This window comes from Paraneptunicella aestuarii (genome assembly GCF_019900845.1).
GTDB lineage: Bacteria > Pseudomonadota > Gammaproteobacteria > Enterobacterales > Alteromonadaceae > Paraneptunicella > Paraneptunicella aestuarii.
The window spans coordinates 57,672-173,014 of sequence record NZ_CP074570.1; the positions used below are offsets into that span (position 1 = coordinate 57,672).

At 43.6% G+C, this 115,343-nt stretch carries 104 protein-coding genes (1 of these 104 only partly in view); 50 read left to right on the forward strand and 54 right to left on the reverse strand.

Annotation, left to right across the window (positions count from 1 at the left end; genetic code table 11):
- Positions 1-861: the 5' portion of a bifunctional phosphopantothenoylcysteine decarboxylase/phosphopantothenate--cysteine ligase CoaBC gene (gene coaBC, locus KIH87_RS00240; protein ID WP_232359540.1), read on the reverse strand. It extends 345 nt beyond the left edge of the window; the window shows 861 of its 1,206 coding nt (coding positions 1-861); its start codon is at positions 859-861; the stop codon falls past the left edge of the window.
- Positions 862-975: 114 nt separating this feature from the next.
- On the opposite strand from coaBC, the gene radC reads away from it, so the two are divergent.
- The 5 genes from radC to KIH87_RS00265 all read left to right on the forward strand — a co-directional run bounded on the left by radC (position 976) and on the right by KIH87_RS00265 (position 4,507).
- Entirely contained in the window at positions 976-1,650 is a 675-nt protein-coding gene (radC, locus tag KIH87_RS00245) for a RadC family protein (RefSeq protein ID WP_232359541.1), read from the forward strand.
- 235 nt (positions 1,651-1,885) lie between these two features.
- Positions 1,886-2,122 carry a 50S ribosomal protein L28 gene (gene rpmB, locus KIH87_RS00250; protein ID WP_232359542.1) on the forward strand — a complete coding sequence of 79 codons (237 nt, stop codon included), beginning with the start codon at positions 1,886-1,888 and terminating at the stop codon, positions 2,120-2,122.
- Positions 2,123-2,134: 12 nt separating this feature from the next.
- Complete coding sequence (gene rpmG, locus KIH87_RS00255; protein WP_232359543.1) at positions 2,135-2,290, forward strand: 50S ribosomal protein L33; 156 nt, start codon at positions 2,135-2,137, stop codon at positions 2,288-2,290.
- A gap of 152 nt (positions 2,291-2,442) precedes the next feature.
- Positions 2,443-2,895, forward strand: coding sequence for a hypothetical protein (locus KIH87_RS00260; protein ID WP_232359544.1), 453 nt, complete (start codon positions 2,443-2,445; stop codon positions 2,893-2,895).
- Positions 2,896-3,046: 151 nt separating this feature from the next.
- Complete coding sequence (locus KIH87_RS00265) at positions 3,047-4,507, forward strand: metallophosphoesterase family protein (protein ID WP_232359545.1); 1,461 nt, start codon at positions 3,047-3,049, stop codon at positions 4,505-4,507.
- A 227-nt stretch (positions 4,508-4,734) separates the two neighbouring features.
- Here KIH87_RS00265 and mutM read toward each other — a convergent pair whose 3' ends face one another.
- The 5 genes from mutM to KIH87_RS00290 form a co-directional block, all read right to left on the reverse strand.
- The gene (mutM, locus tag KIH87_RS00270) at positions 4,735-5,559 is read right to left on the reverse strand and encodes a bifunctional DNA-formamidopyrimidine glycosylase/DNA-(apurinic or apyrimidinic site) lyase (RefSeq protein WP_232359546.1); all 825 of its coding nucleotides are present in this window, start codon (positions 5,557-5,559) and stop codon (positions 4,735-4,737) included.
- 246 nt (positions 5,560-5,805) lie between these two features.
- Positions 5,806-6,312, reverse strand: a complete 507-nt coding sequence (coaD, locus tag KIH87_RS00275) for a pantetheine-phosphate adenylyltransferase (RefSeq protein ID WP_232359547.1) — start codon at positions 6,310-6,312, stop codon at positions 5,806-5,808.
- Positions 6,313-6,432: 120 nt separating this feature from the next.
- Positions 6,433-7,512, reverse strand: a complete 1,080-nt coding sequence (locus tag KIH87_RS00280; protein ID WP_232359548.1) for a glycosyltransferase family 9 protein — start codon at positions 7,510-7,512, stop codon at positions 6,433-6,435.
- A 70-nt stretch (positions 7,513-7,582) separates the two neighbouring features.
- Positions 7,583-9,010: a capsule assembly Wzi family protein gene (locus KIH87_RS00285; RefSeq protein WP_232359549.1), complete on the reverse strand. Its 1,428-nt coding sequence runs from the start codon at positions 9,008-9,010 to the stop codon at positions 7,583-7,585.
- 150 nt (positions 9,011-9,160) lie between these two features.
- Complete coding sequence (locus tag KIH87_RS00290) at positions 9,161-10,621, reverse strand: cryptochrome/photolyase family protein (RefSeq protein WP_232359550.1); 1,461 nt, start codon at positions 10,619-10,621, stop codon at positions 9,161-9,163.
- A 224-nt stretch (positions 10,622-10,845) separates the two neighbouring features.
- Here KIH87_RS00290 and KIH87_RS00295 point away from each other — a divergent pair, with 224 nt between their 5' ends.
- Positions 10,846-11,409, forward strand: coding sequence for a DUF2726 domain-containing protein (locus KIH87_RS00295; protein WP_232359551.1), 564 nt, complete (start codon positions 10,846-10,848; stop codon positions 11,407-11,409).
- Positions 11,410-11,469: 60 nt separating this feature from the next.
- Here KIH87_RS00295 and waaA read toward each other — a convergent pair whose 3' ends face one another.
- Positions 11,470-12,810 carry a lipid IV(A) 3-deoxy-D-manno-octulosonic acid transferase gene (waaA, locus tag KIH87_RS00300; protein WP_232359552.1) on the reverse strand — a complete coding sequence of 447 codons (1,341 nt, stop codon included), beginning with the start codon at positions 12,808-12,810 and terminating at the stop codon, positions 11,470-11,472.
- 207 nt (positions 12,811-13,017) lie between these two features.
- Between waaA and KIH87_RS00305 the strand changes: the two genes are divergently transcribed.
- From KIH87_RS00305 to glpG, 6 genes are all read left to right on the forward strand, one after another.
- Positions 13,018-14,112 carry a glycosyltransferase family 9 protein gene (locus tag KIH87_RS00305; protein WP_232359553.1) on the forward strand — a complete coding sequence of 365 codons (1,095 nt, stop codon included), beginning with the start codon at positions 13,018-13,020 and terminating at the stop codon, positions 14,110-14,112.
- 17 nt (positions 14,113-14,129) lie between these two features.
- On the forward strand, positions 14,130-15,233 hold the full coding sequence (locus tag KIH87_RS00310) for a glycosyltransferase (RefSeq protein ID WP_232359554.1): 1,104 nt from the start codon (positions 14,130-14,132) through the stop codon (positions 15,231-15,233).
- A 242-nt stretch (positions 15,234-15,475) separates the two neighbouring features.
- A complete protein-coding gene (locus KIH87_RS00315; protein ID WP_232359555.1) occupies positions 15,476-16,657 on the forward strand; it encodes a glycine C-acetyltransferase in 1,182 nt (393 codons plus the stop codon).
- A complete protein-coding gene (gene tdh / locus KIH87_RS00320; protein WP_232359556.1) occupies positions 16,657-17,679 on the forward strand; it encodes an L-threonine 3-dehydrogenase in 1,023 nt (340 codons plus the stop codon). The genes KIH87_RS00315 and tdh overlap by 1 nt, the downstream gene beginning before the upstream one ends.
- The gene (gene glpE / locus KIH87_RS00325) at positions 17,673-17,978 is read left to right on the forward strand and encodes a thiosulfate sulfurtransferase GlpE (RefSeq protein WP_232359557.1); all 306 of its coding nucleotides are present in this window, start codon (positions 17,673-17,675) and stop codon (positions 17,976-17,978) included. The genes tdh and glpE overlap by 7 nt, the downstream gene beginning before the upstream one ends.
- A 41-nt stretch (positions 17,979-18,019) precedes the next feature.
- Positions 18,020-18,907, forward strand: coding sequence for a rhomboid family intramembrane serine protease GlpG (glpG, locus tag KIH87_RS00330; RefSeq protein ID WP_232359558.1), 888 nt, complete (start codon positions 18,020-18,022; stop codon positions 18,905-18,907).
- Positions 18,908-18,922: 15 nt separating this feature from the next.
- On the opposite strand, the gene KIH87_RS00335 is transcribed toward glpG, so the two are convergent.
- Positions 18,923-19,315, reverse strand: a complete 393-nt coding sequence (locus KIH87_RS00335) for a flagellar basal body-associated protein FliL (protein ID WP_232359559.1) — start codon at positions 19,313-19,315, stop codon at positions 18,923-18,925.
- Positions 19,316-19,491: 176 nt separating this feature from the next.
- On the opposite strand from KIH87_RS00335, the gene KIH87_RS00340 reads away from it, so the two are divergent.
- Positions 19,492-20,130, forward strand: a complete 639-nt coding sequence (locus KIH87_RS00340) for a chorismate--pyruvate lyase family protein (protein WP_232359560.1) — start codon at positions 19,492-19,494, stop codon at positions 20,128-20,130.
- Positions 20,120-21,001: a 4-hydroxybenzoate octaprenyltransferase gene (gene ubiA, locus KIH87_RS00345; protein WP_232359561.1), complete on the forward strand. Its 882-nt coding sequence runs from the start codon at positions 20,120-20,122 to the stop codon at positions 20,999-21,001. The genes KIH87_RS00340 and ubiA overlap by 11 nt, the downstream gene beginning before the upstream one ends.
- A 33-nt stretch (positions 21,002-21,034) precedes the next feature.
- Here ubiA and plsB read toward each other — a convergent pair whose 3' ends face one another.
- Positions 21,035-23,515, reverse strand: coding sequence for a glycerol-3-phosphate 1-O-acyltransferase PlsB (gene plsB, locus KIH87_RS00350; protein WP_232359562.1), 2,481 nt, complete (start codon positions 23,513-23,515; stop codon positions 21,035-21,037).
- Between the two features lie 227 nt (positions 23,516-23,742).
- Between plsB and lexA the strand changes: the two genes are divergently transcribed.
- The 5 genes from lexA to KIH87_RS00375 all read left to right on the forward strand — a co-directional run bounded on the left by lexA (position 23,743) and on the right by KIH87_RS00375 (position 29,270).
- Positions 23,743-24,366, forward strand: a complete 624-nt coding sequence (lexA, locus tag KIH87_RS00355) for a transcriptional repressor LexA (RefSeq protein ID WP_232359563.1) — start codon at positions 23,743-23,745, stop codon at positions 24,364-24,366.
- 740 nt (positions 24,367-25,106) lie between these two features.
- The gene (coxB, locus tag KIH87_RS00360; protein ID WP_232361393.1) at positions 25,107-26,201 is read left to right on the forward strand and encodes a cytochrome c oxidase subunit II; all 1,095 of its coding nucleotides are present in this window, start codon (positions 25,107-25,109) and stop codon (positions 26,199-26,201) included.
- A gap of 12 nt (positions 26,202-26,213) precedes the next feature.
- Complete coding sequence (gene ctaD / locus KIH87_RS00365) at positions 26,214-27,803, forward strand: cytochrome c oxidase subunit I (RefSeq protein ID WP_232359564.1); 1,590 nt, start codon at positions 26,214-26,216, stop codon at positions 27,801-27,803.
- Between the two features lie 9 nt (positions 27,804-27,812).
- Positions 27,813-28,373 (forward strand): cytochrome c oxidase assembly protein, encoded by a 561-nt coding sequence (locus tag KIH87_RS00370; RefSeq protein ID WP_232361394.1) that lies wholly within the window; start codon positions 27,813-27,815, stop codon positions 28,371-28,373.
- A gap of 15 nt (positions 28,374-28,388) precedes the next feature.
- Complete coding sequence (locus KIH87_RS00375) at positions 28,389-29,270, forward strand: cytochrome c oxidase subunit 3 (RefSeq protein WP_232359565.1); 882 nt, start codon at positions 28,389-28,391, stop codon at positions 29,268-29,270.
- A gap of 75 nt (positions 29,271-29,345) precedes the next feature.
- Here KIH87_RS00375 and KIH87_RS00380 read toward each other — a convergent pair whose 3' ends face one another.
- Positions 29,346-29,555 carry a DUF2909 domain-containing protein gene (locus tag KIH87_RS00380; RefSeq protein ID WP_232359566.1) on the reverse strand — a complete coding sequence of 70 codons (210 nt, stop codon included), beginning with the start codon at positions 29,553-29,555 and terminating at the stop codon, positions 29,346-29,348.
- A gap of 96 nt (positions 29,556-29,651) precedes the next feature.
- On the opposite strand from KIH87_RS00380, the gene KIH87_RS00385 reads away from it, so the two are divergent.
- The 5 genes from KIH87_RS00385 to KIH87_RS00405 are packed head-to-tail and all read left to right on the forward strand — an operon-like array spanning position 29,652 to position 33,462.
- Positions 29,652-30,317, forward strand: a complete 666-nt coding sequence (locus KIH87_RS00385; protein WP_232359567.1) for an SURF1 family protein — start codon at positions 29,652-29,654, stop codon at positions 30,315-30,317.
- Complete coding sequence (locus KIH87_RS00390; protein WP_232359568.1) at positions 30,298-30,864, forward strand: hypothetical protein; 567 nt, start codon at positions 30,298-30,300, stop codon at positions 30,862-30,864. Before KIH87_RS00385 ends, KIH87_RS00390 begins: the two co-directional genes overlap by 20 nt.
- Positions 30,865-30,874: 10 nt before the next feature.
- Positions 30,875-31,849: a COX15/CtaA family protein gene (locus KIH87_RS00395; protein ID WP_232359569.1), complete on the forward strand. Its 975-nt coding sequence runs from the start codon at positions 30,875-30,877 to the stop codon at positions 31,847-31,849.
- A 12-nt stretch (positions 31,850-31,861) separates the two neighbouring features.
- A complete protein-coding gene (gene cyoE / locus KIH87_RS00400) occupies positions 31,862-32,779 on the forward strand; it encodes a heme o synthase (RefSeq protein WP_232359570.1) in 918 nt (305 codons plus the stop codon).
- A gap of 44 nt (positions 32,780-32,823) precedes the next feature.
- Positions 32,824-33,462 (forward strand): SCO family protein, encoded by a 639-nt coding sequence (locus KIH87_RS00405; RefSeq protein ID WP_232359571.1) that lies wholly within the window; start codon positions 32,824-32,826, stop codon positions 33,460-33,462.
- Between the two features lie 19 nt (positions 33,463-33,481).
- On the opposite strand, the gene KIH87_RS00410 is transcribed toward KIH87_RS00405, so the two are convergent.
- Positions 33,482-34,549 (reverse strand): polysaccharide deacetylase family protein, encoded by a 1,068-nt coding sequence (locus KIH87_RS00410; RefSeq protein ID WP_232359572.1) that lies wholly within the window; start codon positions 34,547-34,549, stop codon positions 33,482-33,484.
- A 116-nt stretch (positions 34,550-34,665) separates the two neighbouring features.
- Here KIH87_RS00410 and KIH87_RS00415 point away from each other — a divergent pair, with 116 nt between their 5' ends.
- Positions 34,666-35,967 (forward strand): MATE family efflux transporter, encoded by a 1,302-nt coding sequence (locus KIH87_RS00415; RefSeq protein WP_232359573.1) that lies wholly within the window; start codon positions 34,666-34,668, stop codon positions 35,965-35,967.
- Here KIH87_RS00415 and KIH87_RS00420 read toward each other — a convergent pair.
- The 3 genes from KIH87_RS00420 to KIH87_RS00430 all read right to left on the reverse strand — a co-directional run bounded on the left by KIH87_RS00420 (position 35,964) and on the right by KIH87_RS00430 (position 40,363).
- On the reverse strand, positions 35,964-36,866 hold the full coding sequence (locus KIH87_RS00420; RefSeq protein ID WP_232359574.1) for an HAD family hydrolase: 903 nt from the start codon (positions 36,864-36,866) through the stop codon (positions 35,964-35,966). The genes KIH87_RS00415 and KIH87_RS00420 overlap by 4 nt on opposite strands.
- Before the next feature lie 19 nt (positions 36,867-36,885).
- The gene (locus KIH87_RS00425; RefSeq protein ID WP_232359575.1) at positions 36,886-38,046 is read right to left on the reverse strand and encodes a hypothetical protein; all 1,161 of its coding nucleotides are present in this window, start codon (positions 38,044-38,046) and stop codon (positions 36,886-36,888) included.
- A gap of 94 nt (positions 38,047-38,140) precedes the next feature.
- The gene (locus tag KIH87_RS00430; RefSeq protein WP_232359576.1) at positions 38,141-40,363 is read right to left on the reverse strand and encodes a TonB-dependent receptor; all 2,223 of its coding nucleotides are present in this window, start codon (positions 40,361-40,363) and stop codon (positions 38,141-38,143) included.
- A 452-nt stretch (positions 40,364-40,815) separates the two neighbouring features.
- Between KIH87_RS00430 and KIH87_RS00435 the strand changes: the two genes are divergently transcribed.
- The 3 genes from KIH87_RS00435 to KIH87_RS00445 all read left to right on the forward strand — a co-directional run bounded on the left by KIH87_RS00435 (position 40,816) and on the right by KIH87_RS00445 (position 50,379).
- Positions 40,816-47,487, forward strand: a complete 6,672-nt coding sequence (locus KIH87_RS00435) for an ATP-binding hybrid sensor histidine kinase/response regulator (protein ID WP_232359577.1) — start codon at positions 40,816-40,818, stop codon at positions 47,485-47,487.
- Between the two features lie 70 nt (positions 47,488-47,557).
- The gene (locus KIH87_RS00440; RefSeq protein ID WP_232359578.1) at positions 47,558-48,478 is read left to right on the forward strand and encodes a diguanylate cyclase domain-containing protein; all 921 of its coding nucleotides are present in this window, start codon (positions 47,558-47,560) and stop codon (positions 48,476-48,478) included.
- A gap of 11 nt (positions 48,479-48,489) precedes the next feature.
- A complete protein-coding gene (locus KIH87_RS00445; RefSeq protein ID WP_232359579.1) occupies positions 48,490-50,379 on the forward strand; it encodes a response regulator in 1,890 nt (629 codons plus the stop codon).
- A gap of 20 nt (positions 50,380-50,399) precedes the next feature.
- Here KIH87_RS00445 and KIH87_RS00450 read toward each other — a convergent pair whose 3' ends face one another.
- Both KIH87_RS00450 and nfuA read right to left on the reverse strand, forming a co-directional pair.
- The gene (locus tag KIH87_RS00450; protein WP_232359580.1) at positions 50,400-50,651 is read right to left on the reverse strand and encodes a hypothetical protein; all 252 of its coding nucleotides are present in this window, start codon (positions 50,649-50,651) and stop codon (positions 50,400-50,402) included.
- A 79-nt stretch (positions 50,652-50,730) separates the two neighbouring features.
- Complete coding sequence (gene nfuA / locus KIH87_RS00455) at positions 50,731-51,309, reverse strand: Fe-S biogenesis protein NfuA (RefSeq protein WP_232359581.1); 579 nt, start codon at positions 51,307-51,309, stop codon at positions 50,731-50,733.
- 180 nt (positions 51,310-51,489) lie between these two features.
- On the opposite strand from nfuA, the gene KIH87_RS00460 reads away from it, so the two are divergent.
- On the forward strand, positions 51,490-54,084 hold the full coding sequence (locus KIH87_RS00460) for a M14 family zinc carboxypeptidase (protein WP_232359582.1): 2,595 nt from the start codon (positions 51,490-51,492) through the stop codon (positions 54,082-54,084).
- Between the two features lie 4 nt (positions 54,085-54,088).
- On the opposite strand, the gene KIH87_RS00465 is transcribed toward KIH87_RS00460, so the two are convergent.
- Complete coding sequence (locus KIH87_RS00465) at positions 54,089-54,694, reverse strand: ComF family protein (protein WP_232359583.1); 606 nt, start codon at positions 54,692-54,694, stop codon at positions 54,089-54,091.
- Between the two features lie 251 nt (positions 54,695-54,945).
- Here KIH87_RS00465 and bioH point away from each other — a divergent pair, with 251 nt between their 5' ends.
- From bioH to KIH87_RS00480, 3 genes are all read left to right on the forward strand, one after another.
- On the forward strand, positions 54,946-55,779 hold the full coding sequence (bioH, locus tag KIH87_RS00470) for a pimeloyl-ACP methyl ester esterase BioH (protein ID WP_232359584.1): 834 nt from the start codon (positions 54,946-54,948) through the stop codon (positions 55,777-55,779).
- A 157-nt stretch (positions 55,780-55,936) separates the two neighbouring features.
- Positions 55,937-56,257, forward strand: coding sequence for a hypothetical protein (locus KIH87_RS00475; protein ID WP_232359585.1), 321 nt, complete (start codon positions 55,937-55,939; stop codon positions 56,255-56,257).
- 49 nt (positions 56,258-56,306) lie between these two features.
- Positions 56,307-57,272 (forward strand): putative metalloprotease CJM1_0395 family protein, encoded by a 966-nt coding sequence (locus tag KIH87_RS00480; RefSeq protein ID WP_232359586.1) that lies wholly within the window; start codon positions 56,307-56,309, stop codon positions 57,270-57,272.
- 75 nt (positions 57,273-57,347) lie between these two features.
- On the opposite strand, the gene KIH87_RS00485 is transcribed toward KIH87_RS00480, so the two are convergent.
- From KIH87_RS00485 to fkpA, 3 genes are all read right to left on the reverse strand, one after another.
- Positions 57,348-59,696, reverse strand: a complete 2,349-nt coding sequence (locus KIH87_RS00485; RefSeq protein ID WP_269751492.1) for a Tex family protein — start codon at positions 59,694-59,696, stop codon at positions 57,348-57,350.
- A 196-nt stretch (positions 59,697-59,892) separates the two neighbouring features.
- Positions 59,893-60,366, reverse strand: coding sequence for a transcription elongation factor GreB (greB, locus tag KIH87_RS00490; RefSeq protein ID WP_232359588.1), 474 nt, complete (start codon positions 60,364-60,366; stop codon positions 59,893-59,895).
- 97 nt (positions 60,367-60,463) lie between these two features.
- Positions 60,464-61,207, reverse strand: coding sequence for an FKBP-type peptidyl-prolyl cis-trans isomerase (fkpA, locus tag KIH87_RS00495; RefSeq protein WP_232359589.1), 744 nt, complete (start codon positions 61,205-61,207; stop codon positions 60,464-60,466).
- 193 nt (positions 61,208-61,400) lie between these two features.
- On the opposite strand from fkpA, the gene KIH87_RS00500 reads away from it, so the two are divergent.
- The 4 genes from KIH87_RS00500 to KIH87_RS00515 all read left to right on the forward strand — a co-directional run bounded on the left by KIH87_RS00500 (position 61,401) and on the right by KIH87_RS00515 (position 65,650).
- The gene (locus tag KIH87_RS00500) at positions 61,401-62,372 is read left to right on the forward strand and encodes a WD40 repeat domain-containing protein (protein WP_408635775.1); all 972 of its coding nucleotides are present in this window, start codon (positions 61,401-61,403) and stop codon (positions 62,370-62,372) included.
- Positions 62,373-62,406: 34 nt separating this feature from the next.
- Positions 62,407-62,619, forward strand: a complete 213-nt coding sequence (locus tag KIH87_RS00505) for a SlyX family protein (protein WP_232359590.1) — start codon at positions 62,407-62,409, stop codon at positions 62,617-62,619.
- 103 nt (positions 62,620-62,722) lie between these two features.
- Positions 62,723-63,649, forward strand: a complete 927-nt coding sequence (locus KIH87_RS00510; protein ID WP_232359591.1) for a hypothetical protein — start codon at positions 62,723-62,725, stop codon at positions 63,647-63,649.
- Positions 63,650-65,650 carry an alpha/beta hydrolase family protein gene (locus KIH87_RS00515; protein ID WP_232359592.1) on the forward strand — a complete coding sequence of 667 codons (2,001 nt, stop codon included), beginning with the start codon at positions 63,650-63,652 and terminating at the stop codon, positions 65,648-65,650.
- A gap of 86 nt (positions 65,651-65,736) precedes the next feature.
- Here KIH87_RS00515 and KIH87_RS00520 read toward each other — a convergent pair whose 3' ends face one another.
- Positions 65,737-65,946 (reverse strand): YheV family putative zinc ribbon protein, encoded by a 210-nt coding sequence (locus KIH87_RS00520; protein ID WP_232361396.1) that lies wholly within the window; start codon positions 65,944-65,946, stop codon positions 65,737-65,739.
- A 203-nt stretch (positions 65,947-66,149) separates the two neighbouring features.
- Between KIH87_RS00520 and KIH87_RS00525 the strand changes: the two genes are divergently transcribed.
- Genes KIH87_RS00525 through KIH87_RS00540 form a run of 4 tightly spaced genes read left to right on the forward strand, consistent with a single transcriptional unit; the run spans position 66,150 to position 69,867 of the window.
- Positions 66,150-68,072 carry an ATP-binding cassette domain-containing protein gene (locus KIH87_RS00525; protein ID WP_232359593.1) on the forward strand — a complete coding sequence of 641 codons (1,923 nt, stop codon included), beginning with the start codon at positions 66,150-66,152 and terminating at the stop codon, positions 68,070-68,072.
- Positions 68,065-68,610: a TIGR02444 family protein gene (locus KIH87_RS00530; RefSeq protein ID WP_232359594.1), complete on the forward strand. Its 546-nt coding sequence runs from the start codon at positions 68,065-68,067 to the stop codon at positions 68,608-68,610. The genes KIH87_RS00525 and KIH87_RS00530 overlap by 8 nt, the downstream gene beginning before the upstream one ends.
- Before the next feature lie 24 nt (positions 68,611-68,634).
- On the forward strand, positions 68,635-69,618 hold the full coding sequence (locus KIH87_RS00535; protein WP_232359595.1) for a hydrolase: 984 nt from the start codon (positions 68,635-68,637) through the stop codon (positions 69,616-69,618).
- Between the two features lie 15 nt (positions 69,619-69,633).
- Positions 69,634-69,867, forward strand: a complete 234-nt coding sequence (locus KIH87_RS00540; protein WP_232359596.1) for a YheU family protein — start codon at positions 69,634-69,636, stop codon at positions 69,865-69,867.
- A gap of 62 nt (positions 69,868-69,929) precedes the next feature.
- Here KIH87_RS00540 and KIH87_RS00545 read toward each other — a convergent pair whose 3' ends face one another.
- The 4 genes from KIH87_RS00545 to KIH87_RS00560 all read right to left on the reverse strand — a co-directional run bounded on the left by KIH87_RS00545 (position 69,930) and on the right by KIH87_RS00560 (position 72,621).
- Positions 69,930-70,514 (reverse strand): YceI family protein, encoded by a 585-nt coding sequence (locus tag KIH87_RS00545; protein WP_232359597.1) that lies wholly within the window; start codon positions 70,512-70,514, stop codon positions 69,930-69,932.
- 78 nt (positions 70,515-70,592) lie between these two features.
- Positions 70,593-71,402 (reverse strand): 3'(2'),5'-bisphosphate nucleotidase CysQ, encoded by an 810-nt coding sequence (gene cysQ / locus KIH87_RS00550; protein ID WP_232359598.1) that lies wholly within the window; start codon positions 71,400-71,402, stop codon positions 70,593-70,595.
- Entirely contained in the window at positions 71,402-72,007 is a 606-nt protein-coding gene (gene nudE / locus KIH87_RS00555) for an ADP compounds hydrolase NudE (protein ID WP_232359599.1), read from the reverse strand. Before nudE ends, cysQ begins: the two co-directional genes overlap by 1 nt.
- Before the next feature lie 155 nt (positions 72,008-72,162).
- The gene (locus tag KIH87_RS00560; protein WP_232359600.1) at positions 72,163-72,621 is read right to left on the reverse strand and encodes a globin family protein; all 459 of its coding nucleotides are present in this window, start codon (positions 72,619-72,621) and stop codon (positions 72,163-72,165) included.
- Positions 72,622-72,900: 279 nt separating this feature from the next.
- Between KIH87_RS00560 and yrfG the strand changes: the two genes are divergently transcribed.
- Positions 72,901-73,536 carry a GMP/IMP nucleotidase gene (yrfG, locus tag KIH87_RS00565; protein WP_232361397.1) on the forward strand — a complete coding sequence of 212 codons (636 nt, stop codon included), beginning with the start codon at positions 72,901-72,903 and terminating at the stop codon, positions 73,534-73,536.
- Between the two features lie 38 nt (positions 73,537-73,574).
- Here the strand turns inward: yrfG and KIH87_RS00570 are convergent, their stop codons facing one another.
- The 12 genes from KIH87_RS00570 to gspC form a co-directional block, all read right to left on the reverse strand.
- A complete protein-coding gene (locus tag KIH87_RS00570) occupies positions 73,575-74,339 on the reverse strand; it encodes a type II secretion system protein N (RefSeq protein ID WP_232359601.1) in 765 nt (254 codons plus the stop codon).
- 102 nt (positions 74,340-74,441) lie between these two features.
- Positions 74,442-74,918 carry a type II secretion system protein GspM gene (gspM, locus tag KIH87_RS00575; RefSeq protein ID WP_232359602.1) on the reverse strand — a complete coding sequence of 159 codons (477 nt, stop codon included), beginning with the start codon at positions 74,916-74,918 and terminating at the stop codon, positions 74,442-74,444.
- A gap of 1 nt (position 74,919) precedes the next feature.
- Positions 74,920-76,128 carry a type II secretion system protein GspL gene (gene gspL, locus KIH87_RS00580; protein WP_232359603.1) on the reverse strand — a complete coding sequence of 403 codons (1,209 nt, stop codon included), beginning with the start codon at positions 76,126-76,128 and terminating at the stop codon, positions 74,920-74,922.
- Positions 76,128-77,099: a type II secretion system minor pseudopilin GspK gene (gene gspK / locus KIH87_RS00585; protein WP_232359604.1), complete on the reverse strand. Its 972-nt coding sequence runs from the start codon at positions 77,097-77,099 to the stop codon at positions 76,128-76,130. The genes gspL and gspK overlap by 1 nt, the downstream gene beginning before the upstream one ends.
- Complete coding sequence (gene gspJ / locus KIH87_RS00590; RefSeq protein WP_232359605.1) at positions 77,096-77,764, reverse strand: type II secretion system minor pseudopilin GspJ; 669 nt, start codon at positions 77,762-77,764, stop codon at positions 77,096-77,098. Before gspJ ends, gspK begins: the two co-directional genes overlap by 4 nt.
- A gap of 1 nt (position 77,765) precedes the next feature.
- Positions 77,766-78,188, reverse strand: coding sequence for a type II secretion system minor pseudopilin GspI (gspI, locus tag KIH87_RS00595; RefSeq protein WP_269751479.1), 423 nt, complete (start codon positions 78,186-78,188; stop codon positions 77,766-77,768).
- Complete coding sequence (gene gspH, locus KIH87_RS00600) at positions 78,185-78,793, reverse strand: type II secretion system minor pseudopilin GspH (protein WP_232361399.1); 609 nt, start codon at positions 78,791-78,793, stop codon at positions 78,185-78,187. The genes gspI and gspH overlap by 4 nt, the downstream gene beginning before the upstream one ends.
- Before the next feature lie 60 nt (positions 78,794-78,853).
- Positions 78,854-79,279 (reverse strand): type II secretion system major pseudopilin GspG, encoded by a 426-nt coding sequence (gspG, locus tag KIH87_RS00605; RefSeq protein ID WP_232359606.1) that lies wholly within the window; start codon positions 79,277-79,279, stop codon positions 78,854-78,856.
- Positions 79,280-79,295: 16 nt separating this feature from the next.
- Complete coding sequence (gene gspF / locus KIH87_RS00610; protein WP_232359607.1) at positions 79,296-80,513, reverse strand: type II secretion system inner membrane protein GspF; 1,218 nt, start codon at positions 80,511-80,513, stop codon at positions 79,296-79,298.
- A 1-nt stretch (position 80,514) separates the two neighbouring features.
- Positions 80,515-82,056 carry a type II secretion system ATPase GspE gene (gene gspE / locus KIH87_RS00615; RefSeq protein ID WP_232361400.1) on the reverse strand — a complete coding sequence of 514 codons (1,542 nt, stop codon included), beginning with the start codon at positions 82,054-82,056 and terminating at the stop codon, positions 80,515-80,517.
- A gap of 37 nt (positions 82,057-82,093) precedes the next feature.
- Positions 82,094-84,139, reverse strand: coding sequence for a type II secretion system secretin GspD (gspD, locus tag KIH87_RS00620; RefSeq protein ID WP_232359608.1), 2,046 nt, complete (start codon positions 84,137-84,139; stop codon positions 82,094-82,096).
- Between the two features lie 10 nt (positions 84,140-84,149).
- Positions 84,150-85,070 carry a type II secretion system protein GspC gene (gene gspC, locus KIH87_RS00625; RefSeq protein WP_232359609.1) on the reverse strand — a complete coding sequence of 307 codons (921 nt, stop codon included), beginning with the start codon at positions 85,068-85,070 and terminating at the stop codon, positions 84,150-84,152.
- Between the two features lie 534 nt (positions 85,071-85,604).
- Here gspC and hslR point away from each other — a divergent pair.
- Together hslR and hslO are read left to right on the forward strand one after the other, a co-directional pair.
- Positions 85,605-86,009: a ribosome-associated heat shock protein Hsp15 gene (gene hslR, locus KIH87_RS00630; protein ID WP_232359610.1), complete on the forward strand. Its 405-nt coding sequence runs from the start codon at positions 85,605-85,607 to the stop codon at positions 86,007-86,009.
- A 218-nt stretch (positions 86,010-86,227) separates the two neighbouring features.
- Positions 86,228-87,124 carry an Hsp33 family molecular chaperone HslO gene (gene hslO, locus KIH87_RS00635; protein WP_232359611.1) on the forward strand — a complete coding sequence of 299 codons (897 nt, stop codon included), beginning with the start codon at positions 86,228-86,230 and terminating at the stop codon, positions 87,122-87,124.
- Between the two features lie 600 nt (positions 87,125-87,724).
- On the opposite strand, the gene envZ is transcribed toward hslO, so the two are convergent.
- From envZ to KIH87_RS00650, 3 genes are all read right to left on the reverse strand, one after another.
- Positions 87,725-89,041 carry a two-component system sensor histidine kinase EnvZ gene (gene envZ, locus KIH87_RS00640; protein ID WP_232359612.1) on the reverse strand — a complete coding sequence of 439 codons (1,317 nt, stop codon included), beginning with the start codon at positions 89,039-89,041 and terminating at the stop codon, positions 87,725-87,727.
- Between the two features lie 73 nt (positions 89,042-89,114).
- Entirely contained in the window at positions 89,115-89,849 is a 735-nt protein-coding gene (ompR, locus tag KIH87_RS00645; RefSeq protein WP_232359613.1) for an osmolarity response regulator transcription factor OmpR, read from the reverse strand.
- A 195-nt stretch (positions 89,850-90,044) separates the two neighbouring features.
- On the reverse strand, positions 90,045-90,953 hold the full coding sequence (locus KIH87_RS00650) for a phosphoribulokinase (RefSeq protein ID WP_232359614.1): 909 nt from the start codon (positions 90,951-90,953) through the stop codon (positions 90,045-90,047).
- A gap of 357 nt (positions 90,954-91,310) precedes the next feature.
- Here KIH87_RS00650 and KIH87_RS00655 point away from each other — a divergent pair, with 357 nt between their 5' ends.
- Both KIH87_RS00655 and KIH87_RS00660 read left to right on the forward strand, forming a co-directional pair.
- Positions 91,311-91,904, forward strand: a complete 594-nt coding sequence (locus KIH87_RS00655; protein WP_232359615.1) for a 3'-5' exonuclease — start codon at positions 91,311-91,313, stop codon at positions 91,902-91,904.
- 36 nt (positions 91,905-91,940) lie between these two features.
- Positions 91,941-92,402, forward strand: coding sequence for a nucleoside deaminase (locus KIH87_RS00660; protein ID WP_232359616.1), 462 nt, complete (start codon positions 91,941-91,943; stop codon positions 92,400-92,402).
- 89 nt (positions 92,403-92,491) lie between these two features.
- On the opposite strand, the gene purD is transcribed toward KIH87_RS00660, so the two are convergent.
- The 6 genes from purD to prmA form a co-directional block, all read right to left on the reverse strand.
- Positions 92,492-93,775, reverse strand: coding sequence for a phosphoribosylamine--glycine ligase (purD, locus tag KIH87_RS00665; protein ID WP_232359617.1), 1,284 nt, complete (start codon positions 93,773-93,775; stop codon positions 92,492-92,494).
- A gap of 13 nt (positions 93,776-93,788) precedes the next feature.
- Positions 93,789-94,592: a class I SAM-dependent methyltransferase gene (locus tag KIH87_RS00670; RefSeq protein ID WP_232359618.1), complete on the reverse strand. Its 804-nt coding sequence runs from the start codon at positions 94,590-94,592 to the stop codon at positions 93,789-93,791.
- Between the two features lie 157 nt (positions 94,593-94,749).
- The gene (gene purH / locus KIH87_RS00675) at positions 94,750-96,348 is read right to left on the reverse strand and encodes a bifunctional phosphoribosylaminoimidazolecarboxamide formyltransferase/IMP cyclohydrolase (RefSeq protein ID WP_232359619.1); all 1,599 of its coding nucleotides are present in this window, start codon (positions 96,346-96,348) and stop codon (positions 94,750-94,752) included.
- 116 nt (positions 96,349-96,464) lie between these two features.
- Positions 96,465-96,764 (reverse strand): DNA-binding transcriptional regulator Fis, encoded by a 300-nt coding sequence (fis, locus tag KIH87_RS00680; RefSeq protein WP_232359620.1) that lies wholly within the window; start codon positions 96,762-96,764, stop codon positions 96,465-96,467.
- A 34-nt stretch (positions 96,765-96,798) separates the two neighbouring features.
- Positions 96,799-97,800 (reverse strand): tRNA dihydrouridine synthase DusB, encoded by a 1,002-nt coding sequence (gene dusB, locus KIH87_RS00685; protein WP_232359621.1) that lies wholly within the window; start codon positions 97,798-97,800, stop codon positions 96,799-96,801.
- A 327-nt stretch (positions 97,801-98,127) separates the two neighbouring features.
- Complete coding sequence (gene prmA, locus KIH87_RS00690; RefSeq protein WP_232361401.1) at positions 98,128-99,009, reverse strand: 50S ribosomal protein L11 methyltransferase; 882 nt, start codon at positions 99,007-99,009, stop codon at positions 98,128-98,130.
- Between the two features lie 241 nt (positions 99,010-99,250).
- On the opposite strand from prmA, the gene KIH87_RS00695 reads away from it, so the two are divergent.
- From KIH87_RS00695 to KIH87_RS00715, 5 genes are all read left to right on the forward strand, one after another.
- Positions 99,251-100,120, forward strand: a complete 870-nt coding sequence (locus KIH87_RS00695; protein WP_232359622.1) for an MBL fold metallo-hydrolase — start codon at positions 99,251-99,253, stop codon at positions 100,118-100,120.
- A gap of 41 nt (positions 100,121-100,161) precedes the next feature.
- Positions 100,162-100,929 (forward strand): sulfite exporter TauE/SafE family protein, encoded by a 768-nt coding sequence (locus tag KIH87_RS00700; protein WP_232359623.1) that lies wholly within the window; start codon positions 100,162-100,164, stop codon positions 100,927-100,929.
- Between the two features lie 11 nt (positions 100,930-100,940).
- On the forward strand, positions 100,941-101,336 hold the full coding sequence (locus tag KIH87_RS00705) for a rhodanese-like domain-containing protein (RefSeq protein ID WP_232359624.1): 396 nt from the start codon (positions 100,941-100,943) through the stop codon (positions 101,334-101,336).
- Between the two features lie 142 nt (positions 101,337-101,478).
- Complete coding sequence (locus KIH87_RS00710; RefSeq protein WP_232359625.1) at positions 101,479-102,174, forward strand: gamma-glutamylcyclotransferase family protein; 696 nt, start codon at positions 101,479-101,481, stop codon at positions 102,172-102,174.
- A gap of 2 nt (positions 102,175-102,176) precedes the next feature.
- Positions 102,177-102,713: a GNAT family N-acetyltransferase gene (locus KIH87_RS00715; RefSeq protein WP_232359626.1), complete on the forward strand. Its 537-nt coding sequence runs from the start codon at positions 102,177-102,179 to the stop codon at positions 102,711-102,713.
- A 250-nt stretch (positions 102,714-102,963) separates the two neighbouring features.
- Here the strand turns inward: KIH87_RS00715 and KIH87_RS00720 are convergent, their stop codons facing one another.
- The 8 genes from KIH87_RS00720 to KIH87_RS00755 all read right to left on the reverse strand — a co-directional run bounded on the left by KIH87_RS00720 (position 102,964) and on the right by KIH87_RS00755 (position 115,261).
- Positions 102,964-103,656: a response regulator transcription factor gene (locus KIH87_RS00720; RefSeq protein WP_232359627.1), complete on the reverse strand. Its 693-nt coding sequence runs from the start codon at positions 103,654-103,656 to the stop codon at positions 102,964-102,966.
- A 236-nt stretch (positions 103,657-103,892) separates the two neighbouring features.
- Entirely contained in the window at positions 103,893-104,651 is a 759-nt protein-coding gene (locus tag KIH87_RS00725; protein WP_232359628.1) for a sensor histidine kinase, read from the reverse strand.
- The gene (locus KIH87_RS00730; protein WP_232359629.1) at positions 104,648-106,951 is read right to left on the reverse strand and encodes a PAS domain S-box protein; all 2,304 of its coding nucleotides are present in this window, start codon (positions 106,949-106,951) and stop codon (positions 104,648-104,650) included. Before KIH87_RS00730 ends, KIH87_RS00725 begins: the two co-directional genes overlap by 4 nt.
- 280 nt (positions 106,952-107,231) lie before the next feature.
- A complete protein-coding gene (locus KIH87_RS00735; RefSeq protein ID WP_232361402.1) occupies positions 107,232-109,136 on the reverse strand; it encodes an alkaline phosphatase D family protein in 1,905 nt (634 codons plus the stop codon).
- Positions 109,137-109,201: 65 nt separating this feature from the next.
- A complete protein-coding gene (locus KIH87_RS00740; RefSeq protein WP_232359630.1) occupies positions 109,202-110,545 on the reverse strand; it encodes a DUF2252 family protein in 1,344 nt (447 codons plus the stop codon).
- Positions 110,546-110,588: 43 nt separating this feature from the next.
- The gene (locus KIH87_RS00745; protein WP_232359631.1) at positions 110,589-113,249 is read right to left on the reverse strand and encodes a leucine-rich repeat domain-containing protein; all 2,661 of its coding nucleotides are present in this window, start codon (positions 113,247-113,249) and stop codon (positions 110,589-110,591) included.
- Positions 113,250-113,266: 17 nt separating this feature from the next.
- On the reverse strand, positions 113,267-114,622 hold the full coding sequence (locus KIH87_RS00750) for a KAP family P-loop NTPase fold protein (RefSeq protein ID WP_232359632.1): 1,356 nt from the start codon (positions 114,620-114,622) through the stop codon (positions 113,267-113,269).
- A 132-nt stretch (positions 114,623-114,754) separates the two neighbouring features.
- Positions 114,755-115,261: a hypothetical protein gene (locus KIH87_RS00755; protein WP_232359633.1), complete on the reverse strand. Its 507-nt coding sequence runs from the start codon at positions 115,259-115,261 to the stop codon at positions 114,755-114,757.
- Positions 115,262-115,343: the final 82 nt, after the last annotated feature.

Genomic DNA, 115,343 nt, shown 5'->3' on the forward strand with positions numbered 1-115,343 from the left:
GTCAACTGATTCTGTTGGCCTGTAGTCTGCCACGGCGGCGCAGCCAATGAAAATATCGCAATCTTTGATATCTTTCATGACGGTATTCAGCATATCTTCTGCAGTGACAACTTTATGTAGTTTATCTACATTCGGCGCAGTAATATTTACCGGGCCGGATACCAGCGTTACCTCTGCGCCCATGAGTTTTGCTGCCCTCGCTAGAGCATAGCCCATTTTTCCAGAACTGTGATTGGTGATATATCGAACGGGATCAATATGTTCTCTGGTTGGCCCTGCGGTGATGGTGATGCGCTTGCCTTTGAGAATGGGATGGGTGATGACCTTTCCCAGTTCACTGACCAACTGCTCGGGTTCCATCATCCTGCCGGGGCCGACTTCACCGCAAGCCTGTTCACCCTGATCCGGACCAAAAATGCCAATGCCTCGGGTTTCCAGTATCTGCATGTTTTCTACCGTGGCACTGGCAAACCACATCTGTTGATTCATTGCGGGAGCAATGTAAATCGGAGCGTTGGTTGCCAGGCATAAGGTGCTGAGTAGATCATCTGCCAAGCCGTTGGCCAGTTTGGCGATGAAATTGGCCGTGGCGGGAGCAACGAGCAGAATGTCTGCCCAGCGCGCTAATTCTATGTGCCCCATTGCGGCTTCGGCGGCGGGGTCGAGGATATTATCTGAGACTGTGTTACCCGACACGGCTTGTAGCGCTAACGGGCTTACAAAAGACTTTGCCGATTCGGTAACGACGACTCTGACGTTAGCTCCCTGAGCTTTTAATTTACGTACTAAATCAGGCGTTTTATAGGCTGCAATGCCGCCGGTAATGCCCAAAAGTACGTTGAAATTTTGCAATGATGTCATAACTGTCTTGCAAGTTGGTCTGCGTTAATGAGCCACAAGACTAACATTATTGACCATAGTCTGCTCTTTTTGCTAAGGTAATTTTTCACATTTTACTATCAGGGAAGGATAAGAATGAAGATCAGTGATTGGCCTGAGCATGAAAGGCCGCGTGAAAAGTTACTTATGCAAGGAGCTAGCACCCTCTCAAATGCAGAGCTTTTAGCGATATTTCTCCGTACCGGTATTCCCGGTTATTCAGCCGTTCAACTGGCAATGCACTTACTCAATCAATTCGGTTCGTTAAATGCGCTTATGTCCGCTGACGCCACTTCTTTTTGTTCAATCAAAGGGCTGGGGAAAGCCAAGTATGCGCAATTGCAGGCGGTAATGGAGTTGTCTCGACGTTATATGGAGGAGCAGCTACGTAGACCCACGCAGTTTAAAAGTGTTGCCGACACCAAACGTTATCTGAGTAGCCAGTTACGACATGAGAATCGGGAAATCTTCGCCGCATTACTGTTGGATTCTCAACATCAATTTATTCGCTATGAAGCCATTTTCAAAGGCACTATTAACAGCGCCGCAGTATATCCAAGAGAGTTGGTGAAACTGGTATTGGATAACCATGCTGCCGCGGTGATCCTTGCGCATAATCATCCCTCCGGGGTGGCAGAACCAAGCGCTGCCGACTTTGATATCACTGAAAGAATAAAAGATGCGCTGCAACTAATTGATGTTAAAGTGCTGGATCATATTGTAGTCGGTAAGAGTGAATGTACTTCCTTCGCCCAGAGAGGGCTCATTTGATGGCTGCAAGGAGCGGTTAAAAAGGACTTCAATACAAATTTTTCTTGTGTCTAGAGGTTTTTTACTGTATAAAATGCGCCCTCTTAACTTAGAGTCGGTTTAGGCGTGAGAGGGGCATTATCGTTACTTTGATAATGATTAATGCACAAGATAAAGCTAAGCAGCGTATACATTAGCTGAGCCATTAGTGATGCGTCTGAACCGCTAGAATACAGTCAAATTGGAGACAAATATAATGTCCAGAGTATGTCAAGTGACTGGCAAGCGTCCTGTAGTAGGCAACAATCGCTCTCACGCGAACAATGCTACTCGTCGTCGCTTCTTGCCAAACCTACAGTCTCACCGTTTTTGGGTTGAGAGTGAAAACCGTTTTGTAAAATTGCGCATTTCTACTAAAGGTATGCGTATTATCGACAAGAAAGGCATTGATTCAGTATTGTCTGATCTTCGTGCCCGTGGCGAAAAAGTGTAAAGGAAACGAGTTATGCGCGATAAAATTAAATTAGTGTCTACTGCTGGAACTGGTTTTTTCTACACCACAGATAAAAACAAACGTAACATGCCGGGCAAAATGGAAATCAAAAAGTTTGATCCTAAAGCTCGTAAGCACGTTATGTTCAAGGAAGCAAAAATCAAGTAATTTGCTGGTTTTGTCTCCAGAAGAACCCGGTTTTGGCCGGGTTTTTTGCGTTATCAATTTTCAATATTTTCATTTCATTTGCCTGCCCCATTGCACACCTCGGTTGCTGGCTTTATCATAATTTTTCTTTTAGCTATTGGTAATTATTCATCATGTTTAATTTATCTCAACGAGCATGGAATAATGTCATCATCTTTGCCATGTTATTGATGGTGTATCTTTTTTCCATAAGTAATAAGTTGCTCGTAGAAAATAGCGATAATACGGAAATACATTTCTTACTGCCTGAGCATAGTATTATTATGCGAATGGAGTTTGCTGAAGTAACGCTGGAGCGAATAGGGCGAAGCTGGCGTACAAAAGGCAGCGATAGCTGGTCAATGGATCGACTACAGTCTCTTGTATATCAATGGCAGCATCTGGTTGTGCATGAACAAGCTGGCATTGAAATGAAAGATCCTTATATCGTCACCATGCTTTTGGCTGGTGAAGATAAATCTCGTGTTTTTCAACTTTTCCCTCTTAATGGCGGAGTCTTGATCAACAGTTCCGGAAAAACGGTATTTGTTGCTGATACCTCTCTCGAAGATCTGGTTCCTCAATAACTGATATGTTTCGTGATCCCGATGCAGGATCAATCTATAGGCGCTGAATTTTCATAAGTGTCAGAAACAGTTAAATATTTTTCCTGTTCAGGGAGGAAACTTTCATACTTTATGCCATACTCTGTGCTGAACAAGGCATGGGAGAATGACTATGAGGAATTTATGGAGTGCAGTCGTGCACGATGTTGGGATCGATTATGCGAATGTATGGATTGGCACGCTATACCCAGATTTGCGCAAACCAGATAAAGTAGTGATTGAGTTACTGGATGAACGCGACAACGTATTGCAAATTAAAGAAATACTAAAAGAAGAATGGCTACGTCCATTTCGACATTTACCTCAACGTTTTTATCAAATTATTTCCTTCACTGAACTAAATGCCGTCACGCGATATCGAGCGCGAGTGATGGAATATTCCAATGTGGAAACATCGCGTCCTTATTTAATAGAAGCTCAATTTGACACACTTGGCCATTCACTTAACGATTATCCGGAAGGGTTAAATATCGCGATAGGTAGCTGTTTCTCAGAGCAATACGACGGAGGTTCAGTCTCGCGTTCTTATGAAGCGTTATACAATGCTGGAATTGCAGATAAAAGCCCCCACTTCACGATTTTAATGGGTGATCAGGTGTATCTGGATGTAGGATTGGATTCTCTTAGTATGGAAACACGGGAAATCAGAGAGCGTATCGCTCGCGATTATGCGCAGCATTGGAATGCCTTAAGTGGCGTGCTCCGCAACGGTGGCACCTGGTTTTTGTCAGATGACCATGAATTTTGGAATAACTACCCTTTTTATAAAAGCTTAAATCCCTTTACGCAGGCCTTAAGAATCGACAAGGTTCGTAATATCTGGACGCAAACGTCTCGCGATGGTGTGCATAATATTCAGAATTTAAAACCCGTTCGAACCATAAATCTTGGCGATGATTTGTCTGTATGTATGGCTGATTTTCGTAGCCTGCGCACAGAAAAAAAACTGCTACCTGGTCAGTATTTCAAATTGATCCTGGATTGGCTTGCTGAGTTAAAAAGTCCGGGTGTATTGGTTATTTCTCAGCCTTTGATCGACGCTGTTGGTGAGGGGGAAGAACGCAGAGTTACGAATTATGAACAATACGATCAACTGCTCAGAGCCATTGCCAGTGCGCCACACGATGTATTAATTTTGGCGGGCGATCTTCATTGTGGGCGTATCGCCTCATTCCAGTTTGAACCCAAACGTGAAGGCCAAACAGTAGGTCGAGTAATGCACGAAGTCGTAGCATCGCCTCTTTCTAACTTAAGCGGGCCTACCAGTGGCATAGCGTGTCGAACCATGTCGAAATCCAGTCGCCCGAGCACTTTTCCACCAAGGCCAATTTCAGGTATTAAAACGGATAAGGTGATTTATCCTAAAAACTGGATTGTTTCTACCGAGTTTAGCTTGCGTGATATTCGCTATTTGAAAACGCGCACCAAAGAGCACTTTACCACGCTGAATTTCCTTAAAACTGAGCAGGGTATTGAAGTTCGCGTTCGCCCCTGGCGAGTGAGGGAAACCGTGAAAAGCACAGGTTTACCAAAACAAGACTTTCCTGAACCGGTTGTTTTGCGGATGAGTTAGGGGAGTGGATAACTCTTGGGTTAGATCACTTTTCAATTGCCAATTCTTTAACGGTATCGACGTCGCCCTGAACTTGTTTCAGGGTCTCTGTAAACTATCCAGAGATGCTGATATTCATCAGCATGACGAGTTGTAGATAAATAAACACTTTCGTCATTACCGCGAAGGCGGTAATCCATAACCATTGAAGTGGGAACGGAGACCTTGTTGTTGGCTATCTACTCCAATCACCCCTGACACTTAGGGCAATAAACCGAGCTTCGGTTAGACAGCTTTATCTCTTTCAACACACTTGCACACTTGGGGCATTCTTCGCCTTTTTTGCCATACACCAATAGCTGTTGGGCAAAATAGCCGGGTTTGCCGTCACCGCCAACGAAGTCCTTCAATGTTGTGCCGCCTTGTGCGATGGCGCGTTCCAGTATGGTTTTGGAAGCTTGTACAAACTTGTCGTAGCTGGCTCTGCTTACTTTTCCTGCTTCTTTGTTAGGTCTGATGCCGGCTGTAAATAAGGCTTCGGTGGCGTAGATGTTGCCAATGCCAGTGACGACTTTCTGATCCATTACGAACTGCTTTACTGCCGTTTTCTTATTACGTGAAAGTTGCCACAGGTATTCAGCATTGAATTCGTCGGTGAGTGGTTCTGGGCCTAATCCGCTGAGCAGTGAATGTTCGTAGGGCTTTTCTCCAAGCCATAGCACACAGCCAAAACGTCGGGGGTCGCAGTAGCGCAATGTCGTCCCGTCTTGAAATACGATGTCTACGTGATCGTGTTTTTGCACTGGCGCCTCGGAGGCAACAATTCTCAGATTGCCCGACATGCCCAAGTGAATCATCACAGTGCCATTATGTTCACCTTCAAAGTGACAAAGCAGATATTTGGCTCTGCGCTCCACATTCTTTAGCGTGGCATTGTTGATTAACTGTGCCAGGTCAGAAGGAACAGGCCAGCGTAGCGATGGTTGGCGTACAACAACCTTGCTCACAACTTTATTTAACACATGAGGACGCACACCGTTTTTGGTGGTCTCGACTTCTGGAAGTTCAGGCATTAGTTAACCCCAACTTGGGATAAGGAAGTGTTTTGAGATGGCTATTTTTAGCGACTTCTTCGTTAAATTTACTTGCAATAGACTCGCTATTGACGCGTAAATTTGCCTCAAATTCACAATAAAATATCTCATCTCAAAGTATTCTAAATGGCCGGTTTTGAACATTTCTAAATAATTCTATCTATAACAACGGGTTAATTGTTTTAATCACCACGTCTTATCCCGAGTAGGGGTTAAATTACTTAATTACTTTTTCTGTTCTTTTGCTGCGCGTTCGGCGAACTTGTTGAGTAGCGCTTGCTCTACAATCGGGTGACAGAATTCATTCACTCGGCCTCGATGCATTGCCACTTCTTTAACCAGCGTTGAAGAAATAAAGGAATTCTCTTCGGCTGGTGTTAGAAAAACGCTTTCCAATGCTCTATTCAAACGGCGATTCATGTTGGCGAGCTGGAATTCATACTCGAAATCCGATACTGCGCGAAGGCCACGAATAAGAATGTTGGCATTTTGCTCTTTAGCGAAATCCGCAAGAAGACCTTTGAATCCGATAACTTCAACGTTATCCAGATGTCCGGTGATTTTTTTGATTAAATCGACTCGTTCTTCAAGAGTAAAAAGAGGTTGTTTGCTAGGGTTAGACGCAATGCCTACGGTAACGTGATCAAAGAGTTTTGCGGCACGTTCTATAAGGTCTGCATGACCGTTAGTAACGGGATCAAAAGTGCCGGGATATATCGCTTTATTGTTCATAATTGCTTGTTAATTGGCAGGGGACTAACTTAACGGGCTACTACTGTACAGTAACATGACGTCACATGCCACTGGTCGGAGTAATGAATTACCCATGAAATTATTCATTCGAGGACTAAATTATTCATCTAGTGAATGTAGCAGGCTTTCCATCGCCTGTGCTATTTCTTCTAATGGAATATCGCTAACTCGCGATGCACCGTAAATAACCTGACTTGCATGGGCTGGGCACCAGTGTGCGGCAGCTTTTCGCATTAGCACCACTTGCGGTACACCAAGCCCAGACGCCAAATGCATAATCGCGGTTTCTACCGTGAGCACCATATCACTGAGCTGAATAAGGGCTGGCAGTTGGAAAAAGTGATTCGTGGCGGTGAACACCTCGATATTGAGGTTGACGAGCTCGGGAGCGAGTTCTACCTGATCCTGAATGTTTTCCAGTTCTGCTGGTGGAACATTGAGTATGTACAGGCATTCAGGATGGCTTTTGTTTATCTTTGCTAGTAGCTCAGCCAGTGTGTCCCAGGGAAGGTCGCGGCGATGATTGGTGGATAAGTGGTTAATCAGTACAACGCGCGTTGGAACGGTGAGTTCTAATGCTTCCTGATGCCTGGATTTTAAGTTTGATAGCCAGCCATTCATTTGTTCCAGATGTTCTTGGGGAACAATCAGTTCCTTTACCTGAATATCTTCGGCGATTTGTAAGCCGAACAAGTTTTGAAAATTTTCTCGATAAACCTGATTTATATGGCCTCTGGATTCGCTAGAGCTGTCTTCATCATCAAGCCTGATATAAGCATCCAATTTTCGAAAGGCGAGGGCTTTTTTCAGCCATTTTTTCATGGGTTGAGTTTTGGTTCCCACGATAAACGCCTTTGCTGAAATTTTACGTGCAATTTGCGCGAAGTTCTCAGAACGCACTCGCGCCATAAATACGATGATGTCGTAATCTTGTTCCTGCGCTTTTTTAATCAGCTTATTGCGTTCTTCCTTACTGCCAGCAATGGGGTAAATATCGTGAATATGCTCTTCTGTTTCCAGCCATTGGCATAAGGTTTTATTGCGTCCGGCGTGCCAAGATTTAGGACGTGAACGACAATCATCGATCCAGATATCAATGTTTAAATGAGGATATTGGCGCTGCAACTCTGCTAAATAAGTACGTTGGTAGTAGTAATCACCAATGGCTAAGTGAGTCATGTAGAGGACTCTTTTAGCATTTTGCCATTGTGAAGTGCTGATTAGCGGTTGCAAGTGCGAGCTCCTGTTTTTACCAACGATAATAACCTGATAGTTTACTGAACGAGTCACCAAACACATCTTTGCCCGCATAAATACCTACGCCATAAAATCCATTGGATGTGGCATAACTATATTCCGCTTGTAGTTCATAGGCATTCTGGTAATTGAAACGGGTGTTATCTTTGTTATGAATCGCTCGCAAAGTCACATCCAATAGCTGATTGTCTGCGATATCCCAGTTTAGATTGATGCTGTGTGTGTTCGCTGGTGTATCGTCGCCGAATAGGCGGTTATCTCCACCCCAATGCCCAAGCACATTGCCGTTGTTGGTATAGCCTTGTTGATAAAGATGGTGCACATACCAACGGCTTGACCAATCAGAAAATTCATAACGCAATGACATATCTTTGGTTACGAATGGTGCATAAACTCCAAACGACATTGTGGCGTTACCCAAGCTGAAGTTACTGCGGTTTGTGGTGTCTTCTCCGCCATATTCGGCATAAAGCGATAGCGGCATTCCCCAATTTACATTGAGTTTTGAAGTGATGGATGCCTGCTGATTACCGAATTCGTAATTAGGATCTGTGCCATCAGAACCGTCTACGTTGTCTTTACCTGCCGGGTTGAAGATGGCTTCCAAAATATCACGGAAACCCACTTCGCGTTTGCCGCCACCAAACTGCATGGTACGGTTGAAGCCGATAGTCCAGTTATCCAATGGAGCAAAACTCAGGTGAATACCCGCGTGCCTTGGGGTGCCGGGAAAGACTTCATCGCCCAATCTAATGCCTTCTACTTTCGCTAACTTGCTGTAGAAAATTTCGTAGCGAAAATCCCAGTCAGTGATGGGGGTGGTATTGCTGATAGTAATGGATGTTTCGGGCTTGGCATTGGTACTGACCAACATGGCTCCATCCTGAAAGGGAGAAAACCAATGTTCACGATAGCCAATTTCTACTTGTGCATATTCAAAACCAAAACCGACATGAGTATTGGTGTGAGTAAAGCCTTCATCGTCAGAATATTGCGCACCAAGCGAGCCATATAAATAAGGGTTAACAAATGCGTATCCACTGCCACTGAGGGTGTAGCTGTTATCAACGCTCACGCCACGTTGGTTAGGCATGGATTTCTTGGTACTGTTGCTTAATGACAGATCTGCTGCCAAATGATTGACCACCACGGTCTTTTTATAGCGGGCTAGATAGCTGCTTAAGCGTCGATATAATTCTGGGTGTGATTCTTTAATTAACTGGATCCTGTCCAGCAGCTCTTTGGCTTTATAGGGTTTGGTCAAAGGGGCGCTTGGTGTGAGAGCCATTGCCCGTTCGATCTGCGCTTCTATTTCGGGCGCCATATTTAACGGTAAATAGGGAGAGATCCCTTGCGCCATTGTGTTGCTTGAAAGTAATGCCGAGGTTGCAATTAAAGAAGCCAGAATTGTTCTTTGCATGAAGGTAAACACGTCTATCTGGTAAAAAATCAGGCGCTATTCTAACAGTCTTTGTTAAAACATCCATGAACGGGCATTTTTATGTTGTATCTTTTTGTCAAAACGTGGCTGTTTTTTCTCTTCTCTTCACTATTCCTCTCTATTCGTCTTTCATTCTTCCTTTGTTGCAGCGAAGGCATCTAAAGCACGTTTTCTCGACGCAGATAAATCCACGATAGGTTTGGGATAGTCTTTTCCGAGAGCTAATCCGCTAGCGGTTAGCAATGATTCAGGTGCTTCCCAAGGTTTATGGATGTATTTTGTTGGCAATTTTGATAGCTCGGGACAATAGGTTTTAACGTATTCTCCGTCCTTATCGAATTTCTCACCTTGTGATACAGGATTAAATATTCTGAAATAGGGGGCGGCATCGGCTCCCGAGCCCGCAACCCACTGCCAACTGGCTGAATTACTTGCCAAATCAGCATCTAACAAGCAATCCCAAAACCATTTCTCGCCATCTCGCCAGTGAATAAGCAGATTCTTAACCAAAAACGAGGCGACAATCATGCGTACCCGGTTGTGCATGTATCCGGTTTGCCACAGCTCGCGCATTCCTGCATCGACAATGGGAATGCCGGTTTTACCCTGTTGCCAGGCTTTTAATGCCGAGCTATCGGAACGCCAGGGGAAGCGGTCGAATTTGGGCTGGAAGTTTTGTTCCGGCAAGTGGGGGAAGTGGTATAGCAAATAGTAGGAAAACTCACGCCATCCCAATTCTGAGAGGTAGCAATCCAACCCTTGGTTTTCAAAAGCGTGTCCCGGATGAATGCTGTGAATGGCGTACCAAACCTGATTGATGGAAATCTCACCGAAATGCAGGTAAGGCGACAAATTTGATGTACCTGATATCGCAGGAAAGTCCCGTTGTGCTTTGTATTCTGTTGCTGCGTCTTTGATAAAAACGCTGAGCTTATCTTTTGCGCCTTGTTCGCCCGGCGACCAGATCTTTGCAATAGTGGTGTCCCACGGAATTTGCGGTAACAGTTTTAACGCTTCAATGCCTTTGCTTCCGGCAAATTCCTGATGTGATTTTAGAGAATCCATGAAGTTGATTTGGTCCGGTGCTTCTACCGGCATGCGTGGCGGTGCAGCCATTAAGCAACCTTTACGATAATAAGGGGTAAAGACTCGGTAGGGGGTGCCGTCTTTTTTCAGGACATTCATGGGTTCCCAAAGCAGGGAAGCGTTAAAGCTTTTTGCTTCAATTTCTGACTGTTTGAGATGTTGCTTAATGAGCTGGTCTCGTTCTCGCTGCCAGGGCTCATAGCAGCGGTTCCAAACCACTTGATTCGCTTGATACTGCGTGACTAATTCGGGAATAAGCGTTTTCGGATCGCCTCGCAACACCAGTAATTGGTCATTTAAAGAGGTACTTAATGACATCAGCGAATGATGCAGCCACCAGTCGGAAGCGCTGCCGTTCTGCCACTCTCCGGCATTCACATCGTCGTAAATGTATATCGGAAGAATCTTGCCTGTTTGGCAGGCATGAAGTAACGCCGGGTTGTCGGAAATTCGTAAATCTTGTCTAAACCAAACCAGTGTTGTTGCTTGTTGTGAGTCAGTCATGGAATTACTAGCGCTTATAAAAACTGTCGATGAAATGAAAATGCAAGGCAGCTCAAACGTGAAAAGAACTGCCTTGCTAAAGTGCTAATACCCGGGTGGGTAAGTTAGAACATAGCAGCTAGACCGGAGTTTGCTAAAAAAAATTTGTAATTTCACTTAGTTAGGTCTAAAAGGTAAATTAAATTTTCATTTAATCCGTTTTTTGTGTGTTCAAGGAGCTTGATTTGGATTTGACAATTGTTCTGCTCGCCTTGGGATTTCTGGTTTTGCTTAAGTTAACGTCTGGAAAAAGTAGCTCTAAGAGAAATACTAATAATTTTGACGTAACTGGCATAAAACACAAAAAGCGTGAATTTTTATTGACGCAAAATGAGTCTAAGCTCTTGTTTGCTTTAAATAAAGTTCTCGATAACAAGTACATGATCCATTGCCAGACTTCGGTGATTGCGCTTGTTGACCCCGTGGAATTTGAACATAAGAAGAGAGCTTGGTCGAAACGTGTGGATTTTGTCATTACGGATAGTAGAACACGAATTCTTGCTGTTATTGAGTTGGATGATGCTTCTCATAATCAGCTCAAGCGTCAGGAACGTGATGCTTACCTCAATGCTGCGATGAAGCCGCATCATCCGCTTATTCGAATTCCATCCAGAAGATTTTATGATCCGAAAATGTTAGCGGAACTGCTGCAAACCAAAGCCGGAATTCAATGCCGTGATCAATCAGACAACCCATATCGTCCTAAGCAAAATGTGGCTAGTGAAAAAGAAACAGCCTCAATGAATTGATGAGAGATGCTGACCTTCGCCAGCATGACGAAACGGTTTAACCTGTCGGGCACACCGCCCTTATTGAATATTCAGCACCTGTAGCGTGCTGGCAATTGCGCCACTATTGTCAGCAACGACCTTTTTACCTGCCAAGCCATGCTTTTCACGAAGAATAGGGTCTTCCAACCAGGGAGTCAGCGCTGCAATCATTTGTTCTGACGTTTCAGCCGTGCGCAGCGCATCGGCTTCTGCCAGCGCATCACATATCACTGGGTTATTGTAGGTATAACTACCCATGATTACAGGCAGGCCGCATATCGCTGCTTCCAGTGCATTATGCCCGCCTTTATTGGCGATGCTGCCGCCCACAAAAGCGAGGTCGGCAATGCCATAAAGCGATTTCAGCACACCCATTTGATCAGCCAACAGAACATCTGTCTCGGGAGTAACGGCTTGTGCTTCACTGAGTTTAAGTAACTGTAAACCTTGTTTGTTCACCAGTTGCTCAACCTTACTGAACCGTTGTGGATGTCGCGGAACAATAAGCAATAGCAGGTCAGGAAATCGAGGTTTTAACTTAAGATAAGTCTCCAGCATTACCTGCTCTTCGGGTTCATGGGTACTGCCCGCAATAAGCACGGTACGTTCCTGCGTGTTGAGCATGGCTTTGAATGCTGCTGTTTTTTGTTTTTCATCTTCTGTCAGGGGCTGGTCGAACTTTATATTATTGGTTAAGACTAATTGTTCTTGCTTCGCTCCCAGCTTAAGGTAGTTGTCGAAATCTCGTTGTCCTTGAGCGCAAACAGCGGTCACTTTGTGCAACATAGGAGTGAATAAAGCGCCAAGTTTTGCGTAAGAGCGATAAGAACGATCAGTAAGTCGAGCATTCACGATATAAACCGGGATGGCTTGTTTCCACGCGCAATGGATCAGATTTGGCCATAGTTCCACTTCGGTAATCAGCAGCTTTTCGGGTTGTACTTGCTTTAGTAAATTACGCATCGCGATTGGGAAATCGTAGGGCAGGTAATAGTGGTTTACCTTATCACCAAAGGTTTCTCGCACACGTTGTGAGCCTGTTGGTGTTGTTGTGGTAATGGTAAATGGCATTTCGGGATGAATTGCCCAGATGCTTCTGACCAACGTCGTCGCAGCGACCACTTCACCCACAGATACACAGTGCAACAGAATGCCTCCGGGTTTCTTTGGTGCAGGCAGAAAACCGTATCTTTCACCCAGTCTTTGTCCGTAGTCTTTCGATCGCGTGACCATTTTGTATAACGACACCAGAAGCGTTAACGGTAGCAGGAGAATAAGCAGCAGGGAATACAGGTTTCTTATCACTTCATTAGCGACGCTGGGGCGAAAGGATTGCGCCTTATACTGAGAGAACTGATCAAATTTGGAGCTGCCGGACATGAATGGATTCTTGTTATTTTTCGACTGTTTTTGCAATGATGGCGTACTTTAACAGAAATTCACGTTTCTGTATTCGGGCGATGCTGTGGTACTGTGTGCGCTTTTTACAGTCATTGAGTTTTCAATTTAGCAAACATTTACCTGACAATAGTGAAATAGCGGCGAAATCATGCTCGTCAGTTACTATATAAAGGCCAACATATCCTTATGCAGACTGCACAACCAAAGAATATTTTGATCATCCGACTGAGTGCCATTGGCGATGTGGTGATGGCGTCAGGCTTATTGCCTTCGTTACATGCCTTATATCCCGAAGCTAAAATCAGTTGGTTGACTGAGCCTGCCACAGCCAGCTTACTGCGTGATCATTCTTTGTTGGAACAAGTCATTGTTTGGGATAAAGCGGCTTGGAAAAAGCGTTGGAAAAGTGGTGAAAAGCTCGGTGTTTTAAAAGATGTGTTAGCGTTTCGTCGTCAACTCAAACAAGCCAACTTTGATTTGGTGTTAGACACGCAAGGCTTATTGAAGAGTGGCATTTGGGCGTGGATGTCGGGCGCGAAAAGACGCGTTGGTTTGGGCAGCAAGGAAGGTAGTCAGCACTTGATGACAGAGGTCACACCAAGAGACGATGGTGCCATTATCAGTTCCGAGTATCGAGGTTTGGTGAAATACCTTGGCGCTGATGACGCCTTTGTTGAACAGCATTACAAGATGTCGTTGAATCAGTTCAGCGACAGCGACCCTCTTGCCGAATTTAAAGCTTCTAAATTAAGCGCTGAACAAGCTTCTCAGTTTTCCGATTATATAGTGTTGTGCCCTTACACCACTCGTCCGCAAAAGCATTGGTTTGATCATCATTGGATTGAGTTAGCAAAACAACTAGAAAGTAAGTACCAACTACCCTGTTTGGTGCTTGGCGGGCCTCCAGATAAACCGCTTGCTGAAAAGCTGGTGGCGCAGATGCCAAATGCCTTTAATCTGGCCGGGGAAACTTCCTTGATGGCGTCAAATCAGGTTATCAGTAACGCTCGTTTTGTGGTGGGTGTTGATACCGGTATTACTCACATGGGCATCATGCATAATGTACCAACCGTGACGATTTTCGGTTCCACTTGCCCTTATTCTCAAGCACCGAACACCAAAGTGTTGTACTTGAATAAGCCCTGCTCGCCTTGCCGCCGTCGCCCTACTTGTGGTGGCAGCTTTGACTGTTTGCTGGAGATTACGCCTGACATGGTTATCGAAGCATTAGCGCAGCTTGAGCTGACTATTTTTCAGCAATCACCTTGCAGCAACCACTGAATTAGAGAAACACATTAATGAAGATTTTGCATATTGAAGCAGGCAAAAATTTGTATGGTGGCGCGCTACAGGTGTTGTATTTGCTGGGCGGATTAAAGCGCTTGTTCGGTGATAAAGTTGAGAATGTCTTGATTTGTCCTACCGGGTGCGATTTGGCTTCGGCGGCACAAGAATTTGCCAGTGTTTATGCGATGGAAATGAAAGGTGATGTGGATTTCGGGCTTAAAGGCCGAATTCAGCAAGTGATCCGCAAGGAAAAGCCGGATTTGGTACATGTCCACAGTCGACGTGGCGCTGATATTTGGGGGCCTTGGGCGGCTCGTAGTGAAGGCGTTCCTGTGATCTGCTCGCGCAGAGTCGATAACCCTGAGCCTGATTGGTTAGCTAAATTCAAGTACGGCAAATTCAATAAAGTCATTACGATCTCCAAGGGTATCCGCGAAGTGCTGTTGTCAGAAGGCGTTCCGCCGGATCATGTGCTTTGTGTCCACAGCGCGGTTGATACCGAGCAATATAATCTTGAGAAGCCCGATGGCGACAGAGAGTGGTTTCAGAAGGAATTTGGTTTAGCAGAAGACACTATCACTATTGCTAACTTCGCCCAGATGATTGAACGCAAAGGGCAGGAAACTTTAATGGAAGCTTTTTCTACTTTGGTGGATGAGTTCCCAACAGCCAAGCTGATGTTATTCGGGAAAGGGCCAAAGCTGGAGCAATATAAAGCGTTTGCTGAGCAGAAAGGGCTTAAAGATAAAGTGATCTTTCCTGGGTTTCGCAATGATATTGCACGTATTTTGCCACATATCGATATCGTCGCTCACCCGGCTACGATGGAAGGCTTGGGCGTAGCGTTGTTGCAGTCTGCGGCTTGTGGGGTTCCTATTGTGGCTACCGCCGCTGGTGGTATTCCTGAGATTGTACAAGACGGCTATAACGGTTTTTTGGTCGATGTGGGTGATGTAACTGGTCTGACTAATCGGCTGAAGTTGTTATTGGGTGATGCGCCTCTGCGACATGCTCAAGGGCTGGCTGGAAGAAATAAAGTGCTGAATGAGTTTTCCATTGATGCCATGGCGAGCGGCAACTATCAGGTTTATTGTGATTTGTTAGATCATAAATAGGCTTCCGTATCCCTTTTTTTACATCCTGGAAGCAACTATCGGGGCAAGTTCGGGCGGCTCTTCTTGCTCAGTATCACTATCCAACTTTACTATTGTCACCTCATTGAATCGGCGCTCTAAATACTCGCCAAAATGAATAACCTGATCTCGGGTTAAATAATCCTAATCGTATTCTATTCTTATAATTTCTGAATACCGATTCACAGAACGAATTACAGATAACACAGATAAAAGGTAAGGTCATGATCGAGCATTTACGTAAGGAAATTGCTGCACTTAAAGAAGAAGGTTTGTACAAGAACGAGCGTATTATCACGTCGCAACAAGATGCCGATGTAGAAATTGCTGGTGGTCAGCATGTGCTTAACTTCTGTGCCAACAATTATCTTGGCTTGGCGAATCATCCTGACTTGATCGCTGCCGCTAAACAAGGTCTGGATGAACATGGCTTTGGTATGGCGTCGGTACGTTTTATCTGTGGTACACAAGACATTCATAAAACGCTGGAAAAGAAAATCAGTGATTTTCTGGGCATGGAAGACACCATTCTTTATTCATCCTGTTTTGATGCTAACGCGGGTTTGTTTGAAACCTTACTAGGCCCGGAAGATGCCATTATTTCTGATGTGTTAAACCATGCCAGTATTATTGATGGCGTGAGACTGTGTAAGGCTCAGCGTTACCGTTATGCCAACAACGACATGGCGGATCTGGAAGCGCAATTAATCGCTGCGACAGAAGCGGGTGCTCGATTCAAACTCATCGCCACCGATGGTGTGTTCTCTATGGACGGCATCATTGCTAACCTGAAGGGCGTGTGTGATTTGGCAGACAAGTACGGCGCTATGGTGATGGTGGATGATTCTCACGCTGTCGGTTTTGTCGGTGAGAATGGCCGTGGTAGCCACGAACATTGCGATGTGATGGGACGAGTCGATATTATCACTGGAACATTGGGTAAAGCCCTTGGTGGCGCTTCGGGCGGTTACACTTCTGCGAAGAAAGAAGTGATCGAGTGGTTACGCCAGCGTTCTCGTCCTTATTTATTTTCTAATTCACTCGCGCCAGCGATTGTTAATGCATCTATTAAAGTGATGGATATGCTGTCTAATGGCGCGGAACTGCGTGATAACTTGCGTCGTAACAGCGAACATTATCGTCGCAGAATGTCTGAAGCCGGTTTTACACTGGCTGGTGCTGATCATGCCATTATTCCTGTTATGTTAGGCGATGCGGTATTGGCGTCTAAAATGGCGGAAAAAATGCTGGAACGTGGCATTTATGTGGTTGGCTTTTCTTTCCCTGTTGTGCCGAAAGGTCAAGCTAGAATTCGTACCCAAATGTCGGCTGCTCACAGTATTGAGCAACTGGATCGAGCCATTGATGCCTTTATCGAAGTAGGTAAAGAGTTAGGTGTGATTTAATGAAAGCGTTATCTAAACTCCATCCCCAAAAGGGAATCTGGTTAACAGATGCTCAACGTCCTGAAGTTGGGCATAACGATCTTTGTATCAAGATCCGTAAAACCGCCATTTGCGGCACAGACATGCATATTTATAACTGGGACGATTGGGCGCAGAAAACCATTCCTGTGCCTATGGTTGTAGGGCATGAATATGTCGGTGAAGTGGTGTCTATGGGTCAGGAAGTGCGCGGCTTTGAAATAGGCGATCGCGTTTCTGGTGAAGGCCATATTACCTGCGGTCATTGCCGTAATTGCCGCGCGGGACGACGTCATTTATGTCGTAATACCGTGGGCGTGGGTGTTGATCGCCCTGGTGCTTTCGCGGAATATCTGGTTATTCCTGCTTTCAATGCGTTTAAAATTCCTGACAATATCAGTGATGAGCTGGCATCGATTTTCGACCCCTTCGGTAACGCAGTACACACGGCCTTGTCTTTTGATTTGGTTGGTGAAGATGTGCTGATTACTGGCGCTGGCCCTATTGGTATTATGGCAGCAGCGGTTGCTCGTCATGTGGGTGCTCGTCATGTTGTTATTACCGATGTGAATGAATATCGTTTGGATCTGGCAAAGAAAATGGGGGCAACTCGTGCGGTTAACGTTACCTCCCAGTCTTTAGGCGATGTGATGGCTGAGCTGGGAATGACCGAAGGGTTTGATGTTGGTTTGGAAATGTCTGGTGTTCCTTCTGCGTTCTCGGAAATGCTGGCTAAAATGAATCATGGCGGTAAAATCGCCATGCTCGGCATTCCTCCATCGGCAATGGCCATTGATTGGAATAAGGTGATTTTTAAAGGTTTGGTGATCAAAGGCGTTTACGGTCGGGAGATGTTTGAGACCTGGTATAAGATGGCAAGCTTGCTGCAAAGTGGCTTGGATCTTAGTCCAATTATTACACATGAATTTGATATTGAAGACTTCCAACAAGGCTTTGATGCCATGGGGTCTGGTAAATCTGGAAAGGTATTATTGAAATGGTAGCAAGCTTTAAGCATATCTCCGTTGAAGATACACGCAAGTGCATCGACGATGGTAAAACGGCGATTGTCGATATTCGTGATCCGGCTTCTTATACGCAGGGGAAAATCGGTAATGCCACTCGTCTGGACAATGCCTCAATTCCGGTTTTTCTTGCAAATACACCCAAAGATACACCTGTGATTGTGTATTGTTATCGTGGTGTTGGTAGTCAGCAAGTTGCACAGTTTTTGTGTGATCAAGGGTTCGAAGACGTGTCCAGCATGGATGGCGGTTACGAAGCCTGGAATCTGGCTTCTTAAGGATTTAGCGCAGGTTGGCATGAGTTAGCCTGCGTTTCCTGTTGCCTGCATTATCTGTGGAACCTGTCACTTATCCCCGATTTTTGATTTCTCTCGCCGAGGAAGCTCACGCACGTTTACTCGCTAACTATTTACAAAGTCAGCAAATACAGATCGAAATGCGTAGAGGCGAGGCTCCTTATCCTTATCATCTATTTATTGTTTACCCAGAACAGTGGCAACAAGCGAGCTCCATAACGGAAGCTTTTATAGCCAATCCAATGGACAAACGCTTTCAGGAAGCGTCGTGGTTAGCTGAGAAACCTTTGTCCAAGCCTATATCATGGCGTATTAATCCCAATAGCTGGATGCAAACTGTTAAAGCTTATCCTGTTGTGACAGGACTTCTGTTTTCCTGTGTACTGATTTTTTTGAGCTTATTCACGATAGGCGCTTCGGTGTACAACCTGTTTCAGTTTCAGCCTATTGAGCAAGTAACGATTTCCGGCGAATGGTGGCGGTTGTGGACGCCAGCCTTACTGCATTTTTCTGTACTACATATTGTGTTTAATTTGTTGTGGTGGTGGATTTTAGGAAAAGTGCTGGAACAAAGATTTGGGCACTTTTTCATTGTCATGTTTTTTCTGGTCACAGCGATCAGCTCTAATTATGCTCAGTTTCTGGATGGTGGGGCGAATTTTGGTGGGCTGTCTGGTGTGGTTTATGCTTTGTTTGGATTTGTCTGGTGGGTTGGCTGGTTAAAACCTGAGTGGGGAATGGGACTACCAAAGCCGCTAGTGGGCTTTATGCTGATTTGGTTAGTGCTGGGATATGCCGATGCCCTGTGGGTTAATATGGCTAATTCGGCACATTCTGTTGGATTGTTGTCGGGCTGTTTTATCGCATTGATATTGTGCAAATGGGATTGGGGCATCAGAGTTAGAGACTAACTCTGATGTAAGAAATTAGCCTTGATACAAGTATTTGGTGAAGATAACGTCTTTAATCATTTCGCTGCCGGTTTCACGCTTCATCAATTTGCGTAGTTCCTGCAAACAGGCTCGCCGTATTTCTTCCCGTCCAGTTAGTGATTTCACTTTATCTTCTGGCTGGCTTCCAAAAATTTCGATAGCAGTGGCACGTAATAATGGAGAATGATGTTCAGTCGCTTCGATAAACTTGCTATCCTCCAGCATCAATTCCACTGTAACACGTACATAACCCAATTTGGCGCTTGAAGGGCCAATGTAGTTTGTCACAATGTCGGGTTCCAGGCCAAAATAAGCGAAGTCCGCTTTTGCTGGCAGGGAAAGCAGGAAAGAGGCAGCACAGATCCATAAATATTTGCGTAAATTCATCAATGTTTTCCGGCAACTTTGAACATGTAACCAATGGTGAGTAAGGTTATTCCCAGTAATATGAATAATTCTAGAACAAAAAGAACTGCTACTTTAGTTCTAAATTTCATTTCGTTTATGATTATACATAACTTGCTCGGGTTTTCACTTGAACGATTAAAACAGATTAGAGATTAATGAAACAATTTCCTATTGGTGTCGACGGTGAATGGTTTCAACCCGGCGATTTTCCTATTCCTGATGCACATTTAAAAAATTGGTTAATGGATACAGGTTCTTTAACTGAACGCCTGCAATCTGCTTGTCGAGATTTTGAAGTTATGGTGCTAGGTCAGGCATTAGCGCCTATCTCCGAATTAGAAACCAGAAGTCTTTATCCTGCTTTGTATTCACTTGCAGAAAGTGAGGATGATAAGGGAACTGATATTCCTGAAACTCAGGTGCGCGAGGTTATACTGAAAGGTGATGGGCAGCCTTGGGTTTTTGCTCGCTCTTTATTACCACAAGCCTTCATTGATACCTGCATGTCGGAATTAGGGGAACTGGGCAATAAACCGTTAGGGAAAATTCTGTTTAATGACGAGCGATTCCAGCGTCAACCCTTTGAATTATTGCAGTGTGTGCCTGACAGTAAATTACTGAAGGATTTGGCCATGTCATCCAGCCATAATATTTGGGGACGGCGTTCGGTTTTTCAGTATCAGGCACATCGCATTATGGTGATTGAGATGTTTCTTCCTTTCTCTCCCGCTTATCGAGAAATGGGGGCTGAGGTTGAGTCTGATATAAACCGAGAGAGTAGTTATGTCGGATAATTCCATGCCTGTTTCAAGCTCTACCTGGCAAGGGTATTGGCAGCTTATGCGTGCTGACAAACCCATTGGCACTTACTTGCTTTTATGGCCGACGCTTTGGGGCTTATGGATTGCTTCTGAAGGTTTACCCAGCTGGCATCATTTGCTTGTGTTTATTGCCGGCGTTTATCTAATGCGAGCGGCGGGCTGTGTTATTAATGATTACGCAGATCGCGGTTTTGATGGCAAGGTAAAACGTACTTCAGCTCGTCCTTTAGTTACTGGGCAAGTAACCGAAAAAGGCGCTTTGACACTGTTTGCTGCTTTGGTTCTGGTGTCGTTTTTATTAGTTCTCTCCTTGAATATTGAAACTATTTTGATGTCGGTTGTGGCGCTGATTCTGGCTGCCAGTTACCCCTTTATGAAGCGCTACACATATATGCCACAGTTTGTGCTGGGAATGGCTTTTAGCTGGGGAATTCCTATGAGTTTCACGGCTGTTTCTGGTACGGTTCCCTGGTGGGGATGGGCGCTTTATGTTGCTAACCTGCTTTGGACGGTAGCTTACGATACCATGTACGCCATGGTGGATCGTGACGATGATTTGCAGATTGGGGTGAAGTCCACAGCTATTCTGTTTGGGCAAAATGATAAGTTAATTATTGGGCTATTGCAGCTTGCTACGTTAGGCATACTGGCTATTTTGATATGGTATTTTAGCTGGGGTTGGCCAGTGGTGCTTGCTTTGCTTGTTTCGGCAATGTTGTTTGCTTATGAGCAGTGGTTAATACGCAATAGAGAGCGTGACCCATGCTTCAAGGCGTTCTTGCATAACAACTATGTGGGCATGGTGATTTTTGCAGGGATTGCTGCCCAGTATTGGGCAGCTTAAAAGCGCTTTCGTTGTTTTGCTTGTGACAATCAATTAGTCAGCATGCAGATACCTCACCTGATTCACTCGCTGTGAGAATCCGGGTGATACCAGAGTCAGAATCTCTCTTTGCAGTTTTGCACTGACATCATTCGGTTTTAACCAACCGTCGTCATCTTCGGCAATAATGCCATTATCCCTTGAAGCTGCGATGAAAGTGTTTAGCACGTTTTTGTCGTAGAACTCTGGAGCGCTAATGCCATGTAGCATGGACATACGCTCAGCAACCATTTGGCTGTTCTTTTCCAAATCGGCGCGAGTAATGCGATCGACATTTTCAATTTGGCTAAGTACCAGTGCGTATCGTTGCAAGGTTTCCTGAATAACCCTGTTCAACAGCCACAGGGTATACTTGGCATCGCCTTTATCATCGTTGTTGTGCCTTGGTTCTGGTTCGACGAGCTTACCTTCTTGTTCCGCTAACAGGCCAATCTTAAGCATGCTGTTAATCAGGCTTTCAGTGTATTCGGCAGCTTCTTCGTCACTCTTGTACATGAACAATTCACGTTTCAGGAGTGGATAAAGTAGCTTAACCAGCGAAGTCAGTTCATCACGGTCACAGCCTCGCTTGCCTATTACGATAGCCGCAATCAAGCTTGGGATGGCAAACATATGCAAGATGTTATTACGATAGTAAGTCAGAGCAATGGCCACTCGGCGATCCAGCGAGAAGATAGAACCGAATTTGTCTTCAATTACCGTAAACTTGCCCAGTTTCATGGTGCTTTCTAAAAGAGCTGAGGCATCGGTATCTGGAACGGTAGCATCAATGCTGTACGGAGCCATATGTTGCAAATCCAGTAGTGTTTGCATGCTGAACAGCAACTCTTCTTTCGCTAGCGTGTGCTTCTTGGCGCATAACAAGCATAGTGAAGCCAAAGTCATTCCGTTGATCGCTGACGCACTATTGATACGTTCCAGTATGTCCACACCGAGTTGATTCACGGTTGGGGTTAACCAGCTTGGTTTCTTACCTTGCTCGGCTTTACTTCTGTCTTCGCGCCAACTTGGGGCATTTTCATCCAGATATTGAGACAAATGGATAGGTTGCCCAAAATTCAGGTAGCCATGACCATAATTCTTCAGGTTGCGAATAGCGGAAAAGATCTGGAAAAAGGATTCTTTCTGTTTGGTGCTGCCTTTCAGTTCTTTAAGGTAACTGCCGACTTCCATAACGTGCTCATAGCCAATATAAACAGGCACTATGCTGATGGGACGGTTAATGCCTTTTAATAGCGCTTGAACCGTCATGGCTAACATACCTGTTTTAGGTGGGAGCAGTCTGCCGGTGCGGCTTCTGCCGCCTTCAGCATAGTATTTCACTGCGTAACCACGAGCGAAAAGCTGCTCCAGATATTCTCTGAACACTGCTGTATACAGTTTGTTGCCTTTAAAAGAGCGGCGAATAAAAAAAGCGCCGCCTTTTCGGAATAATCCGCCAATAGGCCAGAAGTTAAGATTAATACCTGCGGCAATGTACGGCGTCATTAGTCCTTCATTGTAGATGACATAGGTTAGTAGCAGATAATCCATGTGGCTTCGATGGCAGGGAACATAAATGATTTCATGTCCATTTTGCGCAAGTTCGCGCACTTTCTCGGCATGTTCGACATTTATGCCGTTATAAATCTTGTTCCAGACTTTGGTGAGTAAGCGGTATGCCAAACGAATGGCCGTGGAATTACGGTCAGCGGCAATCTCTTCAATGTATTTTTGCGCTTGTTCCTTGGCTTTTTCCAAAGAGATATTTTTGCTTTTGGCTTCGTCGTTGATGGCATTTTTAACCGCATCTGCGCCCAATACACCGTTGAACAGCTGGGCTCTCTGCAACATGCTGGGGCCAGTGATAGACTGCTGACGACGGAAAAAGTGGGTGCGTGCCAAGCGGATAAGTTTGTGTGCCAGTTGTTCGTCGGTATCTGATTCTTTCAGATTGGTCATTTCACGAGAAGAAACTGCGCGGCTAAAGCCGACAATATTGTCACGTCCGAGGAACAGGATAATAAAGAATTTACGGAACCAGCCTGGGGAACTGCGATCGGTGAGAAGATCTGTCCAGCTTTTGCTGGCTTTGCCGGGTTCGCGACCCCAAAAAATGGAAACCGGGACAATTTGAATGTCTAAATCTTTGTCTTCACGGTGCAGTTTAAACATTTCTGTGCTGCTACGAGCAATGTCTGTCACTTTGCGTTTATTACTGAAGAGTGAACGAGGTCGCTCGACAAAAAGTGTTGCAGGGTGTTCTTGCCCGGCTATCTCGATTTTTTTGAAAGGATTGGGTAAGCCCAATCTTTCGGTCGTCATTTCCAGCGCTATCAGATCCGTCGCTGAGTGCGTTTTTAACAGGTAAATAATCGGCTTATCTTTAGATATCCCCAGCTCGCCTTCTATATCATTCGGCGTGTAGCTTGATGTGAGCAGCCAACGTGTCGGGTACTTGATTATTTTTAACAGTATGTTTCGGAAATCCAACATTCAAGAGAACCTGTGTTATGAAGTGGCGGGATAATAGCATGATGATTGCGTTTTTTCCCTAATTTGCCTCAATTTGGGGCATGCCTTGATTTGTAACAATGCTTAATCGCTTTAACAATAAAACGACTTCTTACGTTGCATATCTGAAGAAAGGGAAATTTTAGGTTTGTAATATTTTTTTTGCTGTATATACTACCAGTAAAACTGTATGGAATAACAGGCTGTTTATGCGTCCACTAACTCCACGTCAAGAGCAAGTATTAGAACTGATTAAGCACACCATTTCAGACACTGGAATGCCGCCCACTCGTGCCGAAATAGCACGACAGTTAGGCTTTCGTTCCGCCAATGCGGCAGAAGAGCATTTGAAAGCGTTGGCAAGAAAAGGGGTAATCGAAGTATTACCAGGTACGTCTCGAGGCATTAAATTAAATGTGCCATTGGACGAACCGGCTGAGGAGGAAGGCTTGCCATTGATTGGACGAGTTGCTGCTGGTGAACCCATTCTGGCGCAAGAGCATATTGAATCTCACTATCAGGTTGATCCTAATTTCTTCCATCCCCATGCCGATTATTTATTGCGCGTTTATGGCGAGAGTATGAAGGATATCGGCATTATGGATGGTGATTTGCTTGCGGTGCATCGAACCAAAGATGTGCGTAATGGTCAGGTTGTTGTGGCGAGAGTTGAAGATGATGTGACCGTTAAGCGTATTGAGCGTAACGGTAGTCAGGTTATCTTGCATGCCGAGAATGCGGATTTCAGCCCTATTAAGGTGGATTTAACTTCTCAACCTTTCGAAATTGAAGGCTTGGCTGTGGGTGTAGTTCGCAACAATTCTATGATGTAACGCTTTTTTTACATTTTTTGTTCTGGGCTTATTGTTATTTTTAGAGCGGTAAGCCCAGGTTGAAAAAACCACCATTATCCTTGCCATTTTCTTTTGCTTTTACGCCTATCGCACTCATCATTTTTTCATTGCTAATTAGCGTTGAATCTTTTTTGTTTTTTATATCCCTCTAAAATAAAGGGTTTTGAAGCCGTCGATTTTTAGCATAAGGCGATTTTCTTCTTTGCACCATTTATTGCCGCTCTCCTTCTTATTTGCCTAAAAGTTGCTCCAAATGGATCTTTTTTGTAATTTTAATCACTTTAAATGCGCAATATATTAACTTGAGACTTGATCTGAGCGCCAAAAATACTCACCATTGGCGTCCTTGCAGCTTTAGGCATCGTTTTGCATGCTTTTTAGTCACTTTTTGAGGTTCACCTCGCTGTTAAGAGTCACTAAATAAAAGCGCAGGAGACGTTTAGTAACCGTGGTGTTACTGCAAGTGTTGTAATAAAAAATTCATGTTGGGGAATTTTTGCATCGGAATTGTTTATTTCTTGCCATTTATTAACACCTTGATTACATTACGAAACAATTTGTTTAACAAATTAGAATAAATTTGACCTGAGAAGGCTTCGACGGTCAGCGCAACTGCTTTTTAATTAAGACTGCTTTTTAATAGATGGAGGAAAGCTCTGGTGCATAAAATAATAACCACCTTGCTAGCTGCAGTAACCAGCTTGCTTATCTTTCCGGTTATGGCTGCGGGTGATTCACACCCTGATGCTTACCAGTTAAACCTAAGAGAGGGTGTGACAGACATCAGTGCACAGGTCTATGACTTACATATGACCATTTTAATTATATGTGCGCTTATCGGTGTTGCCGTATTCGGCGTCATGCTTTATTCCACAATTTTTCATCGTAAGTCTCTAGGTGTAAAGCCTGCGACTTTTCATGAAAGTGTAAAAGTGGAAATTGCATGGACTGTGGCTCCTTTTGTGATTTTGATTTTCATGGCGATTCCCGCTGCGAAAACCCTAATCGCTATGGAAGACACTTCAGCTCCTGATGTGTCGATTCTGGTAACCGGTTCTCAGTGGAAGTGGCATTATAAATATATGGATAACGACGTAGAGTATTACTCTGTGTTGGCCACACAACGTGAACAAATTCATAATAAATTCGATAAAGGCGAGAACTACCTGTTAGAGGTTGATCGTCCTTTGGTTATTCCTACAGGTAAGAAAGTTCGTTTCTTGATGACCTCTGACGATGTTATCCATTCATGGTGGGTTCCTGACTTCGCGGTTAAGAAAGATGCTAACCCTGGCTTTATTAATGAAGCGTGGACCAAGGTAAACCAACCAGGTATTTATCGTGGTCAATGTGCTGAGTTGTGCGGTAAAGATCATGGTTTCATGCCTGTCGTTGTTGTTGCTAAAGAGCCTGCTGAATATGAAGCATGGATTTCTGAGCAAGAAGCAATTCAGAAGAAAGCTAAAGAAGAAGAACAAAAACTACTTGCCATGAATATGAGCATGGATGAGTTGATGTCGGTTGGTGAACGGGTTTATCAATCAGCATGCGCAGCTTGTCATATGCCTAATGGTGAAGGTTTGCCTGGGGTGTTCCCTGCTCTTAAAGGTAGCCAAATTGCATTGCATGATATGCCAAAACATATCGACGTTGTTGTAAACGGCGTTTCGGGTACTGCGATGCCTTCTTTTGCGAAACAATTGTCGTTGAAAGAATTGGCTGCAGTTATCACTTATGAACGTAATGCTTGGGGTAACAGCACTGGTGATACCGTTCAAGCGAAAGACGTTAACGCTGTCATTAATGGCAATTAAGAGAGGTTGGCAATGAGTACTGTAGTTGAAGATTTACATCACGATGATCACCATCATCATGCGCCAACGGGTATTAAGCGTTGGCTCTATACTACGAACCATAAAGACATCGGTACTATGTACCTATGGTTCGCATTCATCATGTTTTTGGTTGGCGGCGCAATGGCAATGGTTATTCGTGCCGAGCTATTCCAACCGGGTTTGCAAATTGTAGAACCAAACTTCTTTAACCAGATGACCACCGTTCATGGTCTGATCATGGTTTTTGGTGCGGTAATGCCGGCTTTCACCGGGCTTGCTAACTGGATGGTGCCACTAATGATTGGCGCGCCAGATATGGCTTTGCCTCGAATGAACAACTGGAGCTTCTGGATCTTGCCATTCGCATTTTCAGTTTTGATTGCTTCTTTGTTCCTTGAAGGTGGTGGTCCTAACTTCGGTTGGACTTTCTATGCACCTTTGTCCACAACGTATAGTAATGATTCAACAGCGCTGTTTGTGTTCTCGGTTCATATTATGGGTGCGAGTTCTATCATGGGTGCTATCAACGTTATCGTTACTATTTTCAACATGCGTGCCCCTGGCATGACATTGATGAAAATGCCACTGTTTGTCTGGACATGGTTGATCACTGCATTCTTGTTGATTGCGGTAATGCCAGTATTAGCCGGCGCAGTGACCATGGTATTGACTGATAAATACTTCGGAACCAGCTTCTTTGACGCTGCTGGTGGTGGTGACCCGGTTATGTTCCAGCATATTTTCTGGTTCTTCGGTCATCCAGAGGTGTACATCATGATCTTGCCAGCTTTTGGTGTTATTTCTCAAATCGTTCCTACGTTCTCTCGTAAGAAGCTGTTTGGTTATGCATCAATGGTTTACGCAACGGCCTCAATTGCATTGTTGTCATTCATCGTTTGGGCTCACCACATGTTTACCACTGGTATGCCATTGTTCGGTGAAATGTTCTTCATGATCGCAACCATGTTGATTTCTGTCCCAACGGGCGTAAAAGTATTCAACTGGGTTGCAACCATGTGGCGCGGCGCGATTTCATTTGAAATGCCAATGATGTTTGCCTTGGCCTTCATCGTATTGTTCACTATCGGTGGTTTCTCTGGTTTGATGCTGGCGATTACTCCGGTTGACTTCCAATACCATGATACTTACTTCGTAGTGGCTCACTTCCATTATGTATTGGTAACAGGCGCTATCTTCTCCATTATGGCGGCGACTTACTACTGGCTACCTAAGTGGACGGGTAAGATGTATGACGAAACTTTGGCTAAATGGCATTTCTGGTGCTCTTTGATCTCTGTAAACGTCCTGTTCTTCCCAATGCACTTCATCGGTTTAGCGGGTATGCCAAGACGTATTCCTGACTATGCATTGCAGTTTGCTGATTTCAATAAGTGGATCAGTATTGGTGGCTTTGCATTTGGTTTATCGCAGCTTATTTTCCTTGCTCTGTTGATTAAAGCTTGCCGTAAGAAAGGTGAGCCAGTGTCTGCACAGGTTTGGGATGGTGCGGAAGGCTTGGAATGGGAAATACCTTCTCCTGCTCCTTATCATACCTTCGATACACCGCCTGTTGTGAAGTAGGGGTAAATGATGAGTACCGAACATAACGTTAATAACAATAGCAAGCTGATCCTGAAATTAGTCGGTGTTGTAATCGGTATGTTCGGCTTTGGTTTTGCTTTGGTGCCCTTGTATGACGTGTTTTGCGATCTGACGGGGATCAACGGTAAAACCAAAGACACCGCTGCGGTTTATCAAGGTGTTGAAGTAGATAAAAGTCGGTTGGTGACGGTAGAGTTCATCACCCGTAATAATAAGGGTATGCCTTGGCAATTTGCTTCTGAAACGAAGCGTGTGCAGGTTCATCCAGGGGAAATGCATCAGGTTAATTTTACTGCGCATAACCCTGCTGGTAGACAGATTATTGGACAAGCGGTTCCTTCTGTATCTCCGGGTACAGCAGCGCTTTACCTGAATAAGACCGAGTGTTTCTGCTTTGAACAACAGCCTTTGGGGGCTGGTGAGCAAGTAGTGATGCCGATGAAGTTCTACGTGGATCCGCAGTTGCCTGAAGATATTGAGTTCTTCACTGTGCAATACACCTTGTATGACGTTACTGGTTCAGTCGAAACAGTCGCAATGAACCAATAGCAATTGGAGATAAGAATGTCAGAACAACAATATGAAAAATATTACGTGCCAGACCAAAGTCCCTGGCCGTTTGTTGGGGCGGTAGCTCTATTCCTTATCGTCGTTGGTGCAGGCAACTATGTTGTCGAGGTCTCCAAAGGTAAAGATGGCTACGGCGGAATCATCCTACTGACGGGTATAGCTGTGTTGCTATATATGTTGTGGAACTGGTTCAAAGACCAAATTAATGAATCTATGGCCGGCTTGTATAGCGCGCAATTAAGCCGCTCTTATCGTCAAGGTATGAGCTGGTTTATTTTCTCAGAAGTGATGTTCTTCTGTGCTTTCTTTGGTGCGTTGTTTTATGCCAGAGTGTTTTCTGTTCCATGGTTAGGCGGCGCATCGAACAATGTTTCTACCGCGGCGGTTTTATGGCCTACTTTTGAAGCTGTGTGGCCGTTAGTTACAACGCCAGGTGGTACACAAACTCAAGCAATGCCTCCAGGTGGTTTGCCACTGTACAACACTATTATTCTTTTAGTGTCATCAGTAACTTGCCATTATGCACATGTTGGATTGGAAAAGAATAATCGTAAGAACCTGACCATGTTCCTTGGTTTGACAGTCTTGCTTGGTTTGTTGTTCTTATTCTTCCAGGTTGAAGAATATATTCACGCATACACTGAAATGGGTCTGAAATTAGATTCAGGTATTTATGGCAACACTTTCTTCATGTTGACGGGCTTCCACGGAATGCATGTTACCTTGGGAACTATCTTGTTGATTGTGATGTTTTTCCGTGTATTGAAAGGACATTTTACGCCTGATAATCACTTCGCATTCCAGGCTGCTAGCTGGTACTGGCACTTTGTTGATGTGGTATGGGTGTGTTTGTTTATCTTTGTTTATTTGCTGTAGTCAGCATTTGATAAAGAATGAAGCAATGGCTGCACATGAGAGTGTGCAGCTTTTGTCTGTGTAAAAAGCAGGATTTTAATAAGGTCGAGGGTTAGGGGTAATAATACCTGTAGCGACAGCGACTATGACAATAAAGATAATGATGGCGGATATCAGTACTCTGCGCCCGATAAACTTGCTCATTTTTTGTTTGTCTGCATCCGGTTTAAGCATGATTGTCATGGCTTTAAACAGGTTGTAAATCATAAAGACAAGTAGCAGTGCTAGTACGATCTTAACTATCAAAATAAACCCCACCGAAAAGAAGTGAATATCAAAGTAACAAGGTCTCTGACTATAACGCTAACTTCTACCATAGTCACTTTGATTGCAGTATCAATTATGCTGCGTTTGGGGTTTTGGCAATTGCAGCGAGCGGAAGAAAAAGAACTGCGCTTGATTCAAATTGCCAAGAGAAACGAACAACACCCAATGGGTCTGCACGACATTGATTGGTTGGGTAAAGAGCAAGATGTAAAAGTCAACTTTACAGGAATCTTGCTTAACGATCGGGTTTTCCTTTGGGACAATCGCGTTGTGAAAGGGCAAGTTGGCTATGAAGTGTTGGTGCCCGTTAGCACAAGTGAGGGGATTGTGTTAACCAAGTGGGGCTGGATAGCTGGCACAGGCTATCGTGATAAGCTGCCAGGCATCACATTGCCAAGTAGTGGAGAAGAAATTCAAAGCTTTAGTGGGGTGACATGGTTGCCCGGCAATAATATTTTTGTGCATGAAACGGCCACGACTGAATCAAGTTGGCCGATGGTGATACAGGAAGTCAATATTACCCAGATTGAGCAGTTGTTAGGTAAGCCTTTGTTACCCTTCGTGGTATCACTGGATTTGCCTGATGACAGTGGTTTTATAAATAACCACCATCCTGTGGTGATGCCGCCAGAGAAACACATTGCTTATGCAATTCAGTGGTTTGGTTTGGCATTGGGATGTGTATTGGTATTTATCTTTGCAAGTATAAAAAAGAGTAAGAATGACAGATCAGAAGATTAAAGCTAATCGACGTATCATGCTGCTTTTGGCGGTGACTTTTATTGTGCCGGTCGTATTGGCGAAGTTTGCATTGGAAGGCGATTGGTTTAACCGAGCTGCAACGAATAAAGGCACATTGATGCAACCCGCACTGGATTTTTCATTGCTTTATCCCGAGCGTGATAAGAAATGGTACATCAGCTTTATCACTGATAAACCTTGTGACTCTCAGTGTGAATTGGCTCTGTATAGCTTGAACCAGGTTTGGGTTGCATTGGGCAAAGAGCAAGACCGCGTTAATACAGCTGTCATCGTATCTGATAATGAACAAGCAGAAGTGGTTAAGCAAAGTGAGTTCGCTCATCACTTAACAATTTCTCAGGTTGATAAGGCGACGATGGAACAAGTGTTCCAGAAAGAGCCTATTAATGGACTATTTATTGTCGACGCACTGGGCAACATCATTTTGCGTTACCCATTGAACGAAGAAAAACAACAAGCGGTTCTGAAAAGTCGCGATATTCTCGCTGATATGCGAAAGCTATTGAAATTGTCTCGTATAGGCTAGGGGTGAGCTAATGAAAAAATTGGTACTGGCAAGTATTATTCTTGCATTTGTTGTGGTCATCCTCGGGGCTTATACCCGCTTGTCGGATGCTGGATTAGGCTGTCCTGATTGGCCTGGTTGTTATGGCAAAATGTTAGTTCCATCTCACCCTGAGGCTGTGGATGCCGCAGAAATGGCTTATCCTGAGCGTCCTCTGGAAGCACACAAAGCCTGGAAGGAAATGGTACATCGCTATTTTGCCGGCGCTTTGGGGTTGTTTATTCTGGCAATTGCCTTAATGAGTATCAGAGTCGGGCATGGCAAACCTTTTAAGCTTCCTCTCGTATTGTTGGGGCTGGTTATTTTTCAGGCTGCATTGGGGATGTGGACAGTCACAATGAATTTAATGCCGGCAGTGGTGATGGGGCATTTGCTCGGCGGGTTTAGTGTTTTCTCACTGTTATTCCTTTTGTATTTAAGACTGAAAAATTTCCGTATTCCCGGTGGGGATTATCCCGCACGAAGATTAACCAAATATGCCACTATTGGCCTGTTTGTATTGGTAGGGCAAATTGCCCTTGGCGGATGGACATCGGCAAACTATGCGGCTTTAGCTTGCACTCAATTACCCATCTGTGAAGGCAATTGGGTGGAGCGTCTGGATTTTGCTGATGCATTGAGTATTCCTGTGGCTGATGATTACGAGTTTGGTAAGCATAGCTATGAAGGGCGTATGACGATGCACATTATGCATCGCTTCGGTGCCATTGTGACCTTTATCTATTTGTGCTGGTTGGGTCTGAAGTTATATACAAAGGCTGCATCTGATATGGTGAAAACTCAGGCTGCTGTGATGACCTTTATACTTGGAGTGCAAGTTTTATTAGGTATAAGCAATGTGGTATTTAAATTACCCATTTGGGTGGCGGTAATGCATAATGGCGTTGCTGCACTCCTGCTGCTTACGCTCGTATTAATTAACTATACCCTGTACCGTAAAACATAAGGATCTAATCTGATGCAAAAAGTCGTCGGCGCAGATCAAGCCGCAACCAAAGATTCACAATCGCCCTCGTGGCGCGATTATTACGAAATGACCAAGCCCAAAGTGGTGCTGATGTTATTGCTTACCGCATTGGTGGGCATGTGTCTGGCTGTGGAAGGTGCTCTGGATTTGCAGCTTTTGGTTGCAGGTCTTTTAGGTATTGGCATGCTGTCCTCTTCAGCGGCTGTGATTAACCATGTCGTTGACCATAAGATCGATGCTCAAATGGCGAGAACGAACAAGCGTCCTGTTCCAAATGGACGGGTAACACCTGTGCGAGCGCTACTTTTCGCATTTGGTTTATGCGTTGTTGGCTACGTTATTTTGGAAGTATTTGTTAACCGTCTTACCGCGTTACTTACCTTGGCTAGCCTGGTGGGCTATGCGGTTATTTATACCATGTACCTGAAACGTGCAACGCCACAGAATATAGTAATTGGTGGCTTGGCTGGTGCAGCACCTCCTTTACTCGGCTGGACTACCATGACTGGCGAAGTGCATTCACATGCATTGCTGCTGGTTTTGATTGTTTTCACCTGGACACCCCCTCACTTCTGGGCGCTGGCTGTTCATAGAGTGGAAGACTATTCAAAAGCTGATGTGCCAATGTTGCCAGTAACTCATGGTGTTGAGTTCACGAAAACCTCTATTTTGTTGTACACCATTCTTTTGTTTGTGATTTGCTTACTGCCTTATCTGGTTGGTATGTCTGGTGTCATCTATTTACTGGGCGTAACCGTGCTTAATGGCATGTTTTTGTATTATGCGTGGAAGATGAAGTTTGCATCGACAGAGAAAACAGCTATGTCTACGTTTAAGTTCTCTATCCTGCATTTGATGGTGTTGTATGTTATTTTGCTGGTGGATCATTACATTAAAATAACGCTTTAGGCTGAAGCCAAAAGTAAAAGATACAAAGTAAAAGACAATATATCGTGAAAAACATACTCTTAATTTTACTCGCTATTATTGGGTTAGCCGGAGGAGTCTATCTGGCTAACCATTTGAATCAACCTCAAGATCCTCAGTTTGCTCAGCTCTATCCTCAGGCCAGGGCGTTAAATGATGTGCATTTAACCAATCAACATGGTGAGTTGATCGATGCTAAGTGGTTTGAAGGAAAATGGACGTTAACGTTTGTTGGCTATACCTATTGCCCGGATATTTGCCCGACGACACTAGCTGAACTGAAATCTATTTATCCGCAATTGAAGCAGATTGAATCAGAGTTCCCAGTACAGATTTTGTTTTTATCGGTGGATCCAAAGCGCGATACCATTCCACGCTTGAAGGAATATGTGGATTTCTTTAATCCTGAATTTATTGCTGCGACTGCGGAGCACAAATTCCTGTTCCCCGTGGTGAGAGCGATGGGAATGATGTACTCCATGAGCGATAGCACTGAGAACAACGATTACCTTGTTGATCATAGTGCGTCTATCGTCATTATTAATCCTGATGCTCAAGTGGTTGGGCGCTTTGTTCCTGTGAATGAGCCCGGCAAAATAGCTATCAGTGATGGTGAGCAAATTCTAGCGGATATGCCTATCGTGATAGGCAATTATCACAAGTAGTAGCCAAGTGGCTGGATAACTAATCCAGCCAATCTCCTCGTTCAGTCGGTACGAAGAAAGGCTGCGAGTACCAATAGTAACGTTGTCTATTGGCTTTGCTCGGCGCAGTGCAATTCACTCTGGAACGTCCTGTTGGAAATTGTGCCGGCAATTCGATGTTCACAGTATTCTCATTCCAGGTTAGTTCCAGAGTTTGGTTTTGATAAAAACAGGCTACCTGGCTTGGATAAATGTCATCCAGTTCTATTTTCAGAGTCCAGTCGGGGGTTTTGCCTTGAGCTGATAGCTCGGGGGAGTCAACGGAATTTTTGATAATAGGAAGCGCCAGACTGTTTAGTTTTACTTTGAGTGTTTTTAAGTTTCCATATACCCCGGAAGCTGGGTAGCGAGGTAAAGCGGTAAAATCGCTTTGAGAAGAAACTGCACCAGAATGTTGCCCAAAGCCAACCAAATTTAGTTCTTTGACCAATTGTTGAATTTCCTGATTGTATTCTCCATAGGGATAGGCGATGTATCCTGGCGTCGAGCCTATGTAATCTTTGAGAATATCTTCTGCTAACAATATGTTGTTCTTATGGTTTTTCAGCCAGGTTTCACGGGAAACGTTTTCTGGCTGGTACAGCATGTGATCGTGACCAAGGTAGTGATTCGCAATCGATACACCTTCTTGTGACATTTGTTTTAGCTCTTCATGAGTCAGGAGATTTTTGCGTGTGCCAATAAGAATCGGGTTTACGAAGATGGTATAGGGAAAACCGTGGTATTTGAGTTGTGGATGAGCGTTTTCCAATATGTTTTTATAGCCATCATCAAAGGTTATGGCGACGGCATTGTCTGGTAGGGGAGAGTCTTTTTGTAATGCCTCAATGACTTTCTGCAATGGTAGAACCGTATAGTTTTCAGCAATGTACTGCAAATGTTCACTAAACACTTCTGGGGTAACAGACGTTGAAGGCGGCATATCATTGCTAACATGATGATATTGCAGGATCACAGCTTGAGATTTGGCATAGCTGGTAAATGCTACTGTTGTGAGTAAAATCGCACTACTTAAGTACTTGATGACTAAAGAAAGCTGTTTGCGCATTGAATGTCTCGTTACTTTTTATAGATGAAAGTTTATAAATGAAAGTGGTTGAGTATAGGGGGTATCGTAAATAACCCTCCTAACTTCGACGAATAATAATCCCAAGGTTAAATCAAATGATACTCTCGATGCAAAGTCGTCGTATTTTTTCTCTCGCCATCCCGATGATCATTAGCAATATTAGCACGCCTTTAATTGGAATGGTTGATACGGCTGTTGTTGGGCATATGGATAATGCGGGCTATCTTGCGGGAGTGGCTTTGGGGTCGCTGATTTTAACCCAAATATATTGGATTTGCGGTTTTTTGCGAATGTCTGCGACTGGGCTATCCGCGGAAGCGAAGGGAATGATGGATAATGGGCTGGCTGCGCAGGTTTGGATCCAAACAGTGGGCTTGGGTTTGATACTTGGGCTCATGATAGTGCTGTTGCAGTGGCCTTTGTTAAGTGCTGGTTTATGGCTTTCTGATGCTAATGAAGGCATTCAGAGTGCGGCCTCTGAATACTTTTATATTCGAGTGTGGAGCGCTCCCGTTGCGCTAATGAACATGGCGATGATTGGCTGGTTGGTTGGGCAGCAACAACACAAGTTCATCATGTGGATTCAAATTATCGCCAATATCCTCAATGCTGTTTTGGATCTTATCTTTGTTTATGGCTTGGATCTTGGTGTTTCTGGTGTGGCGTTAGCCAGCGTTTTTGCTGAACTAAGCATTTTCTGTTTATCAATTTTGTTTGTGTTTAGGAAGCAGCTATTAGAGCGAGCAGCAATAGTCTGGCGTTTAACGGCGATGAAACGCTTGTTATCTCTCAATGCTGATATGTTAGTGCGGAACCTGGCACTGCAATTATGTTTGGCCTTTATAACCTATAAAGGCATTGCTCTCGGAGATACTATTGCAGCAACCAATGCCATATTGATGCAGTTTTTTGTGTTGATTGCATTGGGGTTGGATGGCTTGGCTTATGCGACAGAAGCCTTAATTGGCGAAGCAAAAGGCCAAAAGAATCATTCTTCGATTAAAGCGACGGTGTTCTATGGGCTAGTCTGGTCTAGTGTTTTTGCGCTTATTTATACTCTTATCTTTGCATTGTTTGGTGAGGTAATCGTCGTTTTGTTAACGGATATTCCTTCTCTACAAGCTTCCGCCAATGAATACTTTATTCTGGTGCTACTGCTCCCCATTGTTGCTCATTGGTGTTTTCTATTGGATGGCGTTTACATTGGACTGACCAATGCCAGGGTCATGCGTAATAGCATGTTGGTCTGTATGCTGCTTTTCTTTTTCCCCACCTGGTTTTATCTGTCAGTGTATGAGAACTGGGGGTTATGGATTAGTTTTTTTGTTTTCCTTGGCCTGAGAGGAATAACGCTAGGGGGGCATCTGTATTGGAGTCTAGGCAAAGCAACAAGCTAGAATATTTTCAGCCAATCCTGCTTCATATCCATAACATGCCAGCCATGCTGCTTGGCCATTTCAAGCGTACTAGTGCCTAAGTCCCATAATGGATCAGGGCTGTAAGCATATTCGCGGACTTCATCGGTATGATGGATTAACATTGAGAGCGTATTTGGCACCTGACTTGTCCATTGCAGCATTTCTCTATCGCCGTGGCTATTGCCAAAAGCGGCAATTGGTTGTTTTCCTATCACGCGTTCAATCGCTCTTACTTTGGCTGGGCCATCGTCGAAATAAAAAGGAATGGGCTCTAGTGTTAGGCACAATTCGCTGCCTTGGTTGCCTAATGCTGTGCGTAAACTGCTGCCAATAATACATTGACTATCAATACCATAAATATCAGGACTCCAGGGACGCACGAAATCACTTGTCCCGCCTGTTACTATGAAGCATTTGAACTGATTTTTATGAAATAACTGCAATACTTCCAGCATGGGCTGGTAGGCCGTTTTTGTATAAAGGCAATGGAAGCGGGGGTGTTGAGCTGTGCTTATCCAGTCAATAACATGTTGGCGATACTGGCTAGTCGTTAAGCCTTCATGAGCATATCCAAATAATTTATGCATGTCGTCCATTACGTCATTAACGGTATGCTCAAAAGAGTCTTTTAACTTACCAAGGAAAGAGTGATGTTCAGTTGATGCTGCAGGATGTAGGTTGAAGCTATCCCAAATGAAAGTGACTTGCGTATTCATGGGTTTTTCAACCCATAATGTTCCATCATTATCAAATACGGCGATCCTGTTTTCCGGTTCCACATATTGAGTAGAACCGGGGCTGCAAGTAGCATCGACAAACTCCAAAATAGCTTGCTTACATTGGCCGTCAGCCCAGGATGCTAGTTCAGAGTGAGTCATAATCAATAAAGCGTTGCCGCTATTGTTGTTCCAAATTGGGTTTGAGCTCTATGTCGGTGTTAAATCCAAAGAGGACACCAGCCCAGATAAAGGTTTGGCAAACCAGAACACCAAAGGGGATGTAACCGAAATAGCCAAGTAGTGGCATATCACTGAATATAAAGATCACATCAACATAGGGAATGTTGTAGTCCCAGTAATTCGGATTTGTGGGCGTATGAATGCCTAACCCTACACTGCCATAATTCCAAAATTCCCAGACAAATCCATTGAATAAAGAAGCCAAGCCCATAAGAACACCGTCACTCCAGTCTCCTCGTTGAGCAATATTTAAAAAGGTATTTTGGATATTGCAGTTGATGAGTACGCCTGAAAGTACAGCGAATGGGCCAATCCATACAACCCAAAAGAATGGATAAGGCCAGATGACCATGGCGGCTATGAGAATAGAACCTAGAGATATCAACGCATTTCCGGACACTTTCATCTTTGGTCCATTTTGATAACGAGCCGGAAAGTTGGGGAAGGTTTTGAAAAGCGAATACCACTCGAAAAAAACCACAGTAATGGTGCCATAGGTGACAAGAAACTCTATGGTCAGAGTGAGGTGAGACCAAGGAGCGTCATTTGCCTGTGGATAATACCAATTACCCAAAACAAAATAATCGTAGAATTCAAAATATACCCAGCCGCCAATCGATACAATGTAAGCCATGAACATGGTGATAGGTTTACTATGAAGTAAGGACACGCCATTGTTTCGATGAAAAACAATACCATCCAAAAATAGAATGAATCCCCACCAAAGTGGTGTGAATGACCAATATACCAACTCACCAAAAGCCGTTGAGTGGCTCCACATCAATCCCCAAAAGAATATCATTATGATGGTTCCGAGCCAGAACCACCAAGGGAAAGGGGCTTTTTGATTCGGCATCTTTATTGGTACTCCGCCCTTGAAACCGAAGTGCTTTGGAAACAACAAAAACCAGGTAAAAGCAAAGCAAAATAAAAATAATGCGATGAAAATAGGTAGGTTGAACCCCGGTGTTTCCTTTGAAGAAAACGTGGGTGGAAAGAGACCAAATCCCGGAGGTAAATGATCAGGGTATACCACGTATGAGATCATTAAGGGCAGGGTAATTGTAAATATGACAGGCCAGAGCAGTTTTAACTTCATGTTTGTTCTTCTCCAATAAAGAGGCACCTGATTAGGTGCCTCATATCCTTTAGTCAACCTGATAACTACCTAGCCATTTAAAAGGCCAGGGCGACTAGAATGTGTAGGTTACATCGACTCCCAATTGTCTTCTTTCACCCTTCAATTCTGAGATGGCGGCAAGCGCATCTTTTGAGTCGAAGCGTAATTCAGAGTATTCCTGATCAAACAGGTTCTTACCCCATATGCCAAAGCTTAGACCAGAATCCAGATTGTAGCTAATGCGCCCATTCCATAGTGTGTAAGCCTCTTGTTCTGTATAGGGATCTTCATCTTGGTCGAAGAAAAATTCAGACTGATAGTTGAATCCAATGCGAGCATTCACAGTGCCCTGACCAAACGTTTGCTGCCAGTACAGATTACCGCTGATGTCCCAATCAGAAGCAAAAGGTAGTCTTGCTTTTTGAGTGCTAACATTGCCGTCGTCAAAATCTGCAATTTCAGCTTCTGGCAGGTAGCCAACATTCAAGTCAACGCTCCAGTTTTCGTTGATGGCAATATCCAGCTCTGCATCTAAACCGTAAATATTAGAGCTACCCGCGTTTTTCAATGCTCCGAATGGCGCACCGCTGTTATCAACCTGAACGAATACCTGTTGATCTTGATAGTCATAATAGAAGACGGACATATTTAGTTTTCCGTCTCCATCCATGAAATTCCAACGGCCACCCACTTCTAATGCATCAAGAAATTCTGGGCGATATTCAGCGTTTTGAACCAAAGCTTCGCTGGTGTTGTAGCCACCATTGTAGCCACCGCTCTTATAACCACGAGAGTAGCTATAGTACATGCTGAAATCTTTGCTAAGCTTTTGAACCAAGGCTAGCTTGCCTGAAAATTCACTGTCAGATACTTCACCGTCAGCATTCCACAAACCCGGAACCAAACCATAGATGGAGTCCAGATCAACAATACTGGTGTATTTGGTTGATTCGTCGGTAAAACGAAGGCCAGCAGTTAGGGTCAGGCTATCTGATAATTCGTAATCCACCTGGCTATAGACGGCGATAGATTCGTTTTCCAGAGTATTGTGATAGAAAAACTCACCGGCAAAGGGGCCAAAGACAGGATCGGGTCTCAGATCTCTGTAGATATCAATGCTATTTTCCTGACCGATTTCTTCGTTCAAGTAGAACAAACCAGTGATCCAGTAGCTTTTATCACTTTCGATGGAAACGGAAAGCTCCTGGCTAAACAGTTCGTTATCGGTATCCATAGTGCCTTCGATAAAGTTACCTGGGCCGTCTGAATCCCATGAATGGAAGCGTTCCATATCGCGATAGCCGGTAATTGAAGTCAATGTCATGCCTTCTGACATTTCCCACTCAATTTTCAGGCTTCCGCCCCAAATGTCGGTATCGTGGCTTCTATCTGCCGTGTCGGCATGAACATCCCAAAAATCATCACTGGCTACACTGTGACCATACAAGTTCACACAATGTGGGCTGCCTAATTCCTCAGGAGTACAGATTCCACCATTGGTTGAATTCACTATACCGTTACTTTCGATGGGTTTTGGAGAACCTGACCAATCGTCTTTATGTAATTTTGCGGTGATATTGACCGAGTCAAAATCAGCAGTGGTAATCCAGCGTAAGTTAACTTGTTTCAAACCACCGTCTGGTGCACCAGGCATTAAGTTGTTAACTGAAAAATCATAGTTTTCATAGTTAAAGGCAAAGCGGGAATTGATTGCCTGATTACCAGGAATGTTCACCGCACCTTGTGCAGATGTGTGGTCGTGTTCAGCTACACCAACTTTGATATAGCCGCCAAACTCTGCTTCAGGCATGTTTGAACGAACGATGACCGCGCCAGCGGTGGTATTACGACCAAACAATGTGCCTTGTGGGCCTTTCAATACTTCAATGTGTTCTACGTCGAACAGATTTGATGAAAGGTTATTTGCGCTGCCGCTGACAACACCGTCGGTATAGATGGAAACAGGTGATACCGTTGACGTGTTGTAGTCAATCATGCCAATACCGCGAATATTGAATGCAGGCGGAGTACCTTCACCAGCGTTGTTGGTGATCTTAAGGTTTGGCACCATAGAGGAAATTTGTGTCGTATCCTTGATATGGAGATCTTGAAGAGTTTGTCCCGATATAACGGTTACTGGAACTGCGACTTCGGCAATGTCCTGAGCACGCTTTTGAGCGTATACAACAACTTTTTCAACTTCTTCATTGGAAGCTGTGTCTTGTTGTTGTGCGATTGTAGCGGCACTAAAAGCGGATAGCACAAATCCCGTGTATAAACATTTTTGCGTTAGCATATTGATTCCTTTGATATTGCTTTTTTATGTTTTCTGTTATTCATTCAGGCAGTTTTAGAGGCTTGTTCCCAACTGTCTGAAGTTCGGAAAAGGGTGAATAAAATTTTGCTGCCATTATGCATGAAAATGTCTATTTTTGTATGACAAAAATGTATGGATGGAGAATATATTTTTATTTTGCTTGATTAGTGTACAGCTTACTGTGCAAAGCTTGTTGAATCATTTTAAGATAGTGATTAAAGCGACGGTTTTGTATCTAAATACCAAGAAACTCCAGTTTCTTTTTCTGGCTAATTGACACTAAAAAGGCATTTGTCTTTATTAGTATGTATCAAGACTGTGAATTTGACGTTAATTTAGATAACCTATTGCCACCTCTGATGGTATGAGGAGCTCTTAAGCCTCTGTGCTTTGGTTCTTCATAACATTGCTGACTCTTTAAGAAAAATAATGTGCAAACTCTCGAATATCAGATTTTAAATGAACAACCAGCCATTACTCCTGATATAAGGTTGTATAGGGTGCAGGATACTGTTGGCCATTGCTTCTTTATTAAAGAGTTAGTTGGCGCTAACTCCGAGCGTTCGAGAAAATTTGTAGATGATAATACCTTCCAAAAAGAAGGTGCGTTTTCCAGTCTGGCTATTGTCACACGCGTGCATGAAGAACCTCAGAACACCTATGCTGTGATGCCTTGTGACAAAGATGCCAAAGATTTACTTTCCTACATAAATGATAGTGATTTATCTACATCTGAGCGTATTTCGCTTGCGATTTCATTGTCTGAAATTGTCTCGGAGTTCCATCAAAAAAATCTGATTATCGGAGAATTTGTTCCGCAGAATATTTATGTATCTGGAGAGGCTGCGCCTTATTTGATTGATTTGTCGCACCTAAAGCGTGTGAATACTATTATTAAACCTTTGGCGCAAAGCGATGTTAATCTGTTAAGCCTTAAGACTATTGCTCCTGAGGCGACAGGTAGAGTAAACCGGGTTATTGATCAGCGTGCCGATTTATATTCGCTTGGAGTGATCCTTTATCGTTTGTTTTTTAATGGCTTTCCTTTTGAATCTGATGATCCGATGGAGCTTATTCATGCCCATATCGCCAACGAACCCCCCATTCCCGAAGTAGCCAATACGGAAGAATTCAGACAGTTTTTTTACATTATCAATCTGCTCCTACAAAAAAATCCGGAAAAAAGGTATCGGACAGTTTCTGGTTTGATTGCGGATTTAGAGCGCTGTGCTCGTGAATATGAAGGTTCAGGTAGTGTTCCGGTTTTCGAGTTAGCAACGAACGATCAAAGTGATCAATTGGTTTTTGGCCATACTTTATATGGTCGAAAGGAAGAGATTGCGCGCATCCATGCTTCATTTTCCAGAGCGGTAGAAGGAACCCGGGAGATTTTGGTTGTCTCGGGCGTATCTGGCATTGGTAAATCCAGCATCATTAGGGAATTGATCCCTACCGTTTCTAAACAAAAAGCGATTTTCGTGTCGGGAAAATTCGACCAGTTTAAAGTGGATCAGGCCTATTCCGGCTTGTTGGATGCGCTAGGTGAGCTTATTGATCAGATGCTGGCCCTGGATGAAGACAAACTATGGGTATGGGAAAGTAAGATCCGCAATGCGTTGGGATTGGACGCAGAATTGATGACCCGGCTTATCCCAAAACTTGGATTAGTTTTAGGACAAAACCCGGAAGCGCCTAAAACTGACCCGGAGTTTGGTGAGCAGTTTAATCAATTATTGATTCGTTTATTAAGGGCTCTATGTAGCCCTGATAGAACCGTTGTTTTGTTCCTGGATGACATGCAGTGGGCTGATATTGCGACCATTAAAGTGTTGCAAGATGTCTTTTTGGATAGCAGCTTCCAAAACATGATGTTCATTTTGTCATACAGAGAAAATGAAGTTCCTAAAGATCATCCTGTCCGTTTGATGTTGAACCGGGTTAAAGAGCAGGGGCAAGCTATTGATTATGTCCAGTTAGCGCCCCTGAAAAAGAACTCAATTGTTTCCTTTTTACATGATTTGTTGGGAGCCTCTGAACAACAGTGTTCTGAGCTGGCAAACCTGTTGTTAAGGAAAACGGCAGGTAATCCTTTCTTTTTGAAGGAATTTGTTAAGGCTCTGAATGATCAGCATTTGTTATACAAGAAGCCTGGAAAGCCTTGGCAGTGGTCAATTTCTGAAATTGAACAGCAACAGATTACCGACAATGTTGTTGAACTGATCTCTCAGCGTTTACGACGTTTTGATGAAGCTAACCAAAAAGCCCTTAAAATTGCAGCTTGTATTGGTGATGTTGTTCCTATTGAGTTGTTGGTTGCCTTGTTATCCAAACAGGATACCAATCTGGATAAATTGATTGCGACCTGGGTTGATGAGGGACTGGTTACAGCCCATCTTGGGGATACCCGATTATCCAATTTAGCTTTTTCTCATGATCGGATCCGTCAAGCAGCCTATGAAACTCAAATAGGCCCGAGCACGGAAGAAATTCACTATGACATTGTTCAATATTATTTCTCTCGTTATAACGAAGCCGAGCAGAAAGAACATATTCTGGAATTCATCGAACATTTATTCTTTTGTCAGTCCTTTTTCAAACGGCAGGATAAGTTAACTGAACTTGCCAAGTATAATATGTGGGCCGCTCAACGAGCGTTGCAATCAAAAGTCTATGAGTTGTCTGTTAACCATTTCCGCATTGCACTTGAATTATTACAAGGGGCCTCATGGCAGAAAAGATACACTTTACTGTTTGATTGCTACTTTGGCCTGGCTCATAGCTTATATCTGACCCAACAATTTGATGAAATCTATAACCTGCTTGATCTGTTAACCGAGCATGCCGAGTCTCAGGTGGATTTGAAAACAGTTCAAAGGTTAAGAATTCTGGTTTTGGTGGCTCAAAACCAGATTAAGGAAGCGTTTGAACTAGGGGTTCAGGCTTTGCAAGAAGTGGGAGTGGAGCTACCCAATCTGGACACCATTGCCCAAACCTATCTTGATATCGAAGCCGGTTATGACGTTAACAATATTTCCGCAATTACAAAGCTGCCGGTGCTTGACGATAATGCCTTGTTATTAGCTTTAGATATTATCAACTGCATGCAAACGCCAACTTATTTGTTGGGGCCTCAGTATTTTATGGGGTTAACTTATGCCGCGATGCAGCTGTGCTTACGGGTGGGTAACTCGCCCTTCGCAAGTAAGGTATATGTAAGCCATGCTCTATTGGTTTGTGGCGCTTATGGACAATATCAAAATGCGCTTGAGTTTGTGAAAGTCGCAGAGCGAGTCAATAGCGTATACAAAGGCGTTAAGAACTTTGAGCCTGAAATTCAGTTTTCCAAGCACTCAACGGTTGCGCATTGGGTATATCCGTTAGCCGATTCATTAGAACCCCTGGAAAATAACTATTATCAGGGTTTGGAAGTGGGTAATGTTGAGTATGCGTTCCACTCCATGTTGTTCCAATGTTTCTATCGCTTGTTTAGCGGTCAGCCCCTTGATGCTGTAAAAGCCAAATTTGAACAAGGTGCGGCTTTATTTGCCAGTAAAAATCAGCCGTATCACCAGGTCTATTTGAGTGTTTGGCACCAAACATTATTGAACTTGAATTCCATGGTCAAAGAACCCTGGAAGTTGCAAGGTGATGTTTTTAAAGAAAATCAGTTACTACCTGTCATGCAAGAACAGGGAAATGTCACCACCATTTTGTGTTATCACGTTGCCAAAATGGAACTGGCTTACTTGTTTAATCAGCCTGAAATTGCAGAACAGCATATGTTGCAGGCTGAATCTTTAACGTCTGTTGCTCCGGGTTTGTATCATGTGACCGAATATCATTTTTATTCGGCATTAATTCATGCTCGGCTTTGTTTGGCGAAAGGCGAGAGAAGTTCTGAATCCGATAAGGATGAAATACAGAATCGGCTGCAAAAACTGACAGAGTTAAAAAAACTTTTTGAAGGTTGGTGTGTGCATGGATCTGCGAATCATAAGCACAAACTGCTGTTGATAGAGGCCGAGATGGCGGCAATTGAGGGGAACCCATCAGCATGGGAACTCTATGATTTAGCGATTGAGCAGGCATTGAAATCCGGCTTTACTAATCATGCAGCGATTGCCAATGAACTTGTTTCTGAATATTGGACTCGCAAAGGCAAGCGCGACTTTGCTAAACCTCATATTGAAAAAGCTCACCAGTTATACAGCCAGTGGCGGGCGTTAAACAAAGCGAATCAGCTCGTTTCTATCTATCCTGAATTGGCTCGCTATAAATCAATACGAGCTCCACAGCCGAGTGAAAGTAAATACTCATCCAATATGCTGGATCTTTCATCTGTGCTAAAAGCGTCAGAAATGTTAAGTGGTGTGATCGACCTTTCAGCCTACCTGCAGAAGATGATGGGTATCATAGTTGAAAATGCGGGCGCTCAGCGAGGATGTATTCTGCTTGAAAAAGACGGAAACATGGTATTGCAATGCAGTTTCCCCAATACCTTCATGGAAGAAATGCTACCTCATTCACTGATTAATTATGTTAGCCGAACGTTGAAGCCTTATATTATTGATGATGTAGGTGAAGACCAACTAACAGCAAGTGAGCCATGTTTTGAGCCTTTGCCGCCTAAATCTATTATGCTTGTACCCTTGTTAATCGGTGGGCAATTGAGAGGGGTTTTATATCTTGAGCATTTGGAGTTAACCCATTTGTTCAAGCCTGAAAGTATTGATGTGTTGCAAATGCTGGGGAATCAGACGGCTATTTTGTTTGATAACGCTAACCTGTATCAAACCACATTGAAGCACAGTAAAGATTTGGAAAGAAAGGTTGCTGAGCGTACCCGAGAACTAGCTCAAGCCAAGTTAAAAGCAGAAGAAGCAACCACTGCCAAGTCTAATTTCCTGGCCAATATGAGCCATGAGATCCGTACACCAATGAATGCGGTTATCAGTTTGTCTCGTCTGGCATTGAGGAAAACGGATGATAGGAAGCAACAGGATTATTTAGCCAAGATTTTGAGCTCATCGGAGTCTTTGCTGTCGCTGATCAACGATATTTTGGATTTCTCCAAGATCGAAGCTAACAAGCTCACTCTGGAGAAGACAGAATTCAAATTGGAAGATTCCATTCGCAGAGTCTCCAATTTAAGTGCTCTTAGAATGCATGAGAAGCGGCTTGAATTTGTTATGTCTGTGGATCCCGATTTACCCGTGAGCTTTGTGGGTGATCCTCTTCGACTTGAACAAATTATTATTAATTTGGTCAGTAATGCGGTGAAGTTCACTGAGTCGGGAGTGATCCAGTTACATATCGAGCAGAATCGTAGAGAAGGCAATATCGTTACTCTGAAGATATCAGTAGAAGACAGCGGTATTGGCATGTCAAAAGAGCAAACTGCCCGTTTATTTGAATCCTTCAGCCAGGCCGATGAATCCGTTACCCGAAAATATGGCGGTACAGGATTGGGGTTAGCGATCAGTAAACAATTATGTGAGCTGATGGGGGGGCAGATTTGGGTCGATAGCCAGTTGGGTAAAGGTTCCAGATTTACCTTTACGGTGAACCTGAATATGGTTGAAGCGTCAAAGCCAGAAATTCAGGCGCAACAGAAGAAAGTCATTTCCAAGCTAAAAGCCTTGGTTGTAGATGATATTGCTATTTCGCGTAAGGTTATGTGCGATTGTCTGTCTAGTCTTGATATAAGAGCAACTACCGCTTCAAATGGGCGACTAGCTATTGAAGAAGTGCTGCGGGCAGACAAGGAAAATGATCCATATGATGTGGTTCTGATGGATTGGCAAATGCCTGAAATGGACGGTATTTCTGCCTCAATAGAGATATCGCAACAGGTTCAAGGGCCGATGCCGCATATCTTAATGGTGTCTGCCTACGATCGTGATGAAGCGATGGGATTGGCGGTGAACACCAGTATTTCACATTTTCTGGAAAAGCCAGTTACGCGTTCAACACTTGTGGATACCTTGTATTCTCTGATGCGTAATGAAGTGCTCATTGATGACACAATATCGAACCAATTCAGTGTACCTAATTTGCAAACTGCCCGGATTTTATTGGCCGAAGATAACGATATAAACCAGCAGGTTGCTATCGAATTTATTTCTGACACTGGCGCTTATGTTGAAGTTGTACATAATGGGCAAGAAGCTATTGATATGGCAAGGCAACATAAGTTTGATTTGATTTTGATGGACATCCAAATGCCGGTGATGGATGGGTTAACGGCTTCCCGAGGTATTCGCCGTTTTGCTGAAAACTTGCCTATTGTGGCAATGACCGCTCATGCGATGGAAGGAGATAGAGAAAAGAGTTTGCAGGCCGGAATGAATGATCATATTACCAAGCCGATTGATCCCCAGGAGTTGTACCAGATCTTAGCCAAGTGGTGCCCTGTAAGTGAAGAAAGCTCTTTTGTTACTCGCAAGCAAGTGGGTCATGCTCAAGTTAAAGAGGAGAATCGTTTGGATTCTGCATATGAAGCGTTAAAAGCTTTAAATGTTCTAAAAGCTGAAGAGGCCATTGCGCGTTTTCAGGGGCGGGTTTCGATGTACATGGATTTAGTCTTTGACTTCGTCAAAGGAAACCGTGAAACGGTACAGGAAATGCGGTCTTGTTTAAGTACCAGAAACGAAGACACTTTGTTTAGAATTGCGCATTCATTGAAGTCGAGCTCTGCCTATATTGGTGCTGTGGCGATTAAAGAAAAAGCTGAATCATTAGAGCGAGCGATAAAAGATAAAGTGGCATATGAAGACATGCTGCATGAACTGTGTTCAGAGGTTAAATCATTGATTGATGCCTTGGAGCAGTTAGTGAAAAGTGAACAAGTAAACGAGCTGGGAAATCCGAAGGAGAATTCAGAGCACGCATCACTTTTAGGCTTGTTAAGACAAATTCATCCTTTATTGAGAGCGTCTGATTTTGAATCAGAGCGATTGATTGCAACCATGCAAAACATGGCGTTACCAGACTTGCATGTCAACAATGTTGCACGTCTTGCAGAATTGGTTGATGAAATGGAATTTGAAAGAGCTGTGATTTATGTAGAAGAATGGGTGACTAAATTGTCCGATGAAGGATAATAGGTAAAAGCCCTGAAAATCTTATGGTTTATAGAAAACCATAGAAAGATAGAAAGTAGAATGAGACGTTATGCAGCTAGTGAATGACAAACCAACAGTGTTGCTGGTCGATGATGAAAAAGCCAATCTCAAGATATTAAGCGACCTGCTGCGAGATGATGCCAATATTCTTCTGGCCAAAAGTGGTCAGCAAGCGATCGCCAAAGCGACAGAGATGATGCCTGATATTATCCTGTTGGATGTCATTATGCCTGATATGGATGGTTTTGAAGTTATTCGTCATTTAAAGAATCAGGATACAACCCATGCTATTCCGGTTATTTTCATTACGGGTTTAGCTGATGCTAATTTTGAAGAGAAAGGCTTGGAACTTGGGGCGTGTGACTATATCCAGAAGCCTTTTCACTCTGCAATTGTTAAAGCGAGAGTGAAGCTGCATCTGCAATTGTTAAAACAAAGGCAGATGCTTGAACGATTGGCACTAATAGACCCTCTCACTTCTATTGCTAATCGTCGCAAGTATGAAGAAGTTTATGATGCTGAGTGGCGTCAATGTATGCGCCAAGGCACAACGCTTTCTTTGGCTATTATTGATGTTGATTATTTCAAGCAATATAACGATAACTTTGGTCATGCTTTTGGTGATAGAGCTCTGGAAAGCGTTGCTACTGCTCTCAGCCATCAGCTTCGCCGCCCTAAAGATTTTGTGGCTCGTTTGGGGGGAGAGGAGTTCATTATTCTTTTACCTGAAACTGACAGTGTTGCCGCAGAACTTATTTTGAATAACTGCCGTCAGGCGGTTGAATCCTTGCAAATTTCTCATCCCAGGTCTAAAAATAATGGAGTGCTCACAATTAGCGCTGGTGGCGTAACATCGAAGCCGAAAGCGCAGGAAGGGAAAGATGAGGTACTTAAGTTTGCCGACAATATGCTCTACGATGCTAAAAATAATGGTCGAAATATGGTGTTGTGGAAGGAGCTTTCTAACTAGGGGCGCTTTCCATGCCGCAATCAGGATCCAGTAATGTCCGGATTCTGATTGTTGACGATCAGAAGAGCAACCTCACAGTCCTTAGAGACTTACTACACGAACAAGGCGAAATCATCCTTGCAAAGAGTGGTGCTCAATGTCTTGAGAAAGCCGCTCGCCTGCACCCAGACTTGATCTTACTTGATGTTATCATGCCTGAAATGAACGGCTTTGAAACTCTTGAAAGGCTTCGAGCTAATGAGGATGTCGCAGATATCCCTGTTATGTTTATCACAGGGCTTAAAGATGCGGATCATGAACAAAAGGGATTAATGCTCGGAGCATTAGACTATATACGTAAGCCATTTAATCCAACCGTTGTCAAAGCGCGTGTTGCAACTCACCTACAATTGTCCTGTCAAACCAAAGAACTGAAAGAACTGTCTGAAAGACTAAAAGAATCCGATGCGGCAAAGAGCTTGTTTCTGGCCAATATGAGCCATGAAATTCGAACACCTCTAACATCAATAATTGGCTATGCAGAAGCAATAAGGTCAGGAGATATACCAATTGAAAAAGTGAAGGGGTCGATAGAGTCTATTTGTAATAATGGCGAACACCTTCTGCAATTGGTTAACGACATATTGGATATGTCAAAAATTGAAGCTAGCAAGCTAGATATGGAAATGATTGACGTGGTATTACCGCGCTGTCTCATGAGTATTGTGGATATTGTTAGAAACAAAGCTGAGAGCAAAGGACTGGAATTTAAAGTGAATTTGCAGTTTCCTTTGCCCGCAAAGTTTCAAACAGATCCGACGCGATTGAAGCAGATTCTATTGAATTTATTGAACAATGCCGTCAAGTTCACTTCTTTTGGAAGCGTTTCTCTAACCATTAAAAGTGCCATAGACCGTTTAATTTTCGTGGTTGAAGATACTGGCATTGGTATTGAACAGAACCAGCTAATCAGTATTTTCGATGCTTTCGCTCAAGCAGAGAAGTCTACTAATAGAAAGTATGGAGGGACAGGATTGGGCCTCAATATTTCCAAATACCTAGCTAACCAACTAGGTGGTGATATTCAGGTGGAATCAGAGATAGGCAAAGGCAGCTGCTTTACGCTGACAACTCGTTTGAACTCGATACCTGAGAGTGATTGGTTGGAAAATCAATCGCAATGGTCCGGAATGCTTGGCAATAGTAAAGCTGGTATGTCTTGGCCTCATTTATCTGGGCGGGTACTGGTTGCCGAAGATCAACCAGAAATTCAACAGTTGATTGCTATGTATCTGGAATGTTGTGGTTTGGATGTGGTGGCTGTCGATAATGGACGAGATTTGGTGGATTTGGCTCTGGCAAACCATGTTGATCTGATTTTAACGGATATCCAAATGCCTGGTTTAAGTGGTATTGAAGCTATAGGCGAAATGCAGTCTCTAGGTTGCCAAACCCCCACAATTGCATTAACTGCCAATGCGATGGTGCATCAAACGGAAGGGTATAGTGAAGCCGGGTTTATTGATTATATTTGTAAGCCCTTTACCAGAGCGGATTTTGTGCAAACTATTTGCAAATATTTGTCGGGTGACTCACAGGAAGAACGTCAGTTGGAGCATAATATTGCTGATGGCAAGAAGGAAATTGCTCAAGGTTTCGTGAATAGTTTGCCGGAGAAAATGGCGCTGACTCAAACTTACTTCGATAGTGGAAACTGGAAAGAGTTGGGCGAGGTGGCGCACGCTGTCAGAGGCGGAGCGCTGATATTTGGATATAAGCAGATGGGCAAATTCGCAGAAGAATTAGAACGTGCCGCACTGCATTCTCATCAGGATGTTGAGGAAGTGTTGGATTTGCTTGAATCCTTGCAGGGAGAGGCTGCCAACCTTTGCGAGAAGCTGTCCTCTACTTCGTCTAAATAGCGCCTATCCGTCTAAAGTGCTTATAAACCCGGTGGCGGTTTGGGGGGCTTGAATTGACTCAAACGATAACAAACAATCCCGATGTAACCTCTAGCGGCAATCAGCAAACCAATAACAAGTAGTATGAGCCCGGGGATTTGTAATAACACAAAGCTTTGAGCCCCGACCAATATGAGCACTACAGAAAGAGCAAAGCAGACTAATCCAATCTTGAAGCGTTTCCAGCTTACATCGGGTGATTGGGCGAGCTTGTTGATTAATTGCTTTAGCATTGGTTAGGCTGCTTTGAATCAATCACACGGAGCGGCGTTTTGGGAATGCCTCTCCATGCTTGATAAATATTAGGGGCTACTAATAATAGGAGTGTTCGCCAGCTTGATGTTCGGTGATATCTTTCACGCCTTTCAATTCTTCAGGGAACATCTCTAATAGCTGCTTTTCGATACCATCTTTTAACGTCACATCAACCATTGAACAACCATTGCAGCCACCACCAAATTGAAGCACTGCGATGCCGGTTTCAGTGATCTCCATCAGGCTAACCTGACCACCATGATTTGCCAATTGAGGATTGATTTCCGATTGTAATACATACTGTACACGCTCAACCAAAGGCGCATCATCATCTACTTTACGTACCTTGGCATTCGGCGCTTTTAATGTGAGTTGTGAGCCCATCTGGTCAGTAACGAAGTCGATTTCCGCTTCTTCCAGAAAAGGCGCACTTTCTTGATCTACAACCGCATCAAAACCATCAAATGGCAGGCGGATGTCACTTTCCTCAACCGCATCGGGTGGGCAATAAGAAACGCCACATTCTGCTTTTGATGTACCTGGGTTGACAACAAAAACCCGGATATTGGTATTTTCACCTTGTTTTTCCAGCAATTTCCTGAAATGTGCTTGAGCAGGTTCGGAAATAGAGATCATAATAATGCCCTAAAGAATACATGGCTGAGGATGATATCAAATAATACTTGAGTAAAACACTCAAGTAAGCAACTCTTTTGCATGATATCGTCGCTTTTACTTTAACGCGCTTGAATGCCACACTGAGTCGCCTAAAAATACAGGCTGGCATGGGGCGATAGCGTAGGGAATTTATAGATCATGTTAAATAGAAAAGAACCATCTTCCTTTTGGTGTTTGTTTGCTCTTGTTGCAGGACTGTTTTGCTCGCCAATTTATGCCTTGGATGACGCAGACTACCTGCCTAAAAGTGTGACTTATGCTCCAGATATTGCGACCCCAAAGTCTGTTTTGGGAAGTGCGGTCGGCGAGTGGCATGTTCGACATGATCAGCTTGTGCAATATATGCAGCTATTGGCAAGCCAGTCTCCGCGTATGCAAATCAAGGAGATAGGGCGTACTCACGAAAACCGTCCCATGCTGCATTTGTATGTGTCATCTCCTGAGAATTTGTCGCGTCTTGAATCTATTCGCGAGCAGCATTTGCAAAACTGGCAGCAGTCAAAAGGACAGATATCCAAGCAAATGCCGGCGGTTGTCTGGATGGGGTTTAGTATTCATGGTGATGAACCTTCAGGTGCGAATTCCTCCTTATTGTTGGCCTATTATCTGGCGGCAGCTCAAGGGCAGGAAATAGATTCTTTATTGCAAAACACAGTTATCATTCTGGAACCTTCCTTGAATCCTGATGGTTTGGCTCGTTTTGCGCAATGGGCGAATATGCATAAAGGCAAGAATCTGGTTTCTGATCCCAATCATCGTGAACATTTACAAGGTTGGCCAAGCGCGAGAACTAACCATTACTGGTTTGATTTAAATCGAGATTGGTTATTACTCACTCACCCTGAATCTCAGGCCAGAATAGAGGAGTATCACCGTTGGCGTCCACATGTGTTGACGGATTATCACGAAATGGGAAGTAATAGCACTTACTTTTTCCAGCCCGGTGTCCCTTCTCGTACTAACCCTTGGACACCTGTAGAGAACTTGCGTTTAACCACGGAGTTCGCCAAGTTCTTTGCGAATGATTTCGATAAAGTTAAACGCTCTTATTTTACTGAAGAAGGCTATGACGACTTCTATTATGGAAAAGGTTCAAGCTACCCTGATGCACACGGCAGTATCGGCATTTTGTTTGAGCAGGCTAGCAGTCGAGGACATGTGCAGGACACCATTAACGGGCAGTTAACCTTTCCTCGCACAATTGAAAACCAACTCATGATGTCTTTGGCGACGTTACGAGGAGCGCAGGTCTTACGACCTCAGTTGCTTGAGTTTCAGAGTAAGTTTAATACGGATGCCGCAAAGCTGGCTCAGGCCGATGAATTAGCAGGATATCTGGTGACGGAAAGTGCGGATAAAGCACGCTTGAATAAGATGCTTGATAAGCTGTCAGCCCATCAAATTCATTACTATCCAGTGAATAAGAGCTTGGAAGTTGACGATGTGCAATTTACGGCTGAGCATAGCTATTTTATCCCGCTTGAGCAGCCTCAATATCGTTTACTTAAGTCTTTGTTCTCTAATCGTAAACGTTTCAACGACAACACCTTTTATGACGTGTCCAACTGGAATATCGCACTAGCCTACAACATTACTTATCGTGGAATAGAGCGCAGTCGCTGGCGCAAGGTGAGTTATTTTGAAGCGTCTTCGCAAAAGAAAAAGGCTAATGCCTCTGTTGTGAATGAAAATGCGGTAGCACATGCTTTTTCATGGCAAGACTCGAACGCCCCCACACTGTTGCAAATGCTGTTGAATCGCGGCGTAAAAGTTCGAATTGCTGCTGCCCCTTTTAATGCTATTAGTCAGTTGGGTGATAGCCCAATGTTACCCGGTAGTGCCGTGATTCAAGCCGGTGATAAACAGCCTGAAAACTATTTAAACATCGTTAAAGAGCTGGCTGATGAGTTGGGGATTCGTATTTGGTCTATCAGCACCGGTTTGACAACGGAAGGTATCGACCTAGGTAGCCGTAATGTGCAACTGGTTGAAATGCCCAAAGTGATGATCCTTGGCGGAAGAGGCATGTCGCAGTATGAAGCCGGGGAGCTATGGCATTACTTTGATCAGCAACTGCAATTACCGGTGAGCATTGTGGAATGGTCAGATTTGGAAAGCATTTCGCTGGAAGACTATACACATATTTTTATGGTTAATGGTCGCTACAAACAGCTTTCTGCTTCTGCAACACAAAAAGTAGGTGATTGGTTGCAAAATGGTGGCACATTGATTGGACAGCAAAATGCCGCGAAATGGTTTAGCAAACAGGAATGGCTGGCAACCACATTTGTTGATGATGAAGCCATTGACAATGCTTTTGATGTTACAGGTTATTCTTATGCTGATAAGGACAAGTTGGAAGCGAATAAGCTGATTGCCGGTGCGGTATATGAAACAGAAACCGATATGACTCACCCACTCTTATTCGGTTTTGGAGAGCAGGCGAAGAAGTTGCCGATGTTTAAATCCAGTAATCTTATTATGCGCAAGCCTGCCAAGCCTTTTTTAACCGTTGCCAGTTACTCAACTAACCCTTTAATGGCGGGCTATAGTGCTGATGAAATGCAAAAGTTGGTTGCTAATAGTGCAGCAATTGTGGCGCACAAGAAAGGCAATGGCCGCGTGATTGCGATTCTGGATAGAAGCAATTTTAGAGGCTATTGGCAGGGCACTAATCGCTTGTTAAGTAATGCGATTTATATGAGTCAGTTTATTGATGTTGAAGCGAAATAAAGCTTTAACTTAGGCTAATTGCTACAGCCCAAACATCTATTTTTATATGTGGATTGGCGCACCGAATAGCGTGCGCCAAACTATTCACCGTTGCCCCCGTTGTAACCACATCATCCAAAATAACCACATGTTCATACTCTGTTATTGGTTTGCAGAGAAAGGCTTCTTTTGTGTTTTTACGGCGTTTGTTTCCCGTCAATTCCGTTTGTGCTTGAGTATTAATTCTTCGGCTACAGATATCGCTTAGCACAGGCAAAGCCAATTTAAGACCCAGTCTTTTAGCTATTAGGTAGCTTTGATTGTACTTCCGTGCTCTGTAACGTTTGTAATGAATTGGCATGGGAATAATGACTTCTGGTATTGAGTCTTGAGGCGATGAATAAAACGTTATTTGCTGCGCTATTAAATCGGCTAGATAGTCTGCCAAAAGTAATTTCTTTGAGAACTTTAAGTCTTTTATCAGCTTGGAGATAGGCCATTGATAAGCAAGTGGGGTGAACAGGTGATCAATGTGATCATGCACCAATTTGTTGGCTATTGCTGGATGTTGAAGAATGGCGCGAGTATGGGGTGTGTTGAAAATGTTATGTTCTTTAAACAGAAATGGCATGTCGTGGTGGCAAGTTATGCATATTAATTTTGGACTATGGCAGCCACATAAGTAGCAGGTTTGCCACTTTTGTTTAAGGGAAGAAAAGAACTTGTAGCTGTGGGCTAAAAACTTGTTATTGAGAATGTTATGGGTACTGGAGAGGTGGTATTTCATGGTAAGCTTGCTCCCTGCAAATTGAATCTATGTCTGTCCATAAGTGAAGAATTAGTTAGCGAAGAAATAGCGAGATCGCTCAGGTAAATATATCAATGTCACAAACAGAAACCAAACCAGATATCCAGTTAGAAGCTAAATCAGAAAGCGGGCAACTACGAATTCGTCAGCAAGGTGAAGGGAAAGACTTGGTGTTGCTGCATGGTTGGGGGCTAAATAGTGGAGTTTTTGATCTATTGTTACATGAGTTGGTGGGGCATTATCGAGTAACACTGGTCGATTTGCCTGGCTATGGTATCAACAATGATATTTTACCTGAAACTTATGATTTGGCTTCTGTTGCTCATATGGTAGAGCAAGTGTTACCGCATCAGTGTATTTTACTTGGCTGGTCGCTTGGTGGTTTGGTTGCGCAGCGTGTCGCGTTAGATTTTCCTGATCGTATCCAAAAGCTGATTTTAGTGGCGTCATCTCCTAAATTTGCTGCTGAAGAAGCTGTAGAAGATAAAGAGCTGTGGCCCGGCATTCTTCCTCATATTTTGGAAGCTTTTAAGAATCAGCTGCAAAGCACTTACAGCAAAACCTTAGACCGATTTATGGCGATTCAGGCCATGGGAAGTAAATCAGCAAGATCCGATATTGCCACTATCAGAGATGCGGTGTCCGTTTATCCTGAGCCTCATTATCATGCTCTGGAAAAAGGATTGGATATCCTGCTGAACATTGATCTTCGGGCTGAGTTGGTAAGCTTGGGCATTCCAACTGTCCGAATGTATGGCAAGTTGGACAGCTTGGTACCGAAGAAAGCCATAGATAATATTTCATCACACCATCCTGATTCCCATAGTGTGATATTTGCCAAGGCTTCTCACGCTCCTTTTATCTCCCATCCCGAGGAATTTATTCAGGAACTATTTAACCATCTATAATTTTTTAGCCTAAACAGGCAGAAAGAGTGTAAAAATGCGCTCTCAAATAACGGATGGTTATAGAAAATAAGTAATTGAGTAGATCATAACCTAATAGCTACCTTTCAAAATCTTGCATATTGATTAATAATTAAACGTGAGGTATTGGGAGAAATTTATGTCGTTTGATGTAAGTAATAATTTAAATTCAGCGATTGTGTCTGGTGTATTGGGCGTTCGTAACGCTTCAGATGGTATTACACAGTCGTCTATTGGTTTGGCTCAACAAGCCGCCAAGCTGCGTGATCCGAAAGAGCTCTTGTCGGATGTCGCTCTTCAGCAAGTAGGCTTGTCATCTAAATTGCTACCAACGCGTGGTGATAGTATGACATCTAATTTGCTGTCACTCTCCATTAACCTCAATAACGCTCAAGCTTCAACCAAAGTATTGGATGTTGCCAATGAGACCGTAGGCCGTTTAATCGACGAGATTGCATAACTTCTTTGATGTTCAAAGAGTGTTAGCTATTGAGGATGTGGGATAACTAATGAATATCGTGACGCCGTTACCGACCGCAATTCCATTCACAAATAATAATGTGAATACGGAATCTGCGCGCCGTGAAAACGCGCAACGAGAAACCATTCCGCAAACCAAAGAAGCTGAAAATTCTGCTGCTGAATCTGGCTTGGGTTCTGAGTCGGATCGTGTTAAACCTGCTGGTCAGAAACCTCAGCCCGTTACTTACGAGCGTCCGCAGCCTCAGACTGCAGAAAATCTGCAAGGCCAAGGAGAAAATCAGGATAATGCTGAGGATCCCAGTGCTGGTAAAGAGTCTGCACAAGACAAGCAACAGCAGCAACAGGCCGCTGCCGACAAGAAAGAAATTGAAGATTTAAAGGACCGAGATCGTGAAGTTCGTGCTCATGAACAAGCGCACGCTGCGGTGGGAGGGCAATATGCTGGTGCTCCTTCTTATGAATTCAAAAATGGCCCGGATGGACGTCAGTATGCTGTAGGTGGCGAAGTCTCTATTGATATTTCAAAAGAATCCTCGCCAGAGAAGACTCTTCAGAAAATGCAGCGTGTTCGTGCTGCTGCGTTAGCGCCTAATGAACCATCTCCTCAGGATTTCCGCGTTGCCAGTGAAGCAACTCAGCGCGCTGCCGAAGCTCAGGCCGAAATAGCCAGAAGTAATGCAGAAGAAGCACAAAAAGCGGTTTCAAAAACATTTCCTGATGGTGTACAAGGTGCAGAGAAAGAGGCCAATGTTATTGGTGACGTACCTGAACTAGATGATATTGTTTCTAAAGGCGATGCTGGTGGAGTACGTCGTTCGCTACAGCAAGATGATCCCGTAGCGGAAGCGGCTGGTTTGGAAATGGACTCTGAAAACTTTAAGCAAAAGCTGGCAAATCGCGATGAAGGTATCAATCAAAGAGCCATGCGCATTGCTGATTTTTACCAACAAGTCTCACAGCCTCAACGTTATATCGTAAGCCAATCGGCTTAGAGCTTAATCGCTACCTTTTATTATCCCTCTTCTTTCCATAACTTAGTGTAAAAGGGCCTTCCTTGGCACTTCTTACTATTTCTTCAATTTGGCAAAGGCTTCCGCAAAGGCATTACCCATAGCCTGATTTGCTTGGGCGGTTTGAGGGCGTTTGCTTCCTTGTGGTTTTTGCTGTCCTTTATGTTCCGCTTTGTTCGAGTCTTTATTATTTCTGGCTTGAGCTTTTGGGTTCGCTTTACCGGGTTCTTCATCAAGTCTCATTGTGAAGGAAATGCGTTTACGAGCCACGTCCACTTCCATCACTTTTACCTTAACAATGTCACCGGCTTTAACAATTTCTCTAGGATCAGAAATGAACTTATCCGTCATACTCGAAATATGCACCAAGCCATCCTGATGCACACCGACATCGACAAAGGCGCCAAAATTAGCAACGTTGCTAACCACACCTTCCAATACCATGCCGGGCTTAAGATCCTTGATTTCTTCCACACCTTCCTGGAAGCGAGCGGTTTTGAATTCAGGACGTGGATCGCGTCCCGGTTTTAACAACTCGCTTAGAATGTCTTTCACTGTCGGTAGACCAAACTGGTCATCCACAAATTCTTGTGGATCCAGCTTTTTAATCGCGCTTTCATTTCCGATAAGTGCCTTTACGTCCAGCTCTAATTTAGCCAACATTTTTTTCACTAACGGGTAAGTTTCCGGGTGAACAGCTGAGCTATCGAGAGGGTTATCGCCCTGATCGGCATTAATGCGTAAGAAGCCTGCAGCTTGCTCGAAGGCTTTATTACCCAAGCGTGCCACTTCCAGCAATTGACGGCGATTCTTGAAAGCGCCGTGTTCATCACGATAGTTAACAATATTTTGAGCAAGGGTTTTGTTGAGTCCCGACACGTGGCTCAATAAAGCCGGTGAGGCCATGTTTAAATCGACGCCCACACCGTTTACACAATCTTCTACAACAGCATCCAGAGACTTACTTAACTGGCTTTGGCTTACATCATGCTGATATTGACCCACACCGATCGCTTTGGGCTCGATTTTCACCAGCTCTGCGAGAGGATCTTGTAAGCGACGGGCAATCGACACGGCTCCACGAAGAGACACATCCAGATCCGGGAATTCCGAGGCCGCCAATTCTGAGGCTGAATAAACAGAAGCTCCCGCTTCACTAACGACGATCTTGTTAACCTTGATATCCGGGTTGGCCTTGATTAATTCGGCGACCAGTTTGTCGGTTTCTCTTGAGCCAGTACCATTACCGATGCTGATAAGCTCTACTTTGTGCTGCTTACACAAAGCCGCCAATGTACGAATTGACTTGTCCCACTGGTTTTGTGGTGCATGTGGGAAAATAGTGCTGGTGGCCAAAAGTTTACCTGTTGCATCAACAATGGCGACTTTCACGCCAGTACGTAAACCAGGGTCGAGACCCATGGTGCATTTCGCACCAGCAGGAGCTGCCATGAGCAGATCTTTCAAATTGTCGGCAAATACCTTGATGGCTTCAGTATCTGCGCGCTCTCTGAGCTGATTAAATAGTTCGGTTTCCATGTACATGAGGATCTTGATTTTCCAAGTCCACTGCACAACAGAATGTAGCCATTTTTGACCCGCTGTCCCTTCGATCTGATTCAGACCTAAACCAACATGCTCCGCAATGATCGATTCACAATAAGAGCTACGGTCACTTTCTTCTCTTGCAGGATCGGCATCCAGATTAACCTGTAACACCCCTTCATTACGGCCTCTAAACATAGCAAGTGCTCGGTGTGAAGGTGCATTATTAAGTAGCTCGGAATGATCAAAATAATCTTTGTATTTGGCGCCTTCTTGCTCTTTGCCTGCTACAACTGTGCTTTTGATATGTGCCGTTTTTTGTAAGTAAGTACGTACTTTTTGTAGAAGCTCCGCATCTTCAGCGAACTTCTCCATCAGAATGTATTTAGCACCATCCAATGCCGCCTTAACATCAGCGATACCCTTGTCGGCGTTAATAAACTGCTCTGCTTCCTTTTCAGGATCAAGTTCTGGGTTTTGCCAAAGACTTAGCGCTAAAGGTTCCAAGCCTGCTTCTTTAGCAATTTCGCCCTTGGTGCGGCGTTTGGGACGATAGGGAAGATAGATTTCTTCCAGTTCGGTTTTGTTATCAACCTTCTCGATTTTGGCCTGTAATTCAGGAGTGAGTTTGTCTTGATCCTGAATCGACTTCAATACAGTGGCTTTACGCTCCAAAAGCTCTCTCAAATAACTCAGGCGGGTTTCAAGTGTTCTCAGTTGACCGTCATCCAGCCCTCTGGTGGCTTCTTTACGGTAACGAGCGATGAAAGGGACGGTTGCGCCTTCATCAAGTAGATTAATCGCAGCTTCGACTTGAATCGTTTGAACGCCAAGCTCTTTGGCAATTTGATTAACGACTATGTTTTGTGACATGCAATGCTTCCAGTGCGTAAAAATTAAGTAAGTGTAGACCAAACATGGGGTCTTCATATGTGGGGGATTTTATCTATTTTTAAAGCCTATGTGTTTAGAAATAAGTGATGAAATTCACAAAATGATGATCCTTTAGTCAGGCTGGAGGGAATTCTCAAACTCCCTGCTTGTTATTTCTCTGTCGCTACTTTTTGTAAGTGATTGAATTAACTATCCAGTATTTCTTTCCAGAAGGTGTGTTGACGATAACTTCGTCATCTACCTGTTTTTTAAGGCAAGCTCGCGACACAGGTGAATCTACAGATGTGTAGTCCTTTCTACCGTAGATTTCTTCCGGCCCAACTATGCGAAATTGAAGGGTTTCACCCTCATCGTTTTCAAGCTCAACCCAGGCACCAAAGTAGATCTTGCCCTCTTGTTGTGGGTGATAATCAACGATCTGAATGTCTTCTAACGTTTTACGTAAAAACCTGACTCGGCGGTCGATTTCTCTCAATCTTTTCTTATTATACTGGTAATCAGCGTTCTCACTGCGATCGCCCAAGCTAGCTGCCCAAGTTACCTTTTTGGTTGTTTCAGGTCGTTCTTTCCTCCATAGCTCATCGAGCTCTTTTTGGAGTTTGTCATAACCTTCACGAGTAATGAGTTTGGTTTTCATTGTTGCGGCGAGTATTTGGCTGTTGAAGTTTGCCTTTATATCAAAAATAAAAACCGGGCTGCAATGAGCCCGGCTTCTAAATTAAAAAGCGCTGAAATTATTCAGTACCTTTGCTTTCGATGCCCAATAATTCAACGTCGAAGATAAGTGTTGAGTTAGGGGAAATCTTACCAGCGTTACGTTGACCGTATGCCAATTCTGCAGGAATGTGGAAACGGAATTTAGAACCAACAGGCATTAACTGAACACCTTCAGTCCAACCAGAGATAACGCGGTTTAGAGGGAATACAGCCGGTTCACCGCGGTCAACCGATGAATCGAATACTTCACCATTGATTAACGTACCGTGATAGTGAACTTTTACTGTATCTTCTTCACTTGGTTTTTCGCCATCACCCATGGTGATAACTTCGTATTGCAAGCCTGAATCAGTCACAATAACGCCTTCACGCTTTTTGTTCTCTTCCAGATATGCCATACCTTCTTTCAGGTTATCTTCTGCTTTCGCTTCTTGCTTTTGTTGATTCTTTTCACGGAATGAAACTTGTAGCTTGTGCAACTGTTCCTGGACTTCTTGCTCTGTATATTGAGACTTGTCTTGCATTGCAGCTTTGATACCGTTCAAGATGATCGCGTCATCCAGAGTGATACCCAAGTCTTTGTGAGTGTCGATTTGCTGCTTAAGGAAAGTACCGATATTGGCACCTAATGCATAAGAATTCTTTTGATCTTCAGTTTCCATTTTAATTTGCTCGACTGCTAGTGGATCGGGTTTTTCTTGTTGGCATGCGGTTAAACCGAGCACGACAGATAGCGCCACTACCGTAAGTGATTTTTTCATGTATATCTCCGGGATGCACTTAATGTTTTTTAATTGTTCTAAACGTGTATGGGCTCTACTGCCCTACCAAACTATTAGCGAGGAAACTTGCTTTGAATCTTAGGCGATTCCCTCGAAAGAGTAGGGACGTTTCCAAACTAAGGGCTTATACTAACCCCACATAGAGAAAAATAAACCTCGAATTCAATAAATAATGAAACATTTGCTGCTGTTCATCTTGTGTTTAACCTTATCCGCATGTGATTTGGGTAATAAACCTGCGGTTATGTTCCAGCATGCTGATGATGGTTCGCTTGCTTCAGCAATATCCGACGATGCCAGCATTGGCATAGTTTCTAGCGTGAATAATGGCATCGTAGTGTGGGATCTGGAATATAACCAGAAAATCTACCAATGGAATCATCAAGGTGAGGAAGGTGGAAATAACATTATCGCCAATATTGATATCGCCCCGGATAAATCTCATGTCGTTACTGCCGATCGAGGAGCCTTTGCGATTTGGAGTCTGCAAACAGGAGAACCGATAGGCTTTTGGCGAATTGATGAATCCAGCATACGTGATTTGGCGGTATGCAATGATGGTCGAGCGATATTAATTGGTCGTGGTAACGGCAAGGTACTGTTTTTTGAGCATACAACAGGGCGCCGTCTTGAGTTTCTGGGTCATCAGGAAAAAATCAACAGTGTCGATTTATCTCCCAATGGTTACTACGCGCTAACCGGTGGCAATGATTATGTGGCCTATTTATGGGACACGCGCACCGGACAAGTTGTATACCGTTTCGATCATCCAAGCCGTGTGACCAAAGTTGTTTTGGACAGCCAGGGGCAATATGCCTTTACTGCCGATAGCCAAAAAGAAGCCATTATTTGGGATTTAACAACGGGTCAAGAGAAAAGCCGACTGAGTTATATCCAGAGGCAGAAAATCTTTAGCTTTGCTCGTTTCTCTGAAGATGGGAAGTGGTTGCTGACAGGTTCCCCCGACAGGCATCTAACCCTCTGGGATGTGGAAACCGGGGAGAAGAAACAAGATTGGCGTGTGCGTCCGGGTAGCAATTCCCTGACCAAAAGTGCAGTGGTATATTCCGCCAGTTTTTATGGTGAAAATCAGGTTATTTCAGAAAGCAGCAGCGGCTGGGCTGAAGTTTGGGACATTAACTAATCTGAAATATTGATAGAAAGAAGAGAGTTGTTTCGTGAGTGAGTTATCAAAACATATTGAAGAATTGCAAACCAAAATCGCGTTTCAGGAAGATGTGATTGAAAGCCTTAATGATGCTTTGGTCGAGCAACAACGGCAAATCCACGAGTTACAATTTCAAATGAAGCATGTGGTCGATAAAATGAAATCCATCTCTGCTTCTCCTGTCGCAAGTGAAAGTGAAGAGACACCGCCGCCGCATTACTAGTCTTTTAGTAAGTGTGCTATTATCCGATACGAATCTGTGGAACAATTAATAAACTGGATATTCCAGTAGGGTAAGTTTGTTTATATTTAATGGATTAATCTATATGTTTAAGAAGTTCACTCCCCTCATTCTGAAGACTCTTTTTCCTATCTTTCTATTCATTTTCAATAATCATGCGTTGGCTAATGATTGCGTCGCATTTGCAAATGAAACCGCTGATGATTTTCTAGAAGATATCAACGATGAGAGAGAGGATTTTGAAAAAGAACTCAATAAATTAAAGCAAAAATACTTCAAGCTTTCTGGTTCTAATTCAGAGGCTAATTTTGAGCTTATTGTGCAAAAGCAAAAAGAGCGTGTTGAATATCCTGTGTGGTCAAAGAATATTTTTGAGGATCTTCCCGCTATGGTTCGTCGAATTCACGAACACAAAAAAGATCGAATATTTTGCGATGAACACTACAGATTGGAGAAAGCGCTAGACCTCAGTAAGGAAAAATTAGAAGAACAATATGAAAGATTGGTGACTTTCATCGATACCCGGGTTGGATTGGAAGAACTGGATAAAGATCAAGGCTTGGTTGTTATTGCAGCTTACGCTTATGGTTATGCACAGAGGCTGCAAATTAAAAGTAAAAACTGGGGTGGAGATACTCTTGATATAGGGCCAATTACATCAGAGCAGTGGTTTGAAGTCGTAAAACTTTCTAAAGGTGAATATTACTGGGACAGAATTGAGCAGATAAAATCCGGGGATAAATATTATTGGGATTTGGAAGATCGTAACCTCTCGTTCAGTGTTCAGCCGGGCAAAATTAATTTGACCGGAGCGTTTGTATTTGAAGATGTTGAAGGACGCGGAACATTTGATATTTCTGATCGTGTTGCGATTATTTTGAAAATATTAGAAGACAATTATCCTTTGCTAATGGATAAGTACGATTTAGTCAACGGGTTGGTACCCAGCGATCCATTTCCAGCTTTTTTTAAAAACCAAAAAGCTAAGTATTCAAATTACAAGGAAGAGTAAATGTTGCAAAAATTAATGCTATGTATATTTGCTGCGCTATCGCTTTGTTCGGTAAATGCCTACGCAATTGAATCAGAAACGGTAACTTCAGAACAGACAGAAGAACCTATCAACGTCAAAGACTTCTTCCGCACCGCAGAGAAAAAACGTATTCGATTAAATCCCGTTGGGGATATTTACGCTTACCAGAAATACAATGAGATTATGGTGGGCAGTGCTAATGTTGCTGCTCAGTCAATCTACACTATAAAGGAAACACTCGGGATATCTTCCTTACAGTGGATAAGTAATCGAATATTGATGGTAAAAGTATTCAATCGAACGACTTATGCAGGGTCTACTAGTTTCCTTGAAATCTCATTAAAGAATGGCAATTTCAATGTTTCTCAGGATAGTGTGTTTGATAAATCCGGTTACGTTTTAGATCCCTTGGTAGATGAAGGAGAGTGGTTCTTATTTGCCGAGTATAAAAAGAACGACGAGGGTTGGATATATACCGATGTGTACAAGGTGTCCGCCTTTGATGAAAAGAGCAAATACTTACGTAGCAAACAGAGAATTAATTTAAATAGTAACAGTGGTGAAATTTACACATGGTTATCGGATAAAAATGGAAGTTTGGTTGCTGGCGTTAGTTTTGTTGATGATGTTCCGTCCGTATGGTTTAACACAGATGGAGGGAAGAGACTCTCTAAAATTTGGACAGCTAATGAAAAAATCAAGTTCTTCCCTTATGGTATGAGTGAATCCAGAGATAAGTTGTGGATTGTGACTGATTACAAAACAGATAAATTGGTTGCCAGGACTTTTGATCTAAAAAGTGGAGAATTTGGCGATATTTTATTTCAGGCTAAAAATGTAGATCTGGATTTCATCATGATGGATAGATCTGATGCAAATCCTCTGGCAGTCGCTTACATGAATAAGGGAAAGTTAGAGTATGCATTTATTGACGAAGCTGCGCAAAAAGCCTATGAAAAGTTACAGCCTCATTTTGAAGGAAAGCGATATTGGGTGACCAGTATGTCTGATGATTTAAAGCATCAGATCATATTTAGCAACACCGATACTCAAGCTTCTGAATATCATCTGTGTGACTCTGCTGGTAAGGCATGTCATTTTATTGGTTATGCAAATCCCCGTTTGCAAAATGTTACCCTATCACCAACTCATTCAGTAAAAACCACTACTCATGATGGTTTTGAGATAGAGTCTTTTCTGACAATGCCTGCCCGTTTTAATTTGGATTCCGTTCCTTTAATTGTTATGCCGCATGGTGGGCCTATTGGTGTTAACGATGACGCGCATTTTGATCCTGATACGCAGTGGTTGGCATATAATGGATATGCCGTATTACAGGTAAACTATCGTGGTTCTAGTGGTTATGGAAAAGCGTTCAAGCTAGAAGGTATGCAACAATGGGGAAGGGGAATAGAAGATGATATTGAAGCTTCCTTGGAGAATGTAATCAAAAGCCATCCTGAATTGGATAAAAATAGAGTGTGCTTATATGGGGGAAGTTACGGTGGTTATTCGGCTGTTATGGGCATAATTCGCTCACCTGAAAAATACCGTTGTGCAGCCTCATTCGCAGGTGTAATGGATCTCCCTTTAAACTTTAATAAAAGTTCTGTTCAAAACGATGAAGATCTGACTAAAAGGCTAAAAGAAATTGTTGGCGATCCTGAAACTCAGATGCAGGAATTGATGGATAATTCCCCGGTTTACCTGTTTGACAAAATCACACGTCCGCTATTTTTAGCTCATGGCACAAAGGACGGACGAGTTGATGTTGAACATAGTTGGCGATTGCGGCGTTTGTTGCAGTTGGCTGATATTCCTCATGAGTGGTTGATAATGGATGATATCGGACATGGTTTTGAGGATGTTGAAGAAGTTGAGCAGCTTTACGATCATTTAATGCCGTTCTTGAATAAACATCTTGATATGCAAGCTGGACAGCAAAAGAAGGAAACTGTTCAGACAGCTATAGAAAATTAAAACTGATGGTAGGTTGCCGAGCTCCAATAAAGACCAAGAGCTTGGTAACCTGAACACTCTGTTGTGTTTACGGCCAAAAGCGTAATTTATTCTGGCTTAAAAATCCCAATCACATTATCTGATGCGCCACTTTTGGTTTCGACCTCTTCGTCAACCTGTGAGCGTTCATAATCACAGGCAACACAACGTAATTTCTCTACATTGTTCTCAATGTAAAGCATAAGGGTGTCTTGAGCCTTGCATTGCGGGCAAGTGGCGCCAGCGATAAAGCGCTTTTTACGTAACTTTTGAGTCATGGAATACGATATTTGAACAATTGAACTGCAAAATGGATGCACATCATAACCCAGTTCATCGTATTCCTCCAAAATGCTGCATATTACCGACCATAAACCTGCCTACCATAAAATCTCACACACCCTTTGGCGCTTGGCTCTGAACAAGGTAGAATCCCCGCCAGTTTTATTCCGCTAGCAATGAATTTGAGTAATACAGGCTAATGATCAGAATTGACCAGATTACATTAATGCGTGGCACCAAGGTGCTGCTAGAAGACACTTCTGCTGATATCCAGCCTGGGCAGAAAATGGGCATAATTGGACGTAATGGATGCGGCAAATCGAGCTTATTCGCTTTGCTTCAGAACAATGCCCATGTTGAGTCTGGCGAACTGTTTGTGACCAAAACCTGGGAAGTGGTTGCTGTGCAGCAGGAAACGCCAGCGGTTGCTATGCCAGCCTTGCAATATGTCATCGAAGGGGATGTTCAGGTTACTCGAGTGCAAAACGAGTTAGCTAGAGCAGAAGCCGAGAACCGTGGCGATGACATTGCTCATTGGCACGACCAACTTGCGATTGCGGGTGGTTATGACATTGAATCACGCGCCTCGGTTATTTTACAAGGCTTGGGATTTAAGCAGGCGGAATTGCAGAACTCAGTCGATTCATTCTCTGGTGGATGGCGTATGCGCTTGAATCTAGCTCGTGCGTTGATTTGTCGGTCAGATTTATTGTTGCTCGACGAACCCACTAACCACCTGGATTTAGATGCTGTTATTTGGCTTGAAAAGTGGCTGAAACAATACCCTGGTACATTAATGTTGATCTCGCACGACAGGGATTTTCTGGACAATACGGTCTCGCATATTCTGAGCTTTGAACAACAAAAGCTTCAGACCTATACTGGAAACTATTCCAGCTTCGAGAAGCAAAAAGCTGCCCGCCTGAGGCTGCAACAGCAACAATATGAAAAACAGCAGGCGAAGGTTGCTCATTTACAGAGCTTTATTAATCGCTTTAAAGCCAAAGCGTCGAAAGCTAAACAGGCACAAAGCCGGGTTAAACAGCTTTCTCGGTTGGAAGATATTCTTCCTGTCCAGCAAGAAAATCCATTCTCATTTGAATTCTTTGAACCTGAAAAAGAGCCTAACCCACTAATTAAATTAGAGAAAGTTCAAATTGGATATGGCGACAAGGTCATTTTGCGCGATATTCACCTGAATCTGGTTCCTGGTAGTCGTATTGGCTTGTTGGGGCATAATGGTGCTGGTAAATCTACCTTGGTGAAGTTGCTCGCGTCAGAATTATCGCCCATTGCTGGCGATTATCAGGTTAGCCAAGGCGTAAACATTGGCTATTTTGCTCAGCATCAAGCTGAAAAGTTGAATTTCGACGAGTCGCCTTTATGGCATATCCAAAGGCTCGACAAGCAAGCAACAGAGCAACAATTGCGTGATTATCTCGGTGGTTTTTGTTTTCGAGGTGATGACGCATTAGCGCCAGTTGGGCCAATGTCGGGCGGTGAAAAAGCCCGTCTTGTTTTAGCGTTGATTATTTATCGTAAACCGAATTTGTTATTGCTAGACGAACCGACCAACCATTTAGATTTGGAAATGCGTCAGGCGCTGACGTTTGCGCTTCAAACTTATACCGGCGCAGTGTTGCTGGTATCGCACGATCGTTATTTGCTGAACTCTGTTTGTGATGATTTCTATTTGGTTGATGGCGGTACGGTTGATGTGTTCAAAGGTGATTTGGGTGACTACCAGCAATGGGTCATGCAGTCTGTAAAATTGCAGGCAGCAGAAGCGACACAGGCTACAGCTCAAGATAAGCCCGAGAAGATAAATCGTAAGGATGAAAAGCGATTACAGGCGGAATTCCGGCAAAAAACCAAAGGGTTACGTGATCAGGTTAGCCGCTCTGAAAAAGCCATGAATTCATTTTCTGAAAAGCTACAGAGCATTGAGGAAAAGCTGTCGGATACCGCGTTATATTCCGAGGACAAAAAAGACCAACTGATCGCATTGCTGGCAGAGCAAACGGATCTTAAACAGCAATTAGAAGAGGCCGAAGCCAGCTGGTTTGAAGCTCAGGATGAACTTGAGCAAGCGCAACAGGAGTTTGACCGAGAGTATGGCTGAAACCAGTAACATTAAGCAGATTGCTGAACAGTTTTGGCAGTATTCATGGCAGTTTTATGCTGCCACATATCAGGGTAAGCCAGTCGCTTCGGTGTGTTTACGTTTGCAAGATGATTTCGACGCAAACATCAACGCGCTTTTGTTGTGTTGTTTTATGCAAACGAAGAGTTATGAGTTATCGCAACAAGCGTTGGTTCAGTTGTTGCAGGTTATCGAAGAGAGTGACGCTGAAATTCGTTCTCTACGAGAGAAGCGCAGAAAAGCAAAACTTTATATTGAAGATGAAGCGAGTAAAGCGGCTTATCAGGCACTGAAAAAAGAAGAACTGCAAAAGGAGAAGGAGCAACAGCAAATCTTGGTTGCTGCTATGTTGGACATCGATTCACAATGTATGAAGGAGCTTATGGATCAGGCTAGGTTTAACAACCTTTCTCAGTATGAGTTATTGCTTTCTCGTGGAAACAACCCCCATAATCAAGAGTTGAAACGCCATATTAACTGGTTGTATGAAGCCAGTTTGTCCTTCAATTCCTTATAAATTGGTGAGTGTGAATTACTAAATATGTCAAGGAACAACCATTCTTTTACACCACCTTGGTGGGCTAAAAATCGTCATATACAAACCATTTGGCCGAGATTTTTCCAGCGTCGCGAGGCGCTCAATGTTATACCGCAACGTTTGGAACTGCCTGATGGCGATTTTCTTGATTTATCCTGGTCAGAAAGACCTTCTGGCTGCAAAGGGCTGGTTGCCATGTTCCATGGACTCGAAGGCTCGATTCGTTCTCATTATGCCAATGACATGATCGCCAAGTTATTTAAGGATGGCTGGTGGGTAGTGTTAATGCATTTCAGAGGATGTAGTGGCGAGCCGAACCGGCTGCCTCGTTCTTACCATTCTGGTGAAACCAGTGATGCATTGTATTTTCTGGAGTATTTGAAACAGAAATCTTTGGATGTGCCTAAAATGGTGGCGATGGGCTTTTCCCTTGGCGGCAATATGCTGTTGAAATTGCTTGGCGAAAATCCCCATCAGTCGTTAGTTTCTGCGGGAGTTGCTGTTTCTCCACCAATGCGCCTGGATGAATGTAGCCAAAGTATCAGTAAAGGCTTTTCACGTATCTATCAATCTTATTTGCTCAAGAGTATGCGTGAGAATTTAATGCAAAAGATGCAGCGTGTGGATTTCGCTAATATGCTTAAGATCCCTGCTGACCTTGTTCCTAAAATTGGTAGTTTTAGAGAGTTTGATGAAAAGGTGACTGCGCCTCTACATGGTTTCGCCAGCGCAGATGATTATTATCAACGTTGTAGTTCAATGCAGTACCTACGAAATATTCAAACCCCCACATTGATTGTGCATTCCAAAGACGACCCCTTCATGAACGAAGCCGTAGTGCCTAAGCCTGAGCAATTATCGTCAACCGTTGAACTGGATGTGACTGAAAAAGGTGGGCATGTTGGTTTTATGCAAGGAACTCCCTGGAATCCTAAAATATGGCTGCATTCAAGGGTGTTGGATTACTTGAATAATTTGAAGAAGTAAGCGATTACAAACCTGATGATCATTCCTATTGAAGAGCTTGAAGCTGAAACCCTTGCTGCAATTGCCGAGTCTTTTGTTCTAAGAGAAGGCACTGATTACGGGGAAGAAGAAGTGTCTTTGTCTGCAAAAGTAGAGCAAGTCCTGGTTCAGTTGCGATCCGGTGAGGCAGTTTTGCTATACAGTGAGCTGCATGAAACGGTGGATATTGTGCCGAAAGATCAGGTTAAATTCTATTTGCAGGGCAATTAGTATTACGGTCAATTCATGCTCCCTACGTACTTTAGGAAGCATGAATCTTAATTTAAGAACAATTATTTCTTAAACACCAAATTAGCCGTTACAGGAACGGTTTTGGTTATCCCGCTTAAGCCTGCTATTTCTTGTAAAGCTATAACGCCAGCTTCCAGATCAAAGTCTTTTGCGTGAATAAGAATAGGGGTGATTACCGAGGCTGTCACTTTGTTGTTGCCATCGAAGGTCAGCAATAGCTTCACTTCTATTGCCTGTTTTTTACCGTGTAGTACCAGGGTGGCTTGTTGAGTAGTAATTAGTTGCTTTGATGAACCGTCTTTTGTGAGCTCTGCCAGCACTTCGCTCACGTCGGATGATAGAACTGCTTTTTGAAATTCCGCGACTTCAAACAGCATGTTTTGCATTCTTTCATTGCGGATGCCAATACCTGTTTCAACAGAGGCCAGGTCGATATTAACCATCAGTTTGCCGCTGTCGGAAATGGCTCCTGTTAGCTTTTTAAAGTGATGAGTTTCTGCAATGTGCTCTTTCTTCACGGAAACAAAATCTACTGAAGAAAGCTCAGGCTCCAACTTCCAGCCTGCCCATGACGGTAAAGTCGCTAACGTTAGTGTTAAAGCTAAAACGGAACGTATATTTTTCATAATTTGCTTTGTGTTTATTGGTTGTTGGGTTGATATATGGACGGTAAATAGCTTACCGGTGTGGTGTTGAAAAATAGCTTACTTGATGATGCTTTGCCAGTTAACTCGTTGATCGCCAGTTACAATAAAATCTGGATTGTTCAGGCTATCGCGTTGGTTATAGGTTAGCGGTTCAAAATTAATATCGGCGATATTACCGCCTGCCTCACAGACGATGCATTGCGATGCGCCGGTATCCCATTCACCTGTAATGCCCAGTCGGACAAAAACGTCGGCTTTGCCTTCTGCTACGTAACAGGATTTTAGAGAGCAACTGCCTAAAGCGAGAGTTGAGTACTGTCGGGTTGATGACATTTTTGACATTACTCTTTCCGGTGGTTGCTCGCGGCTAATGGCTACGATTAAGTCGTCTTGCTGTGGATCGGAGATTTGGCGTACATGGATCTGTTCTTTGCCTTGCGGAGATTGTTTAAATGCCCCGTTGCCTTTGCTGGCGAAATAAATGGTATCTGCTGTGGGCCAATAAATAACGCCAATGACAGGTTCGTGATCTTCTACCAAGCCAATATTGATCGCAAAGTGCCCACTTTGGGCTATGAATTCTTTTGTTCCATCAATAGGGTCGATAAGCCAATATTGCTTCCAGTGTAGGCGCTTCTTGAGTGGTTCGTTGCTGTTTTCTTCCGACATGATGGGAATGTCGGGAGTATGCTTTTGCAAGAGTTCGCAGATGATTTCATTGGCCATGTAGTCAGCGGTTGTGACCGGTGAATTATCGTCTTTGCAGAATGATGTAAAGTCGCCGCTATCATATACCTCCAGCACTTGTTTGCCGGCTTTAATGCATGCTTGTTTGGCAAGTTCTAGCAAGGCTTCTCGGTCGGGCATTAACGATTACCTGTTCCTTCTGTTGAGCTTGTTTCTGCGTGGCTTTTCGCGGCCAGGCTTCTTTCCGCCAGTAAGAGGGCTGCAATGCTTCGAGCTTCAGTAAAGTCATCTCTGGCAAGTAAGGCCGGGATGTCATGAATTGACCATTCAATAACCTCTAAAGGCTCCGGCTCATCTCCCGGTAAGCTGCTAGGGTATAAGTCGCTGGCAATGAAGATATCCATGTTAGCGTTGAAAAAAGTGGGTGCCATACTTACTGAGTGTAGCAGAGATAAAGAGTTTGCGGCGTATCCAACTTCTTCTTGCAATTCGCGTCCTGCGGCTTGTTCCGGTTTTTCATCCGGATCGATAAGCCCTTTGGGAAAACCAATTTGGTATGAATGAGTGCCGGCAGCGTATTCTCTGACAAGTAGAAAAGTTTCTGGATTAATGAACGGAATAATCATCACTGCACCGCGACCTGAGCCAGCCATGCGTTCAAATCGGCGTTTAGCACCATTGGAAAATTCTAAATCTATACCTTCTACACGGAATAAATTGCTCTTGGCGACAATTTCTCGTGATGTGATTTCGGGTAATGGTTTGTCTGGGTCAATTTTACTCATTTACCACTCACGTAAGCTTCATTCTCGTTGCTACTATAACGTTTATAAATTCAAATGCCTATGCCGCACGGGAAGGAAATTTTAAGTTTTTATCAATGAGCTGTGACCCGTATTAATACCCCTATTTTTAATGCGTGTTTATGCGTTGTTGTTACCTAGTGGTGGTACTGTTTTGTGTTATTGTAGGTTTCGGGGGAAAAGCCTGGGTAAGCGGCTTTTCTCATGACTTCGATGACGGTTCTGAGTAGTGTGATCCATGCCTCTTTGGTGGCGTCATCAAAGCCGTCTTGCAGTCCTTCTTTCAGGGTGTAAATTAAAGCGTTACCAACAGGTGTGTAGTCTTCTATTTTTACACCATAATCCAGGTGTTTTACCGCTAATCCTTCAAGTGCTGGCACCAAGGCACTGAGATCCCTTAAGCCAGCGACAGCTACTCCCAAGGTTTTCATCAACTTTTGCCCTTGCTGATCCATATCGCTTTTAAACAAGGCTTTTAATTCAGGGTCGTACTCGAACAACTTGGCATAAAAGATTCTGGCTGCATCAGGGGCGATGGGAACGACTTTTTTGAAACTTTCTTGAATCAATGTCACTTGTTGTTCGGATAAACTCATTGCAATTCCTCATTCTTAATTTTGAATATTTTAGTTGCTGGAAATTTACCAATTAATAATAGGCAAGGATTTACAAATAGGGGAAATACTCAAGTATAAAAGGTACTGAGGATTGAGTTCTGAATCGCTGTTTAGGCATTTTTGATGTTACACTTTCCGCATTAGTTAATTGATATTTTAGGCCTTCTTGTGACTTCACCTAGCGACAAAGCAAATACTTTAGTTTCAAACAACGCCAGCGAGTTAAATTGGTCAGAGATTAAAACGGTTCTGTTGGACATGGATGGTACTTTGCTTGATTTGCATTTCGACAATCATTTCTGGTTGGAGTTCTTGCCACAAAAATTGGCACAACGAGATGGCATTTCTGTTGAACAGGCTCAGGAATTCGTGAAACAGGAATACGAGAAAGTCCACGGCACTATTCACTGGTATTGCCTGGATTTCTGGGCGGATAAATTGCAAATGGATATTGTTGAAGCCAAGCGTGAAGTTGATCATTTAATACAGATGCGTGACGACACACTTCCCTTTCTGGACGCCTTACATGCCACCGGACGGGAAGTGGTGTTAGTAACCAATGCTCACCCAGGGAGTTTGTCCCTCAAAGTAGAAAGAACTCAATTAGACAGCCATATTGACACTCTTATTTCTACCCATGAATTTGGTGTCACTAAAGAATCTCAAGAGCTATGGCGACAGTTGCAAGAGCGATTAGGCTTTGAAAATGAGCATACCCTGTTTGTTGATGACAGTTTGCACATTCTGGAAGCGGCTCAAGAATTTGGTATTGCTCATTTACTGGCAGTGCGTAACCCCGATAGCAAGCAACCGACGAGAGACATAGATAGCTTCCCGGCTATCGACGATTATCGTTACTTACTTGACGATATTCGAGCCAATCCTTGGCGTTAAATAACCCGAATTCAGGTTATATAAAGTCTGGATAGTGGCTACATCGAAATAGAATAGTAGCCTTGGGCATCAGGAGTACCAAATAATATGGCGGCCTGTTGCACGTCTTTGGGCAATGATGGATCGAGCTTAAAGCGTCCTTTCGCTTTGATTTTCCCTTTAGCGTTAACCGTTGCGACTACATCCATATTTAAACGGTTTTGCGGATCGACTTTGATTTCAATTTGGTTGTCAGGGCAATTTAGCGTGGCGTCAAAGTTACCGAAATCAATAAAGCCATTTAAGCCTTCGACACTGGCATTTATCCACTGTCCTTTACCCGCCATTGCGTAGCATTGTTTTTCCGGGATGGAATACACCAAGTAGTCCAAATCTAACTTGAAGCGCCCGTTGGCGTTGACGGGAATTGGTAACGGTAGCTTTGCCATCACCAGATCAGTCGGTAATTGTAATCGGCCGTCATCCAGTTCAATCTTTTGAGAAGCAACAGAGAAAGAGGCTGCACCTGAAAACGAGACATCTTCGGCAATACGAGGGTCACTGACTTTGATATCTGCCGAAATAGAACCTATCAGTAAAGGCAAGAGGTTTACGTCCCATTGGATATTTTTTAACGGAACGCCATTAATGACGGCTTTGCTTATTTGACCTTGCCAGATACTTCCATCAATACCTTGCAAACTTACATTTTTAGGTAATGTTATGCGATGGACTATGTGTGCTGCTGACAAGTTGGCCAGAAGCATGAAGATATAAAGAAGAATGCTGATAACGATGAGTTTGATTTTATGTTTCTGGATCACGACTGAATACCTTTAGTTAATGACCAGTGATAAGAGATACAAGAAAGCCGCAGATTGCGGCTTTGTTTGTGCTCGGAACCATCCTAATGCCAAGCAATGGCATTATTTGCTTAACCTGAGTCGGCGGATTTTAATCATTCCGGGTTCATCAGACTCGGCTAAATCCGCTTCTGCGATGTTAATGCCTTGCTGCTCCATTTGTTGTAGCCATTTTAACACTTCATTGAATGGTGCTTTATCAACCCACACCTGGATTTCATCGCCTTGGGGCTGCATACGGGTAATGGCAATGTTAAATCTGGCGGCAGTCTGGTTTACTGTTTGAGGCAAGGAACCATTAAACGTTCGATTGGAACCTGAAGATTGCTTTAATTGAATGGCGCGATTAGCGGATTGTTCAACCCACTCAAGCAGTTCTGTTTGACTGGCTACCGCTGCTTTGTTGGTTTTCAGCGACTGTTGCATAGGAGACCAAATGCCAAAGTAAAATATGGAGACAACCAGCATGATCCCGGCGGCGATAGTCAGAGTGCGCTCTCGTTCATTCAGGGCACGGTATTTTTCAAGTAATTGTTCCATGTTAGCTCCTTATCACCAAAGAACCCATGACCTGATTATCACGGTTATTGATTGCGCCTTGTTCTACTTGAAAACCTTGTTGCTCGGCTAACGATTTAAAACGTTCCAAAGCTTCAAAATTGGCTGCAACAGCCTGTATACGGAGTTCTGAACGACCTTGGTCGAAACGTAAAGTTTGTGGTGTGACCTTGGTGGCAGAAAAAGCATTAGATAGCTGTGACAACATAACTAACATGGAAGTGCTACCGCCTTTTCCTTCCAATTCTTGCAGCTTCTTACGCATCTGGCTGCGTACATTAACAATACGTTTGGTTTCCGGGAAGGCGCGTTGGAAATGCTCTTTAATTTGAGCGTCCAGAGTTTCTTTTTGCTGGCTCAATTGAGTCACTTGCATGCCTTTATCAGCCACCGTTATCAACAATGCCACACCCGCTAAAATAGCCGCGAGTCGCCACTGTTTCACAGCGCCACTTGCTGATTTTTTAGGGGTAAATTGCCCCTGCAATAAGTTGAATGTACTGCTTAATGCACCGCGAGTGAGGACTTCCATCGGCAGGGGAGCAAGATCAGGTTCCAGTTCAACATTAGGGATGGCGGGAATCGCAATCTCTGTCAGGCAATGAATAAGGACTTTGCTTTCCTGATGTTTGGCATAATGAGCAATAGCGCTGTATACCCAACCCGCTTCACCTTGTAGCCCTTGCCAGCTTCCCTGACGAACGAGAACATCATCCCCCAGGGTCATCATTGACCAGCCTTCTTGCTCTGACGCATCTTGTTTTAAAGGTAACGCCAGAGTATCAGGGATCATGCGGTTGCATACCAAGTCTGCTTGTTTCAACAACCCTAGCCACTGGGCCATTTTGTTTTTTTGAACAATGGCAATGTTTTGCTTTTCACCTTCCTGATGCCCTAGTGCGAAAAATGCACTGTCGATGTCGGTACTGATTTCATCTTCCAACATGAAAGGGATAGCTGCTAACGCTTTGCGAGCCGCTTTCGCAGGTAAAACAAGCTGTTTAAGTAAGACATCACTGCCTGGAACCAATGTAATAATGGGACGATTGCCAGCCCTGTCTTTCAGAGTGGACAACTCAGAGGCATTGGTTAACTCGCCAGACGCAATGATCTCGTTCTGTTCACCAGACCATACCAGCCAATGAACGGGCTGATCCGTATGTGAACCTAAACGGATGACCAACTGTTCCACTAAAGTTTACCTCCAAATTCTCGACGAATAACCTTGATACTCTCGGCATTGTCAATTTTAAAAACGGACGACATGGCAAAAGTGGCGTTATTGTAACTGGCTTTGGTATATAAAATAAAATACTGAGTTGTTACATCGAACCAATCTTTTTGCTCATCAGTTAACCCTTGGGCTGCTACTTCGGGCTGATTAATAAATTCTTCTTTTGTGTCATAAGGTATACTGCCAATAACGTTCTCTGCCGTGCTGATGGTCATGCCTGTTAGGGCTGCCAGTAGTGGCGCATGTTCTGGCGTGAGTGTGTTCACGTTAATTTTTAATACCGATACCCCAGGTATCGCACACACTAACGGCATTAGCTGGGTTAACCAGGGAAGTTTTGCGCCATTGACCAAGCGCAGCTCGGTTTTATTTACCATCAGGTTATTGGCGGCCAGATAGGGAAAGGGCTTGGATTCATAGTCTGGATCCTCAGCGCCAAAACTGCCTGATAGGTTTGAATCTTCATCTAGCCAGTCTACTAATGAATCTTTTAACGTGTCTGCTTCCAAACTGGGAATTTTATATTCTGGATTAGTGAGTAAGCGATGAAACGCTGCCGGAATTGATTGATTTGCACTACCTTGAGTTTGCTGTACCTGCATCGCATTCAGGTTAAAACAGCTTTGCATGTCGACAAGCTCGGCCTGTATGCCTCCATTAGGTAATGGGAAAGTGAGGTTGGTTTTTGCCCATGCCTGATTAATATGAATCACACCCTTGGCATCTTCTACCAGTTTATTAATGGCGATGGTTGCGTATTGCTCAGCCCCCATTGCATACCAATATGCCTGATTACTATCTTTGATATTGGCTGCACGTTTAACATTAAGCTGTAGGCGACCTGCCATTTCCGTTGACAATATAATGACAATGGATGCAATTAAAAGGACGACGATTAGCGCGATGCCTTTTTGGTTTCCTGGCCTCATTCTGAATTACCTCCTGTTCCTGTTGCCAAGAGGAATTCACGTCGAATAGTGCCAAATTCTTTGGAAGTGATGGCAATTGCGATAGCTTTGGGAAGGGTTGTTCCTGCATATACTTCCGCCCATTGTAAGTCGTCATCCGCTGTACTTCTTCCACCGGCATAGAATTCAACCTGAAAGTCTTCAATATCTTCCATCAAGACTTTTATTTTAGGTTCAGTGCCGACGACGTTATCGACATAGTTGGAATACAGCTTTTCTAGCTTATTGTCGCGAAGTCGATAAACGACAGGTTGTAAATTGCTGCGAGGAAGCATCATTTGTGGGTTGTCCCAACCTGCGCGTACGAAACCAACGCCGTCGGCGTCGCTTTCAAAGGCATTTAAGCCACCACGTAATACGATCTCGTTTTTCTCGCCTTCTACTCGTATAGGGCGTTGTGAAGCTTGTAGTATGTCGCGCTCGATGGTGATCATGACGCGTTGTAATTTTTTGAGCTGATTAAAGCGCTCTTGGGAAAGTGCGTCACTGTCTAATGTTGTCGTTAATACGCTATTGGATGCCAGACCAATCAAGGTGAAAATGGCCATCGCCACCATGATTTCAAGCAAGGTGAAGCCTTTTTGACGAAGTGAACGTGAATAGACAGAAGTCGGCTTTCTGTACATGTTATCGACCCCCATTACTCTTCGTTCCCTGATTCGGCTTGGCAACAAAGGTACTCACGGTCGTTAAAACATTTTCACCGGCTGCATCTTCGCTGACCGATATTTCCACTGATAGCATGTTCTCTTCCTGAGTTTTGACCACTTTTTGCTTCCAATACCAAGTGATTCCAGCCATTTCCTCAGAGCCTTTAACGTTGTTTTGAGGCGGCCATTTTTCGTCCAGGCTAACTTCAGTCAGGCGGTTGTTGGCAACCCAGGTGGCAAAGGTCATTTGTTCAAGCGTACCCACACCGCGCAAGTGCTCGGTGGTTGCTTTCATTACAGCCGTTGCTGTAAATGCGAAAATTAACAGGGCAACCATGACTTCTATCAAAGTCATACCGTTTGGTGCATTGATCTTTAGCTGTCCGCTCGAATTCTTCATAGGTTTTCCAGCGGCCCCTCTAGTATTAATGGTGTTTCATCAATGCCATTAATGCGGTAATAAGTAACCGGGTCGTCACCAAAATCAGGTTCGTATTTGAATATCAGGCTAAAGGGCGTGACTTCGCCACTGGAGTAGATCAGTATCTGCGGGGGAGGAAGTTGCTTTTCTTCTTCGTCTCCAATTTCAACGCCTTCGTCTCGAATAGACAGTTCTTCGTCAAAGATTTCGTCGTCAAACAGGCTGTCTTGTGTATCCCAGGGCAAGCCATCTAATTGCAATTCGAAGGTGAAAGGATCGGGGAGTTCGGATTCTTTGAACAGGTTGTCTTCGGTAAGCAACTGCCAACGCTGTTCTTGATCCAGATACATGAAGGCAAAGCTTTGCTTTTCTTCATTAATACGTAGACCTAATTGACGCTGATTCAATATGGCCATATCGGAGGCCATATCAAATATCACTTGAAAGCGTTGTGCTTGTTTCTTTAATTCTTCGGCTTTATCTTGCCCACCCATATTCACCACCACAAAGCTGACAAATAACGCCATAAGCGTAATCACCAGCATTACCTCGAGTAAGGTAAAGCCGGTTTGTCTGCGCTGCATGAGTGGTGATGAATGCTTCACTGTTTAGATAGTCGCCGATCATTACTGAAAGATAATGGATTAATTCAGGAAGTCGTTCAGGTTCCAGTTACCGATATCATCGTCAGTACCTGGTTGACCATCTGGGCCATTGCTGAACAAATCAACTGCACCTAATTCACCCGGGCTTAGCAATTGGTAGTCATTGCCCCAAGGGTCTTGAGGTAAACGCTTGATGAAGCCTTCGGCTGGGTAATTTCTTGGTATCGGTTCAATCGTAGGTTCTTTAACCAATGCATCCAAACCTTGCTCTGTGCTAGGGAACACATTGTTGCGCAGTTTGTACATTTCTAAAGCGCCTTCCAACTGTTGAATATCAACAGCGGCTTTTTTCAATTTTGCTTCCTCGGTATTGCCTAAAATGTTGGGGGCAATAATGGCTGTCATTAAACCAATGATGAGGATTACAACCATAACTTCGATGAGGCTGAAACCTTTTGCTTTCATATGTGCGTCTCCTTCGTCAGACGAGTGAATTCAGGGATACGATTGGTAGCAGGATGGCGATAATGATAAAAAATACGATACCTGCCATCATGAGTACGATCGCGGGAGTCATGATGCTCAAGGCGATATTGACTTGAGTTTCAAACTCTCGATCCTGGTTGTCGGCAGCACGTGCCAACATTTGTTGTAGTTCTCCACTTTTCTCCCCGGAGGCAATCATATGCATCATCATGGGCGGAAAAGTTTTGGTTTTCTCCAATGAAACTTTCAAGCTGGAACCTTCCTGTACCAATGTGGCGGCCTCCATTATCAGTTTCTTGATGAAATCGTTAGTAAGCACTCGCCCTGCGATACGCATACCGTCTAATACGGGAACAGCACTTGCAGTTAGAATACTCAGGGTACTGGCAAAACGCGCAGTATTCAGCCCTTTAATGACCTTGCCGAACACTGGCACGCCTAAAAGACGACGATGAATTTTGAGTCGGATAGCAGGTACTTTTAACATGCGCTTGAACAGGATCACCAGCAGTATGACTGCGATGATCACGTACAGAATGTAGGACTTAAACCATTCGCTCAGGCCAATCAGTACCTGGGTTACACCCGGTAGTTCTTGCCCCATGGTATCGAATTGGCCGACAATTTTGGGTACCACATAGGTTAGCAGTAAGCTGACGATACCAAAGGCAATGGTAAGCATTAGAATTGGGTAAATCATGGCTTGGGTGATTTTGCTACGAATGTGCTGACGTTTTTCGGTGTAGTCTGCCAATCGGTTGAGCACGGTATCCAGATGGCCTGACTTTTCACCCGCCGACACCATGGCGCAGAACAGATTATCAAATACGCCCGGAAATTCAGACATGGCATCTGCCAATGAATGGCCTTCGACTACCTTGCTGCGCACTGCCATCATCATGCTTTTCTGACGTGGTTTCTCGCATTGCTCTGCAACGGCAAGTAAACATTCTTCCAGTGGCAGAGATGATTCTACCAATGTGGCCAACTGGCGAGTCAGTAGCGCTAAATCTGAGGTGGAAATCTTTGGTTGGAAGAGACCGCTAAAGCCGGATGCGTTTTTCTGCTCTTTTTCGGCAACTTGTTCGACTTCCAGAGGAATGAGCCCTTTGTCTCTAAGTTGAGCTCGCACCTGTTTGGCGTTATCACCTTCAATGACTCCAGACTTATTACGTCCGGATTTATCCATCGCTTTGTAGGAAAAGGCTGCCATATTATTCGTCCCTGGTAACTCGTAATACTTCTTCCAGTGTTGTTACGCCTGCCAGTACTTTTGAGCAACCGTCTTCACGGATGCTTGGGGTAAATTTACGCACATATTTTTCAATGGACTGTTCACCATGACCATTGTGAATGAACTCACGGATCTGCTCATCAACGACGAGTAGTTCATGAATGCCTGTACGACCGCGATAACCTGTGTAATTACAGGCTGGGCAGCCTTTTGGTGAGTATATGTGTGTATGCGCTATTTTATCGCTTGCAATACCTAACATGGCGGCTTCTTTCTCTGTAGGTAAATGCTCTTCGCGGCATTCGTTACAGAGGGTTCGCACCAAGCGTTGCGATAAAACGGCAAGTAAACTGGAAGATAACAGGAAGGGTTCTATTCCCATGTCCTCTAAACGAGTGATTGCACCCGCTGCTGTATTGGTGTGAAGGGTGGAAAGCACCAAGTGACCTGTTAAACTGGCTTGTACACCAATTTGTGCTGTTTCAAGGTCACGCATCTCACCAATCATGACCACATCCGGGTCTTGACGCAAAATGGCTCTTAATCCACGAGCAAAGGTCATATCTACTCTGGGGTTAACCTGAGTTTGTCCAATGCCGGGTAAGTCAAATTCAATCGGATCCTCTACGGTGAGGATATTACGGTCTTTTGAGTTGATCTCGGAAAGACCTGCATAAAGCGTGGTACTTTTACCTGAACCTGTTGGCCCGGTAACCAGGATAATACCGTGTGGTTTACGGATAAGGTCGGAAAAGGTATTACGGTTGGCCAAGGTCATGCCCAAATCTTCAAGATTAAGACGAGCATTGTTTTTATCCAACAAACGCAATACGACACGTTCACCATGACCTGTTGGCATGGTACTTACCCGCACGTCAACTGCGCGGCCTGCTATACGTAGTGTAATACGCCCGTCTTGAGGAACACGCTTTTCAGCGATATCCAGCTTTGCCATAACCTTGATACGGGAAACCAGCATGGATGAGAGTTTACGGTTCGGACGCAAGATTTCTCTGAGTACCCCATCAACACGGAATCGCACAACCAGCTGATTCTCGAAGGTTTCAACGTGAATATCGGATGCGCCTTCTTTGATGGCTTCACCCAGCATGGCGTTGATAAGCTTGATGATGGGCGCATCATCTTCACTTTCCAGAAGGTCTTCTGTTTCAGGCAGTTCTTCTGCAAGAGAAAACAAATCAGACTCGTTACCGATATCTTCCATCAGCTGTTTGGCTGCGGAGGTATCACGCTGGTAAGTGTCGGTTAGCAGTTTTTCAAAACGGGTGGTGTCAACTTCTTCCAGAGTAATAGGTTCGTCGATAAAACGGCGAACTTCTGCGAACACAGGAAATTCGGTTTCGTCTGTGTAGTAAATAGTGACAGGCGAAGTGGCGACATTCAGCAGTACCTTATGACGCTTGGCGAAACCGAAGGTAAGTTGTTTATACTCTTGTTCTTCTATTTCGCCATCTTGAGCTTCCAGAAGCTCCTCTGCTTCAGGAATCTCATCAACAGGCATGTCATCGTTTACCGACATTTCTGCGTTCGCTGACATATTAGTCCTGCTCCTTGTCTTTATTTTGCAGGTATTCTTCAAATGATGGTGGTAACTCTAACGGATTTTTCCAATCTGGAAGAGATGGCCCGTCAGTGAGTGGCATCAAAGGAATGCCTTCAGCTTGGCGCTTCAATTGCTCTGCACGAATAAAGTTGTACTTGCGATGGCTGATCTTATTCATGGTAATGCCGTCACGAATAATCGTTGGGCGGATAAATACCATCAGATTACGTTTACGTTTGCTGGTTGTGGTCGATTTGAATATGTGACCCAGAATAGGAATGTCGCCAAGTAATGGAACTTTGGAAACACTTTCCTGAACGTCTTCGTCAATCATTCCACCTAGTACGATGGTATCGCCATCGTCAGCCATAACCGTGGTTTTGATTTCACGCTTGTTAATGGCGATATCCACGTTGGTAGCACCGCTGACGCTGGATACTTCTTGCTCGATAATCAACTGTACAGCCGAGCCTTCGTTAATCTGGGGCGTTACTTTCAACTTGGTACCCACTTCCTTACGGTCTACGGTCTGGAATGGGTTGCTGTTGTTAGAGCCGGTTGATGCACCTGTGATAATTGGCACTTCCTGACCCACAATAAAAAATGCTTCTTCATTGTCCATTGTGGTCAGATGAGGTGTTGCCAAAATGTTGGAGTTGGTATCGCTACTCACGGCTTGTATAACTGCGCCCCAGTCGTCTTTAATTACGCCTACAAGGAAGCCATTCACAGAGCCTAGCAGATTAGCTAACAGGGTAGGGTCGCCTTCCTGGGTTTCTTCCACTGGTGTTACGGTTCCAGTATCTGCACCGATAACATTGCTGCGGATGACTTTGTCGCGGGCTTGATCGGCTGCTACAGCTAATGAACCAATTGGCACTGTACCGTTGGTAAACTGCTGACCACCGCCTGCTTCTGTTGCCCATTGAACACCCAAACTGGTGCCGTCACCTTCAAAGACTTCTACTATGATGGCTTCAACCAGAACTTGGGCACGGCGTACATCCAACTGGCGAATAACTTCTTGCAGTGAAGCCATCATGTCGGGTTCTGCAGTGATAACCAGTGCATTGGAATCAACATGGGCATCAATACTGATATCTCGACCGCTGTTACGACGACGTGAACCGGCAGCGTTTCCACCTTTGTTTTCTTCTGCACTAATACTGGCGCTTACACCCTGAAGTACCTTCACCAAGTCTTCGGCTTTGGCATATTTCAAGAAAGTAACGCGTGTATTACCATTGGACTCAAGCTCTTTGTCCAAGCGTTCAACCAAGGTAATGATACGTTGTCTGGCTTTGATATCACCACTAACGATAACGCTATTGGTACGGTCATCGGCGACAATCTTGGGTTCCAGATTGGCTGGTGTCGCTTGCTTGGCCTGGGAATTATTGATGCTATCAATAATACGAACCATCTCTGAGGCTGAAGCGTATCTCAGTTTAACTATATCAACTTCACGGTCACCGGCCTGGTCTACACGTTCGATAATTTCTACCAATCGGTTTACTACTGCTGCACGTCCGGTGAGCATCATTACGTTCGATGGGTCGTGACTGATAACGTTACCACCGCCAGCCTGGTCGTTTAATTGGCGCAAAATAGGGGCTAGTTCGCGTACAGGGACGCTATAAACCGGAACCACTCGCGTGATCATTTCATCGCCGTCGAACACCTGACCGTCAATAACCGGAATATTCGATGTTTTGGCGTCTTTGTCGCGAACAACTTTCAGTACGCCACTTGGCATTTCTACAACCGCAAAACCGTACACTTGCAGAACGTTAAGGAAGAATTGGTAATACTGCTCTTCAGAAAGAAGATCGTAACTTCTTACGGTAATTTTACCGCGTACGTTAGGGTCAACAATGATGGTTTTTTTGAGGTTTTTACCAACAATATTAATAAACTCGGTGATTTCAGTGCCTTTGAAATTTGGCGAGTATTCCGCTGCAAAAGCGGGGCTGGCAACTGTCGGTAGTAAGAATACCGATGTCGCTAGCAGGGTTTTTAGGACTTGGGTGATAAGCCTCATTTTCTTATCCTTATTCATCTTGACCTTGTTCAGGAAGTTCAATCAGTACTTCTTCTTCAATGCCATTTCGCATCAAGGTGATTTGTAATTGTTGTGCCCGGGTTAGCACTTCAAACATTTGTTTAGCTTGTTCCTGGTCGGTTAAGTCCAAGCCATTAATGCTGGTAATAATATCGTTGGGTTGTAAAAAGCCTTCGCTAAATAAGCTCTTGTCTTTACCCGGATTAACACGGAAACCTTCGACATCTCCTTCGTTTTGCACTACCTGAATGTCGATGTAATCAACGAACTGTAGGGGTTTGTTACGCACATCATTAAGTTCTTTCAGGGGGACAGGGCTACGGTATTTATTCAGCACTTCGCGTTCAGGTTCTACTTCTCTTGCAACTTGTTCATCAACAAGTTTTTCAAAGTCTTCACCTTCCAGCATTAGCGTTTCCATTCGGGAACCGTTTTGAATGATGATTCGATCTTCGTAAACTTCGTGAACAGTTGCGTTAGTGCCCTCTACTTTCTCACCAATACCATAGGTTACCTGTGTCCCCTTGTTAGCAATAATAGCTGCGCCTGCCTGCGTTTCTGTAGAAGAAACAACACCAGTAAGTGTCAAATTCAAATTAGTCTGGGGTGCGTCGGTAACAACGACTTCTTGTTTCACCGGCTTTTCTTCGGCATTCCCAAACAGGTTTAAGCGTTGAATGCCGTTTATGTTTGCTGATTGTTGCTGGTTATTACGAGGAGTATTTCGAGCACTCTGTTGGTTTTGCGCGCTAGCTTCCTGTTCAGGTTCTGGAATAAACCGCCAGGTTATTTCTGCTGCCAACATCACCAAATAGACAACCAACAGCACGACAACAACAGTATTAATATACTGCTGGTATCGTTGCAAATACTGCCACATCTGATTGATGGAAATTCCGTTAGTTGTCATAAAAATTCGTCTTTTTGTCGTCTAAATTCCGAATGTTGTGCAAATCTCTACCCTGATGCAAGGCTGCACATAATAGATGGTCACAAAAAAGGGTACAACTCTAATGCAGACTAATTACAAAAAAATAACAAGAGAGGCGTTTTTTTTGTCAAATTCCATATACAAGGCATCAAGCTCACGATATCTAAAAGAGCACCAGACTCACACCTTAAGGCAATTCATTGAATGATTGCTGAACAGAAGCCTGTTACGAAATGTAATCGGTAATATATTTGCACATCATTGCTCTTTTGCCTAGAGGTGTTGGTACATTGGCTGGGAAATTATTTTTCTGAGAAAAATTCCAAGTTAGCATCGAAATGCTTAAAAAATGCTCATTCTGCAAAGTTTGTCGATTAAACAGTAGCAGTCAATCTACACTTATTTATATGCAGTAACTTATCATTTTTATAAAACCTGACCCAGTGGCTCGAAGCGCCGTAAAATTGAGGTATAATTCGCGGTCAAGTTGGGTAACTGAATTTTGGATTTATTATGGCTGATAAATCACAACCTTCTGACAATCCTCCGGTTCGCCTGGACAAGTGGTTGTGGGCAGCTCGATTCTTTAAAACGCGAGCTGTTGCCAGAGACATGGTTCAATCTGGTAAGGTTCACTATAACAATGCGCGCTCCAAACCCGGCAAGATAGTCGAGTTGGGTGCTATTGTTGTAATACCTCAGGGTTTCGATAATAAAGAGGTTGTCATTGAGGCTATTACTGACAAGCGTCAGGGAGCCGCTATTGCACAGACTTTATATAGCGAAACGCCTGAGAGTATCGAAAAGCGTGAAAAAAACAGATTGGCTCGCCAAACTCATAGTTTTCATAGCCCCAAACCAGATAACAGACCCGACAAAAAACAGCGTCGTGAGATTATTAAGTTAAAACACAGCTAAATAAGTGTGATTAACTGCAAGTCAGCCACAGAAATTTATCGCAGACTCGCCGTGAATCAATCCTTTGAGGCTCCACAGCCGCTTCGCCGATTCATTAAGTGAAAAGCAGGGCTGAGGGGCTGCTCAAAGCTTTCTGTTACTGATTGATAGTTTGGAACAGCTATTTAGCATAATCAATGGTGTTGAATTATTAGATTTTATGAATTTCCGGAGTTCCCTTGAGTAAACCTACACTAGACCAATTGCATCGATTTATCTTTTCTGATGCCAACATCCGTGGTGAGCTGGTTCAATTGAAAGATAGTTATCATTCCGTATTGGAATCTCATCCGTATCCACTTGCTATACAGCAACTGTTAGGAGAAATGATGCTGGCAACCAGCTTGTTGACAGCAACCTTAAAGTTTAAAGGTGAGGTTAGTTTCCAGATCCAGAGTGAGGGTGGCCTAAAGTATGCGGTTGTCAGTGGTACACATGATCAACAGATGCGAGCGATTGCCCGTTTTGATCAAAGTATCTCGGATCAGTGTTTTACTGAATTGGTTGATAACAAAGGCACTTTGGCGATTACTATCATGCCGGAAAAAGGGCAACAGTATCAGGGAGTGGTTGCTTTGGATAAGCCTTCGTTGGCTGAGTGTCTGGAAGGGTATTTTCAACAATCAGAACAGCTGGCAACAAAAGTGGTATTGCATACTCGTTTAAGAGGTGATGAAGCTGTTGCTGCTGGAATGCTGTTACAAGTGATACCTGAGTCCGATATTTCTCATCAAAATCAAAATGAGAGTTTTGAGCATTTATCCCAGTTAACTCAAACGATTACCTGTGATGAATTGGTGGATTTGCCTGTGGGGGATATTCTTCATCGTCTTTATCATCAAGAAGATGTACAGCTGTATGAACCTGTTCCTGTCACTTTTTCATGTAGTTGTAGCCGCGAAAAGATTGCTAATGCATTAGCCGGGATCCCTAGAGAAGAGCTTTGGGATATTCTGCAAGAAAAGGGTAGTATCGTAACCAACTGCCACTATTGTTTGGCTGAATATCAATTTTCTGCACAAGATATTGAAGAAATGTTTGTTGAAGAAATTGGTGATCCAGATATAAAACATTAAATGTGGTGGTTGAAATTTAGTTTTTGATATTTCAGATTGCCCATTCTCTATTTTTATTTAACCCATTGTTTTTAATGGGTTAAATAATCTATTTTTGTTTTCTTTATTATTATTTTACATTTGTATTTCTTGTTTATAATTTTTAATTCGATATGGAAATCACTTCCCCTCTTTGATTTATTCTAATAGCTGCTAAACTTCGATTATTAACAAGGAGCAGGGAATATACTTATGCTACGAAGTGAAGTTATTAGTACTTGTTTGGTTAATTCTGAATATTTTGATGATATGGAGTCTGCAAAGGTTGCAGTGAAGTCTCTGTTTTTACAGACTTTTCCAAAAGAGGACTTTAAAAAGTGGGATAAATCTATCCCGAATGATGAAGCACAATTTCATATTGAACGACTGCGAAATGAAACAGAAGTAGACTTTAAACACTTGGTAATGTCTCTTTCTCGACCCATTCACACGTCAGTATGATGATAGTGGTTCATTTGTAATGACAAGGCTGAGACCGTGTTGAGATGTTATTTGACGTTGGTTTTCAGGTGTATCCAGTTGTAGGTGCACTCAGGCACTCAGCCTACTATCTTTTTCACTTCATACCTTTTTGTAAGAGCGTTTCCCGTCTAGAGGAAGTGTTACCGTGGCAACAAGACCTTGCTCCGAGTGATTCTGTAATGTAATCGTACCGTTATGTAACTCCACTGCACGTTTAACGATAGCAAGACCTAATCCTGAACCTACTGAACCGCGCGCTTTGTCTCCCTGGGCGAAGGGTTTAAATAAGCCTTCTACATCGCTTTCCGGGATCCCTGTGCCGAAATCACGTACTGCAAAGGTTACGGTTCCCTGTTTAGGGTTATGGCTGGACGTAATAATGATTTCATCACTGCCATATCGAAAGGCATTTTCAATGAGATTATCAAGAATTCTTTTTATAGCGACACGACGAATATTAAAGCTGGGCAATGGATTGAGATCCAACGCAATATGATGGTGCCCTTCTATGTTTCGCGCTTGCACAGCTTCTTGAATGAGTTCGTTAATATCTGTGCTTTCGCTCTTCTCTGAACAATCCTTCCGTACATATTCAGTGAACTGATCGATGATGTCGTTCATATCCTCAATGTCGTGAATAATCCCGTCGCGGATCCATTCTTGATCTTCCGACATCATTTCAGAGGCTAACCTGATGCGTGTTAAAGGGGTGCGTAAGTCGTGTGAAATGCCGGCTGTGAGTAAAGCGCGGTCATCTTCCAGCTGTTTGATACCTTTCGCCATCTGGTTAAAGGTTCGTGTTACTTCGATAATCTCGCTGGTTCCCTCTTCTTTCAGTGGTGGCGGTATTTCGCCTTTGCCAACCGCAATGGCAGCATTGGACAAGGCTTGTAGTGGCCTGTTTAGCCGTCGCACGAATATCCAGCCGCCGGCAACACTCAAAATACCAATCACCAGTAAATAAATGGTGAGTGGTGAAATATCGGCCTCGCCCACTCCAGTCATTGGCACTGTTATCCAGATATTCGGCGCTTGTGGAGGATTTACCCAAAACATATAGGGATCTCCTGGCGTAATTCGAACTTCAGCCGTTCCACCCAGAGCGTCACTCATTTGCTTGGATAAAAACTGGTAATAGGTCGCGTTATCCAACCCGTTCGCTACAGCTCCTGCTTCCGTATAGATACGTATGCCAGTGGCTTCGAAGTATCGTTTGTGGAATGTTGGGCTGAGATGATCAACATCCTGCATGAAGAGGACTTTGATGTGGGTGGCCAGAAGGCTGTTGATTTGCTGATAGCTGGGGCGAATAAAGGTGTAAGTAACCGATAAGTAGGAAACGACCTGATTGATCAGCAAAAGAATGCCAATCAATAGCACGGTTTGACCGAATGCACTTTTAGGTTTTAAGTGCATGGGTTGATTTTTCCTGATAACAAAGCCGCCAAATTTGGCGGCTGATGATGTAATTTCAACGTAATTTCAACAATTAACTGGCTTGTGCTTGTTCTGTACCGTCTGGAACGAAAACGTATCCCAAACCCCAAACAGTTTGAATATAGCGAGGGTTAGTTGGATCTTCTTCAAGCATTCTGCGCAGGCGAGAGACCTGAACATCAATACTCCGCTCTAATGCACTGTAATCACGACCTCGTGCAAGGTTCATCAGTTTGTCTCGTGACAACGGCTCTCTTGGATGGGTCACAAGTGCTTTCAACACTGCAAATTCGCCGCTGGTTAGTGCCATCGGTTGCCCGTTATTGGACATTTCGCGAGTACCCAGGTTTAAGGTGTACTGAGCGAATTGAACAATTTGCTCTTCCTTGGAAGGCGCGCCTGGAGCTTCACTGGTATTGCGACGCAGAACGGCTTTGATTCGCGCTTGCAACTCACGAGGATTAAATGGTTTGGGCAGATAATCGTCAGCACCCATTTCAAGGCCAATGATGCGATCAACTTCTTCGCCTTTGGCTGTGAGCATTATGATTGGGATTTCATTGTTGTTCTGGCGTAGGCGGCGGCAAATTGATAGGCCATCTTCACCCGGTAACATGAGGTCAAGCACCATCAGGTGGAAATTCTCACGCTCCAGTAGGCGTTCCATTTGCTCGGAATTCGCTGCGCTTCTAACTTGATATCCTTGTTCTACTAAATAGCGCTCTAGCAAGCTGCGTAGGCGCATATCGTCATCTACTACCAGAATTTTGGGGGTTTCTTGTCCCATAGTGCTACCTGACATTCCTGTTTATTTGTTTTCAACTATAAGTGAATATGGGGCATTACAAAAGCAAGGGGAAGAGCTTGGCGGCTCTGCTTTGTTACAAAGTTTGTATGCTGTTTCACTTTGAAGGAACTATTTTGTGGAGTTATAAAATAACCGAAACAGTGCCTGCTAAAATGTCCTTAAAGATCAAATGGCTTAATTTTTTTGATCCGTAACCCAATCCATTTGCATTGAGGCGCGACGTTTCTTCTCAAGCAGCTCTTCAATCAGTGGTGACAAAATAAGCTCCATTGCTAACCCCATTTTCCCTCCGGGCACAACCATAGTGTTTATGCGCGACATAAAAGCACCATCTATCATTTGTAACAAATAGGGGTAATCGACATTGCGCATTTCACGGCGGAAACGCACAACAACAAAGCTTTCATCTGAAGAAGGAATTTCTCTGGCACTAATAGGGTTGGACGTATCAACCGTGGGAACTCGCTGGAAGTTCACGTGGGTTTGCGAAAACTGAGGGGTGATGTAGTTAAAATAGTCGTCCATGCTGCGTACGATACTATTCATAACCGCTTCACGGGTATGACCGCGATCGGAAGTGTCTCGCACAATTTTCTGGATCCATTCCAGGTTTACAATAGGCACCATGCCTACCAATAAATCGACATGTTTTGCAACATTCGCATCTTCTGTTACAACACCGGCATGTAACCCTTCATAGAAAAGCAAATCGGTATTTTCTGGCAAATCTTGCCAAGGTGTAAATGTACCCGGCATTTGATTAAAGGGAACGGCTTCGTCAAATGAGTGTAAGTATTGTCTATGTTTGCCTCGTCCTGTTTGTCCGTATTCTTTAAACAGAGATTCTAAAGCAACAAAGTCATTGGCTTTGGGGCCAAAGTAACTAATGTGCTTACCTTGTTCCTGAGCTTTACGGATTTCCACTTCCATTTCTGGACGCGTATATCGATGAAAGCTGTCGCCCGATACCATAGCGGCATTGAGATCCAGATTATGAAAAATATGACGGATCGCGTTAGTGGTGGTAGTTGTACCTGCGCCTGAAGAACCCGTGATAGCAATAATGGGATGCTTGACTGACATAAACACTCTATCAAGTTAAGAGCGTTATTTATAAGCTCCCTAGTGAAGTGGGTCAAGGTATCAGCGCAAAGAATTTCTCTTCCAAGTGGTACTAATCGAATACGTAGGCGGAGAAATTTAATACATATCAAAGTATTAAGTGTCTACAGTTTTTGTATTACTTTTCCTAATAAAGACAAATATTTATGTATATCTGTACGGGTTTGCAATTCGTTTGTTATTACTCCATAGTAAAGTTACCCATAGTGCCGTTTAAAAACATAACGCCATTGAGCGGGCTCTTCAATTCGCGAATGTGTATTTAAGCCTTATGATGATATGTATTCTTTTATTGAAAGAGCGTTTGTTGGAATAGCGATGGTTGAGTTTGTTGTATTTGATACCGAGTTTACCGCCTGGCCTGGTTCGCGAGAGCGCCAGTGGTCAGAGCCGTGGGAACATCGTGAACTCATCCAGATGGCGGCAGTAAAAGTAAGCGTTGTTGAACAACGATTGCAAATAACAGAGACGTTTAATGAGTTGGTGACGCCTGTTATTAATCCGCAATTGAGTAATTACATTATTCAATTGACGGGAATAACACAGACAATGATTCAGGAGCTAGCGGTTGATTTCTCATCTGTTTTACGACAGTTCCATCAATTTTGTCATTATGGAGAATTACCCGGATTCTCGTGGGGAAATGATGTGAATGTGTTGCGCGAGAATTGCGCGTTAAATTCGGTCAACTGGCCAGAGTTTAATGCTGGGTTGAGAGACATCAAGCCATTGCTGCGTAATTCAGGAATACAGTTTGGCGAAATCAATAGTGGCGGACTGGCAAAAAGCCTTGGGCTGGAAGTCGCTGGTCAGGAGCACAATGCATTACATGATGTCAGGAGTATTGTTGCTGCACTACAACATTGGGTTTTCGAGGATCAGCTTGATATAGAAAGTTTCGCGACTAGCTGATTGGTTTTGCTTAACGAGTATTTGAGGTAAGTGCGCATGAGTGAATTTATGCGGATAGCAATAGATGAAGCAAAGCAAGGATTGCAGGAAGGTGGTATCCCAATCGGATCCGTGATTGTACATAAAGGAAAAGTGCTGGGGCGGGGACATAATAGAAGAATTCAAAAGGGCAGTGCCACTTTGCATGGTGAAATGGATGCGCTTGAAAACGCTGGTCGCCAACCTGCCAAGGTTTATCATGAGTCCGTGTTGTATACCACATTATCCCCATGCGCTATGTGTACTGGAGCGATTCTTTTATACGGTATTCCCAAAGTGATTATTGGTGAAAATAGAACCTTTATGGGCGAAGAAGACTTATTGCGTTCCAGGGGCATTGAAGTTGAAGTCTTAGAAGATGCTGAGTGCATTAAAATGATGGAAGATTTTATTGAAACTCACCCTGAACTTTGGAATGAAGACATTGGCGAAGAAGATCAGTGTCGAGGCCACAGATAATTGAGTGAATAAAAAAGCACAATAGTGTGAGCTATTGTGCTTTTTCTTATCCTGCTTATTGATCTATCGTCTATCGCTTTATTTGAGCGCTATTTCTCTCGTGCAATAGCGCGATAGCCAATATCGTCACGATAATAGGCATCATCCCAACGGATATTACGTACCAGCTGATAAGCTTTATGCTGCGCTTCAGTCACAGTGTCTCCCAATGCTGTTACGCAAAGTACGCGGCCACCATTGGTAACAACCACATCGCCTTGCAAGCTGGTGCCAGCATGGAAGACTTTCTTATCGTCACTATGTTTAGTGGGAAGACCTCTAATTACCTTACCTTTGATATAGCCGCCAGGATAACCACCCGCAGCCATCACGACGCCAATTGATGCTCTTGGATCGAACTCAATGGTTTGCTCGGCAAGTGTGCCATCCAGCGCCGCCATGCATAATGACACCAAATCAGACTTCATTCTTAGCATGATAGGCTGTGTTTCGGGGTCTCCAAATCGGCAGTTATATTCGATGACTTTCGGGCTACCGTCGGCCATGATCATCAGGCCAGCATATAGGAAACCAACATAGTTGTTGCCTTCCTTCGCCATGCCTTCCACTGTCGGTTCGATTACCTCTTTCATGACGCGATCATGAATTTCTTGCGTTACCACTGGTGCGGGGGAATAAGCACCCATGCCGCCAGTATTGGGGCCTGTATCACCATTGCCCACACGCTTGTGATCCTGGCTGGTAGCAAAAGGCAGAATGCACTTTCCATCAGTCATGACAATAAAGCTGGCTTCTTCACCATCCAGAAATTCTTCGATGACCACACGGCTACCAGCATCACCAAAGCGGTTTCCTGCCAGCATGTCTTTGATGGCTTCTTCTGCTTCTTCCAGTTTGGTTGCTACCACAACGCCTTTACCCGCAGCCAGGCCGTCAGCTTTGATGACAATCGGAATAGATTGTTCATGCAAATAAGCCAAGGCTTTGTCTACGTTGGTGAATGTGGCATAGGCCGCAGTTGGAATATTATTACGAGCTAGAAAATCCTTGGTAAATGCTTTGGAACCTTCCAATTGTGCAGCGCCTCTGCTGGGCCCAAATATCTTCAGTCCTTCGGCCTCGAAAAGATCCACAATACCTGCCACCAGTGGCACTTCCGGCCCAACGATGGTCAGATCGACACTGCTTTCTTTAGCGAAAGCAATTAATGCATCGTAATCTTCAACATCAATGGCAACATTTTTGATTTTGTCTTCCATTGCAGTTCCAGCATTACCCGGTGCAACGAAGACGCTCTCTACGGTCGGTGACTGAGCGGCTTTGTAGGCAAGAGCGTGCTCTCTACCACCGCTACCAATAATTAATACTCTCATTACGGCTTTTTACTTACGGTTTGATAAACTTCAAGGTCATACGGTCACTTTCACCGATGGCCAAATATTCTGCTTCCTTTTCTTCACCCAATGCTAAACGAGGTGGCAATGTCCATACCCCTTTCGGGTGTTGTGCTGTATCTTTTAGGTTAGCATTAATCTCGCTGCTTGCTACTAACTTAAAGCCTGCTTTTTCAGCAAGTTGAATAATATAGGACTGTTTCATGTAACCACTACGCTGCTGATCGGCGTCGTTAGCGTTTTCTGGCAGACGATGCTCAACAATTCCCAACTGTCCACCAGATTTTAATGCTGCAAAAAATTGTTTGAATGCTCCATTTAGACCTTCTTCATTGTTATACATGTACCAGTTATGGACATTACGGAAGGTCAAAATACGATCCACGCTATTATCAGGCGCAATCTTCTGATCATTTTTGAGTGGATGAAAAGATGTTAGTTCAACGTTTTTATAGGGAGGATGATTTTTTACTTTCTCGGCAAACTTTTCACGAGCCTTGCGATAATAGTCTTTTGTTTCTTCATCAATATAAAAGTGAGCGGCGTAATATTTGCCTTTTTCCTGCAATAAGGGTGCAAGGATATTGGCGTACCAGCCACCACCTGGCCAAATTTCTACAACTGCCATGTCGGGTTGAATATCAAAGAAACGCAAAGTCTGTTGAGGATGACGATATTCATCTCTCATGCGTTGTTCCAGAGGGCGATCAGGATGCGCAACTGCATCAGCAATTGGGTCGGCAACAGCACTATTGGCTGCAACGGCAAACAAAAGTGAGGCAATGATTTTCTTCATATTTTTCTCTGAATGGGTTGTCGAAGATACAGGGCGTGCTGAGCATTGTAGACCATCTGCCCAGTCATTCACACCATCCCAAGTCTTTGATCTGCATAATCTTGTAAGCAAACGCATCGGTCAGTCTACCTGACCGATGTATCGCTAATTAAGAGAATTAATGACGGAAGTGGCGCATACCAGTGAACACCATGGCTAAACCATGTTCGTTGGCCGCGGCGATAACTTCTTCATCACGCATTGAACCACCAGGTTGAATCACAGCTGTAATGCCAGCCGCTGCGGCTGCATCTATACCGTCACGGAATGGGAAGAAGGCGTCTGATGCCATCACTGAACCCGCTACTTGCAGATTTTCATCCTGTGCCTTGATACCCGCGATTTTTGCTGAATAGACTCGGCTCATTTGGCCTGCGCCAACACCAATGGTCATTTGATCCTTGGCATAGACAATGGCGTTAGATTTAACGTATTTGGCAACTTTCCAGGTGAACAGTAAGTCTTTCAATTCCTGCTCGGTTGGTGCTCGCTCGGTGACGGTGATCAGGTCTTCCATTTCCACCATGCCAAAGTCGCGTTCCTGAACCAGGATGCCGCCGTTAACTCGTTTCAAATCATATTCTTCGGTTAATTGTCCTTGCCATGAACCACATGACAACACGCGTACGTTTTGCTTGGCTGCTAATACAGACGCTGCATCGGCATGTACCGATGGCGCAATGATAACTTCGACAAACTGTTGCTCAATAATGGCTTTTGCGGTTGCTGCATCCAATTCACCATTGAAGGCGATAATGCCGCCAAAGGCAGAAGTAGGATCGGTTTTAAATGCGCGTTGGTAGGCTTCTAACAGCGAAGTGCCGATAGCCACACCGCAAGGGTTCGCGTGTTTAACAATGACACAGGCTGGTGCTTCGAATTCTTTAACGCATTCCAGTGCGGCATCTGTGTCGGCAATATTGTTGTAGGACAATGGCTTACCTTGAAGCTGCTGAGCAGTGGCAACAGAGGCTTCAGTAACGTTATTTTCTACGTAAAAAGCTGCTTCTTGATGGCTGTTTTCGCCGTAACGCAAATCCTGCTTTTTAGTGAATTGCATATTGATGGTACGTGGGAAGATAGAGCCTTCAGCTTCGGGATTATTCTCTTCGCCATAGGCTGGTAACATTCCGCCAAAGTAGTTAGCGATCATGCCGTCATATTCTGCGGTGTGTTCAAATGCAGAAATCGCCAAACTGAAACGAGTTTGCGCGGTAACAGAACCGTTATTTTGCTGCATTTCGCTGATAACTTTCGCATAATCGGCGGCGTTAACTACAATTGTTACATCTTGGTGATTCTTCGCTGCTGCGCGAACCATGGTTGGCCCACCGATATCAATATTTTCGATAGCATCTTCAAGAGAGCAATCATCGTTGCTAACCGTTTCTGCGAAGGGATACAGGTTAACCGCTACCAAATCAATGGGTTGAATGTTGTGTTGATCCATCACTGCTTCGTCCTGGCCTCGACGTCCCAGAATGCCGCCGTGTACTTTCGGGTGTAATGTTTTAACCCTGCCATCCATGATCTCCGGATGCCCTGTGTAATCTGATACTTCAATAACAGGGATCTCGTTTTCAGCTAATAGCTTAGCTGTTCCGCCAGTGGAAAGAATCTCTACGCCCTGAGTTGCCAAGGCTTTGGCGAATTCGACGATGCCTGTTTTATCGGAGACGCTAAGTAATGCTCTGCGGATGGGTTTTGGGGTTTTCATTTATGCTCTTACCTCAAAATACGATGGAATTACTACATTTTAGGGCATTTATTTTTCTTTGCCCTTAGCATAAAAACAAAAGGCACCCGTGGGGTGCCTTTCAAGTCTGGTCTATATTAGCCCATGTGGTAGTGCTTCAATTTTTTGCGAAGCGTGCCTCGGTTAATGCCCATCATAGTGGCTGCACGAGTTTGGTTACCACGGGTATAAGTCATGATTTCTTCAAGCAGAGGCGCTTCAACTTCCGCTAATACAAGCTCATACAAGTTGTCGATATCTTCGTGATTATTTAACTGTTTCAAGTATTTGTTTACGGCCTGTTTTACCGAATCACGTAAAGGCTTTTGCGCCTGAGTTTGAGAAGGTGTAGTCACCGTAGTGGTGAATGGAGAAGAAGATTCATTTTGATCAAACATGCACGTCTGCTCTTTAAAGTTGTTTTAATTTACATTACGCAGCAGGAGAACACTCTTCTGGTGCTTCGCCTGCCCACCGATAAAAAATTGCTTCCAAAGCATCTAGTTGTGCTTGAGCACTTTCCAGAGCATTAAAAGTCTTTCGAAACGTTCTTTCTGGATCACGTTCCGCCAAATACCACCCTACATGTTTACGGGCAATACGAACTCCCATTACTTCACCGTAAAAACGGTGAACATTGCTGATGTGTCCACTCAATACTGAGTAAACTTCCTGCAATGTTGGCGAGGGAAGTTGCTCACCGGTTTGCAAATAATGATGAATTTCCCGAAATATCCAGGGATTCCCCTGAGCACCTCGGCCAATCATGACACCATCTGCATTGGTATAATCCAAAACCTGTCTGGCTTTTTGAGCTGACGTAATATCCCCATTCGCTAGAACCGGAATATTCACTGAACCTTTAACTGCTTTAATGGTGTCGTATTCAGCGACGCCATTATAAAGGCATGCTTTTGTTCTGCCGTGCAGCGACAAAGCTTGAATGCCGTTATCTTCGGCAATCTTCGCGATTTGTACTGCATTTTTATTATCCGGATCCCAACCTGTACGAAACTTTAACGTAACGGGTACAGAAACCGCATTGACAACAGTTTTTATAATGGACTCAACCAAGTCAGGAAACTGCAGCAGAGCTGAGCCTGCGAGCTTCTTATTCACCTTTTTGGCTGGGCAACCCATATTAATGTCAATAATTTGAGCGCCGTTTTTCTCGACGTTATATTGTGCTGCAAATGCCATTTGCTCTGGTTCTGAACCTGCAATCTGCACAGAGCGAAGACCTTCTTTACTGCTGTGTTCCATGCGTTTCAGAGATTTTTCAGACTCCCACACCCTGGGATTGCTTGAAAGCATTTCCGAGACCACAAGTCCTGCCCCAAGAGATTTGCACAATTCTCTAAACGGTTGATCCGTTACTCCGGCCATCGGTGCCAAAACCACATTGTTTTCCAATTGATACGGGCCGATGTACATTATCAAAATCAATAAATAAAATTGGGCAAAAAATGCTCAGGTTCCAAAAAGGGCGCTAAGTTTACGGTTTTTTTACGAGCTTGAAAAGGCTAGAAATTAAACAAAAGTAAAATTTTTTGAGGATGGTCAAAAAGGCGTCTCTCAATTGCCAGACACAAGCACCACAGGTTGTTGATTTTGAGCACAATTTGATGGCTAAAAGTGCTAAACATCCTTGTTCTCGCCTGCAATTCCATCGAACAGGTCGGATCTCGGTTTAGTCGATATCCGCCCTGTTTTACACCCTGTTATTTGTTAATAAGATGTAATTGAGCTTCAAAATTTCACTTAAGTGAATCTGACCCCGGTTAATCGAGCCCATTCACTTTCAAGTGCAACCGGATCCATTTTGAAGTCTTCGCTATACAGAGAGGAAACATGTTCTGCCTGAGTGTCTAAAATACCTGACATCACGATGAGACCTTGAGGTTTACAATAGCCAGTGATGATGTGGCGTAATTCACCCAAAGGACCAGCCAGAATGTTTGCCATAACCACATCGGCTTTGTATTCAGGTTGTGAGTCGGGTAAGTAGAGTTTTAGCTTATCGGCTACGCCATTACGCTCAGCGTTGTCCTGGCTGGCAACAAGTGCTTGTGGATCGATATCAATACCAATGGCTTCTTTTGCCCCTAATAACAGCGCTGCAATAGCTAAAATACCGGAACCGCATCCGTAATCCACAACGGTTTTACCGGTAAAGTCGATACCATCCAGCCACTTTAGGCATAAAGAGGTAGTAGGGTGAGTACCGGTGCCAAATGCAAGACCAGGGTCTAACATAATGTTGATTGCCGATGGTTCAGGAACATCGCACCAGCTTGGACAAATCCACAAGCGCTCACCAAATTGCATCGGGTGGAAGTTATCCATCCACTCGCGTTCCCAATCCTTGTCTTCCAGCTGATCCAGCTTGTAGTGAAATTCTTCGCCTAGCACATTGGCTTTGCGCAGATTATTGATGACTTTTGTCATGTCGTGCTCTGCGTCGTACAGGCCAATTACCTGAGTGCGAGGCCAAAGAGTGACCTCGCCCAGCTTGGGCTCGTAGATAGGATCGTTTTTGGCATCTGTAAAGGTGACGGCTTGAGCACCATTCGCAGAAAGCATCTCGCCGATTCTTTCAGCATGCTCTTTTTCAGTATTAATTTTAAGTTGTATCCAGGGCATGGTTATTTGTTGCGTATTCAATTTGGCGCGCAGTATAGCACTCACTTTAGAACTGCCCTAATTCATGACGCTTGAGGTTAATCAATTTTTAATATTGGCATGATAGATTTTTAAAACTTCAAGCAGTTATAAGGTATAACCTATAATGATTAGCAACTGACTAATTTGACAGCGCAATCGAACAGGTATGCCGCATTTGTTTTAAGTATTCGGGCTGTAAATCTTTCGTTAGAGGTAAATCATGAGTGGCACAGTACAAATATCGTCATTCCTTGATAATGACAGCGAAACCTACACCTACGTTGTGCAGGATACAGTAAACAAACTGGCTGTTGTTATTGATCCCGTCTTGGACTTTGATTTCAAATCTGGTCGCACCAAAACTGATGGTGCTGAGCGAGTGCTGGATTTTATTCATCAGCACGAGTTAACCGTTGAGTGGGTTCTGGAAACTCATGCCCATGCCGATCATTTATCTGCTGCTCCTTTCTTCAAAGAAAAATTGGGCGCGAAAATCGCCATTGGCGAGCGCATCAAGCAGGTACAAGAAACCTTTAAGCGCTTGTTTAATCTGGAAAAGGAATTTTTGCCTAATGGCGCTCAGTTTGATCATCTATTTGCGGACGGTGATGTTCTGGAAGTCGGCAATATTCATATCCGTGTTATGCATGTACCGGGTCATACCCCTGCAGATTTAGCTTATGTTGTTAACGAAGACGCGGTTTTCGCAGGCGATACCATCTTCATGCCGGATGTGGGAACCGCTCGGTGTGACTTTCCCGGCGGTAGCGCTTCTACGCTTTATGATTCCATTGGAAAATTGCTATCACTTCCGGATGAAACCCGTATTTATGTTTGCCACGACTATCCGCCTAAAGGGCGCGAGCATCACAGCATGACAACGGTCAAAGAGCAAAAGCTAAACAATATCCATGTGAAGCAGGGGACGTCGAAAGACGAGTTTGTGACTCGACGGGAAACGCGTGATGCCACGTTGCAAATGCCGCGTCTGATACTACCTTCTATTCAGGTCAACATTCGAGCCGGGCATATGCCCCCGGCAGAAGATAATGGTCAGGTATACCTGAAGATCCCAATCAATCAGCTTTAAGTAGTGTGAGTTTTGAGCCCTTAACCGGGGAGGCTGAAATTATGATAAATGCCATCATTGGTGCCTTGATAATTGGATTAAGTTTGGGTGTATTTGGCTCAGGCGGCTCCATTTTGACAGTGCCAACTTTGCTGTATTTAGTGAATATGCCTGCGCAGGTCGCTATTGCTTCGTCGCTATTTATTGTGGGTGGGATTTGCCTGGTAAGCAGTTCTGTGAACATCTACAAGCGCAAGGTTTCATGGCCTCATGTGCTGCTGTTCGGCATCCCGGGAATGGTAGGGACTTATAGTGGTGCATGGCTTGGGGTGATGGTTGATAGCAAGATTCAGCTGGCAGTGTTTGTTCTTCTTATGTCTGTGGCTGCGGTTCTAATGTGGCGCGGCAAACCCAAAGACTCATTAAGTGGCGCTGGTGGTGAGGGTGGCGAGCTCAAAATCATCAAGATTGGCCTGGATGGATTATTTGTCGGGATTATTACCGGTTTTGTTGGTGTCGGTGGCGGCTTTCTCATTGTGCCAGCGCTGATTTTTTTGGGCGGCTTGTCCATGTCGTTGGCGGTAGGCACAAGCTTAGTCATTATTGCCATGCAGTCTTTTTCCGGATTTTTCAAATACTACAGTGCGCTAAGTTCACAGAATTTTACTTTTGACTGGTGGGTTATCGGATTGATGATTGCCGGCGGAGTCATCGGAAGTTTCTCTGGTATATGGCTAAGCGGACGCTTGCCGAAAGAGAAATTACAGAAATCGTTTTCTATATTTTTAGTGGTTATGGCGATTGTTGTATTCACGCAATCGGTACTTTAGAAGAGGTTAATATGAAAAGTTCTCAACAGTTGGTAGCAGAAGCAAAAGCGGTGATTAAAGAGGTGGATGTTGCGACGCTGTTGTCTGCGCTTGATGATCACCACACCGTGCTTATTGATGTGCGCGAAACCGATGAATATGACAAGGGGCATATTGACCGCTCTGTCAATTATCCTCGCGGTATGCTGGAAATGCAGATTCATCAACATCCTTCGGTGAGCCATCATTTTGAGCCAATGAATGCGCTGGAAGAGTTAAGCAGTAAACCTATTTATGTGATTTGCCGTTCAGGTGCTCGTTCTGCATTGGCGACTCAGACATTAATGAATATGGGGTTTGAAAATGTTATGTCGGTTGCCGGTGGCATGAATGCCTGGAGCGAGGCGGGATATCCGATAGAAGTATGATTTGGTAGTGCCATTCTGGCGAAGGATATAATCCCGCTCTCTTTGTTTGAGACAAAATACAGCACGGCTATTATTGCCTCCTTATCTTTTGCATAATGCATGGGTCATTATGTATATGCACCTACACAGGAGGCTTCTCTCAATGCTATCGATGTCTGACACTCACCATTATGTTGTTGGTTACGGCAGTTTAATGAGTAAATATAGTCGTGAGGTATACAGCAATATTGATGCTGAACCTGTACCTGTGAGGCTGCATGGATGGCAGCGAGGTTGGGTAACCAACTGTGCAATTGAGCGCTTTACCAGTGTAGGAGCTGTGCCAGAGGAAGGAGCCAGTCTTAACGGGGTTTTGCTTGCCATGCCTCATATTTCAGATGATCTACAGAAAAGAGAAATGAACTACCGTTTTACTCAGGTTGCTTTCGATTCTCTTAATATATTGCCTCGTGGCGAATTAGAGAATGAATCAGGCGCTGAATTCAGCAATGCCTCTATCTGGGTGTGCGAAGTTCTCAACCCTGGACAACCTTGTTCAGACATACCCATGTATCAGTCATATATTGATACTTGCCTGATTGGTTGCCTTGAAGCTGCCAATGAAGAATTCGCAAAAGAATTTATTCTGTCTACTCTGGGGTGGCATGGGACTGACAAAAATAAAGATAGGGAGAGCGATAAAGGCGTTTTTAGTCATAAAGTGCAAATTAAACAACCACATTGGATTAATGATCGAACCTCACCTCAATATCCAAGAGCGGCCAAATTATCTTCGCATGATTATCAAATAATTGATGAATTATTGCATGAACTGGATGTACTAAAGCATAGGAATTAGGAATGGAAAATAGCTTACTGGGGTTAAATACAGAAAGGTTGGTGTTACGTCAACTCGTTGAAGATGACGCCGACTTCTTGGTGCAATTAATGAATGATCCTGACTGGCTTGCCTATATTGGTGATCGTAATGTCAAAACGCGCGAAGCGGCTTTGCAGCACATCCATGAAGCTCCTCACAAAATGTATATAGAGAAACAATTTGGCATGTTGATGGTGATCCGTAAGGACACTGGCGCAAGAATTGGATTAGCGGGTATTTTATCTCGTAGAGAATTTCAGGAGCCGGATTTAGGCTATGGCTTTGTGCCGGCGGGAAGAGGGGCTGGTTTTGCCTACGAAGCTACGTCTGCTTTGATGAAGGTGGCTAAAGAGTCTGGTCGTTTTAGCGTGTTAAGGGGGTTGGTTCATCCAGGCAACAAAGCATCCAGAGCATTATTGGAGAAGTTGGGGTTTACATTAATGTCACCACAACCTGCATGCCCGTGGGAAAATACATTGATTTATGAAAATAGGCTGAAAAGTTCTGAGAATGAATAGTATTGGAGTAAGAAAATTAGGTTCGTCCTTGAACCATCGGTGAATAGGGAGGGATAGTCCCAATGTACCGAATATTGGTGTAGATATCCGGTAACTGAGTGCAATAATAAACGTTGAATGCTTCTAGCGTGTTTTTCTAATGTTTCTCTAATATTTCAATATTCAGCGAAATTAGCCGAAAATCGCTGAAATACCTGCTTTTTGGTTAATTATGTAACCGAAAAGAGGTGAGTTGTATTGAGACTGTGAGTTAACTACTTGAATTTCTTGAAAGCTTATACCCCAGTCCTTTTACCGTGAGAATGATTTCTGGTTTTTTTACATCTTTTTCAATTTTTTTTCTTAATCTACTTATGGTTATGTCGATTGCGCGAGTGCTCTCGGGACCTTCCAGATCGTTAAAAATATCGATTAATTCTTCACGACTGTAGATTCGGCCTGGATGCCTTGCCAAAGCCGAAAGTAATTGAAATTCGTGACGAGTGAGTTGGGCTTCTTCGTTGTCTTCGCTAAATAGCGATTTATCATCCAGGTTGAGTACCCAGCCATGAAACTCAGAGATGCTTGAAGTATTGTTATTAACGCCAGTACGGGAAAGGATGTTGTTGACTCGGTACAGTAATTCTTTGGGGAGAAAAGGTTTGCAAAGGTAGTCGTCTGCTCCGAACTCCAGACCTGCGAGCCTATCGTCGCCCGAGGTTCTTCCCGATACGACAATGATGGGGGTGTCTCCCTTGGTTCTTAACTTTCTTAATAAGACCAAGCCATCTTCGTCGGGCAGGGTAAGATCTAAAACAATCAGATCGACGTGATTATTTTCCAGAACGCGTAAACAGCCAGCGGCATCGGCCGATTGAAATATTTTAAATTCGTGTAATTCAAAATATGCCGCCGTTACGGATAGTAATTGTTCATCGTCCTCAACTAACAACAAGGTTGCCAAGCAAAACTCCTCTCTTAGATACTTATATTGTTCCTTCCAGTGTATGGGATAGAAGGCTAGTGCTTGTTCCAATATTCCCAAAGCATGAACGAATATTATTTTGTCTGAAAGCGTTACCAAATTATAGGAGAAATCTTGCTATTTAACTCTCAGTAAGGAAAATATAGTTCTCTAAAGAGGGGGATTTTAAAGTAATTCATTGAAATACATATAGAATATTTTAAAAGAAAAAAAGTTTATTTCACTAAAACGGGTAATAAGAGTTTTACCTCGCACCCTTGATATGGCGTGCTGGATATTTCAATTTTTCCACCGTGGATCAGCACAGCTTGTTCGGCTACGGTAAGACCCATTCCAACATGTTTAGCTGCTCGCTTCGAAGTGCTAAAGGGCGTGAAAAGGTTACTCATATCATCAGGCTCAATGCCAATTCCTTTGTCTGAAATAGTAATTTCCAGAATTAGATCATCAATTGTTTGAACTTGAATATTGATTTCTTGTACAGAGGATTCTGCTTCTAGCAGGGATTCACTGGCATTTAATACCAGCGCTGTCAGTGCGCGTTTTAATATGCTTTCGTCGGCGTTGATGTTGAGTTGCTTATTATCCAGTTGTAATTTTATTTTCTGCTTTTCAGGCAGTGTTAAATTTAATTCGCTGATCCAGCGATTCAGAAATACGCTTAAATTAAAAATTTCACAGCGGCATTGGAAGCTATTTCCATAGTCTATTAAGTGTTGCGTAATACCCCGTCCGCGTTCCACATAGGTGACAATTTTTTGTAGCACATTTTGCATGGATTCTGGAATGTCTGGTTGTAGTTGTGCCAACTCTGCCATGCCCAGTATGTAAGTGAACACGTTATTTATATCGTGAGATGTCCCTCTGGCTATCTTTTGAAGATAGCGATTCAGTCTTTCTTGCTCATCTTCTTTTCCTGCATGAGATTGCTCATTAGGGAAGTTATCACGTAAGTTACAAATGGATTTGTTCATCGAAATAGCTCTGAAATAGATGCCCGCAATTTTTCTCGAGAGAAAGGTTTTTGCAAGATAGGGTAAGCGCTTAACTCCTGATTATCCGTACCTTGATAGCCACTCATGAGTAGTATCTTGGTGTCGGGAGCGTTTTCATTTACCTTTCTTACGACATCAATAGGTTGTTTTTCACCAGGCATCAGTATGTCTGAGAGAACCAGATCATATGTGTCTTGTTCCAGTCTGCTTAAGGCTTCCTGAGCATTGCTGCAACGAGTAACGTTATGACCATCACTTTCCAATAAAATTGAAGTGATCTTCAATAGTTCCTGCTCATCATCCAATAAGAGTATTTTCAAGGTTTTGGCATCTTTCTTTTGTGATTCGGATTTTGAGGGAGATTTCGATTCATCGGGCTCACATATTGGTAGCCACAAGTGAATTTCTGTGCCTGACTTGTCGCTGTCTAAGCCGATATAACCGCTGCTTTGTCGGATAAAGTTGTAAACCATGCTTAACCCTAGCCCGGTGCCCTTTCCTAATGGCTTGGTGGTATAGAATGGAGTGAATATCTTATCCAGATTTTCTGGAGGAATACCTGAGCCTGTGTCTTTTACCTTTATGTGGCAATAGGTTGCATCAGGTAGTTCTTCCGGAAAGAAGCCCGCAGCGCAATTTAATACTGGCCTTGCCCTATCTACGCTGATAGTGATCGAACCCCGGCCTTCAATCGCTTCTTTTGCATTGAGGGTTAAATTAATAATGCAATCTTCAAAATCGGATTTATTCAGGTTGCACCAGATTGGCTCATCGATCATTTCAATATGACTATCTACGGTTTTAGCGAAAGACTTATCAAGCAATACAAGTGTTTCCTGTATGCAGGTTTGAATATGATTAGGCGTTTTCTTGACCTTTCGCGATTTGGAAAATTTGAGTAGTTTTTGCGTAAGATCGGCTGCTCTTTCAATAGCGTGAAAGGTATTATCAATGTTTTCTTTGCCTGCATTAGCGCAAGCATATTTGGAGTTGAGATGTTCAAGATTGGAACGTGCAATACCCAATACATTGTTAAAATCATGGGCAATACCCCCCATCATGACATTTAACGATTCCAGATGGCTTGCTTGGCGCATGAGTTCCGTACTGCGCTTGTTCTGGGTGATATCTGTTTGAATACCCAGATAACTGGTTACTCGATTTTTGCTGTCAAAAATGGGCGCGATAGACAGCCGTATCCAGTATTTTTCCCCTTTCTTGTTGTAGTTAAGAATATCGCAATCGACGGTTTGGTTATTCGCCAGACGGCTACGCATATAGCTTTTCGATTCTTCGCTGGTTTCTTCGCCATGGAGCATTTGCGAAGGGTATAAACCCACAGCTTCTTCCTGTGTATAGCCCGTTAATTTTTCAAACCCTTCATTCACCCAGACAATACGCTTTTCGCGATCACAAACCAGTACGCTAATACCGGCATGTTTAACGATGTGCGACAAATATTTCAGTTCTTCTTCTGTTGAAACCTGTAACGATACGTCCTGAAAAGTACCAACAATGGCGATAGGAGTTTGGTTGGCGCTGTATTCTACGTAGCCGCGAGCTTGAATATGCTTCAATTTGTTAGCTGGAGTGACCAGACGAAATTGCAGGAAAAACGGTTTATTTTCACGAATTGCCTGCTTTAATGTCAGCCTGACTTTTTCTCTGTCGTCTTCATGATAAAGTGCCAGACACTTGTCCCAACTTGGTGCTTCATCTGAAATAGGCAAATCATGAATATTGAAAACTTGTTCGGACCAGGTGACCTTTCTTGAATCAAGTTCGACACGCCAATAGCCAATACCCGTGAGTTTTTCTGACAAATAGATATAGTCGGCATCCATATCTGTACAACTGGGTGTTGAGGCTGGGCTGTTTTTGACATTACTGGTCAGCGTTGCAGTTGCATAAATTTTTCCCGCATTATGATCGCTAACAAATATCCAGCTCAGTTCCTTATATTCCCCTGTGGATGTTTTGATACGATTGACCAATGCATTCTTTTTGCCGTGTTGAGCTGAAATATTAATGAGTACATTTGTGGTGGCATCAAGATCTTCAGGATGAACAAAGTAATTGAAGGGCTTACTCATCATGTCATGGGCATTGTATTCAAACAGATGAAGCCCAGTTTCATTCACAAATTCAAATTCTCCATTTAAATTGCAAATGCATAACACATTGCTGGAATTATTTACTAACGCCGTTAATGCAGCACAGGAAGGAGGAGCTGAATTTTCCAGACTTGTAACCGTATTGATTCTGTTAAATGGTGCCATAGACCTACTACTTAAATATCAGCGCTAAACTCGCCCTATAACTTAAATGTTTAGTTCAGACGTTTGTGACTGTCTAATATTTATCTTTTCATGGTAAATAAATGATCCAGAAAAAGAGTAACTTAAAGGGCTTTTTGCTGCTCTGAAGGATGATAAATCGTGATTTTTCTATACGATATACTGCGACATATCTAAATTTAGAAACTCAGTATTTCAGCAAGCGCATGAATGTATTTCTGCAGTGTTTCAGACAGAAAGTGGGTGGATGAGACAATCCTGGTCAGGAGAAATCTACGTCAGTACCATCGTGGCACAGTAGTTTTACTTCTGCTTTAGAAGTGTCTGGGGTGAGTTGGATCAGGCCAATCGCACTCTTGTTAACCAGCGTTTGTAGTTTGTGTCCTTTGGGATGCCTTGCTCTAATCGACATTTTTCGGCGTCGAGTAAACCAGTTAAGTACCGACATTCTGCCGTAAAACCAGCGATTAAGTTTTTCCATGATACGCAACAGCTTTTCAGGAAAGCTGTTTTTAATGCCGCTACAGGTGATTTGTTGAATGCGTGGCGCACCCTGTTTAAAACGCAGTTTTACATCGTAAACAAAAGAATAATGCACATCGCCCGACAGGATAATGATGTCGTTGGGGCTTTTCTTGTGCTGAAAAATACTCAAGATGACCGACGCCGTGCCTTTGTGAGCCATCCAGTTTTCGGCATCAACCACAAGAGCACCACCAAAGAACGTGAAAATGCGCTGTATTACTTCAATCACCTTCACACCAAAAATAGGTGCGGCTGACACAATGATCACCTTGGGTTCGTTAATAATGGTTTGTTGCAAATGGTTGAGCGACTCCCAATCCATTAAACCGGAAGGTTGCGACATGCTATCTTCCGAGCGCCAACGGTGAGTGCGGGTGTCGAGTGCGATCAATTTAGGCGTGGTATCCAGTTCAAATTGCCAGTCGTCCCAGTCGAGTAAAGTCGAAATCAGTTCATCATGGCCTTGTAAGCTTGTTTCAGTGAACCAATTTGCATGATCACGGAATAAGGGCGCAAAACATTTGGGATTGTTGCCCAAGCCTTGAAAGATCAGATAGCCAAGCAAGGCGTTACCGATAATACGGCGAGAATAAGGATTGTTATAGGCCGCTTCTTCCCAACCTCGGGTCAGATTCCAGTCGTCGGTGACATCATGATCATCGAAGATCATATACACGGGTAAGTGAGCGAAAACTCGTTGTGCATGGGGTAAATCGTCGCGAAATTCTTCGATATGTTGCTTTTCTTTCGCATAAAGTTCCTGATATTTTTCAGGCACATTATGTTTGTCTAAATCGACAAAGCGCCACAACACTGGCGACCAGGTCAGCATATACATGGCAAAGACTTCTGCGCTGGTAATCAAGTGATTTTTGGCATGAGCTGAAGTAAAGATAGGCTTGCGTTTGCCTTTAAAAAAGCGCTTTTCAACCACTTCATTGTAATCTTCATCAGGGAGCAGTTCCGCTCGCTGATAGTAATTAAAAGGGTGCGCCATCAGCTCATCGGTATTGTTAACCAATGCGCCTTCCAGTTCTTCCGGAAACAATCCCAAGAGCGGGATAATCTGGTGAATGGCAACCAACAAAGGCCCTGCCACATCGTCGGCGTATATTTGATCGCCAGCCATCATCATCAACGCTGGGCGTGCATAATCGTCGCTATGGGATGCAATTAATTCATCCACGCGAACCAAGGCATCTTTGCTGGAAAAGTGAGGTTTACGACAAGAACCATGCAGTAAACTGTCGATATGATCTTTAAACACCACTTTGGGACGAGCTTCGTCGTTATAAACCAGATGGTGTAAGCGCTCTTTAAGTGGGGTTTTGTCGTCGTCGATTAAGACATCATATTCGAGTTCACAGAGCTGTTTGATTGGCCGCTCGAAATTGATGTGTAGCAAGCGAACAAAGGCATGTTCGCCTATTTGAATTTGCTGGCAATCACTGAGATGATCGTCTGACTGAGAACTCACTAGCGTTTGTTCGTACTCTTCGCCAGTGTTACGGAATGTCACATTCAGTGTGAGCTTGCAAGGTTTGGACGTGACTAACCAAATCACCATTTCTGATGTGGTAAGGCGGCGCACCATGGGGCCGCAAATGATATCGGGAAGTGTTGGTGATTGGCTCACATCCATCGTCAAAACAAATTCCTGTTCCGTATAGAGCGCTAGCTCTTGTGTTAGTCGTACTTATCTATTAGTTATCTGTCAGCAATAATTTGCTTTAATAATGCGCAATCTTGTACACATTGTGCTGCATATGTCTTGGCTAAAGACACTAAGTGATCTTGATGCAGAGGTAAAGTGTTTACCACGGATTGTTCAAACCGGGTCGAGCGACGATCACCACGACAATGAGCTAAGGCCAAGGCTTCACCACAGGTTCGGGCATAACTAGCCAATCCGGGTTCTTCACCTGTTTTGGCAAGGCCAATATGCTCAGGCTTGATGCCGACTTTCGCGTGATGACGAGAACGGACTAACCAGTGTTTGCCTTGCCACATGATATCGTCTAACACCAGATCGGGACGGCGTTGCATTCGCTGTTGGCACATTACCGTTAAGTGCGCCGGATTCAGCCTGTTTGCCGGACTGCATAGTGGGCTGTCATCAGCAAAATGCTGCGCAGGCGCTGCCACGCGTTGCTGCTTAATTTCAACAATATGGCATAGAGGTAGATCTTCAATACCCGCATAATCTTGTGGGCCAACCAGCAAATAATATCGCCCCATATTCACAGAACCCGTTCCTGCACCAAGGCGTTCTGATACATCCAAAATAGCGTCGTCCACATAGGGACTAAAGGTATGAATAATCTCGTTTTTTAATTCGTCTGAAACGGGCTTTAATTTAGCGGAAGGTTGGTTAAAAACCGGAAAGGTTTCCATATTACGAATAGCTTTAGCCAAGGCGCTTTTGGATGTGAAATTCTTGCCACCTGCCGCTCGTTTTCGGGCTTTTTCGGCGAATTTACGCAGCACATGGCCTTTGGGGAAATCCATCAATACACGCTGACGTCCGCTTGGGTCAGCAATCAATAAATCACAGGTGCAAATATAAGCATCAAGAAAGCCTTCCTGAGCTTCGTCGAGCTCTTCGTTGTTTGCGGCGATGAAGTCATCCAGTGATTCCAGCTCATCAGTAACATACTCACCAGCTAACAAGCCCTGACAATAATCCACAGTTAAATGTAGGCTGACCAAAAAGCGCAGTAAATCCCAACTGGCATTGCCGACACAAGCATCATCAAAATCATTGGGCGCAAACACCACATTGTCGCCGTGAGAACCTTCCTCGGTGAAGAAACCAAAATTGGAAATATGGCAGTCGCCCACAATACAGGTACGCAAGTGCTTGCTATTCAGGGATTCAGGTAAAGATACAAAGCCAGAACGTAAATCGGCATACATCAAACTGGCAGAACCGCGCATAAAACGAAAAGGATTCGTCGCCATCAGCTTATGCTTGGCTAAAGGCGTATCGCTGGTGGGACTCACCTTGTCGATACTCGTTAGTTCATCGCAGATTGTCTGGTGTCTTTGCATTCTTTTTGTTGTTTCATTTTCAGGAAAAGTTAAGCATTTTTTATTAATTGGTATAAATACGTAGGTTTTTGTTTGTCTTTTTCAAAGAATCAATATCAAGCGTGTTATATTGCTCTTCATCTAGTGTTAGTTGGCCTAATTGATTAAGCTTTAAAAGTGGTTTTATGTTTTTAATTGGGTTTCCGTTGATTCTTAAGAATTGTAATTCTTTTAATAAGGAAAGCGGTGTTAAATCTTCTATCTGATTATTGTCAAGGTTTAAAAAGAATACGCTTTTAAGAGATGATATAGCCGATAGGTCTTGAATTTTATTGTTTTGAAGTTCGAGCATTCTTAATTTTCTCAAAGGCTTAATAAAATCAATGTTTTTAATCTTTTGACTAAATACAGAAAGCACTTCTAATGATTTTAAGTTGGAAATAGGTGTGAAGTCCTCAACATGATTACTTCCAATCTCTAGCCGCTCAAGTGATCTGATATTACAAATAGGTGAAATATCATCAATATCATTGTTTCGTAATATTAACGTTTCGAGGTTTTTATGCTTGGAGAGACCTGCAAAGTGACTAGTATCTTTTAGATTACAATTACTTAAATCGAGCACAGTCAATGTTGGTAGTGCGAGTAGTTTGTCAAAATGCTCAGGTTTGAAAGCACTGCCTAACTTCAATATTTTAATCTCAGCATCAAGCATATAATCGGTTGAATTAAAGTTAGATGTCCAAAGACATCTTGTATAACTTAAAATATTTGATTCATGATAGAAATCAGGGATGAAAGATAATTTTTTCCAACACTCTTGAATTGATTTGCTTCTGTCTGAAAGTTTAAATTTTAGAGTGGGGTTCATTATTACTTTAACGTGTAATAAATCCCTGGTGTGAATGTTTTTCTCTTTAGCAATATCCGCAAAAAGAACGTCCTTCATTTTGGCTTGTTGAGTGCGAGAAGATTCCTCAAAAGCTAATTGCCAAACTTCTATCCAGCTTTCTTCGTTCGTACTTTTCTGAAATGTCTCAATATGTTCATCTTTCCATTCATTCCATTGCTGGCTTAAATAGTGTCCAGCAAAGTATTCTTGAAATGAGAGGTGACTAAAAGAAAAGAACTCTTCAGTTTTATTGGTTTCGGGATTTAGCTGTTGTCCTTTAGGGATTAAAAAACCTGTCCGTTTCTTTAAAAAAGTAATGAGTTTTTTTGCTTCGTCTATAGCTTCTTGTGGTAATCCATTGCCTTCGCATGAGTCACAAATTAAGTCTGCTAATTGACTAGCAAAAAAGGATAAAAGTTCGCTGTACCAAACAGTAATTAAGCGTTGCTGAAAGCCTGTTGTATAGTGTGTTGAGATATTTCCGTTTGAGTCTTCAATTTGAAACTCTTCCTCTACAACGTCGAATTGAGGATCCTTTTCTGCAGTCATAAGAGATTGACTTACAATCTCTCCACACTGCATTTGCCAAGCCAGCTTGCCCAGCCAAAGCTTGATATCGTCAAAATCATAGGCCATTTTGTCTGGTGTAAAACCGATATCTGTTTTTCTGGCACGATCCAGTGCTACCAAGTAAGTAGCTACAATGCGTTGATATAATTCGGCTCTACCATTAGGTAGTTGTCCTACCCGCCATTGAATAAAACAGATCATGGTCAGTAATACAGGATTACGGCTTAGCGCATCCAAATAAGGCGTTTCTGCACAAGTGTTACGCAAGGTTTCCGAAAAGGTTCTGGCATCGCTTTTCTTCGGTAAATATTGCTTAGTCCAGTTTTCTACATAGACATCTCGTCGGTTTTGATCAAATGGCGCGAGATAAAACTGTGGGTAAAGACTTTTTGTATGATAGTCAGTTATTCCCTCGTTAATTTTCGATGCTAGAGATTCTGAATCATCAGCATTTTCTGATAATTGGGTATTCTCAGATTTACTTTCTTCATCTTCAATATTTTTACGTAACTTTAAAAGCTGCCAAAAATCATAGCTATCAAAACCTACCACGCGCGCTGTCAGGATCAGGCGGACGCCAGGATATTCTGTTAAAAAGGTTTTTAGTTGCGATGATAACCAGCGCGATTTTTCGGTTGAGATTTCATCAATGCCATCGACGAGTAGAATGGCTTGCCCGGTTTTAAATGTGTCAAGCAATGTGCTATTAGCTTCACTTTCTTTAAGAGGTTCACCGATAGACCCCATGCTATTAATGATAGTGTCCAGAAAGTTGCTGTCTTCAGTATTCTTTTTACCTGCAAAGGGCAGCTTTCTTGCGGTAATGACGACAGGTAGTAATTCGCCCAGCCAACGTTTGGCGGTATTTTCACTGGTGTGAGACAGTGACAGAGACAGCCATTGAATAAAGGTTGATTTACCAATGCCGGGGTCGCCTAGCAGCGTGACACGAGGGTTTTCCTGAATCACTTTAGACAAATCGTTTAACTGTTCTCTATCTTCGCCTTTTTTCAGTTTGATAATTTCATCGGGGTCTATGCGTTTTTCCGATGCAGCGGGGAAGACATACAAGGAATCAAGCGTGATTTTATTGGATGAACCCGTGTATTCCTGATCATCCATAGCCAAGCCCTGGTTATCCAGAAAACGAGTGTCTTGACGTAATAGTTCCAGATAGCGACGTAACGGAGAGCTGTGTAACTTGATAAATTGTTTGCTATCAGGTTCAACAAATTGCGGTAATGGGGTAAATGGTGCAGTCATGATACGTCTTCTTGTTACTATTGATGACCATTATAGAGTCTGATCAGCTGTTTTAATACGTCTTTAAAGTCGGATTGTTGGCCTGCCAGGCCAATATCCTGAATGATTTTTTGTGGCCTAAAAATATTTAGGGACGAGGGGTGAACCCCGATATATTCAACTGATGGTTTAGGCTGCCTGATGCCATCTAATGGACTGTTTTCAATTGCTTCGTCGGCAAATTCGAAACTCTCATTGGTGAAATCATCAAGCTTGTCATAGAAATTGATATCCCATTCTAACTGTTCGTAGATTTGACGGTAGCTGACATACAAGCAGCTCAAGAGTGTAATGCCTTTCACTGCCAGAGCATTGGGAGCTTCATCCTGATACTTCCAGTTTCTTAGGTAGCTTGCCATTCTATTGATGGTCATTTTTACCCTGCGAGGGTTAGCGGGTAAGCAAGCGCTTTCCATAACCACATCTTTGATTTCACTCGCTGTGACGCCAATTTCAACAACATTTTCGTGCTGTTTGAATATCTGATTTAATTCTTTTTCTATCAGGTTTGCGCCCTGTTCTTGCGACATAAGTGGCAAGCGGTGGGCATCTTGGCAAAGCTTCTCTAAATATTCGACGCCAACAAAATGATGCGAGGCATTATCGCCCAGTTCTTTTTTCACGACTTGTTCAAGTTGCGATTGGTCGATCGCCATAACAATGACGCAATTGGGGATGCTGAGATACAGCTTGAGCCCTTCTAATAACTTTAATGCAGCCTCGGGTTGGCAGCGATCCAGGTCGTCGATAAAGATGATCAGCTTGCGTTTGCCTTCCTTTTTGTCTTTTACTAACGCACTGATAGCTTCCTGTAAGGCCAAGTGGATCATGTCTGTTGGCAACATACTCAGTAAGTTATCTTTCTCGTATTTTTCCCCTAGTTTGGGCAGGTTTTTAAAATCCGTTTGCGCGCCTGTTGCCGCTTTTATTACGGAGTCAAAAATACTGAGTGAACCCAGAAATGCCACATCTACCAGTTTTTTCATACTGCCTTTGAGCTTTTGTAAACGGGTGAACTCTTGCTTGATGGAATGCAACAAGGCAACGATGGGTTGGGCTTCATTTTGATATCGCCAGGCTTCAAACCAGATTCCAACGAAATGTTCTTTTGTTTGATTGTCTGATATTTCCCCTTTAAACGGCGGAGGACGATTGGTGAGCTTTTGATAAACCTGTGCCAGTGCGGATGTTTTACCACTGCCCCAATAGCCAGTAATCGCGATGGTTTTTGGTGGCTCTGACTGTTTTATTTCTTCGGCAATTTGACTGACAAAGTGACGATAGAAATCGTCAGTCTCCATGTATGGAATGTCATTGAGTGTTTTATGAGACATAGAAGAACTTCCTTGATGATGCCTTAGGGTATATAGCTTGCCATGAAAGCTAACCAGCGATGGGGGTAAAGTCAATGTTTCAGGCTAATTTATGTCTCCTTGTGCCTGAAAGTTAATCCATTTTCTGTGGCTCTACTTATCTAACTGCGCAGGCTTGTCGAACGCGGCATATAGCTGTCGACCATCTCTTGCTTTAAGGACTTGTACCTGTGGGTTAGAGCCCAGTATTTGTTGTACTTTGTCTTTGGGGATTTTGACGTCTTTTGCGATGCCATCGAGGGTTCTGTATTTAAATCGTGGATTTTTCAATGCCACGTTTAATACCTTGTCGATTTCTAATTCGGTGGGTTCTTTTTGTGTGAATTTTTCTTTGTCTGGCGTGGTTTTTCCCATCGTTTTCATTTGCTCTTCCAGTGCATCTAGCCTTTCTTTTATTGGGTCGAGATCTTGATCCAGATTATCTGCCAGATCGCTTAATTCAATAGATCTATCACCCCAGGTTATTTTCAGGTTGGAACGGTCTACCAGATTTCGGATCTGTCTTCTGGTTACGTAGATTAGAGTGCTTACCAGAATAAAGAGAAGGAAAGGCCAATCTAGCAGCTTGAGTACAATTTGCAGGGCTTCGGATTGTTCCATTGAATTTCTCTGTTTTTTACACTAAAAATAGTTGAGTCATTTCACCCGTCAAGGCAGGAATAGCATTGAATATGCTATACGT

Coding starts and splice junctions, on each gene's coding strand:
- KIH87_RS00410 (WP_232359572.1), bottom strand. CDS start 34,549: ATGCGCAAACAGCTTTCTTTAGTCATCAAGTACTTAAGTAGTGCGATT.
- KIH87_RS00370 (WP_232361394.1), top strand. CDS start 27,813: ATGAGTACCGAACATAACGTTAATAACAATAGCAAGCTGATCCTGAAA.
- gspM (WP_232359602.1), bottom strand. CDS start 74,918: ATGGAACAATTACTTGAAAAATACCGTGCCCTGAATGAACGAGAGCGC.
- greB (WP_232359588.1), bottom strand. CDS start 60,366: ATGAAAACCAAACTCATTACTCGTGAAGGTTATGACAAACTCCAAAAA.
- KIH87_RS00335 (WP_232359559.1), bottom strand. CDS start 19,315: ATGAATTTACGCAAATATTTATGGATCTGTGCTGCCTCTTTCCTGCTT.
- KIH87_RS00290 (WP_232359550.1), bottom strand. CDS start 10,621: ATGACTGACTCACAACAAGCAACAACACTGGTTTGGTTTAGACAAGAT.
- KIH87_RS00540 (WP_232359596.1), top strand. CDS start 69,634: ATGATCATTCCTATTGAAGAGCTTGAAGCTGAAACCCTTGCTGCAATT.
- ctaD (WP_232359564.1), top strand. CDS start 26,214: ATGAGTACTGTAGTTGAAGATTTACATCACGATGATCACCATCATCAT.
- KIH87_RS00560 (WP_232359600.1), bottom strand. CDS start 72,621: ATGAGTTTATCCGAACAACAAGTGACATTGATTCAAGAAAGTTTCAAA.
- KIH87_RS00745 (WP_232359631.1), bottom strand. CDS start 113,249: ATGACTGCACCATTTACCCCATTACCGCAATTTGTTGAACCTGATAGC.
- hslR (WP_232359610.1), top strand. CDS start 85,605: ATGGCTGATAAATCACAACCTTCTGACAATCCTCCGGTTCGCCTGGAC.
- KIH87_RS00445 (WP_232359579.1), top strand. CDS start 48,490: ATGCCGCAATCAGGATCCAGTAATGTCCGGATTCTGATTGTTGACGAT.
- nudE (WP_232359599.1), bottom strand. CDS start 72,007: ATGAGTAAAATTGACCCAGACAAACCATTACCCGAAATCACATCACGA.
- gspI (WP_269751479.1), bottom strand. CDS start 78,188: ATGAAGAATTCGAGCGGACAGCTAAAGATCAATGCACCAAACGGTATG.
- KIH87_RS00395 (WP_232359569.1), top strand. CDS start 30,875: ATGAAAAAATTGGTACTGGCAAGTATTATTCTTGCATTTGTTGTGGTC.
- KIH87_RS00715 (WP_232359626.1), top strand. CDS start 102,177: ATGGAAAATAGCTTACTGGGGTTAAATACAGAAAGGTTGGTGTTACGT.
- KIH87_RS00420 (WP_232359574.1), bottom strand. CDS start 36,866: ATGACTCACTCTGAACTAGCATCCTGGGCTGACGGCCAATGTAAGCAA.
- KIH87_RS00260 (WP_232359544.1), top strand. CDS start 2,443: ATGTTTAATTTATCTCAACGAGCATGGAATAATGTCATCATCTTTGCC.
- KIH87_RS00515 (WP_232359592.1), top strand. CDS start 63,650: ATGTTGCAAAAATTAATGCTATGTATATTTGCTGCGCTATCGCTTTGT.
- KIH87_RS00545 (WP_232359597.1), bottom strand. CDS start 70,514: ATGAAAAATATACGTTCCGTTTTAGCTTTAACACTAACGTTAGCGACT.
- KIH87_RS00660 (WP_232359616.1), top strand. CDS start 91,941: ATGAGTGAATTTATGCGGATAGCAATAGATGAAGCAAAGCAAGGATTG.
- KIH87_RS00340 (WP_232359560.1), top strand. CDS start 19,492: ATGAAACAATTTCCTATTGGTGTCGACGGTGAATGGTTTCAACCCGGC.
- cysQ (WP_232359598.1), bottom strand. CDS start 71,402: ATGCCCGACCGAGAAGCCTTGCTAGAACTTGCCAAACAAGCATGCATT.
- gspD (WP_232359608.1), bottom strand. CDS start 84,139: ATGAGGCTTATCACCCAAGTCCTAAAAACCCTGCTAGCGACATCGGTA.
- rpmB (WP_232359542.1), top strand. CDS start 1,886: ATGTCCAGAGTATGTCAAGTGACTGGCAAGCGTCCTGTAGTAGGCAAC.
- KIH87_RS00430 (WP_232359576.1), bottom strand. CDS start 40,363: ATGCTAACGCAAAAATGTTTATACACGGGATTTGTGCTATCCGCTTTT.
- KIH87_RS00740 (WP_232359630.1), bottom strand. CDS start 110,545: ATGCAAAGACACCAGACAATCTGCGATGAACTAACGAGTATCGACAAG.
- ubiA (WP_232359561.1), top strand. CDS start 20,120: ATGTCGGATAATTCCATGCCTGTTTCAAGCTCTACCTGGCAAGGGTAT.
- glpE (WP_232359557.1), top strand. CDS start 17,673: ATGGTAGCAAGCTTTAAGCATATCTCCGTTGAAGATACACGCAAGTGC.
- KIH87_RS00730 (WP_232359629.1), bottom strand. CDS start 106,951: ATGGCACCATTTAACAGAATCAATACGGTTACAAGTCTGGAAAATTCA.
- coaD (WP_232359547.1), bottom strand. CDS start 6,312: ATGAACAATAAAGCGATATATCCCGGCACTTTTGATCCCGTTACTAAC.
- gspF (WP_232359607.1), bottom strand. CDS start 80,513: ATGGCAGCCTTTTCCTACAAAGCGATGGATAAATCCGGACGTAATAAG.
- KIH87_RS00315 (WP_232359555.1), top strand. CDS start 15,476: ATGATCGAGCATTTACGTAAGGAAATTGCTGCACTTAAAGAAGAAGGT.
- lexA (WP_232359563.1), top strand. CDS start 23,743: ATGCGTCCACTAACTCCACGTCAAGAGCAAGTATTAGAACTGATTAAG.
- KIH87_RS00735 (WP_232361402.1), bottom strand. CDS start 109,136: ATGGATGTGAGCCAATCACCAACACTTCCCGATATCATTTGCGGCCCC.
- KIH87_RS00285 (WP_232359549.1), bottom strand. CDS start 9,010: ATGCAAAGAACAATTCTGGCTTCTTTAATTGCAACCTCGGCATTACTT.
- KIH87_RS00415 (WP_232359573.1), top strand. CDS start 34,666: ATGATACTCTCGATGCAAAGTCGTCGTATTTTTTCTCTCGCCATCCCG.
- KIH87_RS00440 (WP_232359578.1), top strand. CDS start 47,558: ATGCAGCTAGTGAATGACAAACCAACAGTGTTGCTGGTCGATGATGAA.
- KIH87_RS00460 (WP_232359582.1), top strand. CDS start 51,490: ATGTTAAATAGAAAAGAACCATCTTCCTTTTGGTGTTTGTTTGCTCTT.
- gspJ (WP_232359605.1), bottom strand. CDS start 77,764: ATGTACAGAAAGCCGACTTCTGTCTATTCACGTTCACTTCGTCAAAAA.
- KIH87_RS00465 (WP_232359583.1), bottom strand. CDS start 54,694: ATGCCATTTCTGTTTAAAGAACATAACATTTTCAACACACCCCATACT.
- radC (WP_232359541.1), top strand. CDS start 976: ATGAAGATCAGTGATTGGCCTGAGCATGAAAGGCCGCGTGAAAAGTTA.
- KIH87_RS00310 (WP_232359554.1), top strand. CDS start 14,130: ATGAAGATTTTGCATATTGAAGCAGGCAAAAATTTGTATGGTGGCGCG.
- purD (WP_232359617.1), bottom strand. CDS start 93,775: ATGAGAGTATTAATTATTGGTAGCGGTGGTAGAGAGCACGCTCTTGCC.
- KIH87_RS00265 (WP_232359545.1), top strand. CDS start 3,047: ATGAGGAATTTATGGAGTGCAGTCGTGCACGATGTTGGGATCGATTAT.
- ompR (WP_232359613.1), bottom strand. CDS start 89,849: ATGGGACAAGAAACCCCCAAAATTCTGGTAGTAGATGACGATATGCGC.
- KIH87_RS00375 (WP_232359565.1), top strand. CDS start 28,389: ATGTCAGAACAACAATATGAAAAATATTACGTGCCAGACCAAAGTCCC.
- dusB (WP_232359621.1), bottom strand. CDS start 97,800: ATGTACATCGGCCCGTATCAATTGGAAAACAATGTGGTTTTGGCACCG.
- KIH87_RS00705 (WP_232359624.1), top strand. CDS start 100,941: ATGAAAAGTTCTCAACAGTTGGTAGCAGAAGCAAAAGCGGTGATTAAA.
- fkpA (WP_232359589.1), bottom strand. CDS start 61,207: ATGAAAAAATCACTTACGGTAGTGGCGCTATCTGTCGTGCTCGGTTTA.
- gspH (WP_232361399.1), bottom strand. CDS start 78,793: ATGCAGCGCAGACAAACCGGCTTTACCTTACTCGAGGTAATGCTGGTG.
- KIH87_RS00710 (WP_232359625.1), top strand. CDS start 101,479: ATGCTATCGATGTCTGACACTCACCATTATGTTGTTGGTTACGGCAGT.
- purH (WP_232359619.1), bottom strand. CDS start 96,348: ATGAAAACCCCAAAACCCATCCGCAGAGCATTACTTAGCGTCTCCGAT.
- plsB (WP_232359562.1), bottom strand. CDS start 23,515: ATGTTGGATTTCCGAAACATACTGTTAAAAATAATCAAGTACCCGACA.
- gspE (WP_232361400.1), bottom strand. CDS start 82,056: ATGCCTGTTGATGAGATTCCTGAAGCAGAGGAGCTTCTGGAAGCTCAA.
- KIH87_RS00305 (WP_232359553.1), top strand. CDS start 13,018: ATGCAGACTGCACAACCAAAGAATATTTTGATCATCCGACTGAGTGCC.
- KIH87_RS00520 (WP_232361396.1), bottom strand. CDS start 65,946: ATGACTCAAAAGTTACGTAAAAAGCGCTTTATCGCTGGCGCCACTTGC.
- KIH87_RS00280 (WP_232359548.1), bottom strand. CDS start 7,512: ATGACTCACTTAGCCATTGGTGATTACTACTACCAACGTACTTATTTA.
- gspK (WP_232359604.1), bottom strand. CDS start 77,099: ATGAGGCCAGGAAACCAAAAAGGCATCGCGCTAATCGTCGTCCTTTTA.
- KIH87_RS00510 (WP_232359591.1), top strand. CDS start 62,723: ATGTTTAAGAAGTTCACTCCCCTCATTCTGAAGACTCTTTTTCCTATC.
- rpmG (WP_232359543.1), top strand. CDS start 2,135: ATGCGCGATAAAATTAAATTAGTGTCTACTGCTGGAACTGGTTTTTTC.
- KIH87_RS00755 (WP_232359633.1), bottom strand. CDS start 115,261: ATGGAACAATCCGAAGCCCTGCAAATTGTACTCAAGCTGCTAGATTGG.
- KIH87_RS00500 (WP_408635775.1), top strand. CDS start 61,401: ATGAAACATTTGCTGCTGTTCATCTTGTGTTTAACCTTATCCGCATGT.
- yrfG (WP_232361397.1), top strand. CDS start 72,901: ATGGATGGTACTTTGCTTGATTTGCATTTCGACAATCATTTCTGGTTG.
- coxB (WP_232361393.1), top strand. CDS start 25,107: ATGGCTGCGGGTGATTCACACCCTGATGCTTACCAGTTAAACCTAAGA.
- cyoE (WP_232359570.1), top strand. CDS start 31,862: ATGCAAAAAGTCGTCGGCGCAGATCAAGCCGCAACCAAAGATTCACAA.
- fis (WP_232359620.1), bottom strand. CDS start 96,764: ATGTTTGATCAAAATGAATCTTCTTCTCCATTCACCACTACGGTGACT.
- KIH87_RS00535 (WP_232359595.1), top strand. CDS start 68,635: ATGTCAAGGAACAACCATTCTTTTACACCACCTTGGTGGGCTAAAAAT.
- KIH87_RS00655 (WP_232359615.1), top strand. CDS start 91,311: ATGGTTGAGTTTGTTGTATTTGATACCGAGTTTACCGCCTGGCCTGGT.
- KIH87_RS00385 (WP_232359567.1), top strand. CDS start 29,652: ATGCTGCGTTTGGGGTTTTGGCAATTGCAGCGAGCGGAAGAAAAAGAA.
- gspC (WP_232359609.1), bottom strand. CDS start 85,070: ATGACAACTAACGGAATTTCCATCAATCAGATGTGGCAGTATTTGCAA.
- KIH87_RS00450 (WP_232359580.1), bottom strand. CDS start 50,651: ATGCTAAAGCAATTAATCAACAAGCTCGCCCAATCACCCGATGTAAGC.
- prmA (WP_232361401.1), bottom strand. CDS start 99,009: ATGCCCTGGATACAACTTAAAATTAATACTGAAAAAGAGCATGCTGAA.
- KIH87_RS00525 (WP_232359593.1), top strand. CDS start 66,150: ATGATCAGAATTGACCAGATTACATTAATGCGTGGCACCAAGGTGCTG.
- KIH87_RS00725 (WP_232359628.1), bottom strand. CDS start 104,651: ATGAACAAATCCATTTGTAACTTACGTGATAACTTCCCTAATGAGCAA.
- tdh (WP_232359556.1), top strand. CDS start 16,657: ATGAAAGCGTTATCTAAACTCCATCCCCAAAAGGGAATCTGGTTAACA.
- KIH87_RS00695 (WP_232359622.1), top strand. CDS start 99,251: ATGAGTGGCACAGTACAAATATCGTCATTCCTTGATAATGACAGCGAA.
- envZ (WP_232359612.1), bottom strand. CDS start 89,041: ATGCACTTAAAACCTAAAAGTGCATTCGGTCAAACCGTGCTATTGATT.
- mutM (WP_232359546.1), bottom strand. CDS start 5,559: ATGCCTGAACTTCCAGAAGTCGAGACCACCAAAAACGGTGTGCGTCCT.
- KIH87_RS00700 (WP_232359623.1), top strand. CDS start 100,162: ATGATAAATGCCATCATTGGTGCCTTGATAATTGGATTAAGTTTGGGT.
- KIH87_RS00480 (WP_232359586.1), top strand. CDS start 56,307: ATGAATATCGTGACGCCGTTACCGACCGCAATTCCATTCACAAATAAT.
- KIH87_RS00530 (WP_232359594.1), top strand. CDS start 68,065: ATGGCTGAAACCAGTAACATTAAGCAGATTGCTGAACAGTTTTGGCAG.
- KIH87_RS00425 (WP_232359575.1), bottom strand. CDS start 38,046: ATGAAGTTAAAACTGCTCTGGCCTGTCATATTTACAATTACCCTGCCC.
- KIH87_RS00670 (WP_232359618.1), bottom strand. CDS start 94,592: ATGAAGAAAATCATTGCCTCACTTTTGTTTGCCGTTGCAGCCAATAGT.
- KIH87_RS00390 (WP_232359568.1), top strand. CDS start 30,298: ATGACAGATCAGAAGATTAAAGCTAATCGACGTATCATGCTGCTTTTG.
- KIH87_RS00650 (WP_232359614.1), bottom strand. CDS start 90,953: ATGTCAGTCAAGCATCCCATTATTGCTATCACGGGTTCTTCAGGCGCA.
- bioH (WP_232359584.1), top strand. CDS start 54,946: ATGTCACAAACAGAAACCAAACCAGATATCCAGTTAGAAGCTAAATCA.
- waaA (WP_232359552.1), bottom strand. CDS start 12,810: ATGTCCGGCAGCTCCAAATTTGATCAGTTCTCTCAGTATAAGGCGCAA.
- gspG (WP_232359606.1), bottom strand. CDS start 79,279: ATGAAAGCAAAAGGTTTCAGCCTCATCGAAGTTATGGTTGTAATCCTC.
- KIH87_RS00750 (WP_232359632.1), bottom strand. CDS start 114,622: ATGTCTCATAAAACACTCAATGACATTCCATACATGGAGACTGACGAT.
- nfuA (WP_232359581.1), bottom strand. CDS start 51,309: ATGATCTCTATTTCCGAACCTGCTCAAGCACATTTCAGGAAATTGCTG.
- KIH87_RS00475 (WP_232359585.1), top strand. CDS start 55,937: ATGTCGTTTGATGTAAGTAATAATTTAAATTCAGCGATTGTGTCTGGT.